Raw genomic sequence first — 114,508 nt, forward strand, 5'->3', positions numbered from 1 at the left:
CCCGCGATCACGAGCCTCGGCGCCCTCCTCGAAGAGGCGCGCGTCGGGCTCCACATGAGCGGCAGCGTCGCCGGACTGCTCACGTCCGTACCGCCGCTGTGCTTCGCGGTGTTCGGCGTCGCCGCCCCCCGGCTGGCCCGCCGCTTCGGACCCGCCGCCGTCGTCTGCGCCGGCATGGCGGCCATCGCCGCCGGGCTCCTGGTCCGTCCGTTCGCGGGCGGCACGCCGGGCTTCCTCGCGGCCAGCGCGCTCGCGCTCATGGGCATCGCCGTCAGCAACGTCCTCATGCCGGTGATCGTCAAGCGGTACTTCCCCGACCGGGTCGGCTCGATGACCGGTCTCTACTCCATGGCCCTGGCGCTCGGCACGTCGCTCGCCGCCGCCGCGACCGTGCCCGTCACCCAGGCCCTGGGCGGCAGCTGGCGCGTCGGGCTCGCGGTGTGGGCCGCGGTCGCCGCGGTGGCCGTACTGCCCTGGATCGGCCTGGTGCGCGACCGGGACCGCGCACGCCCGTACGCCGCCGGTGCCGCAGGCGCCGAGGACGTCCCCGAGCCCCGCGTGACCCGCAGCCCCACCGCATGGGCCCTCGGCTGCTTCTTCGGGCTCCAGGCCACCGGCGCGTACATCACGATGGGCTGGATGCCGCAGATCTTCCGCGACGCGGGCGTCTCGGCCTCCACCGCGGGAGTGCTGCTCGCCGTCACCATGGTGATGGGCGTGCCGCTCGCCTTCGTCATCCCGCGTCTGGCCAGCCGCATGAAGAGCCAGGGCCCGATCGTCATCGCCCTGGGCGTGTGCGGACTCGCCGGCTACCTCGGCCTGCTCCTCGCGCCGGTGGCGGGCGCCTGGCTCTGGGCGCTGCTGCTCGGCGTCTCCAACTGCGCCTTCCCGCTGGCCCTCACCATGATCGGCATGCGTTCGCGCACGGGCGCCGGGGTCGTACGGCTGTCGGCCTTCGCCCAGTCCACCGGCTACCTGATCTCCATCCCGGGCCCGCTGCTGGTGGGCGTGCTCTACCAGCACAGCGGCGGCTGGACGCTGCCGCTGGGGCTGATGGCGGGCCTGCTGGTGCCCCAGATGATCGTGGGCGTGATGGCGGGACGGGACCGGACGATAGAGGACGAGACGCGGGTGCGAGACTGATCCCATGCCTGTGCTCGACCCGAACCCCCAGAACGGCCAGAAGAAGCTCCTCGGAGTCTTCGGCGCGATGCTTCTCATCGGCGTGGTGATCGCGATCATCGCCACGGTCGCGGCCCCGTGACAGGGCTGGTCCCGGCCGCATAAGTGGCGAGCGAAAAGGGTGGTGCCCGCACCACCGACCCCTAGGGGGTCAGGCTCAGGGTGAAGTGGGTGGGTCACCGGATGGGCGCGGCGCCTCATGATCCGTACGTTCGAGGTACTCGACCTCGGACCTGACGGAGGCGGCCATGGCGGCCCACACGCACACCCGGCCCCACTCCCCGGCCACGGGCGTCGTCGCCAGGCTGCCGTGGTGGGCCCTCGTCCTGCCCGTGCTCGCCTTCGCCGCACTGCTGACGCTCATCGCCGTCCCCGGCGACGCGCACGCGGCCGGGGCCGATCCGGCGGCCGGTGACCTCCTGCGGCAGATCCTGCGGATCCTGGTCCGCTGACGCGTTCCCCTTCAGGGGAGAGCGCGTCAACACCCTGCGCCCATTGGCTCATTTCATGCGAAGCTGGGGTGCATGAGCGCCGCTGTGTCCTCCGGGGGGACTCCCCCCGGATCTTCCGAGTCCCGCAGGATCGTCCTCCTCCGGCACGCGAAGGCCGACTGGCCCCAGGTGTCCGACCACGATCGCCCGCTCGCCGAGCGCGGCCGCAAGGACGCCCCCGTGGCCGGCCGCAGGCTCGCCGACACCGGTATCGCCTTCGACCTGGCCCTGTGCTCCACCGCGACCAGAACCCGTGAGACATGGAAGCTCGCCGTTCACGAGCTGCCGCACCGCCCGAAGACGGTCTACGAGGAGCGGCTGTACGACGCCTCCCTCGGAGAGCTCATCGCCCTGCTCAACGAGACCCCGGACGAGGTCGACGACCTGCTCGTCATCGGCCACAACCCCGGTATGCACGCCCTCGCCGACGCCCTCGCGGGCAGTGCGGAGGGCGACGCGCTGACCCGGATGACCCGGGACGGCTTCCCGACCTCGGCGTTCGCCGTCGTCGCGTTCACCGGCTCCTGGAAGTCGGTGGAGCACGGTGTGGGCAAGCTGCTCGACTATTGGACCCCGCACGACTGAGCCCCGGAACGGCGAGGCCCCGGCGCACACCGTGCGCCGGGGCCTCCGTATCGCGCAGGGCGCGCTCAGTGCTCCTCGGTGCCGTCGTCGGCGGCCTCGACCTCTTCGCGGGTGACGCCCAGCAGATACAGCACCGTGTCCAGGAAGGGCACGTTGACCGCGGTGTGCGCGGCCTTGCGGACCACGGGCTTGGCGTTGAACGCGACCCCGAGCCCCGCGGCGTTCAGCATGTCCAGATCATTGGCACCGTCGCCGATCGCGACCGTCTGGGACAGCGGCACCCCGGCCTCGGCCGCGAAGGCGCGCAGCAGCCGCGCCTTGCCCGCCCGGTCCACGATGTCGCCGACGACCCGGCCGGTCAGCTTGCCGTCCTTGATCTCCAAGGTGTTCGCCGATGCGAAGTCGAGGCCCAGGCGCTCCTTGAGATCGTCGGTGACCTGGGTGAACCCGCCCGAGACGACGCCCACTTGGAAGCCGAGCCGCTTCAGCGTACGGATCAGGGTCCGCGCCCCCGGCGTGAGCCGTACCTCGGCACGCACCTTGTCCACGACCGACGCGTCCAGGCCCTCCAGCAGCGCCACCCGCGCGTGCAGGGACTGCTCGAAGTCCAGCTCGCCGCGCATCGCCGCGGCCGTCACCGCGGCCACCTCGTCCTCGCAGCCCGCATGGGCCGCGAACAGCTCGATGACCTCGTCCTGGATGAGCGTGGAGTCGACGTCCATCACGACCAGGCGCTGGGCCCGCCGGTGCAGGCCCGCCGACACGACGGCCACGTCGACGCCGATCTCGTGCGACTCGGTGGCCAGCGCCGTGCGCAGCGGCTCGGTCTCCACGCCGGACACCGCGAATTCCACGGCGGTCACGGGGTACTTCGCCAGCCGGAAGATGCGGTCGATGTTCGCTCCCATGCCGCTGATCCGGCCCGCTATGGCCGCCGTGGCCTCGGCCGTCAGCGGGTGACCGAGCACGGTCACGTGGGAACGGCCGCTGCCGCGCGGCCGGTTGTCGCCCGTACCCGAGATGATCTCGGCCTGCAGCTTCAGGGCCTCGGCCCAGCTGTGCACGGTCGCCCGCAGCTCGCCCTCCGTGGTGCCGCCGGCCGTCGGCGCGGTGACGAGCGCGCACAGGACGAGGCGTCCCCGCGAGACGACCTGCTCGATGTCGATCACGTCGACCGAGTAGGCCGCGAGGGTCTCGAAGAGCCCGGCCGTGATACCGGGACGGTCCTTCCCGAAGATCTTGACGAGAAGGGTCGGGATGTCGGTGCCGAGAGGGGGCTGCGATGCGCTCATGGTGCTACCACCGTATCGGGCGGCGGGCGCGATCCCACCTCCTGTCCCGCCAGCCGGACACTCGCGCCCCGGACGCCGCTCACACCCCGGTTCGTCATGGTTACGCACGGTTGAACACCGTCCGCGGGCAGTGCGGACGATGTGCCGCCCCGTGGGGTGTCCCCGACAGGCCACGAAGGTCCCAACTCCGTACCGAACACTGCCTTTACAAGGCCCGAGTTCCGGATACGGACCCCGGCCTGAAATAGTTCCCCACGATGTTCGCCATCCCTAGACTCCCGGCAACGGGGGTAGCTCGGGGGACAAGTAGTGGGGCATGGAGTGCCGGAACTCGTACTGGAATTGAACGGAAGGACCTGGACCCTCGATCCGTCCAGGTCGTACACCCTCGGCCGCGACCCGCAGGGTGACCTGGTGATCGACGACGCCAGGGTCTCGTGGCGGCACGCCACGATCAGCTGGGGCGGGCGCAGTTGGGTCATTGAGGACCACGGCAGCACCAACGGCACCTATGTGCAGGGCCAGCGGATCCACCAGATGGAGATCGGCGCCGGCTCGGCCGTGCATCTGGGCAACGCCACCGACGGTCCGCGGCTCAGCCTCACCGCTGCCGCCGCCTACAGCGCCCAGGCCGCCGCCCCCCAGCAGGCCGCCGCCCAGCAGGCCGCCGCGCAACAGGCCCCGGCCCCGCAGCAGGGCTGGCCGCAGGGCCAGGCGCCGCAGGCCGCCCACCAGGGCTGGCAGCAACCGCCGGCCCCGCAGGCGCAGCAGCCGGCCCAGGTCCCGCACCAGCAGGGTGTGCAGAAGGCCGAGGGCGCCCCGCCGGTCCACGGCGACCGCAGCCCCACGACGTTCCACCAGCTGGCCCTCGGCCGCGTGATGCGCATCGGTCGTGCGCTCGAGAACGAGCTCGTCGTCTCCGACCTGCAGGTCTCGCGCCACCACGCCGAATTCGTCGCGACGCCCGACGGCCGCTTCGAGATCCGCGACCTCGGCTCCCACAACGGCACGTACGTCAACGGTCAGCCGATCGCCAAGTCGTCCACGGTCCTCATCGGCCCGAACGACATCGTCGGTGTCGGTCACTCCGCGTTCCGGCTCGTCGGTGACCGCCTCGAGGAGTTCGTCGACACCGGTGAGGTCTCCTTCTCCGCCCGTCACCTGACCGTCACGGTCGACGGCGGCAAGCAGATCCTGCGCGACGTCTCCTTCGGCGTCCCCGAGAAGTCCCTCATCGGCGTCATCGGCCCGTCCGGCTCCGGAAAGTCCACCCTGCTCAAGGCGCTGACCGGCTACCGGCCCGCCAACCAGGGCGACGTCCTCTACGACAACCGCAGTCTGTACAAGCAGTTCGCCGAGCTGCGCCAGCGCATCGGTCTGGTCCCGCAGGACGACATCCTGCACAAGGAGCTGACCGTCCGGAAGGCGCTCACGTACGCGGCCAAGCTCCGCTTCCCCGCGGACACCACGCCGGCCGAGCGCGCGGCCCGCATCGACGAGGTGCTGCGCGAGCTCAAGCTCGACATCCACAAGGACAAGAAGGTCACCTCCCTGTCCGGCGGTCAGCGCAAGCGCGTCTCCGTCGCCCTGGAGCTGCTGACCAAGCCGTCGCTGATCTTCCTGGACGAGCCGACCTCCGGCCTCGACCCGGGCATGGACCGCGACGTCATGCAGCTGCTGCGCGGCCTCGCCGACGACGGCCGCACCGTCCTGGTGGTCACCCACTCCGTGGCCGAGCTCCAGCTGTGCGACAAGCTCCTCGTCATGGCGCCCGGCGGCTCCGTCGCCTACTTCGGCCCGCCGGAGGAGGCGCTCAACTTCTTCGGCTACACCACGTGGGCGGACGTGTTCTCCGCGTTCGAGAACTACCGCGACTACGACTGGGCCGGCCGCTGGCGCGGTTCGCAGCACTACCAGATGTACGCGGCCGACCTCGACGCCGTCGCCCCGCAGGCGGTCAACATGCCGCCGCCGCAGCAGATGAACCCGCCCAAGCCGCAGAGCTGGGGCTCCCAGCTGTGGACCCTGATCCGCCGCTACTCGTCGGTGATCGCGTCCGACAAGGGCTTCATGGGCCTGATGGTGATCCTGCCGGCCGTCCTCGGCCTGGTCTCCGTCGTCATCCCGGCCGACTTCGGACTGGCCGCCCCCGACGACGGCAGGTCCCGCTTCAACGGCGACGCGGGCACGATCATGCTGATCCTGGCGGTCGGCATGTGCTTCTCCGGCGCCGCGAACTCCGTACGAGAGCTGATCAAGGAACGGGTCATCTACGAACGGGAGCGGGCGACCGGCCTGTCCCGCTCGGCGTACCTGATGTCCAAGGTCATCGTCCTCGGCCTGATCACCGCCCTGCAGGGCGTCATCATCTGCGGCATCGGCTTCGCGACCCGCAGGCTGCCCGAAGAGGGCCTGATCATGCCGCCGGCCGTCGAGATCTGCCTCGTCGTCATCGCGCTCGGCTTCACCTCGATGATGTTCGGCCTGGTCATCTCCTCGCTGGTGAAGACCGCCGAGAAGACCATGCCGCTGCTGGTCATGTTCGCCATCGTCCAGGTCGTCTTCACCGGCATCCTCTTCCAGGTCTACGGCTCGCCCGGCCTGGAGCAGTTCGCCTGGCTGATGCCGTCCCGCTGGGCCATCGCCGGCGCCGGCACCACGCTCGACCTGGCGCACCTCATGCCGCCGTGGGACCCGAAGAACCCCACCGACCTGGACCCGCTGTGGGAGCACACGGCCGGCCAGTGGGGCATGAACATCACCATCCTGCTCGCCATCGGCGTCATCTGCGGCTTCGTGGTCCAGCGCCTGCTGCGCCGCCACGAGCCCGAGGTCATGCGCAAGTGACGGCACACGTCCACTGACGACGCCGAAGGGCGCACCCCGCGCGGGGTGCGCCCTTCGGCGTATGTCTGCTACCGCCTCGTTGCGGTGCCGTTCGTGGCAGTGCCTCAGTAGGCGCTGTTCACGTTGTCCATGGAGCCGTAGCGGTCGGCCGCGTAGTTGCAGGCGGCGACGATGTTGGCGACCGGGTCGTACTGGTCCCAGGAGGTGCCGGGGACGTGGTACGCGTCGAAGGTCGGCTTGATGACCTGCAGCAGGCCCTTCGACGGGACACCGTTGATCGCGTTGATGTCCCAGTTGTTGATGGCACGCGGGTTACCGCTGGACTCCCGCATGATGTTGCGGTGGATGCCCTCGTAGGTGCCGGGGATGTCGTGCTTCTTCATGATGGACAGCGCCTCGCGGATCCAGCCGTCCAGGTTGTTCGGGTAGGTGACCTTCGCGGGCTTGCGCGCGGCGGACCGGCTGGCGGCGGCCTGCTCGGCGGCACGCTTCTTCGCGGCGGCCTCCGCCTTCTTCTTGGCCTCGGCCTCGGCCTTCTTCTTCGCCTCGGCCTGCTTCTTGGCCTCGGCGGCCTCAGCCTTCTTCTTCGCCTGCGCGGCCTTGAACTGGGCCTCGAAGGCGGTCTGCTGGTTGGCGATGCTCTCCTGCACCGCGGCGGCCTGCTTCTCGTTGACCTTGAAGGCCACGGGGGCGGCCGCGGCCACCTCGGTCGTCGTGCCGGCCTCGGCGTCGGCGGGAGCCAGGGACAGCGCCAGAGCGGCGGAAGCGGCGACGGCGACACCGGTGACCGCGGCCTTGCGCGATCGGAGACGACGGAGAGCGGCGGTGTTGAACGCGGACATACAGACGTACCTCTTCGAATAGCGGAAAGTCGCTCCAGGCCGGTTCGGCTCTGCGCTGTTCGGAAGCGACGTCGGCAATTCTTAGCGGCAGCAAAATCCGGTGGCAAAGGTGTGACGTACGATCCGCGGTAGTGGATCACGTTGATCCCAAACGCCCGATTCATGCGCACTGTCCCCGCTCACACGCCCTTTATGTACGCACTAAAGAGGTTCGTAAGTGACCTACGTCCTATGCGCGGGCTCACATCGGGCAGGTGACCCTCTCACCGTGTGTTGCTTCAGCAATCCAGTGAGTGAGGGGTGTCGTCCGGAAGCACGAGATGGACGTCGCCGAACTCGTGCCAGAGATAGCGGTTCCTCAGCGCTTCGGAGTACGCGCAGGTCAGCGCCGCCTCGCCGGCGATCGCCTGGAGCATCAGCAGATGCGACGCCGCCGGCTCGTGCAGCCCGGTCAGCAGGCCGTCGACCACCCGCACCCCCCGCCGCGGCGTCACCACCAGATCCGTCCACCCCGCCGCGGGCGCCACCACCCCCGCCGGGTCCGCCGCCGACTCCAGGGCCCGCACCGCCGTCGTCCCCACCGCCACGACCCGGCCGCCCGCCGCCCGCGCCGCGTTCACCAGCCACGCCGTCGTCGCCGGCACGTCGAAACGCTCCGGATACGGCGGCTCGTGCGCCTCCGTCGACGCCACGCCCGTGTGCAGCGTGACCGGCGCGAACTGCACCCCCCGGCTCACCAGCTCCGCCACCAGCGGCGCGGTGAAGGGCCGCGCGGCGCTCGCCATCTCCGCCGACCCCGAACCGTCGGCGGAAGGCAGCGCGAAGACCGTCTGGTACGCGGCGAGCGGCTGGTCCCCGGCCGTGTACCCGTAGCGGATCGGCCGCCCGTGCCGCGCCAGCAGCCCCGTCACGCCGACCGACACCGACGCCCACCACAGCCGCCGCGCCCCCGGCGCCAGCGGCTCCTCCAGCACCAGGTGCGCGCCGCCCGGCAGCCGGACCACCGCACCGCGCGGCCCGCCCGGGCGCGGGGCCGTGCTCCCCGAGCCGTCCGGGCGCCGCAGCTCCACCGCCCACCGCAAGTCGTCCCCCTGCGTGGAGAAGTGCACCACCACCGGCTCGCCGCCCACCCGGCCGTCCACCGCCGCCGCCAGCGTCGACGACGTGTTGACGATCAGCACGTCACCCGCCCGCAGATGCCCCGGGAGATCGCGGAACGCGTGGTGCGACACCCGCGTCCCGCGTGAGACCAGCAGCCGTACGTCGTCGCGCCCCGCACCCCGCTCCTCCGCCGGCACCCGCGCGGACAGTTCCTCGGGGACCCTCAGCGCCTCCAGCACGGCCCTTCCCTCCGGCACCGTCCTCATCGGGACCCCAGCAGCGCGGCAGCGGTGTACCGGCCACTGGCCGGACGCTGCGAGAGCAGCCGCAGGAAGGCGGGCACCACGGACTGCGGAGACGGCCGCGGCTCGTCGTCGTCCGGGACAGCAGCCGTATAGAGGTCCGTCGCCATGTCGCCCGGATCGACGCTCCACACCTGCAGCCCCGGCTCCTCGACGGCCAGCACCGCGGCCAGCTGGTCGAGCGCCGCCTTCGACGCCCCGTAGCCGCCCCACGTCTCGTACGCCTCCGCCGCCGCGTCGGAGCTGACCGCCACCACCGCCCCCGTCGGCGACCTGCGCAGCATCGGCAGCGCCTCCTGCACCAGACCCAGCGCCGCGACCACATTGGTCTCCAGCGCCGCCCGCAGCCCGTCCAGGGCCAGGGCCTCCAGCCGCACCAGCGGCTCCGCTCCCAGCGCGCTCGCGTTGCTCACCACCAGATCGAGGCCGCCGAGCTCAGCGGCCGCCGCCACCAGCGCCGCACGGTGCGCGGCGTCCGTGACGTCCCCCGCCACCGGCACCACGCGTGCGCCGTGGACACCGGCCTGCCGGGCGCTCTCCTTCAGTACGTCCTCGGTGCGGGCCCCGAGCACCAGGTCCCAGCCCTCCCCGGCGAGACCGGCCGCGAGCGCGCGGCCCAGCCCCTTCGACGCCCCTGTGATCACCGCAACCGGCATGAGACCCATCCCCTTCGCCGTACCGCTCCTGTGTGGTGCCGCCAACGTAGGAACGCGGAGGGGCCCGCCGCCTCGTGCCGCGGCCCCTTCCCGCAGGGGCATTTCGGCCTACGCCCCCCGGCCTAGGCAGGGGCGGTCCCGGGGCCGATACGCGCTGTCACAGCCCGCCGGTACGGTGAGGTCATGAGTCACCGACCGAGCTCCGGCCTGGCCGCCGTGAGCACCGCGCTCCTTGCCATGAGCAGGCATCTCGAGGTGCGCGACGTGCTCAAGACGATCGTGGCCTCCGCCCGCGACCTCCTCGACGCGGAGTACGCGGCGCTCGGTGTGCCCGACGACCACGGCGGCTTCGCGCAGTTCGTCGTCGACGGCGTCAGCGACGCCCAGTGGAAGGCCATCGGCCCCCTGCCGCGCCAGCACGGCATCCTCGCCGCGATGCTGAAGGAGGCGAAGGTGGAGCGGCTCGCCGACGTGCGCAAGGACCCCCGCTTCGAGGGCTGGCCGTCCGCCCATCCCGAGATGTCCGACTTCCTGGGCCTGCCCATCAAGGACGGCGACGAGGTCATGGGCGCGCTGTTCCTCGCCAACAAGCGCTGCCCCAGGCAGGACGGCGGCTGCGGCTTCACCGAGGACGACGAGGAACTGCTCGGCATCCTCGCCCAGCACGCGGCCATCGCCCTCACCAACGCCCGGCTGTACGAGCGCAGCCGCGAGCTGACCATCGCCGAGGAGCGCTCCCGCCTCGCCCACGAGCTGCACGACGCGGTGAGCCAGAAGCTCTTCTCCCTGCGGCTCACCGCCCAGGCCGCCGCCGCCCTGGTGGACCGCGACCCGGGCAGGGCGAAGGGCGAGCTCCAGCAGGTCGCCGAGCTCGCCGCCGAGGCGGCCGACGAGCTGCGCGCCGCCGTCGTAGAGCTGCGGCCTGCGGCCCTCGACGAGGACGGCCTCGTCAATACGCTGCGCACCCAGATCCAGGTTCTCGACCGCGCGCACACGGCCAAGGTCACCTTCGACACCCGCGGGGTGCGGGCCCTGCCCGCCGCTCAGGAGGAGGCCTTGCTGCGCGTCGCCCAGGAGGCCCTGCACAACGCGCTGCGCCACTCCGGCGCGGACCGGGTCGACGTCGTGCTCGTCCGCCGCGGCCAAGGCGCCCTGCTCAGCGTGACCGACGACGGCAAGGGGTTCGAGCCCCGCACCGTGCGCAGGGCCGGGCGGCATCTCGGGCTCGTGTCGATGCGGGACCGGGCGGGCGGCGTCGGCGGCAGACTCAGCGTGGAATCGGCGCCCGGCAAGGGCACCACGGTAGAGATGGAGGTCCCCGGTGGCTGACAGGAAGATCCGCGTGCTGCTGGTCGACGACCATCAGGTGGTGCGGCGCGGGCTGCGCACGTTCCTCGAGGTCCAGGACGACATAGAGGTGGTGGGGGAGGCCGGCGACGGTGCGGAGGGCGTCGCGCGGGCCGAGGAGCTGAAGCCCCACGTGGTGCTGATGGACGTGAAGATGCCGGGCATGGACGGCATCGAAGCCCTGCGCAAGCTGCGCGAGCTCGCCAACCCGGCCAAGGTCCTGATCGTCACCAGCTTCACCGAGCAGCGCACGGTGGTCCCGGCGCTGCGAGCGGGCGCGTCGGGCTACGTGTACAAGGACGTCGACCCGGAGGCCCTGGCCGGCGCCATCCGCTCGGTCCACGCGGGCCATGTCCTGCTCCAGCCGGAGGTCGCGGGCGCGCTGCTGTCCGAGGACGACTCACCGGGCGGCACGGGCCGCGGGGGCAACCTCACGGAGCGGGAGCGCGAGGTCCTGGGGCTGATAGCCGACGGCCGGTCCAACCGGGAGATCGCCAGGGCGCTGGTGCTCTCCGAGAAGACGGTGAAGACGCACGTGTCCAACATCCTCATGAAGCTCGATCTGGCCGACCGCACCCAGGCGGCGCTCTGGGCGGTGCGGCACGGACTGACCGGCTGATCGGACGGTCAGGGTCCGGTCCACATCCGTGGAACGTCTCGGGCCACACGGTGAACGTGTCCGGCCTCCTCGACCCGGCCTCCGGCACCACGAGCCCGAGTGCCTGATGCCCCGGCCCGGGGCGGCCGGGGCTCTGCTCCTGCCCCCTCGGGAGGCGGCCGGCCGCCTGAGCCCGGCCTCCCGGCTTGCGGCCGGCCGCCCGACGGACCACGGCCGCGAGCCGATGTGCCCGTCGGCCGGACGCGGCGGCTCCCCGGCCGCGGGGCCGCGGGAGTCACCGCGCGCAGGGCGTCACGGGGTCCGGGCGGAGCCCCGGCCTCGGGAGGACACGTCACCCCCGCTGCCGCTCCTCCACATACGCGTTGTACGCCGCCACCTGCGCCCTCCGCGCCACCCGCTCCACCGGCCGCAGCGCCTCCCCCCGCGCCGCCATCTCCGCCGCGCTCACCGCACCGCCGTGCCCGTTCTCGTATGCCACCGAGATCAGCAGCCCGATCCGCTGCGCCAGCTCCAACACCCGCACCGCACGCGGCGGATAGCCCGGAGCCAGTGTCTCCGCCGCCCCGCGCTCCGACCGCGCCCGGTACGCGTCCACCGCCGCCTCCGCCACCGGCCCCGACGCGGCCACATCGAGACGGGTCAGCGCCGACGTCGCCTCGCGCAGCGCCTCCGCGAGCTCCCGCTCCGCCTCGCCGAGCGACGGCACGTCAGCGGGCGGCGCCTCCTGCACCGGAAGGCAGTGCCACAGAACGTCCACGTGCACGTCTCCGGCCGGACCTGCCTCGCGGATCTCCGGCACCAGCCCGTACGCCGCTCCCGTCGCGACGACGGCCTCCTCGGTCTCCAGCGCCCGCGCGTTGAACTCGGGCGGGCCGCTCAGCCCGAGCGGATGCCCGGGCGCGGGCAGAGCCACCCGGTAACCGGTCACGCCCAGCGCCCGCAGCCGCCCGAGCGCGAGCGTCAGCCCGACCGGACCGGCCTCGCCCGGCAGTCCCTCCACCCGGTGCACGGCATCGTCGCCGACGATCGCGTGCACGGCGTCGTCCGGTGAAACAAGTCCGGCCAAAAGGGCGTTTCCCCATGCCGCCAAGCGGCCTGAACGCGGTTCCGAAAGCATGCTCCCAGCCTAGGCGTGCCCGGCGGACACCCCCTAGCACGGGACCGGGCGACCGGAGCGCCCGGCAGGTGGCGTAGGTTTTCCCTGGGTGCTGTGCCCACAGGCGCACAAACCGCCCACACGCACCCGAAGACCTCGACGATTGCATGGGGAGACAACGCGCTCATGAGCGATGTACTGGAGCTGGTGGACGTATCCGTGGTCCGCGACGGACGCGCTCTGGTGGACGACGTCTCCTGGTCGGTCAAGGAAGGTGAGCGCTGGGTGATCCTGGGCCCCAACGGCGCCGGCAAGACCACTCTGCTCAACATCGCCTCCAGCTACCTCTTCCCCAGCAGCGGCAGCGCCCGGATCCTCGGTGAGCAGCTCGGCGGCGTCGACGTCTTCGAGCTCCGCCCGCGCATCGGCATGGCCGGCATCGCCATGGCCGACAAGCTCCCCAAGCGCCAGACGGTCCTGCAGACCGTCCTCACCGCCGCGTACGGCATGACCGCCACCTGGCACGAGGACTACGACGAGGTCGACGAGCAGCGCGCCCGTGCCTTCCTCGACCGGCTCGGCATGACCGAGTACCTCGACCGCAGGTTCGGCACCCTCTCCGAGGGAGAGCGCAAGCGCACCCTGATCGCCCGCGCCATGATGACCGACCCCGAGCTGCTCCTCCTCGACGAGCCCGCCGCCGGCCTGGACCTCGGCGGCCGCGAGGACCTGGTACGCCGTCTCGGGCGGCTCGCCCGCGACCCGTACGCGCCCTCCATGATCATGGTGACCCACCACGTCGAGGAGATCGCGCCCGGCTTCACCCACGTCCTGATGATCCGGCAGGGCAAGGTGCTCGCCGCCGGCCCGATGGAGACCGAGCTGACCTCCCGCAACCTCTCCCACTGCTTCGGCCTCCCGCTCGTCGTCGAGCGCAACGGCGAGCGCTGGACCGCGCAGGGCCTCCCGCTCGGCTGAACTCCCTGAGAAACAGGGGCAGAAGCACGGGCGACCCGCATCGCCCCCTGTCCGGACCGCGACCGGCGGACCTACCATGACCACGTGGACATCGACGCATGGGTGTGGTGGCTGATCGGCGCGGTCGGACTGGGCATTCCGCTCGTGCTGACCGCGATGCCCGAATTCGCAATGTTCTCCGCAGGAGCCGTGGCCGCGGCCGTCGTCGCGGCGCTCGGCGGCGGATCGGTGGCTCAAGTCCTCGTCTTCGCCGCGGTGTCCGTCGCGCTCATCGCGGTCGTACGCCCCATCGCGGCCCGACACAGAGCCCAGCAGGGCCCGCGATTCGCCAGCGGTGTCGACGCCCTGAAAGGCCGTCAGGCCGTCGTCGTCGAACGGGTCGACGGCAACGGCGGCCGCATCAAGCTGGCCGGCGAGATCTGGTCCGCCCGCTCCTTCGACGCGTCCATGTCCTACGAGCAGGGCCAGCAGGTCGACGTGGTCGAGATCGACGGAGCCACCGCCGTCGTGATGTGAGCGCGGCGACGGCACTCCACGCGACGACGACCGCAGCCACCGCAGCCACCGCCCCAGCGAACGGACCGAACGGGCCGAACCTTCCGAACTGCCCGCAGCACAGCCTCTGTTCTGGGAAACTGATCATCACGGCCGTCAGATCCGACCTCAGCTCGATCCGCAGAAATCGCAGAATCATCCGGCAGCGAAGGGCACAGGGAACGCGATGCAACCGATCATCATCGTCCTGATCATTCTGGTGGTGCTGGTCTTCATCGCCCTGATCAAGACGATCCAGGTCATCCCGCAGGCCAGCGCCGCCATCGTGGAGCGGTTCGGACGCTACACCCGCACCCTCAACGCGGGCCTCAACATCGTCGTCCCCTTCATCGACTCCATCCGCAACCGCATCGACCTGCGCGAGCAGGTCGTCCCCTTCCCGCCCCAGCCGGTGATCACCCAGGACAACCTGGTGGTCAACATCGACACCGTCATCTACTACCAGGTGACCGACGCCCGGGCCGCGACGTACGAAGTCGCCAGCTACATCCAGGCCATCGAGCAGCTCACCGTCACCACCCTGCGGAACATCATCGGCGGCATGGACCTGGAGCGGACCCTGACCTCCCGTGAGGAGATCAACGCCGCGCTCCGCGGGGTCCTCGACGAGGCCACCGGCAAGTGGGGCATCCGCGTCAACCGCGTCGAGCTCAAGGCCATCGAGCCGCCCACCTCCATCCAGGACTCGATGGAGAAGCAGATGCGCGCCGACCGGGACAAGCGCGCCGCCATCCTCACCGCCGAGGGCATCCGGCAGTCGCAGATCCTCACCGCCGAGGGCGAGAAGCAGTCCGCGATCCTTCGCGCCGAAGGCGAGGCCAAGGCGGCGGCACTGCGCGCCGAGGGCGAGGCCCAGGCCATCCGTACGGTCTTCGAGTCCATCCACGCGGGAGACGCCGACCAGAAGCTCCTCGCCTACCAGTACCTCCAGATGCTCCCGAAGATCGCCGAGGGCGACGCCAACAAGCTCTGGATCGTGCCCAGCGAGATCGGCGACGCCCTCAAGGGGCTCTCCGGAGCCATGGGAAACTTCAACCCGATGGCCGGCATGGGCGGCGGACCGAGCAAGGCGGGCAACGGGAACGGCACCGAGCGCCGCGAACAGCCCCCCATCGACTGACGCCGGCGTCCCTTCGTGCATGATCGTTGAGGCCCCTCGACCTTGATGGCGGGGAGGCGTCTCACCGATCGTGGAGGAGATGGCGTTGTCCATCTGGGAGTCACTGGCGATTTTCGCCGCCGGAATCGGCGCCGGCACCATCAACACCATCGTCGGCTCGGGGACCCTGATCACCTTCCCCGTACTGCTGGCCACCGGGCTGCCGCCCGTCACCGCCACGGTGTCGAACGCCCTCGGGCTCATCCCGGGCTCCATCAGCGGCGCCATAGGCTACCGGGAGGAACTCAAGGGCCAGCGGCCCCTCGTGATGCGCCTCGGCATCGCCGCCGCGATCGGCGGCCTCGGCGGAGCCGTCCTGCTGCTGATGCTCCCGCCGACCGCCTTCGAGACGATCGTGCCCGTCCTCGTCGCGCTCGCCCTGGTCCTCGTCGTGCTCCAGCCCCGCATCTCGACGGCCGTCCAGCGCCGCCGCGCACGCAACGGCACCCTCACCAAGACCGACGGCGGGCCCGTCCTCTTCGGCGGCCTGCTGCTCGCCAGCGTGTACGGCGGCTACTTCACCGCGGCCCAGGGGATCATCTACCTCTCCCTCATGGGCATGCTGCTCGACGACACCATCCAGCGCCTCAACGCCGTCAAGAACGTCCTCGCGGCCATCGTGAACAGCATCGCCGCACTGTTCTTCCTCTTCGTCGCCGACTTCGACTGGACCGCCGTCCTCCTCATCGCCGTCGGCTCGGCGATCGGCGGCCAGTTCGGCGCGAAGATCGGCCGCAAGCTGCACCCCACCGCACTGCGCGTGTTCATCGTGGTCGTCGGCACCTGCGCCATCGTGCAGCTGCTCCTGCGCTGAGCGCCGGCACGTGAGGGAGCCCGCCCCCGATCCGTACGGGGACGGGCTCCCTCACGAGACACCACGGCGCCTGCACGCCGGCCGCCGTCGCGGGCTAAGCGGCGGTGTCCGCCGCCAGCCAGTCCGGCAGGGCCGCCCGCTCACCCGACCTCATCCCGAGGAGCATCGCCTCCGCCGGCGACGGCACGAACGGCTGGTGCAGCAACGGCATGCCCGCCTGCTCCGGCGTACGGTCCGCCTTGCGGTGATTGTCCTCGGCACATGAGGCCACTGTGTTCAGCCAGGAGTCGGCACCACCGTGCGACTTCGGCACCACGTGGTCCACGGTCGTCGCGCGCCTGCCGCAGTACGCGCACCGGTGCTGGTCCCTGACCAGCACACCCCGCCGTGACCACGGCGCCTGTCTTCGGAACGGCACCCGTACGTATCTGCAGAGCCTGATCACCCGGGGCACCGGAAGATCGACGGCGGCCGCGCGGACACGGAGACCGGGGTGGGCCTGCTCGACGACGGCCTTGTCCTGGAGCACCAGCACCACCGCACGGTTGAGTGTCACCGTCGACAGCGGCTCGAAGCTCGCATTCAGCACCAACGTGTCCCGCATCTCGCCCACCTCCCGTTCGCCGGCCCAGCCCCGTCGGCGGGCATCGGGCTCGGATCAACTCTCGCCGGGCGCGCCGAGATGGACAACGCAATATCTGTGCCTTCCGGGAGAGCGAACCCCCGGCCCCCGGCAACAAAACTGCCCTGCCCTGATCTCTCCAAGACCAGGGCAGGGCAAACGGAAAACGAACAATCAGCTCTCGGCGGGCCCCTCGTACTCCGCGATCACGTGCGCACGGGCGAGCGTGTGGAAACGCAGGTTGAAGCCCACCACCGCAGGCGAGGCGTCCGCGTCCGGTCCGAGCTTCTCGCTGTCCACCGCGTACACCGTGAACACGTAACGGTGCTTCTCACCGGCCGGGGGAGCGGCACCCCCGAAGTCCTTCGACCCGTAGTCGTTGCGGGCCTGGACCGCGCCTTCGGGCAGCCCCTCGAACTTCCCGGTGCCCGCGCCCGCCGGAAGCTCGGTCACCGACGCCGGGATGTCGAACAGGACCCAGTGCCAGAAACCGCTGCCCGTCGGAGCGTCCGGATCGAAACACGTCACGGCGAAGCTCTTGGTCTCCGCCGGGAAGTCCTCCCACCGCAGATGCGGGGACGTGTTGCCCGCCGCGTAGACCTGGGCGTCCTTCAGAACCGACCCCGGCTCGATGTCGTCGCTCACCACCGTGAACGACGGCACCGGCGGGTGGAAGTCGTGCGGAAGCGGCGCACGCTTCAGCTCGGTCACGTCAAAACCTCCGATTCGGCTGTCCTGCGTCTTTTCCCCGAGCCTAGAGCCAGTTGCGACGGCCACCGACGTCGGCGAGCCACTGGTTCAGGTAAGCGGCCCAGTCGGTCGCCGCGAAGTCGTGGTGCCCGACCTTGAACGCCTTGTACGAGTCGCTGCTCTCGCTGAACAGACCCGGCTTCTTGTCCATCTCCAGGACGACGTCCATCTCGCGGTCGTCCGCGACGAACGTCAGCTCGACCTGGTTGAGCCCGCGGTACTGCTGCGGCGGGAAGAACTCGATCTCCTGGTAGAACGGCAGCTGCTGCCGCGTCCCGCGGATGTGACCGCGCTCCATGTCCGCGCTCTTGAAACGGAAGCCCAGCTGCACGAACGCGTCGAGGATCGCCTGCTGCGACGGCAGCGGATGCACGTTGATCGGGTCGAGGTCTCCCGAGTCCACGGCACGCGCGATCTCCAGCTCGGTCGTCACACCGATGTTCATCCCGTGCAGCTGCTGCCCGGCGATCGACGTGACCGGCGTCTCCCACGGGATCTCGAGACCGAACGGCACCACGTGCACCGCGCCGGCCTTGACCTCGAACGCGCCACCGAGCCGCTGCTTGGTGAACTCGACGTTCTGCTTGACCTCCTGGTCACCGCCCTCGACCTCGACACGCGCCTGAAGGCCGACGGACAGCCCCTCGATCTGCTGATCGACCGAACCGCCCTGGATACGCACCTCGCCCTGGACGACTCCCCCCGGAACGACGTTCTCCTCGGTGAGCACCGTCTCGACGGACGCACCACCGGCGCCGAGGCTCGCGAGCAGCTTCTTGAAGCCCATGTCCACTCCTTCTAGGTCCTGACCCCTACATACGCCCGACGACCGTAGTCGGTTCCCCGGTACGCTCGAAGCAATGATCGAGAGCTCCGACCGTACGCCGCTGGCCCGCTCCTTCTTCGACCGCCCGGTCCTGGAAGTGGCGCCCGAACTGCTGGGCCGCACGCTGATCCGCATGACGGAGGACGGCCCGATCGAGCTGCGCCTGACCGAGGTGGAGGCGTACGCGGGCGAGTCCGACCCCGGCTCCCACGCCTACCGCGGCCGGACCGCCCGCAACGAGGTGATGTTCGGCCCGCCCGGACACGCGTACGTCTACTTCACCTACGGCATGTGGCACTGCCTCAACGTGGTGTGCGGCCCCGAGGGCAAGGCGAGCGGAATCCTCCTGCGGGCGGGGGAGATCCAGGTGGGCGCGGAGCTCACTCGCCGTCGACGTATCTCGGCCCGCCATGACAAGGAACTGGCCAAAGGCCCGGCCCGTCTGGCCACGGCGCTCGACGTCGACCGCGCCCTCAACGGGGCGGACCTCTGCGACGGCCCCGCCGCGCCGCTGACCCTCCTCCAGGGCCGCCCTCCCTCCCCTGACCAGGTCCGCAACGGCCCACGGACGGGTGTCGGCGGAGAAGGGGCGTACCACCCGTGGCGCTTCTGGATCGAGGGCGACCGCACGGTGAGCCCGTATCGGGCCCACGCACCGCGCCGCAGGGCAACTTGACTCGGTACGGCGAGACGCCTAACGTAGCCCGAGCCGCTTGAACGGGGCACTGCTTTTCAGCAGCTCCGGAGCGGCCATCCACTACTGACGACGAACCCGAACGGGTGCGATTTCGGCATGCCGAAATTCGACCTGATCGACTCGATTATGAGGCGCCGGGGAAATCAGCTAAAGTAGTGACCACGCCGAAAGGGAAACGCGAAAGCGAAGAACCGAAAGCGATCCCGCCGACCGGGAAATCGGACGCGAAAGAGTCTGATAGAGTCGGAAACGCAAGACCGAAGGGAAGCGCCCGGAGGAAAGCCCCAGAAGATGTTCTGCGGGTGAGTACAAAGGAAGCGTCCGTTCCTTGAGAACTCAACAGCGTGCCAAAAATCAACGCCAGATATGTTGATACCCCGTCCATCTCCGGATGGTCGAGGTTCCTTTGAAAAAGTCCATCCCGCTTGCGGGATGGCAATCACAGCGAGGATGCTGTGAACGACCGGTCTTATTCCGACCGGTTGTTCCGCTCTCGGATGTGTCACCCGATCACGGGTAAACATTCATGGAGAGTTTGATCCTGGCTCAGGACGAACGCTGGCGGCGTGCTTAACACATGCAAGTCGAACGATGAACCTCCTTCGGGAGGGGATTAGTGGCGAACGGGTGAGTAACACGTGGGCAATCTGCCCTGCACTCTGGGACAAGCCCTGGAAACGGGGTCTAATACCGGATAACACTGCGGATCGCATGGTCTGCGGTTGAAAGCTCCGGCGGTGCAGGATGAGCCCGCGGCCTATCAGCTTGTTGGTGGGGTGATGGCCTACCAAGGCGACGACGGGTAGCCGGCCTGAGAGGGCGACCGGCCACACTGGGACTGAGACACGGCCCAGACTCCTACGGGAGGCAGCAGTGGGGAATATTGCACAATGGGCGAAAGCCTGATGCAGCGACGCCGCGTGAGGGATGACGGCCTTCGGGTTGTAAACCTCTTTCAGCAGGGAAGAAGCGAAAGTGACGGTACCTGCAGAAGAAGCGCCGGCTAACTACGTGCCAGCAGCCGCGGTAATACGTAGGGCGCAAGCGTTGTCCGGAATTATTGGGCGTAAAGAGCTCGTAGGCGGCTTGTCACGTCGGATGTGAAAGCCCGGGGCTTAACCCCGGGTCTGCATTCGATACGGGCAGGCTAGAGTGTGGTAGGGGAGATCGGAATTCCTGGTGTAGCGGTGAAATGCGCAGATATCAGGAGGAACACCGGTGGCGAAGGCGGATCTCTGGGCCATTACTGACGCTGAGGAGCGAAAGCGTGGGGAGCGAACAGGATTAGATACCCTGGTAGTCCACGCCGTAAACGTTGGGAACTAGGTGTTGGCGACATTCCACGTCGTCGGTGCCGCAGCTAACGCATTAAGTTCCCCGCCTGGGGAGTACGGCCGCAAGGCTAAAACTCAAAGGAATTGACGGGGGCCCGCACAAGCAGCGGAGCATGTGGCTTAATTCGACGCAACGCGAAGAACCTTACCAAGGCTTGACATATACCGGAAACGGCCAGAGATGGTCGCCCCCTTGTGGTCGGTATACAGGTGGTGCATGGCTGTCGTCAGCTCGTGTCGTGAGATGTTGGGTTAAGTCCCGCAACGAGCGCAACCCTTGTTCTGTGTTGCCAGCATGCCCTTCGGGGTGATGGGGACTCACAGGAGACTGCCGGGGTCAACTCGGAGGAAGGTGGGGACGACGTCAAGTCATCATGCCCCTTATGTCTTGGGCTGCACACGTGCTACAATGGCCGGTACAAAGAGCTGCGAAGCCGCGAGGCGGAGCGAATCTCAAAAAGCCGGTCTCAGTTCGGATTGGGGTCTGCAACTCGACCCCATGAAGTCGGAGTTGCTAGTAATCGCAGATCAGCATTGCTGCGGTGAATACGTTCCCGGGCCTTGTACACACCGCCCGTCACGTCACGAAAGTCGGTAACACCCGAAGCCGGTGGCCCAACCCCTCGGGGAGGGAGCTGTCGAAGGTGGGACTGGCGATTGGGACGAAGTCGTAACAAGGTAGCCGTACCGGAAGGTGCGGCTGGATCACCTCCTTTCTAAGGAGCACAGCACCGATTGCAGACAAATGTTCTGCACGGTCAGCTCATGGGTGGAACGTTGATTATTCGGCGCACTCGGTCACTGGTGACCGCTAGTACTGCTCCTCGGAGCGTGGAACGCGACCATCCAGGGATCGGCTGTGCCGGGCACGCTGTTGGGTGTCTGAGGGTGCGAGCGTTGCTCGCCCTTCGGGATGCCGGCCCCAGTGAACTCGCCCTGTATCGGGGTGGGGTGGTGGGTGGCTGGTCGTTGCTTGAGAACTGCACAGTGGACGCGAGCATCTGTGGCCAAGTTTTTAAGGGCGCACGGTGGATGCCTTGGCACCAGGAACCGATGAAGGACGTGGGAGGCCACGATAGTCCCCGGGGAGTCGTCAACCAGGCTTTGATCCGGGGGTTTCCGAATGGGGAAACCCGGCAGTCGTCATGGGCTGTCACCCACTGCTGAACACATAGGCAGTGTGGAGGGAACGAGGGGAAGTGAAACATCTCAGTACCCTCAGGAAGAGAAAACAACCGTGATTCCGGGAGTAGTGGCGAGCGAAACCGGATGAGGCCAAACCGTATGCGTGTGATACCCGGCAGGGGTTGCGCATGCGGGGTTGTGGGATTTTCCTTTCACGGTCTGCCGGCCGTGAGACGAGTCAGAAACCGTTGATGTAGGCGAAGGACATGCGAAAGGTCCGGCGTAGAGGGTAAGACCCCCGTAGCTGAAACATCAGCGGCTCGTTTGGAGAACACCCAAGTAGCACGGGGCCCGAGAAATCCCGTGTGAATCTGGCGGGACCACCCGCTAAGCCTAAATATTCCCTGGTGACCGATAGCGGATAGTACCGTGAGGGAATGGTGAAAAGTACCGCGGGAGCGGAGTGAAATAGTACCTGAAACCGTGTGCCTACAAGCCGTGGGAGCGTCGGATGCAAGCTTGCTTGTATCTCGTGACTGCGTGCCTTTTGAAGAATGAGCCTGCGAGTTTGCGGTGTGTTGCGAGGTTAACCCGTGTGGGGAAGCCGTAGCGAAAGCGAGTCCGAACAGGGCGACATAGTAGCGCGCTCAAGACCCGAAGCGGAGTGATCTAGCCATGGGCAGGTTGAAGCGGAGGTAAGACTTCGTGGAGGACCGAACCCACCAGGGTTGAAAACCTGGGGGATGACCTGTGGTTAGGGGTGAAAGGCCAATCAAACTCCGTGATAGCTGGTTCTCCCCGAAATGCATTTAGGTGCAGCGTCGTGTGTTTCTTGCCGGAGGTAGAGCACTGGATAGGCGATGGGCCCTACCGGGTTACTGACCTTAGCCAAACTCCGAATGCCGGTAAGTGAGAGCGCGGCAGTGAGACTGTGGGGGATAAGCTCCATGGTCGAGAGGGAAACAGCCCAGAGCATCGACTAAGGCCCCTAAGCGTACGCTAAGTGGGAAAGGATGTGGAGTCGCAGAGACAACCAGGAGGTTGGCTTAGAAGCAGCCACCCTTGAAAGAGTGCGTAATAGCTCACTGGTCAAGTGATTCCGCGCCGACAATGTAGCGGGGCTCAAGCGTACCGCCGAAGTCGTGTCATTGCAGCATGAGGGCCAACGCCCGCTGTGATGGGTAGGGGAGCGTCGTGTGCCGGGTGAAGCAGCCGCGGAAGCGAGTTGTGGACGGTTCACGAGTGAGAATGCAGGCATGAGTAGCGATACACACGTGAGAAACGTGTGCGCCGATTGACTAAGGGTTCCTGGGTCAAGCTGATCTGCCCAGGGTAAGTCGGGACCTAAGGCGAGGCCGACAGGCGTAGTCGATGGACAACCGGTTGATATTCCGGTACCCGCTTTGAAACGCCCAGTACTGAACCCGTTAATGCTAAGGCCGTGAAGCCGCCGGCTGAGTCTTCGGACGAGGTCGGAGTGGTGGAGCCGCTGACCCAAGGCGGTAGTAGGTAAGTGATGGGGTGACGCAGGAAGGTAGTCCAGCCCGGGCGGTGGTTGTCCCGGGGTAAGGGTGTAGGCCGTTGTGTAGGCAAATCCGCACAACATTAAGGCTGAGACCTGATGCCGAGCCGATTGTGGTGAAGTGGATGATCCTATGCTGTCGAGAAAAGCCTCTAGCGAGTTTCATGGCGGCCCGTACCCTAAACCGACTCAGGTGGTCAGGTAGAGAATACCGAGGCGTTCGGGTGAACTATGGTTAAGGAACTCGGCAAAATGCCCCCGTAACTTCGGGAGAAGGGGGGCCATCACCGGTGATCCGATTTACTCGGTGAGCTGGGGGTGGCCGCAGAGACCAGCGAGAAGCGACTGTTTACTAAAAACACAGGTCCGTGCGAAGCCGTAAGGCGATGTATACGGACTGACGCCTGCCCGGTGCTGGAACGTTAAGGGGACCGGTTAGCTGACTTTCGGGTCGGCGAAGCTGAGAACTTAAGCGCCAGTAAACGGCGGTGGTAACTATAACCATCCTAAGGTAGCGAAATTCCTTGTCGGGTAAGTTCCGACCTGCACGAATGGCGTAACGACTTCTCGACTGTCTCAACCATAGGCCCGGTGAAATTGCACTACGAGTAAAGATGCTCGTTTCGCGCAGCAGGACGGAAAGACCCCGGGACCTTTACTACAGTTTGATATTGGTGTTCGGTTCGGCTTGTGTAGGATAGGTGGGAGACTGTGAAGCTTGGACGCCAGTTCAGGTGGAGTCGTCGTTGAAATACCACTCTGGTCGTGCTGGATGTCTAACCTGGGTCCGTGATCCGGATCAGGGACAGTGTCTGATGGGTAGTTTAACTGGGGCGGTTGCCTCCCAAAGGGTAACGGAGGCGCCCAAAGGTTCCCTCAGCCTGGTTGGCAATCAGGTGTTGAGTGTAAGTGCACAAGGGAGCTTGACTGTGAGACCGACGGGTCGAGCAGGGACGAAAGTCGGGACTAGTGATCCGGCGGTGGCTTGTGGAAGCGCCGTCGCTCAACGGATAAAAGGTACCCCGGGGATAACAGGCTGATCTTCCCCAAGAGTCCATATCGACGGGATGGTTTGGCACCTCGATGTCGGCTCGTCGCATCCTGGGGCTGGAGTCGGTCCCAAGGGTTGGGCTGTTCGCCCATTAAAGCGGTACGCGAGCTGGGTTTAGAACGTCGTGAGACAGTTCGGTCCCTATCCGCTGTGCGCGTAGGAGTCTTGAGAAGGGCTGTCCCTAGTACGAGAGGACCGGGACGGACGAACCTCTGGTGTGCCAGTTGTCCTGCCAAGGGCATGGCTGGTTGGCTACGTTCGGAAAGGATAACCGCTGAAAGCATCTAAGCGGGAAGCCTGCTTCGAGATGAGGACTCCCACCTCCTTGAGAGGGTAAGGCTCCCAGTAGACGACTGGGTTGATAGGCCGGATATGGAAGCCAGGTAACTGGTGGAGTTGACCGGTACTAATAGGCCGAGGGCTTGTCCTCATTTGCTCGCGTCCACTGTGTGGTTCCCGGGTTGCGAACAGTCGCACCGGTTGAACCAGTTTCACTTATTAATTGAAGAGTGTGCTTGTTCGCTAAGTGCCGATACCCCGCTCTGCGGGGTGGCCCGATAGAGTTTCGGTGGTCATAGCGTTAGGGAAACGCCCGGTTACATTTCGAACCCGGAAGCTAAGCCTTTCAGCGCCGATGGTACTGCAGGGGGGACCCTGTGGGAGAGTAGGACGCCGCCGAACAATCATTGAAGGACCCTTGGTCCAGCGTTCACGCTGGACCAAGGGTCCTTTTTGTTTTGCTGATATGCCAAAGCGCGGTCGATGGCCGACTGCGCGAGAATGACTGTGGTACCCGAAGACAGGAGTCACGCCGATGTCCACCAACTCTCCCGACGATCGTCCGGATCGCGAGCCGCGTCGCAGGGACGGTGGTGACAGAGGAGGTTTCCGCGGCGGTCGTGACGACCGGGACCGTGGTCCTCGTCGGGACAACGACCGTGGTGAGCGCGGGGGTTACCGCGGATCGCGTGACGACCGTGGCGGCCGTCCCACCGCCGGCGGCTTCCGCCGCGACGACCGCGACCGCGACCGCGGGCCTCGTCGCGACGACGAGCGTGGTGGGTACCGTGGCCCTCGTGACGACCGTGGTGGTCGTCCCGGTGGTGGCGACGGTGGCCACGGCCGTCGTGACGACCGTCCCGGCGGTGGCTTCCGTCGCGATGACGAGCGCGGTGGCGGCTTCCGCCGTGATGACCGGCGGGATGACCGGCGTGATGACCGTGGTGGGTACCGCGGTTCCCGTGACGACCGGCCGCGTGACGACCGTCCCAGCGGTGGCTTCCGTCGTGACGACCGGGACCGGGATCGTGATCGCCAGGGCGGCGGGTTCCGTCGTGACGACCGGCGCGATGACCGGCGTGACGACCGTGGTGGTCGCCCCGGTGGTGGCGGCGGTGGCTACGGCCGTCGTGACGACCGTCCCGGCGGTGGCTTCCGCCGTGACGACGAGCGTGGTGGCGGCTTCCGTCGCGATGACGAGCGCGGTGGCAGCTTGCGCCGTGACGACCGGCGGGATGACCGGCGGGATGACCGTGGTGGGTACCGCGGTTCCCGTGACGACCGGCCGCGTGACGAGCGTGGCGGTGGCTACGGCCGTCGTGACGACCGTCCCAGCGGTGGCTTCCGTCGCGACGACCGGGACCGGGATCGTGATCGCCAGGGCGGCGGGTCCCGTCGTGACGACCGGGATCGTGACAGGGACCGCCAGGGCGGCGGGTTCCGTCGTGACGACCGTCGTGACGACCGTCGTGACGACCGGCGCGACGACCGGCGCGACGACCGTGGTGGTCGCCCCGGTGGTGGCGGCGGTGGCTACGGCCGCCGTGACGACCGTCCCGGCGGCGGCTTCCGCCGCGACGACGAGCGCGGTGGCGGCTTCCGCCGTGACGACCGCGACCGCGATCGCCAGGGCGGCGGCTTCCGCGGTCCCCGCCGTGACGACCGTCGCGATGACCGGCGCGACGACCGTGGTGGCTACCGTGGCCGCGACGACCGTGGTGGCTACGGCCGGCGTGACGACCGGGACCGTTCGGACCGCGAGCCCGTCAAGCGGCTGCCCATCCCCGAGGACGTCACGGGTGACGAGATCGACAAGGACGTGCGGCAGGAGCTGCAGAGCCTTCCGAAGGGTCTCGCCGAGGACGTCGCCAAGAACCTCGTCATGGTCGCGAACCTGATCGACGAGGACCCCGAGCGGGCTTATGCCTACTCCCGTGTGGCTCTGCGGCTCGCGTCCCGCGTCGCCGCAGTGCGCGAGGCCGCCGGCTTCGCCGCGTACGCGACGCAGAAGTACTCCGAGGCGCTGGCCGAGTTCCGGGCGGCGCGGCGGATGACCGGCACCGTGGAACTGTGGCCCGTCATGGCCGACTGCGAGCGCGGTCTGGGCCGTCCCGAGCGGGCGCTGGCGATGGCCGGTGAGCCCGAGGTGCAGAAGCTGGACAAGGCCGGACAGGTCGAGATGAGGCTCGTCGCCGCCGGAGCCCGCAGGGACATGGGGCAGCTGGACGCCGCCATCGTGACCCTGCAGAGCCCCGAGCTGGCCTCGAACTCCGTGCAGCCCTGGACCGCGCGGCTGCGGTACGCGTACGCCGACGCGCTCCTGGCCGCCGGACGCGAGGGCGAGGCGCGCGAGTGGTTCGCCAAGGCGCTCGAGGCGGACAAGGATGGCGCCACCGACGCCTCCGACCGGCTCGCCGAGATCGACGGCGTCGAGTTCGTGGACGTGATGGACGACCTCGACGAGACCCCCGAGGACCCGGACCTCGACGACGAGGGCGGTGCCCCGGTGTCGGAGCCGGACGGCACCGGTGACGCCGCGCAGGCCGACGCCGAGACTGAGGCTGAGGGTGAGGACAAGTCCGCCGAGTAGCGGGCAGACAGTAGCCGCGAAAAGGTGAGGGCGGTACCCGGCCGGGTACCGCCCTCACCCGCGTGTGGGACCTCAGTCGAGTGCGAGGCTCCGCAGCACCAGGCCCGTCGCCGGCTTCGGGCCGAAGGACGTCGACTTGCGCGGCATCGTCACACCTTCGCGCGCGAGCTCGCGGACGATCTCTTCGGGTACCGGGTGCATCAACACGGCGGTGCCACCGTCCCGTTCGGCCTGGCTGACCGCCGCCTGCGTGTCGTGGATGTAGTTGATGTGGTCCGGGGTGTCGGGGATGCGCCAGATACGGTCCAGCATCGTCGCGTGGAGCACGGTCGCGTCCAGCGTGCGCCAGGCCTCCGGGCGGCCGCCGGGGACCGTGCCGGCGAGCAGCTCCGGATCGGGACGGTCGACGAGGTGGAAGCGGCCGTCACCGGCGAGCAGGAAAGCATTGCCCTCGGCGGCCGCCTCGGCGAGCGTGCCGAGTGCCTGCTCCAGGGAGACGTCGAGGCCGCGGACGCGGAACGACCCGTCGAGTGCGGAAAGGGCGTCGGCGACCGGCAGCCGGCGCAGCAGCCGGTGGATCGCGCGGACCTGGAGCGGATAGCGGGCCGTGTCGATCAGCAGGACCAGGCCGTAGTTCCACGGGCCTGGCGAACCCGTGTGCTCGGCGCGCAGGCGCAGATACGTGGCCCAGCGGTGGTGGCCGTCGGCGATGAGGGCCTGATAGCGGCTCAGGTCGTCCTCGACCTGGGTGAGTTCCGCCGGGTCCGTGACCGACCACAGCCGGTGGCTGAAGCCGTCCTCGGTGGTGGTGGCGATGACCGGCGGGCCCAGGATGGTGCGCTCGATGACGGCACTGGTCCCGGAGAGTTCGCCGCCGCTGCGGTAGGTGAGGAGCAGGGGTTCCAGATTGGCCGCGGTGGTGCGCATCAGCGCGGCGCGGTCGGCGACGACCTCCGGCATCACGTCCTCGTGCGGCAGGACGACGCCGTCGGACGGTTCGGACAGGGCGAGCGCCCCGATGACGCCGCGCTGGAGGAGATCGCCCTTGCGCTGCTCGTACACGTACAGGGCGGGCTCCGGGTCGGCGGCCAGCACGCCTTCGGAGAGCCATCGGGAGAGTGTCTCGGCGGCCTGCCGGTGACGGTCCTCGGGAGAGGCGGCCTGCGGCAGGATGAGGCGCACGATGTTGTGCGGATCCGCCGATTCGAGGTGGTGCAGTCCGTCGGGCCTGACGACCACGTCGTACGGCGGCGAGGTCACGGCGGCGAGGCTGCCCACCCGCTCGGGGACGTAGCGCAGTCCGCGGAACGGGATCAGGTGCAGGCCGCCATTGGCCGCAGGACCTTCGTTGTTCATCAGGGCATCGTATGCGTGCACGGGGGATGAGCGATGATCGGGGGAGCGGACCCGAGCGAGGAGCGATACGGATGAGTCAGCAGGGCACGAACCGGCCGGACGGAAGCGCGGTCGCGCTGAGCGAGGCGTACGACACGGCCCTGCTCGACCTCGACGGGGTGGTGTACGCGGGCGGGGAGGCGATCGCGCACGCCGTCGAGTCGCTGGCGACGGCCCGCGCCGGCGGGATGCATCTCGCGTATGTGACGAACAATGCGCTGCGCACGCCGGACGCGGTGGCCGGGCATCTCACGGAGCTGGGCATCCCGACCGCGGCCGGGGACGTGATCACGTCCGCGCAGGCGGTGGCGCGGCTGATCTCCGAGCAGGTCCACTCGGGTTCCCGGGTGCTGGTCGTCGGCGGCGAGGGGCTGCGGGTGGCGCTGCGTGAGCGCGGGCTCGAGCCGGTGGAGTCGGCGGAGGACGGGCCGGTGGCCGTGGTGCAGGGGTACGGCGGGCCGGATCTGGCGTGGGGGCGTTTCGCGGAGGCCTGTTACGCGATCGCGCGGGGCGTGCCGTGGTTCGCGTCCAACACCGATCTGACGATTCCCAGTGCCCGAGGCATCGCGCCGGGCAACGGTGCGGCGGTCGAGGTCGTGCGGATCGCGACGGGCGCCGAGCCGCAGATCGCGGGCAAGCCGCTGCCGCCGATGCACCGGGAGACGATTCTGCGGACCGGCGCCGAGCGGCCGCTGGTGGTCGGGGACCGTCTGGACACGGACATCGAGGGCGCGTTCAACGGCGGCGTGGACTCGCTGCTCGTCCTGACGGGGGTGACGGACGCGGCGCAGTTGCTGGCGGCCGTTCCGCAGCACCGGCCGACGTACGTGGACGCCGATCTGCGCGGGATGCTGACGGGGCAGCCCGAAGTGACCGAGGCGGACGGGGAGTTCGGCTGCGGGGGCTGGAGCGCGGCGGTGCGTGGCGACGAGCTCGTGCTGGACGGTGAGGGGGCGCCGCTGGACGGGCTGCGGGCGCTGTGCGGGGCCGCGTGGACGTACGCGGGGGACGGCTCGTGCGCGCTGGACGCGGGGAAGGTGCTGGCCCGGCTGGAGTTGTAGCCCGGCGCCGGGCCGATCGAGGCGGGGCGGCCGGCCCGGGGCTCGGCGAGGACGCCGCACGAACCGGTCGGAGTCCGCTATACGAGGGTAGGCTAACCTAACCTGGTGTTGGTCGAGAGTCCCCCGAAACAGAGCGCGGAGCCGATACCCGCAGCCGAGAGCCCCAAGCGCCACGCCCTGCGTGCCGCCGGGCTGCTGGTGTCGGTCGTCGTCCTGCTGCTGGTCTGCGTCGCGAGCATCGCCGTGGGCGCCAAGGCGATCCCGGTCGCCGACGTGTGGGACGGCCTGTTCCACAACACGGGCACCGGGAACGACGTCATCGTCCGGGACGTACGCGTGCCCCGGACGCTGCTCGGTCTGGTCGTCGGGGCCGCCCTCGGCCTGTCCGGCGCGGTCATGCAGGCCCTGACCCGCAACCCCCTCGCGGAACCGGGCCTGTTGGGTGTCAACGCGGGGGCGGCCGCCGCGGTCGTGTCGGCCATCAGCTTCCTCGGCGTCACTTCCCTCACGGGCTACGTCTGGTTCGCCTTCGCCGGGGCCGCGGTCGTCTCCGTCGCCGTGTACGTCCTCGGCGGCAGCCGCAGCGCCACCCCCGTACGGCTCGCGCTCGCCGGCACCGCGGCGACGGCCGCCCTGTACGGGTACATCAACGCCGTGCAGCTGCTCGACTCGGCGGCGCTGGACCGGCTGCGGTTCTGGACCGTCGGCTCGCTGGCGTCGGCCGAGACGGGCACGGTCACGAAGGTCGTGCCGTTCGTCGCCGTGGGCGCGGTGCTGTCGCTGCTGATCGCCCGCCCGCTGAACGCCATGGAGATGGGCGACGACACCGCCCGGTCCCTGGGCGCCCATCTGAACCGCACCCGCGTCCTCGCGATGCTCGCGGTCACCCTGCTGTGCGGGGCCGCGACGGCCGCGTGCGGGCCGATCATCTTCGTCGGACTGATGATCCCGCACGTGGTACGGGCCGTCACCGGCCCCGACATGCGCTGGATCCTGCCGTACGCCGCGGTCCTCGCGCCCGTCCTGCTGCTGGGCGCGGACGTCGTCGGCCGGATCGCCACGCGCCCCTCCGAGCTCCAGGTCGGCATCGTCACCGCGCTGATCGGCGGGCCCGTCTTCATCCACCTCGTACGCCGCAAGAGGATGGCCCAGCTGTGAACAGCCCGGTGAAAGCGATACGCATGCCCGGAGGGTTCTCCGTCCGGGTCGATCCGCGGGCATCGGCCGTCGTCCTCGTGCTCGCGGCGGCCGCGGTGGCCTCGGCCGTCGTCCTCATCGGCAGCGGGGACTTCCCCGTGTCGTTCCGCGACGTCGTCGACACCCTGCTCGGGAACGGAACCGCCGCGCAGGAGTTCATCGTCCGGGAGCTGCGGCTGCCGCGGGTGCTTGTCGCCGTCCTCGTCGGGGCGTCCCTCGCCCTCAGCGGCGCGATCTTCCAGTCGCTGTCCCGCAACCCCCTCGGCAGCCCCGATGTCATCAGTTTCGGCCAGGGGGCGACCGTCGGCGCGCTCGCCGTCATCGTGCTCTTCGGCGGGGACTCGCTCGCCGTGTCCGGCGGAGCGGTCGCCGGCGGCCTCCTCACCGGTGTCCTCGTCTACCTCCTCGCGTGGAAGCGCGGCGTCCAGGCTTCCGGCTGGTGCTCGTCGGCATCGGCGTCGCGGCCATGCTCACCGCGGTCATCCACTACCTGATCACCAAGGCCGACCTGGTCGACGCGACCCGCGCCACGCTCTGGATGACGGGTTCCCTCGACGGACGCGACTGGGCGCAGGTCCGGCCGCTGCTGATCATGTGCGCCGTGCTGCTGCCCGTGGTCCTGGCGTACGGGAGGCCGCTGCGGATGCTGGAGATGGGCGACGACGCGGCGTACGGGCTGGGCGTGCCCGTCGAACGCACCCGGATCGTGCTGATGGGCTGCGGTGTGCTGCTCATCGCCGTGGCCACCGCTGCGGCGGGGCCGATCTCCTTCGTGGCGCTCAGCGCTCCCCAGCTGGCCCGCCGCCTGACCCGCTCGCCCGGTCCGAACCTCGCCGCGGCGGCCGTGACGGGCGCGGCGCTGCTGCTCGTGGCGGACTGGGCGGCCACGAACACCTTCACCGACCGCCAGTTGCCCGTGGGCGTGGTGACCGGTGTACTCGGCGGCTGCTACCTGCTCTGGCTGCTCGTCACCGAGCGCAGGGCCGGCCGGATATGACGCCTGCTGTCGCCGCGCCGACCCCCATGTCCTCTCAGAAGCCCCCTCACAACGCCGGGAGTACGACCACCATGCAGCGTCTCACCGCGGAATCGGTCACCCTCGCCTACGACCAGCGGGTCATCGCCGAGAACCTCTCGGTGGAGATTCCCGACCGGTCCTTCACGGTGATCGTCGGCCCGAACGCCTGCGGCAAGTCGACGCTGCTGCGTGCCCTGTCCCGGATGCTCAAGCCGTCCCAGGGCCGGGTGCTGCTGGACGGGCAGGCCATCCACTCCATGCCCGCCAAGAAGGTCGCCAAGACGCTCGGCCTGCTGCCGCAGTCGTCGATCGCGCCCGACGGGATCACGGTCGCCGACCTCGTGGGCCGCGGGCGCTATCCGCACCAGGGCCTGCTGCGGCAGTGGTCGGCGGAGGACGAGCGGATCGTCCAGGAGTCGATGGCGGCGACGGGGGTCGGGGGGCTGGGCGACCGGTACGTCGACGAGCTGTCCGGCGGCCAGCGCCAGCGGGTGTGGATCGCCATGGCGCTGGCGCAGCAGACGCCGCTGCTGCTTCTCGACGAGCCGACGACGTACCTGGACATCCAGCACCAGCTGGAGGTGCTGGACCTGTGCGCGGAACTGCACGAGTCGCAGGGCCGCACGCTGGTCGCCGTGCTCCACGACCTGAACCAGGCGGCGCGCTACGCCACGCACCTGATCGCGCTGCGGGACGGGAAGGTGGTTGCGGAGGGGGCGCCGACGGAGGTGGTCACGGCGGAGCTGGTGGAGGAGGTCTTCCAGGTCAGGAGCCAGGTCATCGAGGACCCGGAGTCGGGGACGCCGCTGGTGGTACCGGTGGCGCGCAGGCGCGCGGCGACCGTGGCGTGAGGCGTTCGGGGCGGACCGCCGTGCGGGACGTCCCTCACCCCGCCCCACCCCTTCCCGAACCGGGGCTTCGCCCCGGGCCCCGGGCGCGCTCGGGCGGTTGCCCGAACCCCTGCGGCCTGGCGGCCGTGGTTGCCGCCAGTTGCGGGTTTCGCCCCGGAACCTCGTACCGCCTTCGGGTGGTGGCCCGAACCCGCCGTGGCTCGGCGGCCATGGGGCTTCGCCCCGGGCCCGTGCCGCGCTTGGGCGGTGGCCTGAACCCCCGGCGGCCGTGGGAGACCCTGGTTCTGGAGCGGGGGCTTCGCCCCCCGGCTTCCCTCGCACTCCGGGCGGTGGTGCGCACGCGTCTACGGCCTGGCGGCCCTGCGCGGCGCCCCATACCGGATCTCCAGGCGGCGGCCCCTGCCCCGCGGCCCGGCGGCCGGGGCGGAGCCCCTGAGCATGTCGCCCGGTGGAGCCCCGGGCCGTGGAGGAGTCCGGCTACAGCAGGGCGCGCAGGCGGAGGATGTCGCGGAAGCCCGCCTCCAGACGGACCCGGCCCGACGCCCACGCCCTCGCGAAGTTCAGGTCGCCGTCGACCATCGCCACCAGGTCGTCGCCCGCCATCGCCAGGCGGATCTGTGCCTTCTCCCGGGGCGGGCCCGTCAGCGTGTCCGTCACCTCCATCCGGCCGTCCCGGAGGCGGCCGGTGAACGTCGTGTCCAGGTCCGTGACGTGGCAGCTGAGGGAGCGGTCCAGCGCCGCCGCGCTGCGTACGTCGCCGTCCGCCGTCGCCAGGTTGTCCGAAAGCTTCTTGAGCGCGCCGAGGCACTCCTGCGTCGTGGCCATCGTGATCGACGGTACCGCAGGGCTTCGCGGTAGCGTCTGGGCATGAGCGACTCCATGCCCGCCCGGGAGGGGCCCGTACCCGCGCCGGAGCCGGCGCCCGACCCCGCCGCGCCCGCGCCGCTCGGCGTGCCGCGCATGCCCACCGGCCACGCCGAGGTGGACGCCCTGCTGGAGAGGCTGGCCGACGCCGACCACCTCGCTGCCGACGGCCACCTGGAGGTGTACGAGGATGTACACCGGGGTCTGCGGGACGCGCTGACCGCGCTCGACACGCGCCCCCATGACCCGTCGCACAACCACAGGAGCTGAACCCACCGTGGCAGGAGTCGCCCGCCGCCGTCTCGACGCCGAGCTGGTACGCCGCAAGCTCGCGCGTTCGCGCGAGCACGCCGCTCAGCTGATCGCCGCCGGGCGGGTCAGCGTCGGCGGCAACACCGCGACCAAGTCCGCCACCCAGGTCGAGACGAGCGCGGCGATCGTCGTCGCCGCCGACGACGACGACCCGGACTACGTGTCCCGTGGCGGCCACAAGCTGGCGGGAGCGCTGGCCGCCTTCGTACCGCTCGGCCTGAAGGTCGAGAGGAGGCGGGCGTTGGACGCGGGCGCGTCGACCGGCGGCTTCACCGACGTGCTGCTGCGCGCCGGCGCCGCGCACGTGGTCGCCGTGGACGTCGGCTACGGACAGCTCGCCTGGTCCTTGCAGAGCGATGAACGCGTGACCGTCAAGGACCGTACCAACGTCCGTGAAATGACGTTGGAGACGATCGACGGAGTGCCGGTGGACCTGGTGGTGGGCGATCTGTCCTTCATCCCGCTCGGGCTCGTGCTGCCGGCCATGGTCCGCTGCAGCGCGCCCGACGCGGATCTGGTCCTCATGGTCAAGCCCCAGTTCGAGGTGGGCAAGGAACGCCTCGGCAGCGGCGGCGTCGTGCGCAGCCCGGAACTGCGCGCCGAGGCCGTACGTTCTGTGGCCGAGCGGGCGGGGGAACTCGGCCTCGGCGTACGGGGGGTCACCGCCAGCCCGCTGCCCGGCCCGTCCGGGAACGTCGAATACTTTCTGTGGCTCCGGGCCGGAGCGCCCGAGCTCGATCCGGCGGACGTCGACCGAGCAGTGGCGGAGGGACCTCGTTGACCACGACAGCAGCGACCACGACATCAGCCAGAACCCGCGTACGCACCGTTTTCCTGCTCGCCCACACCGGCCGGCCCGCGGCGATCCGCAGCGCCGAACTCGTCGTCCAGGGCCTGCTGCGCAACGGCATCGACGTCCGGGTGCTGGAGGCCGAGGCGGCGGACCTGCCGCTGCCCGCGTCCGTCGAGACCGTGCCCGACGCGACGCCCGAAGTGCTCGACGGCTGTGAGCTGCTCATCGTGCTCGGCGGCGACGGGACGCTGCTGCGCGGCGCCGAGTTCGCCCGCGCCTCCGGCGTGCCGATGCTCGGCGTCAACCTGGGCCGCGTGGGCTTCCTCGCCGAGGCCGAGCGGGACGACCTCGACAAGGTGGTCGACCGCGTCGTCACCCGCGCCTACGAGGTCGAGGAGCGCATGACCCTCGACGTCGTCGTGCACAGCAACGGCGACATCGTGCACCGGGACTGGGCGCTGAACGAGGCCGCCGTCCAGAAGGTCTCGCCCGAGCGCATGCTCGAGGTCGTCCTGGAGATCGACGGACGTCCGGTGACCGGCTTCGGCTGCGACGGCATCGTCTGCGCGACCCCGACGGGCTCGACCGCGTACGCCTTCTCGGCCGGCGGACCGGTGGTCTGGCCCGAGGTCGAGGCGCTGCTGATGGTGCCGATCAGTGCGCACGCCCTGTTCGCGAAGCCGCTGGTGACCTCGCCGGACTCGACGCTCGCCGTCGAGGTCCAGCCGCACACCCCGCACGGGGTGCTCTGGTGCGACGGCCGCCGGACCGTGGAGCTGCCCTCGGGCGCTCGTGTCGTGGTCAGGCGCGGGGCCGTTCCGGTGCGGCTTGCCCGGCTGCACCACGCGTCGTTCACGGACCGGCTGGTGGCCAAGTTCGCGCTGCCGGTGTCGGGTTGGCGAGGCGCACCGCACTGAGCGCGCTCCGGCGTTGCCCGGGAGAGTGAATGCGTGGCCGGGGTCCGTCGCGCGGCGGCCACCGGACCTCGTAAGGTCGTGTCCGTGTTGGAGGAGATGCGGATACGGTCGCTCGGGGTCATCGACGACGCGGTTGTCGAGCTGTCGCCCGGGTTCACCGCGGTGACCGGCGAGACGGGCGCGGGCAAGACGATGGTCGTCACGAGCCTCGGGCTGCTGCTCGGCGGACGGGCCGACCCCGCCCTGGTGCGGATCGGCGCCAAGTCGGCGGTGGTGGAGGGGCGGATCAGGGTGTCCGCCGACGCCCCCGCCGCGCTGCGCGCCGAGGAGGCCGGGGCAGAGCTCGACGAGGGCACGCTGCTGATCAGCCGGACCGTTTCGGCGGAGGGGCGCTCGCGCGCCCACCTGGGCGGGCGTTCCGTGCCCGTCGGCATGCTCTCCGAGCTCGCCGACGAACTCGTCGCCGTCCACGGTCAGACCGACCAGCAGGGCCTGCTGCGCCCCGCGCGCCAGCGCGAGGCGCTCGACCGGTACGCGGGCGACGCCGTCACCGGCCCGCACGCCAAGTACGCGGCCGCCTACCGCCGGCTGCGCGCCGTCGCCGGCGAGCTGGACGAGCTGACCACACGTGCCCGCGAACGCGCCCAGGAAGCGGATCTCCTGCGGTTCGGACTCGACGAGATCGCGGCCGTGGAGCCGCGGCCCGGCGAGGACGTCGAGCTGGCGGCCGAGGCCGAGCGGCTCGGGCACGCCGAGGCCCTCGCCTCCGCCGCCTCCGTCGCGCACGCCGCCCTCGCGGGCAATCCCGAGGACCCCGAGGCCGTGGACGCGACCACCCTGGTCGCGGGGGCGGGACGGGCGCTGGACGCCGTACGGGCCCACGACCCGGCCCTGGCCGCGCTCGCGGACCGGATGGGCGAGATCTCCATCCTGCTCGGCGACGTGGCCGGCGAGCTCGCCGGGTACGCGGACAACCTCGACGCCGACCCGCTGCGGCTGGCGGCGGTCGAGGAGCGGCGGGCGGCCCTGACCCAGCTGACACGCAAGTACGGCGAGGACATCGCGGCCGTGCTGGCCTGGGCCGAGCAGGGCGCGGCCCGGCTCACCGAGCTCGACGGCGACGACGACAGGATCGGCGAGCTGGTCGCGGAGCGGGACGCGCTGCGCCGTGAACTCTCCGAGCTGGCACAGACCTTGACGGACGCCCGTACGGAGGCCGCGGCCCGGTTCGCGGAGGCCGTCACCGAGGAGCTCGCCTCGCTCGCCATGCCGCACGCCCGGGTCTCGTTCGCCATCCGGCAGACGGACGATCCGGACGGCGTCGAGGTCGGCGGCCGGACAGTCGCGTACGGGCCGTACGGCGTGGACGAGGTCGAGCTGCTGCTCGCGCCGCACCCGGGGGCGCCGCCGCGGCCCATCGCCAAGGGCGCGTCCGGCGGTGAGCTCTCGCGGGTGATGCTCGCCGTCGAGGTCGTCTTCGCGGGCACCGACCCGGTGCCGACGTACCTCTTCGACGAGGTCGACGCGGGTGTGGGCGGCAAGGCGGCGGTCGAGATCGGGCGGCGCCTCGCGAAGCTGGCCAGGTCGGCCCAGGTGGTCGTGGTCACGCACCTGCCGCAGGTGGCCGCGTTCGCGGACCGGCAGCTGCTGGTCGAGAAGACCAACGACGGCTCGGTGACCCGCTCCGGAGTCACCGTCCTGGAGGGCGAGGACCGCGTGCGCGAGCTGTCCCGGATGCTCGCGGGCCAGGAGGACTCGCAGACGGCGAGGGCGCACGCGGAGGAGCTGCTGGCGGCGGCCCGCGCCGACGGCTGACCCGGGACGTGCCGGACCTCCGCGTGTCCCGGTGCCCTGCGCACCGGGGCGGCGCGGCGGCGAACGCGCGTGATCATAGGGTGGGGCCCATGCGAGCAGGCCAGGACACCAGGAGCCCCGCCCGGACCACCGCCCTCCTCACCGCCTTCGGCGCCACGCGGTCGGTCACCGCGGCGCTGCGGCGGCGCGTGGCCCCCGGCTCCGCACGCTGGGAGCGCACGAACTACGCCGGACGCACCGTCGACCTGTTCGCCGGACCGGCCGTCGCTGTCGGGTCCGTGATCGGCGCCCTGCCCGCCCGCACGCAGGGCGCCGCGACGATCGCCGTCGGTGTGGCCGGGCTGTGCGGGGCGTACGACGACATCGCCGGCGCCGGCGACCCGCGGCGCGGCTTCCGGGCCCACCTGGGCGCCCTGCGCCAGGGCGAGGTGACCAGCGGGGCGGTCAAACTGTTCGGGATCGGCGCCGCCGGGCTCGTCGCCGGGGCGATGCTCAAGGAACGCCCGCTCGACAAGCTCCTCGCCGGGGTGGTGATCGCCGGCTCCGCGCACTTCGTCAACCTCGTCGACGTGGCACCGGGGCGTGCCGCCCTCGCCGTCATGGGGCTCGGCGCCCCAGGCCTGCTGCGCCGGGGAGCCGCCGGCGCGCTCGCCGCCGCGCCGGTCGGCGCCGCGGCCGCCGTCGTCACGGACGACCTCGGCGAGCGCACCATGCTCGGCGACACCGGCGCCCATGCGCTGGGCGCGGCGCTCGGTACGGCCGTCGTCGCGGGCAACGGCCGCGCAGGACTCCTCCTGCACGCGGCGGCCCTCGTCACGGCGGCGGCAAGGGGAGCCGACGTCAGCAGGATCGCGGCCGACTCACCTATGTGAGTGATCCCGTCACCGAGGACCCCGTTCCGACACAGGCACGACATCAGGACGGTGCCGGAACGTCCGTACGGGCTGGCATCCTTGGCGCGTGACTGAGCTGCGTACGGTCCAGGTGCTGGGCGGCGGCAGTGCGGGCAGCAGCGCGCACGTCAGGTCGCTGGCCGCGGGGCTGGTGGCGCGGGGCGTGCGGGTGACGGTGTGCGCCCCCGCCGAACTCGACGACAAATATGACTACTTGGGCGCCGGCGCGCACTTCGTGCCCGTGCCGCGCCGGAGCGATCCGCTGTCCGTCGGCGCGCTGCGCACGGCGTGCGCCGACGCGGACGTGGTGCATGCGCACGGGCTGCACGCCGCCGTGCGCTCCGCGCTCGCGCTGAGCGGGCAGCGCGTGCCGCTCGTCGTCACATGGCACACCCGCGGGCACGGTGAGGGCGCGCGGCGCCAGGTCCTGCGGCTCGTCGAACGAAGGGCCGTACGGGCGGCGGCCGTTGTGTTCGCCACCTGCTCCGAGCTCGTCGACCGGGCGCGCGAGCGCGGCGCCCGCGACGCCCGGCTCGCGCCGCTCGCGACGCCCCGCGCCTGCGTGCCGCCGGGCCGCCCGGACAAGAAGCGCGCGGAACTGGGTGCCGTGGAGCGGCCGTTGCTGGTCGCCGTCGGAAGCCTCGACGAACACCGCGGCTACGGGGTGCTGCTGGACGCCGCCCGCCGGTGGCGCGCCCTGGACCCGGCGCCGCTGCTCCTGATCGCGGGGGAGGGGCCTCAGCGGTCCGCGCTCCAGCGGCGCATCGAGGACGAGGACCTGCCGGTGCGGCTGCTCGGCCGGTGCGACGACGCGGCCGAGATCCTCGCGGCCGCGGACGTCGTGGTCCTGCCCAGCCGCTGGGAGGCGCGCTCGGTGCTGGCGCAGGAGGCGCTGCGGCTGGGCGTCCCCCTGGTCGCGACGGCGGTCGGCGGCATGCCCGAACTGGTCGGCGAGGCGGCGGTGCTGGTCCCCTACGGGGACGCGGACGCGCTGGCGTCGGCGGTGTCGGGACTGCTGGCTGATCCGGCGCGCCGGGAGGAGCTGGCGCGGGCGGGGCGGGTGCAGGCGGGGGCGTGGCCGTCGGAGGACGACACGGTCGCGCAGATGCTGAGCGTGTACGACGAGGTGGCGGGCGGGGGGTGAGGCGCGTTTTCCCGGGGCTTCGCCCCAGGCCCGTGTCGCGCTCCGCGCGGTGTCCCCGATGCCGGCGCCGGGTGGGGGGTGCCGCTGCGCGGGGCGCTTTCCCCACCCCGCCCTCCCCCTACGGCCTGGCGGCCGTGGGAGGTGCCCCCATCCCGTAACTGGGGCTCTGCCCCGCACCCCGTACCGCGCTCCGCGCGGTGTCCTCAATCGCCGGACGGGCTGGCTACGCCGCTCCTGCGACAACGACTGGGGCTCCGCCCCAGACCCCGTACCGCGCTCCGCGCGGTGTCCTCAATCTCCCCCTACGGCCTGGCGGCCGTGGGTGGGGCCCCCAGACGGGCTGCATTCAGCCCCGCCGGCGTTTGAGGCACGGGGCTTGGGGCGGAGCTCCGACAAGTACGCCGGGCAGACCCAGCCCCGTCGGCGTTTGAGTCGCGGGGTTCGGGGCGGAGCCCCGACAGGCGCGTCGCACGCGGGGTGCGGGGCGGAGCCCTGCCAAGGGGGCACGGGGGCGGCGGCCCCCGGGTCAGGGGGCGTGGCGGCGGGCGCGGAGGGCCAGGCTCAGGGAGAGCACCGTCTCCGGGTCGTCCAGGTCCGTGCCCAGCAGCTCCCCGATCCGCGCCAGCCTGTTGTACAGCGTCTGCCGGTTGAGATGCAGTTCGCGCGCCGTCTCCGCCTTGCGGCCCGCGTGGGCCAGATACGTCTCCAGCGTCGGCAGCAGCGGCGGGCGCGACGTCACGTCGTGCGCCCGCAGCGGGCCGATCGCGCGGTCCACGAACGCCGCCAGGTCCGGATGCTCGCGCAGTCGCCACAGCAGCAGGTCGATGTCCAGACGACGGGCGTCGTACCAGGGGCGGTCGCTCAGACCTCGGGCCGCCGTCGCGGTCTCCGCCGCGTGCCGCAGCCCCGCGCCCGCCGTGGCCCAGCCCCCCGCCACGCCCACCACGACCACCGGCGGATGCGCCGCCCTCCCGAGGCCCGCTCGTTCGACGCCCGTGCGCAGGGCGTCGGCGACCCGGCCCGCGACCGCCGTCCGGTCGGATTCCGCCCGGAGGCCGACGAGGAGCGGGACGCGGCCCTCCACGGGGCGTACGCCGAGCAGGACCGGCACTCCGAGGGAGGCGAGCGCATCGGAGACGGCCCGGGCGAGCACGGCCCAGTTGCCCGTCGGCGTCAGCTCGGCGGCGAGCCGCATCACCACCGGCAGCAGCGGCCCCGAGCCCGGCTTGAAACCGAGCACGCGGGCCTGTGCCGGGGCGTCCTCGGGAGCGATGCGGCCCTCGGCGAGGTCGGTCAGGAAGTCGCCGCGGCCACGTGCCGCGAGCTCCTCCTCCTGGCGGGCCTGCATGAGGACGACCGCGAGCGATGCCGCCGCGCGCTCCGCGGCGATGCGGTGCACGGGCAGCAGCGGGGACGACACCGCCAGCAGCACCAGCCGGGCGCGCACCGCGGCCGTGCCCCGGCCGCCGCCCGGCACGTCCACCAGGACGGCGTTCGTCGGCGGCCCGTCCTGGCGCCCGCCGCGGAGCCCTTCCCACACCTGGAGCGGATCGGCGACGGCCGCCTCGTCGCCGGGGGTGTCCGCCGCGTACAGCAGCTGCCCGTCGGGTGTCTCCAGGAAGACCGGGTCGCCCGTGAACGAGGCGAGGATGCCGAGCACCTGGGGGACTCCGCCGCCGGCCAGCAGCGCCTCGGTGCACCGCCGGTTCACCTCTTCGGCCTGCCGCAGCAGCGCGTAGTGGCCGTTGACGATCTCGGTGTGGATCTCCTCCGTCACCGTCACGAACGGCACCTCGCGGTGCAGCTGCACCAGCGGCAGCCCCGCCGCGCGGGCCGTCTCGACGATCGTGGCGGGCAGGCGCGTGAAGCGCGACCCCAGCTCGACGACGAGCGCGGCGATCCCGCGTTCCGCGAGCCGGTTCACGAAGGCGCGCTGCTCGGCCGGCCTGGTGCCGAGCCCCAGGCCGGTCGTCAGCAGCAGCTCGCCGCCCTTGAGGAGCGAGGCGATGTTGGGCACCTCACCGGCGTGCACCCAGCGGACCGTGCGGTCGAGCCGGTCGGCTCCGGCCAGGACCTCCGGCAGCCCGCTGCGGAGGCCGTGCAGCTCCAGTGCCCGCTGCACGGTGATGCCGCCCTGCGTGTCCATGGCTGCGGACGCTACAGGGGCGGCACGACCAGGAACAACACGGATCAGCCTCCGTACGCGCCCGAGGCCGTCAGCCGCAGGGCGGTGTCGATCAGCGGAACGTGACTGAACGCCTGGGGGAAGTTGCCCACCTGCCGCTGGAGCCGCGGGTCCCACTCCTCGGCGAGCAGCCCGAGGTCGTTGCGCAGGGCCAGCAGCTTCTCGAACAGCTTGCGGGCCTCGTCGACCCGGCCGATCATCGCCAGGTCGTCGGCCATCCAGAACGAGCACGCGAGGAACGCGCCCTCGTCGCCCGGCAGGCCGTCCACGCCCTCCTCCGCGCCCTCGGTCGGGTAGCGCAGGATGAAGCCGTCGGACGTCGACAGCTCCCGCTGGATCGCCTCGATCGTGCCGATGACCCGCTTGTCGTCGGGCGGCAGGAAGCCCATCTGCGGGATCAACAGCAGGGAGGCGTCGAGCTCCTGCGAGCCGTACGACTGCGTGAAGGTGTTGCGCTCCTTGTCGTAGCCCTTCTCGCAGACGTCCCGGTGGATCTCGTCGCGCAACTCGCGCCAGCGGTCCAGCGGTCCGTCGGCGTCGCCGGACTCGATGAGCTTGATGGTGCGGTCGACGGCGACCCAGGCCATCACCTTGGAGTGCACGAAGTGCCGGCGCGGGCCGCGGACCTCCCAGATGCCCTCGTCGGGCTGGTCCCAGTGCTTCTCCAGGTACTGGATCAGCTTGAGCTGGAGCAGCGAGGCGTAGTCGTTGCGCGCCAGGCCGGTCATGTGCGCGAGGTGCAGGGCCTCGGTGACCTCGCCGTAGACGTCGAGCTGCAGCTGGTGCGCGGCGCCGTTGCCGACGCGGACCGGGCTGGAGTTCTCGTAGCCCGGCAGCCAGTCCAACTCGGCCTCGCCCAGCTCCCGTTCGCCCGCGATTCCGTACATGATCTGCAGGTTCTCGGGGTCGCCGGCGACCGCGCGCAGCAGCCACTCGCGCCAGGCGCGGGCCTCCTCGCGGTATCCGGTGCGCAGCAGCGACGACAGGGTGATCGCCGCGTCGCGCAGCCAGGTGTAGCGGTAGTCCCAGTTCCGTACGCCGCCGATGTCCTCGGGGAGCGACGTCGTCGGCGCGGCGACGATCCCGCCGGTCGGCGCGTACGTCAGGGCCTTCAGCGTGATCAGGGAGCGGACGACGGCCTCGCGGTAGGGGCCGTGGTAGGTGCAGTGATCGACCCATTCGCGCCAGAAGTCGACGGTGGCGTCCAAAGAGCCCTCGGGGTCCGGCAGGGCCGGCTGCTCCCTGTGCGAGGGCTGCCAGCTGATCGTGAACGTGATCCGCTCGCCGGGGGAGACCGTGAAGTCCGAGTAGGTGGTCAGGTCCTTGCCGTACGTCTCCGCGTCGGTGTCCAGCCAGACGGAGTCGGGCCCGGCGACGGCGACCGTACGGTTGTCGATCTTGTGCACCCACGGCACCACGCGCCCGTAGCTGAACCGCATGCGCAGCTCGGAGCGCATCGGCACCCGGCCGCTGACACCCTCCACTATCCGGATCAGCTGGGGCGCACCGTCACGAGGCGGCATGAAATCGGTCACGCGGACCGTGCCGCGGGGCGTGTCGTACTCCGACTCGAGGATCAGCGAGTCGCCGCGGTAGCGGCGGCGGTCGGCGGCCGGCGGTGCGTCGTTCACGCTGTACGCCGGCCCGAGCCGCCAGAATCCGTGTTCCTCGGTGCCGAGGATCCCCGCGAAGATGGCATGCGAGTCGAAGCGGGGCAGGCACAGCCAGTCGACCGTGCCGTCCCGGCAGACCAGAGCTGCGGTCTGCATGTCTCCGATGAGTGCGTAATCCTCGATGCGCCCGGCCACGTGCATCTCCAGTCGAACGGCCACGTCCGCCCCGCGGGGCGCTTACTGCAGTCAAGGGTCGTTGACGAGCCGCGGTGACCCCAAACACCACAGTGGCACCGTCGCCACCCGCATGGTGTGGGGGTGCCGGATTTTCCGGGTGACGGGGCTCCGTGGTGCCGGTCGACCGGCCCGGCTCGGCAGCGAGTGTCCGAGCAGGATACGACGCACGCAAGTGATGCGCGCAGGTGTCCGGACAACATGACTGCGCCGAACGGGCGAGCGGCAGGCGGGCTGCGGTGAACGGCCCGTACGCGTCCCGGGCGCGTCGGCGGGTGTGGCCGGAAGCGGCCGTGGCCCGTCGCTGATACCCTGGTACCCCGTGGACCGGTGGCCGTCCCGATACGAGAAGGCCCCGAAACCGCAGCGACGGCACCCCCGAATCCGGGTCGGACGCCGGCACGCACCCCACCTCGCGACCACGGGAGCCCCCTCTTGGCGATGCCGCCCAAATCCATGACGACCAAGCACATCTTCGTCACCGGGGGTGTCGCCTCCTCCCTCGGCAAGGGCCTCACGGCCTCCAGCCTGGGCGCGCTGCTCAAGGCACGGGGCCTGCGGGTCACCATGCAGAAGCTCGACCCGTACCTGAACGTCGACCCGGGCACCATGAACCCGTTCCAGCACGGTGAGGTGTTCGTCACCAACGACGGCGCCGAGACCGACCTGGACATCGGCCACTACGAGCGCTTCCTGGACGTCGACCTCGACGGCTCGGCCAACGTCACCACCGGCCAGGTCTACTCGCAGGTCATCGCCAAGGAGCGGCGCGGCGAGTACCTCGGCGACACCGTGCAGGTCATCCCGCACATCACCAACGAGATCAAGTCGCGCATCCGCCGCATGGCCACCGACGACGTCGACGTGGTGATCACCGAGGTCGGCGGCACCGTCGGCGACATCGAGTCGCTGCCGTTCCTGGAGACCGTCCGCCAGGTCCGCCACGAGGTCGGCCGGGACAACGTCTTCGTGGTGCACATCTCGCTGCTGCCCTACATCGGCCCGTCCGGCGAGCTGAAGACCAAGCCGACGCAGCACTCGGTCGCCGCGCTGCGCAACATCGGTATCCAGCCGGACGCGATCGTGCTGCGCGCGGACCGTGACGTGCCGACCGCGATCAAGCGCAAGATCTCGCTCATGTGCGACGTCGACGAGGCCGCGGTCGTCGCCGCCATCGACGCCAAGTCGATCTACGACATCCCGAAGGTGCTGCACACCGAGGGCCTGGACGCGTACGTCGTGCGCAAGCTGGACCTGCCGTTCCGCGACGTCGACTGGACCACGTGGGACGACCTGCTGGACCGTGTCCACAACCCCGACCACGAGGTCACCGTCGCGCTGGTGGGCAAGTACATCGACCTGCCCGACGCCTATCTGTCGGTCACCGAGGCGATGCGCGCCGGCGGCTTCGCGAACAAGGCCCGCGTCAAGGTCAAGTGGGTCACCTCCGACGACTGCAAGACGCAGGCGGGCGCGCAGAAGCAGCTCGGCGACGTCGACGCGATCGTCATCCCCGGCGGCTTCGGCGAGCGCGGTGTCGACGGCAAGGTCGGCGCCATCCGCTGGGCCCGCGAGAACAAGGTCCCGCTGCTCGGCCTGTGCCTGGGCCTGCAGTGCATCGTGATCGAGGCCGCGCGCAACCTGGCCGAGATCCCCGACGCGAACTCCACCGAGTTCGACGCGGCCACCGCGCACCCGGTGATCTCCACCATGGAGGAGCAGCTGGCGTACGTGGAGGGCGCGGGCGACCTGGGCGGCACCATGCGGCTCGGCCTGTACCCGGCCAAGCTCGCCGAGGGCTCGATCGTGCGCGAGGTCTACGCGGACCAGCCGTACGTCGAGGAGCGCCACCGCCACCGCTACGAGGTGAACAACGCCTACCGCGCGGAGCTGGAGAAGAAGGCGGGCATCCTCTTCTCGGGCACGTCCCCCGACAACAAGCTCGTCGAGTACGTCGAGTACCCGCGCGAGGTGCACCCCTACCTGGTCGCCACCCAGGCGCACCCCGAGCTGCGCTCGCGCCCCACCCGTCCGCACCCGCTGTTCGCCGGTCTGGTGAAGGCGGCCGTGGAGCGGCAGCAGGCCGCGCGCACGTCGGGCGCGTAACCGCAGGCGATACGGTTGACCGGGGTACGGACCTTGCGGGTCCGTGCCCCGGTTTCCGTTTGTGCGTGGTGGAAGGACGCTTTTGATGACCATCAAGGACACGCCCGAGGTGTGGCGGGTCACCGCGACCGAGACGCCGTTCCGGGGCAACAAGACGAGCGTCCGCACCGACGACGTGGTCATGCCCGACGGATCGGTCGTCAAGCGGGACTACCAGGTCCACCCGGGATCGGTCGCCGTCCTCGCCCTCGACGACGAGGGGCGGGTGCTGGTGCTGCGCCAGTACCGGCATCCCGTGCGCCACAAGCTGTGGGAGATCCCGGCCGGCCTGCTGGACGTGCCCGGGGAGAACTCGCTGCACGCGGCCCAGCGGGAGCTGTACGAGGAGGCGCATGTCAAGGCCGAGGACTGGCGGGTGCTGACCGACGTCTACACCACCCCGGGCGGTTGCGACGAGGCCGTGCGGATCTTCCTGGCGCGCGACCTGTCGGCGGCGGACGGCGAACGCTTCGAGGTCGCCGAGGAGGAGGCGGACATGGAGCTGGCACGGGTGCCTCTGGAGGAGCTGGTCCACGGGGTGCTCGCCGGGGACCTGCACAACACGTGCCTGGTCGTCGGTGTCCTGTCGGCGGTGGCGGCGCGCGCGGGCGAGGGCTTCGACGCGCTGCGCGAGGCACAGGCCCCGTGGCCGGCCCGCCCGTTCGAGGCGTGACGCGGCCTCCGTCCCGGCCAGGCCGGGGCTGGCGGGTACGTCAACCCCACCAATATGAAGATCCGTTGATCCGATCGAGCGATCGCGGCGTCGTCCCCGGCCGCTCCGCACGGTTCGTCGCAGAGCGTGAACTACGCTCGAACCGCCCGTGCGGAGCCCCGGCGGGCTCGGCTCGTGCGCGGACGGACTGGAGCGTGACCCGTGACGGATCAGGCGCTGGACTTGGGCGGCCCCGACCGGGCGGATGCCGTTCGCTCCGGCCGTGGTGACCGTTTCTTCGGCCGCCAGCGGGAACTGAAGTCACTGCACGCCGACATCGAACACGCCGGACTCGACACCCTCGCGGGCCGCAAGGCCGCCCGTGCCCGCGTCCTCCTCATCGCCGGGCGGCCCGGTTCCGGGCGCACCGCGCTCGCCGAGGAGCTCGCCCGGCAGCTCGCGGACCGATACCCGGACGGCGTTCTGCGGGTCCGGCTTGCCGAGCCCGGCGGCCGGCCCGTACCCCTCGAGGAAGCCGCCCGGCACCTGCTCGGTGACCTCGGCGTCGCCTCGCCGCCCGGCGCCGGTGACGACGAACTGACCGAGCTGGTCCGCGACGCCCTCGCCGTACGCCGTGCGCTGCTCCTCGTCGACGAGGCCCACGACGCCGAGCACGTCGACCTGCTGCTGCCCGACAACCCCGACTGCCTGGTCGTCGCCGTCTCCGACGGGCCGCTCACCGGCATCCCCGGCGTGCGCCCCTGCACCGTCGGCGGCATGGACGCCAAGGCCGCCATCGAACTGCTCACCGCCTTCACCGGCGAGGTCCGCATCACGGTGGACCCGCAGGCCGCCGAGGCGGTCGCCGAGGAGTGCGGCGGGCTGCCCGCCGCGCTGGTCCTGGTCGGCGGCTGGCTGGCCGCCCGGCCCGGGGCGTCGGTCGCCGACGCCGCCAAGCGGCTGCGGGCCCTGCCGGACGACGGCGAGCAGCCGCGCGGCGTACGGCCGCTGGCCCGCGCGTTCCGCCTGGTCTACGAGTCCCTGCCGCAGCCCGCCGCGCGGATACTGCGACTGCTCGCCCTGGCCCCGGCCGGTTTCGCCGACGCCCACACCGCCTCCGCCCTGGCCGGCTGCTCGGTGGTCGCCGCCCGGACCACCCTCGGCGGTCTCGCCGAACTCGGTCTGCTGCACACCGCCGGGGACGGCTTCGAGGTGCCCGGCTGTCTCGCCCCCCTGCTGCGCGCGCTGTACGAGGTCAGCGACCGGCCCGCCGAGGTGCAGCTCGCCAGGGCCCGCATGCTGGAGCGGACCGTACGCCGTCTCCAGGCGTGCCGCGCGGTCACCGAGCCCGAGGGGTCACCGGCCCGCAAGAAGCTGGCAGGCCTTCCCCGCGCGCTGCGTTTCACCTCCGTCGGCGAGGCCGACGCGTGGCTGCGGGCGCACCGGCCCGCGCTGCTGGCCTCCGCACGGCTCGCCGTCGACGACGGCGAGCTGGACACGCTGGCCCGCAGGCTGGTCGCGGCCCTGGTCAGAGCCCTTGCCGCGCACCAGGGCACGGAGGCCGCCGCGCCCGACCTGTACGGACTGCACCGGCTGGTGCTCGACGTCGCCGAGCGACGCGGTCTGCACCGGGAGCGGGCCGCGGCGTTGCTGAACCTCGCCGACCTGGACGCCAGGACCGGCCGCACCGAGGACGCACTCACCCGCTACCGGGCCGCGCTGGACGCGGGCCGGGCAGCGAATGACCCCTATGCGACCGGCCGCGCGATGGAATCCGTCGGCGGTGCCTACCAGGAGCTGGGGGACTGGCAGAGGGCGGCCGACTGGTACGGGCGCGCGCTCGCGCAACGCCAGGCGCGCGGAGAGCAGGCCGACGCGGCGCGGCTGTACGGACGCCTCGGCACGGCCCACACCTACGCGGGCCGCTACGGAGAGGCGCTGCGCAGCTGGCGGGCGGCGGCCGCCGGATATCGCAGGCTCGGCGACGTCCCGGCCCAGGCACGGGCGCTGAGCGAGGTGGCCCGGGTTCAGGAGTACGCGGGACGGCCGGAGGAGTCGCTGCACACCTGCCGCGAGGCCGTGGAATGGGCGCGGCGCGCCGGGGACGTACGTCTGCAGGCCGCGCTGCAGCTCAGACTGGCCGACACGCTCGACCGTCTCGGTGATCCGGCCGCGGCGCGGCTGCACAGGCTCACTGCGGAAAGACTGCTTGGAACCGAGGCTTCCACCTACGAAATCCGTAGTGGTCTCGAAGAGGATTGATGCTTTGTAAGGCTAGACAGCGGGAAATCCTTCATTAGACTGGCTGCGCCACGTCTTCTCGTGGTGTGTCCCGGTGCGCGCTGTGTGCCTGGGTATCTATGGCATTGACCGAAACATCCCCTGAGCCAAGGACCGTGATCGACGTGAAGGTCGGTATCCCCCGCGAGGTCAAGAACAACGAGTTCCGGGTGGCCATCACCCCCGCCGGCGTGCACGAGCTCGTGCGCAACGGCCACCAGGTGTTCGTCGAGCAGAACGCCGGTGTCGGCTCCTCGATCACGGACGACGAGTACATCGCCGCCGGTGCGCAGATCCTCCCCACCGCCGACGAGGTCTGGGCCACCGCCGACCTGCTGCTGAAGGTCAAGGAGCCCATCGCCGAGGAGTACCACCGCCTCCGCAAGGACCAGACCCTCTTCACCTACCTGCACCTCGCCGCGTCCCGCGAGTGCACGGACGCCCTCCTGGAGTCCGGCACCACCGCCATCGCGTACGAGACGGTGGAGACCGCGAACCGCGCACTGCCGCTGCTCGCCCCGATGTCCGAGGTCGCGGGCCGTCTGGCCCCGCAGGTCGGCGCCTACCACCTGATGCGCTCGGCCGGCGGCCGCGGCGTGCTCCCCGGCGGCGTCCCCGGGACCCACGCCGGCAGGGCCGTGGTCATCGGCGGCGGCGTCTCCGGCTGGAACGCCACGCAGATCGCCGTCGGCATGGGCTTCCACGTCACCCTGCTCGACAGGGACATCAACAAGCTGCGCGAGGCCGAAAGGATCTTCGGCACCAAGGTGCAGACGATCGTCTCCAACGCCTACGAGCTGGAGAAGGCGGTCATCGAGGCCGACCTCGTCATCGGCGCCGTCCTCATCCCCGGTGCGAAGGCCCCGAAGCTGGTCACCAACGAGCTCGTCGCCAAGATGAAGCCCGGAAGTGTCCTTGTCGACATTGCGATCGACCAGGGCGGCTGCTTCGAGGACTCCCGTCCGACCACCCACGCCGAGCCGACCTTCCAGGTCCACAACTCGGTCTTCTACTGCGTCGCCAACATGCCCGGCGCGGTGCCCAACACCTCCACCTACGCGCTGACCAACGCCACGCTCCCCTACATCGTGTCGCTGGCCAACAACGGCTGGGTCGAGGCGCTCCGCCGCGACGCCGCGCTCGCCAAGGGCCTCAACACCCATGACGGCAAGGTGGTTTACACGGAGGTCGCGGAGGCGCACGGCCTCGAGAGCATCGAGCTGAGCGCGCTGCTCGGCTGACGAGTCAACCGACGTCGTCAACGTCACGCATCCGGCCGGACCTTGCCGCAAGGTCCGGCCGGACGCGTGTTCCGGCCCGGTTCGCCGCGCTCGCTCAACTCGCCTCGAACGTAACCCTTTAGCCGTTTCGCCCGTCGACGAAACCTGTGCTCGGGAGCACGCGGAAAGGGCTCTGCGCTCTTGACAGCAGGGTGTTCGATTGCCGACACATCGGGCCGGGTCCGGCGGATTGTGTTGCTGCGGACCGGTGACACGCCATAGAGTCGCCAACCGTCGGCATGGTGCCACGCTGACCTATCGATAAGTTTCCTGGTCACGTCCAAGGAGGTAAGACGACTTGTGAATGAGTCGATATTTACTCCCGGGGGTGGTCAACCAGGAACGGCTTCTGCGGGCCAGGACCCGTCGAACGGTTTCGAGGCTGTCGGCTCCGTCGCTGTCCGCCCCTTCGCGACGCACCAGCACACGACGCACATGACGACACCCCACACGATGAAGATGATGGACGGCCAACACGTGAACGCCATGGCCGGCAACGAGAGTGGCCGAGAGTCCACCCACTTCGCCGCCTACGAGGAAGTCCCCGAAGGGCACTTCTACGACCCCGACGCCGAGTACGAGCCCGATCCCGAGTACGCGGCCACCCTCGCGCCCGACGCTGCCCGTCAGCGCCGCGAGCGGATCGGCCCCACCGGGCGCCCCCTGCCGTACTTCCCGATCCCCGGCCCGCTGACCGATCACGGTCCCGCGAAGATCATCGCGATGTGCAACCAGAAGGGCGGCGTCGGCAAGACGACGTCGACCATCAACCTGGGCGCGGCACTCGCGGAGTACGGACGCCGGGTGCTGCTCGTCGACTTCGACCCGCAGGGCGCGCTGTCCGTGGGCCTCGGAGTCAACCCCATGGAGCTGGACCTGACGGTCTACAACCTCCTCATGGAGCGCGGCATGTCCGCGGACGAGGTGCTGCTCAAGACCGCCGTGCCCAACATGGACCTGCTGCCGAGCAACATCGATCTCTCGGCCGCGGAAGTGCAGTTGGTGAGCGAGGTCGCGCGCGAGTCGACGCTGCAGCGTGCGCTGAAGCCGCTGATGTCCGACTACGACTACATCGTGATCGACTGTCAGCCCTCGCTCGGCCTGCTGACCGTCAACGCGCTCACGGCGGCTCACAAGGTGATCGTGCCGCTCGAGTGCGAGTTCTTCGCGCTGCGCGGTGTCGCGCTGCTGACCGAGACCATCGAGAAGGTCCAGGAGCGGCTCAATCCCGAGCTGGAGCTCGACGGCATCCTCGCCACGATGTACGACTCCCGGACCGTGCACAGCCGCGAGGTGCTGGCGCGTGTCGTCGAGGCCTTCGACGACCACGTCTACCACACGGTGATCGGCCGGACCGTGCGCTTCCCGGAGACCACGGTGGCCGGTGAGCCGATCACCACGTACGCGTCCAACTCCGTCGGCGCCGCCGCCTACCGCCAGCTCGCCAGGGAGGTGCTCGCCCGGTGTCACGCCGAGTGAGTCTGCCCGGGGCCGACGAGCTGTTCCGTACGACCGGGGGCACGGCGCTGCAGGCGTCGACCCCGCGCAGGCAGACGAACGGTGAGCCGCGGGTGCCGGCGCCGGCGGGGGAGAGCGACCCGGCGGCGGACGGCACGCCGTCGTCCCGTTCGCAGGAGCACTCCGCGGCTGCCGAGGCGGAGGCTCCCGTCGAGGAACGCAGCCGGGGCACGGAGGCCGCGGAGGCGGCGTCAGGCGCGGCCAAGGGCCGCCCGGCGCCGGCGGGCGAGGAGCCGACGGCCGGCGCGACGCGCCGACGTGGGCGCGGCGCCAACCGCCGGCCCAGTGGCCGTGAACGGCACGACGAGAAGATCACGGTCTACGTCTCGGCCGAGGAACTGATGGACCTGGAGCACGCGCGGCTCGTGCTGCGCGGCGAGCACGGCCTGGCCGTCGACCGCGGGCGCATCGTGCGCGAGGCGGTGGCGGTGGTGCTGGCCGACCTGGAGCAGCGCGGCGACGCGAGCATCCTCGTGCGGCGTCTGCGCGGACGCTGACGCGGTAGCCTGCGGGCCTGCCCGCCTGCGCCGCTCCCCGTCCTGGACCACGATGCCCCCGACCGACGACACGTCCCGCCCGTCGCGCCGCCGTGCGCTGGGCCGCGGCCCGGGCACGGGGCCCGCGCCGCGCGCCGCGGGCGAGCCCGCGGCGGAGGCTCCGGCCGGGGCGGATCCCGTGGGCGAGCCCCCGGCGCGTGCGCTGCGTGAGGTGGGGGAGCGTGCGGCAGGGGTTGTTTCCCCCGCCCCGCCCCTCCCCGAAACCGGGGGCGAGCCCCCGGCCCCCCAGACGCGTGCGCCGCGCCACGCGGGCGAGCCCGCGGTGGAGGGCTCGGACCCGGAGGGCATGGCTCCCGGTGGTGCGGAGGGTTCCGACGGGGCGGTCAGGGAGGCGTCGGCCGAGGGAGGCGGTGACGGGCGGTTCACCGTGCGGTTGGCGAACTTCGAAGGGCCCTTCGACCTCCTCCTTCAGCTCATCGCCAAGCACAAGCTCGACGTCACCGAGGTCGCCCTCTCCAAGGTCACCGACGAGTTCATGGCGCACATCCGGGCCATGGGCGCCGACTGGGACCTCGATCAGACCACCGAGTTCCTCGTCGTCGCCGCGACGCTCCTCGACCTCAAGGCAGCCCGGCTGCTCCCCGCCGCCGAGGTGGAGGACGAGGCCGACCTCGCGCTGCTCGAAGCGCGGGACCTCCTGTTCGCGCGGCTGCTCCAGTACCGCGCGTACAAGCAGATCGCCGAGATCTTCGACCGCAGGCTCGACGACGAGGCCCGGCGTTTCCCACGGACCGTGGGGCTGGAGCCGCACCACGCGGAGCTGCTGCCCGACGTCGTCATCAGCATCGGGGCCGAGGGCTTCGCGAGGCTCGCCGTCAAAGCGATGCAGCCGAAGCCCAAGCCGCAGGTGTACGTCGACCACATCCACGCGCCCCTCGTCAGCGTCCGTGAGCAGGCCGAGGTGGTCGTCGCCCTGCTCAGGGAGCGCGGCAGAGCCACCTTCCGCGAGCTGACCGAGGGCGTCGACGACACCCTGACCGTCGTGGCGCGCTTCCTGGCGCTGCTGGAGCTGTACCGCGAGAAGGCCCTCGTCCTGGACCAGCAGGAGGCGCTCGGGGAGCTCACGGTCACGTGGGCGGCCGGGAACGGGGCCGCGGCGGTGACCGTCACCGACGAGTTCGACCAGGTTGTGGAGGAGAAGGAGTGAGCGAGCTCAAGCCCGCGCTGGAGGCCGTCCTCATGGTCGTCGACGAGCCGGCCACCGAGGAGCACCTCGCGAAGGTGCTGGAGCAGCCCCGCAGGGCCGTCGCGGACGCCCTGCGGGAGCTCGCGGACGAGTACACGGTGCAGGGGCGCGGATTCGAGCTGCGGCTCGTCGCGGGGGGCTGGCGGTTCTACAGCCGCCCCGAGCACGCCGCGGCCGTCGAGCGCTTCGTCCTCGACGGCCAGCACGCCCGGCTCACGCAGGCCGCCCTGGAGACGCTCGCGGTCGTCGCGTACCGCCAGCCCGTCAGCCGTTCACGGGTCTCCGCGGTGCGCGGAGTGAACTGCGACGGCGTCATGCGCACCCTCCTCCAGCGGGGTCTGGTCGAGGAGGCGGGCACGGAACCCGAAACAGGTGCGATCCTGTACAGGACGACGAACTACTTTCTGGAGCGGATGGGCCTGCGCGGCCTGGACGAGCTCCCGGAGCTCGCGCCCTTCCTCCCCGAGGCGGACGCGATCGAGGCGGAGACGCAGGAAGGGCTCCCGTCGTTCGATCCGGATGCACCGGATCGTGAGGACGCAGACGACAAGACGGAACTTTGATGCGAAGCAGCAGCGGCAGGAACAGCAGCGGAAACAACGGCGGGAGCCGTGGTGGCAACAGCGGCAGCCGCGGCGGCAGCAGCGGCGGGCGCGGCAACCCCCGGGGTGCCGGCAACAACCGCGACGACAAGCAGGGCAGGCCCCGCAAGCCCCGCCCCGAGGAGCGCCGCTACGACGTGGGCACGCCTTCCGAGGGCCCGAAGAAGGGCCGCGGCGGCGCGGCCCGCGGCGGCGCCAAGGGCGGCCCGAAGCAGTCCCCCCAGCGCGGCGGCGGCCGCACCGCTCCCGCGCGCTCGCGCGAGTACGAGGCCCGCGCCGAGCAGCGCAACCGCGAGCGGTACGAGAACAAGCCGCAGATCAAGACCCCCAAGACCTTCGAGGACCAGGAGGGCGAGCGGCTGCAGAAGGTGCTCGCGCGCGCCGGCATGGGCTCCCGCCGTGCCTGCGAGGAGCTGATCGACGCGGGCCGTGTCGAGGTCAACGGCGAGATCGTGATCGAGCAGGGCGTCCGCGTCGACCCCGAGAAGGACGAGATCAAGGTCGACGGCCTGACCGTGGCGACCCAGTCGTACCTGTTCTTCGCGCTGAACAAGCCCGCCGGTGTCGTCTCCACGATGGAGGACCCGGACGGCCGGCAGTGCCTCGGCGACTACGTGACCAACCGTGAGACGCGGCTGTTCCACGTCGGCCGCCTCGACACGGAGACCGAGGGCATCATCCTGCTCACCAACCACGGCGAGCTGGCCCACCGCCTCACCCACCCCAAGTACGGCGTGAAGAAGACGTACCTCGCCGCCATCCAGGGCCCCCTGCCCCGCGAGGTCGGCAAGCGCCTCAAGGACGGCATCCAGCTGGAGGACGGCTACGCCCGGGCGGACCACTTCCGGGTCGTCGAGCAGACCGGCAAGAACTACCTGGTCGAGGTGGTCCTCCACGAGGGCCGCAAGCACATCGTGCGCCGCATGCTGGCCGAGGCGGGCTTCCCGGTGGAGAAGCTCGTGCGGACCGCCTTCGGCCCGATCACCCTCGGCGACCAGAAGTCGGGCTGGCTGCGCCGCCTGACCAACACCGAGGTCGGCATGCTGATGAAGGAAGTCGGTCTGTAACAGCGCAAACCGCCGCAAGAGCCCGCGACCGTTCTCGGTCGCGGGCTCCTGCCGTCTTGTGGCGCGCACCCGGAGCCGTTTATAGTCAGCCTGACTATTAAGGGGGCGGGCATGAGTCTCGCGGACATCGTCGAACCGTTGCAGCAACCGCTGTTCACCGTGCTCGGCACGCCGGTGAGCTGGACCGAGTTCCTCGGGTTCGGCAGCGGCGCGCTCTGCGTCTGGCTCGTCGCCCGGCAGCACATCGCGAACTGGCCGATCGGCATCGCCAACAACGTCCTGTTCATCCTGCTGTTCTCCCAGGCGGGCCTGTACGCCGACGCCGGCCTGCAGGTCGTCTTCATCACCCTCGCCGTGTACGGCTGGTGGACCTGGACCCACGGGGGTGGACCAGGTTCCGGCACGCTGCCCGTGCGACGCACCACCCGCACCGAGTGGACGTGGCTGCTCGCGGCGGGGGCGATGGGGACTCTCGCGCTGACACTCCTGCTCGACCGCGCCACCGACTCGACCGTCCCCTTCTGGGACGCGCTGACCACCGCCCTGTCCCTGATGGCGACCTACGGCCAGTGCCGCAAGCGCCTGGAGTCGTGGTGGCTGTGGATCGCGGCCGACATCGTCTACATCCCGCTCTACGCGTACAAGGAGCTGTACCTGACCTCCCTGCTGTACGTCGGCTTCATGACGCTCTGCGTCATCGGCCTGCGCAACTGGTCGCGTGACGCGGTCATCGGGCAGCAGCGGGCCGCGGAGGCCGCCGCATGAGCCGATTCCGGCACGGACTCGTGCTCGGCAAGTTCTATCCGCCGCACGCCGGTCACCACCATCTCGTCCGCACCGCGGCCGGCCGCTGCGACCGGCTCACCGTGCTCGTGTGCGCCGCCTCCGTGGAGAGCGTGCCGCTCGCGGACCGCGTCGCCTGGATGCGCGAGGCGCACCCGGACGTGCGCGTCGTCGGGGCCGTGGACGACGTCCCGGTGGACGTCACCGATCCCGCCGTCTGGGACGCCCACATGGCCGTCTTCCGCGCCGCCGTCCCCGAGCCCGTGGACGCCGTCTTCACCTCGGAGGCGTATGGCGACGAACTCGGCCGCCGCTTCGGCGCCACGTCCGTGTGCGTCGACCCCGACCGCGTCCGCCACCCCGTCTCCGGCACGGCCGTACGCAAGGACCCGGTCGGCTGCTGGGACTTCCTCGAGGCGCCCGTGCGCGCCGCGTTCGCCCGCCGCGTGGTCGTCGTCGGCGCCGAGTCGACCGGCACCACGACCATGGCGGAGGCGCTCGCCGAGCACTACCGGGCGCGCGGCGGCGTGTGGGCGCGGACCCGGTACGTACCCGAGTACGGGCGGGAGTTCAGCGAGCGCAAACTCGCCGCCCTGCGCGCCGTACGGCCCGGCGCCGACTGGCCGGACGTCGTGTTCGCCTCCGAGGAGTTCCCGCTGATCGCCCGCCGCCAGGCGGAGCTGGAGGAGGAGGCCGCGCGCTCCGGCTCCCCGGTCCTCTTCTGCGACACCGACGCCTTCGCGACGACGATCTGGCACGAGCGGTACATGGGCGCGCCCTACCCCGTGGCCCCGGAGCCCCGCACCCAGCACCTGTGGCTGCTCACCGACCACGAGGGCGTCGCCTTCGAGGACGACGGCCTGCGCGACGGGGAGCACCTGCGCCCGTGGATGACCGGCCGCTTCCGCGAGGAACTGGCCCGCACCGGCCGCCGTACGGTCGAGCTCACCGGGCCGCACGAGCAGCGGCTCGCACGGGCCGTCGCCGCCGTGGACACGCTGATCGGCGAGGGCTGGCAGCTCGCCGACCCTCTGCCGGAGCGGCGCTGATGCAGGGCTACGACCCGGGCGTCTTCCCGCCCTTCGCCGTCACCGTCGACCTCGCCGTCTTCACCGTCCGCGAGGGCGAGTTGCACGTCCTGCTCGTCGAACGGGGGCAGGAGCCCTACCGCGGCGCCTGGGCGCTGCCCGGGGGATTCCTCCTGCCCGACGAGTCCGCCGAGTCGGCCGCCCGCCGCGAACTGGCCGAGGAGACCGGCCTGTCCCGGCACACGGCGGCCGGACTGCACCTGGAACAGCTGCGCACCTACAGCGAACCGGACCGCGACCCGCGGATGCGCGTCGTCTCCGTCGCGTTCACCGCACTCGTCCCGGGCCTGCCCGAACCACGCGGCGGCGGCGACGCCGCCCGCGCCCGCTGGACACCTCTCGGCCGGGCCACACCGCTCGCCTTCGACCACGACCGCATCCTCGCCGACGCCCACGACCGGATCGGCGCCAAGCTCGAGTACACCTGCCTGGCCACGGCCTTCTGCCCCCCGCAGTTCACGCTCGGCGAACTGCAGCGGGTGTACGAGACGGTCTGGGGCGTCGAGCTCGACCGGCCCAACTTCCGGCGCAAGGTCCTCGCCACCCCCGGCTTCGTCGAGGCCGTCGAGGGCGGACCGCGCCGCACCGGCGGCCGGGGGAAGCCGGCCGCCCTCTACCGGGCGGGCACCGCCACCGCGCTGCACCCACCACTCCTGCGACCGGAAGGACGGCAGCCATGACCACCGCCAAGCGGGCCGCCACGGGATCACTCGTCGGCCTGGCTCTCGGGGACGCGCTGGGCTTCCCCACCGAGTTCGATGACGTGCCCTCGATCCTGGCCAAGTGCGGCCCATGGCGGGAGATGGCACTGCCGAAGCCCGCCGTCGTCACCGACGACACCCAGATGACGCTCGCGCTCGGCCGGGCCCTGTGCACCGCCACGGAGCGCGGGCGGCTGGTCGCCTCCCGTCTGCAGCGCCCGCTGCGCGAGGAGTTCGTCGACTGGTACCACTCGCCGCAGAACAACCGGGCCCCCGGCCGGACCTGCCTGGTGGCCTGCCGGGAGCTGGACGGCGACGGCCCCTGGCAGGCGGCGAGCCAGATCGGCTCCAAGGGATGCGGCGCCAACATGCGCGTCGCGCCGATCGGCCTCGTACCCGGCCTCGACGAGGACCAGCGCGCGGGCGCCGCGCAACTGCAGTCCGGGCTCACGCACGGGCACCCCACGGCACTCGCGGCGAGCGACCTCACGGCGCGCGCGGTGCACCTGTTGGCGCAGGGCGCGGAGCCGACCGGCCTGGTCGGACAGCTGCGCTCGTACGCGTACGAGAACCGTGGCCGCTACCACGAGCGCTGGCTCGGCAACCTGTGGACGTACTCCCACGACCCGACGCCCGAGGCCTTCATCGCCCGCGGCTGGGACGAGTGCCTGCAGATCCTGGAACGGCTGGCGGCCGCGCTGCGCTCCCCCGAGCCGGAGCTGGACCCGTGCCTGGCGACCGGCGACGGCTGGATCGCGGAGGAGGCGCTGGCGACATCGCTGCTGTGCTTCCTGATGTTCCCCGAGGATCCCCTGACGGCCCTGCGCCGCGCGGCCTGTACCAGGGGCGACTCGGACTCGCTCGCCTGCCTGGCGGGCGCCTTCGCGGGCGCGCACCTGGGAGCGGACGCGTGGCCGGACGAGTGGGCGGAGCGGATCGAGTACGGGGAGGAGCTGCTGGCTCTCGGGGCGCTCTGGGACGCTTGATCCATGACCGATCAGCTCGACCTGACCGACCTCGCCACGGCCGTGCCGCCGCAGCCCGGCCACCTCGTCTTCGCCACGGTCTCCGGGGCGCACCTGTACGGATTCCCGTCCCGGGACTCGGACGTGGATCTGCGAGGTGCGCATCTGCTGCCCATCGCCGATCTCGTCGGACTGCACGAGCCGGACGAGACGACCACGCGGATGTGGGAGCGCGACGGCGTCGAGATGGACCTGGTCACGCACGACCTGCGCAAGTTCGTCCGGCTGATGCTGCGGCGCAACGGCTATGTGCTGGAGCAACTGCTGTCGCCGCTCGTCGTCGCCACGACCGAGGCGCACGCGGAGCTCGTGTCGCTGGCACCGGGCGTACTGACACGTCACCACGCGCATCACTACCGCGGCTTCGCGCGGACGCAGTGGCGGCTGTTCGAGAAGACCGGCGAACTCAAGCCGCTGCTGTACACGTTCCGCGCGCTGCTGACCGGCATTCACGTGATGCGCAGCGGCGAGGTCGAGGCCCATCTGCCCACACTGCTCGGCCACGTGCGCGCGCCGGGGTACGTGCCGGAGCTGATCGCCGCGAAGTCCGAGGCCGAGCACGGGTCGGCCGTCGGCCTCGACGAGGCACGGGTCCGGACGGACGTCGAGGCGCTCCACGCGGCGCTGGACGCATCGCAGGACAGGACGGAGCTCCCGGACGAGCCGTCCGCGTTCACAGCCCTGAGCCGGCTCGTGACCAGGACGCGTATGGAGAACGACCCCGACATCACCATGGAGGTCCTTCGGCGGGTGCGCCGCGGCACCGAGGGCACCCCGCTCACGGGCGCCTTGACCGTCCAACGGGCCGAGGAGACGTACTGACGCGCCGCCTCACCCCGCCGATGCCTTCCGCACCCGCACCAGGAAGTCCTCCACCCGGGCGCGGTCCGGTTCCGGTGGGAGCGGGGTGGTGCGGGCCGCCGCGTCGGCATCCTCGGACAGGCGGGTCATCCACGACTCGACCCGCTCCCACGGCACCTCGCCCCGCCTGACCTCCAGGAGCCGGTCGCGGTCGGCGCCGACGTCGATCACCAGCTCGCCGGTGCGCAGCAGGTCGCGGCAGCTGGTGAGCAGGCGGAGGAGGTGCATGGCGTGCTTCCAGCGGGGCGTGCCGTACTGCCGTATGTCCGCCTCCAGCTTTCTGCGCTGCCCGTCCGCGTACCGCACGAACGTCTCGTGCGCCCGGCGGGACAGGAACGCTCCGCGCAGGGAGAGCAGTTCGCGGCCCGTGTCGTCGGCGTGCTCGACGAGCGGGGAGTGCAGGCACTCCAGGATGTTCGGGTTGGCGCGCAGGGCCAGTTCGAGGAACCTCTCCAGCTCCCACGAGAACTGCTCCTCCGCCGGGCCCTCCACGTGCGTCGGCGGCTTGACGAACCGCCAGTACAGCGCGGTCGGGGCCAGGAAGACCCCGCGGCGGTCCGTGTCGCTGGACTCCGTCGCCAGTCCGAACGCCCGCGACCCCATGACACAGGAGTAGATCGTGTGATCGCGGACGAGAGCCTCTGGAGTCATGCGCGCGAGGCTACGACACCGCGCCGGCGGTCACATGAGCAGGATGGAGTCCCCCTCGACGGTGATCTGCTTCGCCGGCAGCGGCCGCTTCGCCGGGCCCGCCGCGACCGAGGCGTCCTCGATGCGGAACTTGCTGTCGTGACAGGGGCAGTTGATGAGACCGTCGCTGACCGAGCCCACCGTGCACCGCTGATGCGTGCAGATCGCGGAGAACGCCTTGAACTGCCCGGCCGCCGGCTGCGTCACCACGACCTCCTGCTCCTTGAAGACGGTTCCGCCGCCGACCGGGATGTCCGCGGTCCTGGCCAGTTCCTCGCCGGACGGCGCCGAAGCCTGCGCGTTGTCCGTCGGTGTCGCGGCCCCCTCCGTGGGGGCGGGCGTGGAGGCGTCGCCGCCGTCCGCGCAGCCCGCCACCAGCGCGACGGCTCCCGCCGCTCCCGCCGCCAGGACCGACCTTCGGCGCGTGTCCATGCCACTCTCCTTCGGTTCGGGACGTTCCTCGCCCCGACCACCGGGGCAACCAGCATCCTTGCGCTCCCGGCACCTCTGGTGAAGCAACCGCGCAGGCATGTCCGTCCCCCGGCCCACCGAAGGGCGCGGCGCGGTCAGACCCAGGGCGTCAGCTCCCGGGCGTGGCCGTCCTCGTCCCGCCGTACGGCGAGCACCCCGGTCACGGCCGCCCGCGCGACCGGGCCGTACACATGCGGGAAGAGCATGTCCCGGGAGCCCTCCCAGCGGACCTCGGCGGTGAGCAGCGACTCGTCGATGACCAGCACCAGGAGGTCCGCCACGTCGCGGTACGGGCCGTCCGCGACGGCGAGCGCGGCGGACTCGTCCGCGGAGCAGTGCACGAAGCCCTCGGACGTGAGAGAGGCCGGGGCGTACGGGCCGGCGACGTCGGCGGTCCACTCGTCCACCGGCACGACATGAAAGAGCATGCGCCAGTTGTAGCGCAGGCGCCGGGGCACGGGCGTCTCGGGGAACGGTCGTCGCGGCCCCGCCCGGGCGCGCTGACTAGGCTGAACGCAGCAGCCGCCCGCAGACGCCGCACCACGCTCCGCGTCACCCAGGCAAGGACACCGCAAGGACATGGCCCAGTGAGAACCGCGCTCGTCATCGGAACAGGACTGATCGGCACCTCCGCCGCGCTCGCTCTCGCGGGGCGCGGCGTCGAGGTGCACCTCGTCGACCACGACGCGGCGCAGGCCCGCACCGCCGCCGCGCTGGGCGCGGGCACGGACGAGCCGCCCGAGGGGCGTGTGGACCTCGCCGTCGTCGCGGTGCCGCCCGCGCACGTCGCCACCGCGCTCGCCGAGGCGATGCGCGCGGGCGTCGCGCGCGGCTACCTCGACGTCGCCAGCGTCAAGGGCGGGCCCCGCCGCGAGCTGGAGGCGCTGGGCGCGGACCTGTCGGCGTACATCGGTACGCACCCGATGTCCGGCAAGGAGCGCTCCGGACCCCTGGCGGCCACCGCCGACCTCTTCGAGGGCCGCCCGTGGGTGCTCACGCCCACACGCGACACCCACACCGAGGTGCTGAACCTCGCACTGGAACTGGTCGCGCTGTGCCGGGCCGTCCCCGTCGTGATGGACGCGGACGCCCACGACCGCGCCGTCGCCCTCGTCTCGCACACCCCGCAGCTGATCTCCTCGATGGTCGCGGCCCGCCTGGAGGACGCCGACGACACCGCCGTACGGCTGTGCGGGCAGGGCATCCGGGACGTGACCCGGATCGCAGCGTCCGACCCCCGGATGTGGCTGGACATCCTCTCCGCGAACCCCGGACCGGTGGCCGACGTGCTGGCCGGCGTCGCCGCGGACCTGGACGAGACGGTCCAGGCGCTGCGGGCGCTGCAGGCCGCCGACGAGTCCAAGCGGCGCACCGGTGCGGAGGGCATCGAGGACGTGCTGCGCCGCGGCAACGCCGGCCGCGCCCGCGTCCCCGGCAAGCACGGCGCGGCACCGGCGGCGTACGAGACCGTCGCGGTCCTCATCAGCGACAAGCCCGGCGAGCTCGCCCGCATCTTCGCGGACGCGGGCCGGGTGGGCGTGAACATCGAGGACGTCCGCATCGAACACGCGACGGGCCAGCAGGCGGGCGTCGTGCAACTGATGGTGCAACCGGCGGCGGCCCAGGTCCTGAGCGCCTCCCTCCGCGAGCGCGGCTGGGCGCTCCGCCAGTAGCGCGGTGCCCGACCGCGCGGACCGCGCGGTCGGCCCGGGCCGCCCCCATCCCGGGCCGCCCCCATCCCGGGCCCGGGGCAGGTGGGCAAAGGCGCCGCCCGGTAAAGACGCCGCCCGGCACTCGGTAACCTTGTGGCGGGGCCTTCGGCACTCCCGCCGCCCTCTCCCGCGAACCCGAAAGGTGTCCGACACCGTGGAATCCGTGATCGTCGCCATCGATGGCCCCTCCGGCACGGGCAAGTCGAGCACCTCCAAGGCCGTCGCCTCCGCGCTGGGCCTGAGCTACCTGGACACCGGGGCCCAGTACCGGGCGATCACCTGGTGGATGATCAGCAACGGCATCGACGTCGCCGACCCGGCCGCCGTCGCCGCCGCCGCCGACAAGCCCGTCATCGAGTCCGGCACCGATCCGGCCGCGCCGACCATCACCGTCGACGGCTTCGACGCCGCCGGCCCCATCCGTACGCAGGACGTCACCTCCAAGGTCAGCGCCGTGAGCGCCGTGCCCGAGGTGCGCACCCGGATCACCGAGCTGCAGCGGTCCATCGCCGCCGCCGCCGAGAAGGGCATCGTCGTCGAGGGCCGCGACATCGGCACCACCGTCCTCCCCGACGCCGACCTGAAGATCTTCCTGACCGCCTCGCCCGAGGCGCGGGCCGCCCGCCGCAGCGGCGAGATCAAGGGCTCCGACGTCGCCGCCACCCGCGAGGCCCTCATCAAGCGCGACACGGCCGACTCCAGCCGCAAGACCTCCCCCCTCGCCAAGGCGGACGACGCGGTCGAGGTCGACACCACCGACCTCACCCTCCAGCAGGTCATCGAGTGCGTCGTGACCCTCGTTGAGGAGAAGCGGGCCGCCAAGTGACCGTCCCCTCGGAGAAGGGCGCGGCCGTCGGGCGGGGCATCGGCATCGGCCTGATGTACGGACTGTGGAGGCCGCGCGTCCTGGGCGCCTGGCGGGTCCCCGCGGCCGGCCCGGTCATCCTCGCGGTGAACCACGCGCACAACATCGACGGGCCGATGCTCATGGGCACCGCCCCCCGGCCCGTGCACTTCCTGATCAAGAAAGAGGCGTTCGTCGGCCCCCTGGACCCGTTCCTGACCGGGATCGGGCAGCTCAAGGTGGACCGTACGGCCGCCGACCGCACCGCCATCGCGGGCGCCTTGGGCGTCCTGGAGAACGGCGGCGTCCTCGGCATCTTCCCCGAGGGCACCCGGGGCGAGGGAAACTTCGCCTCGCTGCGCGCGGGCCTCGCGTACTTCGCCGTCCGCAGCGGCGCGCCCATCGTGCCCGTCGCCGTACTGGGAAGCACGGAGCGCCGCGGACGGTTGATACGGGCACTCCCGCCGCTGCGCAGCAAGGTCGACGTCGTCTTCGGCGACGCCTTCGAGGCCGGGGACAGCGGTGGACGGCGTACGCGCAAGGCGCTGGACGAGGCCACCGTACGCATCCAGGAGCGGCTGACCGCCCACCTGGAAAACGCAAAGCGCCTGACCGGGCGCTAGGCCAGACTTGAGTAATGGGCCGCAGAACACGCGGCCCAGTGACGAACGAGGAACGGACTTCATGAACGACCAGCACGACCACGGAGCGCTCGGCGACGCCGAGTACGCGGAGTTCATGGAGCTCGCCGCGGAAGAGGGCTTCGACGTCGAGGACGTCGAGGGCGCGATCGAGGAGGCGGGCCACGGCCCGCTGCCCGTCCTCGCCGTCGTCGGCCGCCCCAATGTCGGCAAGTCGACCCTGGTGAACCGCATCATCGGCCGCCGTGAGGCCGTCGTCGAGGACAAGCCCGGCGTCACCCGCGACCGCGTCACCTACGAGGCCGAGTGGGCGGGCCACCGTTTCAAGGTCGTCGACACCGGCGGCTGGGAGCAGGACGTCCTCGGCATCGACGCGTCCGTCGCCGCCCAGGCCGAGTACGCCATCGAGGCCGCCGACGCGGTCGTCTTCGTCGTCGACGCCACGGTCGGCGCGACGGACACCGACGAGGCCGTCGTCAAGCTTCTGCGCCGCGCGGGCAAGCCCGTCGTGCTGTGCGCCAACAAGGTCGACGGACCGAGCGGCGAGGCCGACGCCACCGCCCTGTGGTCGCTGGGTCTCGGCGAGCCGCACCCCGTCTCCGCGCTGCACGGCCGCGGCACGGGCGACATGCTCGACGCCGTCCTGGAGGCCCTGCCGGACGCCCCGGCGCAGACCTTCGGCAACGTGGTCGGCGGCCCGCGCCGCATCGCCCTCATCGGCCGCCCGAACGTGGGCAAGTCCTCCCTGCTGAACAAGGTCGCGCGCGAGGAGCGCGTCGTCGTCAACGAGCTGGCGGGCACCACCCGTGACCCGGTCGACGAGCTGATCGAACTCGGCGGTGTCACCTGGAAGTTCGTCGACACGGCCGGCATCCGCCGCCGCGTCCACCTCCAGGAGGGCGCGGACTACTACGCCTCCCTGCGCACCGCCGCCGCCGTGGAGAAGGCGGAGGTCGCGGTCGTCCTGATCGACGCGAGCGAGTCGATCAGCGTCCAGGACCAGCGCATCATCACCATGGCCGTCGAGGCGGGCCGGGCCATGGTCATCGCGTACAACAAGTGGGACACCCTCGACGAGGAGCGCCGCTACTACCTGGAGCGGGAGATCGAGACCGAGCTCGGCCAGGTCGCCTGGGCGCCGCGGGTCAACGTCTCGGCCCTCACCGGCCGCCACATGGAGAAGCTGGTCCCGGCGATCGAGACCGCGCTCGCCGGCTGGGAGACCCGTGTCCCCACGGGCCGGCTGAACGCCTTCCTCGGCGAGCTCGTCGCCGCCCACCCGCACCCGATCCGCGGCGGCAAGCAGCCCCGCATCCTGTTCGGTACGCAGGCGGGCACCAAGCCGCCCCGGTTCGTCCTCTTCGCCTCCGGCTTCCTGGAGCACGGCTACCGGCGCTTCGTCGAGCGCCGCCTGCGCGAGGAGTTCGGCTTCGAGGGCACGCCGATCCACATCTCGGTGCGGGTGCGCGAGAAGCGCGGCCGCAAGAAGTGACCTGACACGTCGAAGGGTGCCGTCGCCTCGGCGACGGCACCCTTCGACGTGTCGCGGGCCGGGTCACATCCCCCGGCGCGGTCCCGGCGGCAGAGCGGCGGGCTGGGTGCTGTGCCGGCCGACCTGGTAGTACGGCTGCCAATTGCCCTGCTGCGTGGACGTGTCGAGGTGCTCCGTGTGGTCGCCGTCTCCGCTGAAGCCGCCCCGGCTGCTGTGCAGTCCCATCGCCCCGAAGGCCCGGAATCGGAGGTCCTCCTCGCCGCTGCGGTCACCCGGCAGCGCCTTGAACGACCTCAGGTACTCGGAGTACAGCGCGTCGTAGATCGGGGTGGCCGAGTGGCCCGCCGATCCGTCACGCGCCGGGCGCATCGCGGGAATCTGGCTCTGGTACGGCTGGCGGGAGGGGTCGTATGAGTGCACGTACCCTGCAACGACGCGGGAGTCCTGCGGATGCGGGCTGGGAGCAGCTGCATTCTTCCGGGGGACGAAGGCCCTTGGGGCAATGCCCGGGCACACGGACGCGCGCCCGGGCGGAATCTTCTCCGGGCGGACGTCCGCGTGCCCGGACACGGCTCCGGGTTCGGCCGAGTCGCGGCATCTCGGCGGGCGGCGTGCCGACCGGGGGATCGGCGCCGAACGGTCAGGTGCCCGCGAGCGGCATCGCGGCGGCCACCAGGCGACCGTTGGCCGCGGCCTTCTCCAGGGCGTCGCGCAGCAGGTCCTCGCGCGGCTGCTGACCGATGGAGCCGACCGGCGCGGCGAACACCAGCACCGTGTGCGTCTTGTTGGCCGCCGTACGCCAGCCGTCCGTGACCTGGAGCGGCTGATGGGCCTGCCACCAGGCGACCTGGCCGCCGCCTCCCGTACCGGGCTGGAGCACGGCGTGCAGCTGCCCCATGGCGACCAGCACCGACCAGCCGGGCAGCTGCCCCGGCACCTGGTTCACGTCGGAGACCGGCTGGAATCCCTGCTCGAGGAGGAGCGGGAGGAACTCGTCTCCGGCCGAGCCCGAGGTGCCGGGACGGGCGATGGGCGCGGTCGGCTCGACCACGAGCGCGGGGTGCAGCTCCCCGTTGATCAGGATCAGACCGCTGGTGACACCGAGCACCGCCTGCTCGGGGGCTGCGCCCGGAATCCGGGGCTCCTCGCCGGTGATGGACCGGACGGCGCCCTGGAGCTGGTCCTCGGCGACCTGGACGACCTGAGAGGGGATGCAGGTGGCGTGGGCGAAGGCGAGAACGGCGGTCTCCTCCCCGACGAACAGCACCGTGCTGGTGCGTTCCTGCTCGGAGTCGCCCGGGGTGCGGCAGGAGGTGCAGTCGTAGCTGCCCGGGGCGTTGTGGCCGGCGAGCAGCCGGTCGGCTTCTTCGTCGCCGATCTCGGCGCGTACGTCCTCGCTGACGTCGAGCATGCGCGGCACGGGAGGCTCCTCGGACTTGATCACGTGTGCCGGGCGGGTCCCGGCTCATAACGGGTCAACGGGTGATATGCGGCAGGGGTCACGCGTGAAGCGGCACCGAATCGCCACCGGACGGGCCCGGCGCAGGCCACCGCTTCACGGCGCCCCGGATCCCGTACCGGCCCTGACCGGCCAGTACAGTTCAGCCGGGGCCCCCACCGACCGGGGGAGCGAAGAACATCAGGGGGACGTGGCGCCGTATGCGTTTGTCATTTCTGCTTCACAATGCCTACGGCATCGGGGGAACGATCCGCACGACGTTCAACCTCGCCGAGGCGCTGGCCGAACGGCACGACGTCGAGATCGTCTCCGTCTTCCGCCACCGCGACGAGCCGACGATGGGCGCCCCGGCGGGCGTGACCATGAAACACCTCGTCGACCTGCGCAGAAAGAGCCCCGCCTACGACGGCGACGATCCGCTCGCGAAGCGGCCCGCGAAGGTCTTCCCGCGCGGCGACGGCCGGCACAAGCAGTACAGCCGCCTCACCGACCTGCGGATCGGGGCGCACCTCGAGTCGCTGGACGCCGACGTCGTGATCGGCACCAGACCCGGCCTCAACGTGCACATCGCCCGGCAGGCGCCGCGCGGTGTCGTGCGGATCGCCCAGGAGCACCTGACACTGGACAGCCACAGTTACCGGCTGCGCCGGGAGATCGGCCACCGCTACGCGGTCCTGGACGCGATCACCACCGTCACCGAGGCCGACGCCCGCGCCTACCGCGAGCGGCTCGACCTGCCGGGCGTCCGTGTCGAGGCGGTGCCCAACAGCGTGCCCGCACCGAAGGTCGCGCCCGCGGACTCCCGCGCCAAGTGGGTCGTGGCGGCCGGCCGGCTCACCCGCGTCAAGCGCTACGACGTGCTCGTCGAGGCCTTCGCCAAGGTGGTCGCCGTCCGCCCGGACTGGCGGCTGCGGATCTACGGCAGCGGGGACGCGACCGGCAACGAGAAGAAGGCGCTGCGCGCCCTGATCGAGGACCGCGGGCTGCACAACCACGTCTTCCTCATGGGCACGGTGAACCCGCTGGAGCCCGAGTGGGTCAAGGGCTCCGTCGCGGCGGTCACCTCCACCTTGGAGTCCTTCGGCATGACCATCGTGGAGGCCATGCGCTGCGGGCTCCCGGTCGTGTCGACCGACTGCCCGCACGGGCCGGGCGAGATCATCGACAACCGTGCCGACGGCCTGCTCGTGCCGGTCGGCGACGTCGACGCCTTCGCCGCCGCGCTGCTCGAACTCATCCAGGACGACGTGCTCCGGCGGCGTACCGGACAGGCGGCGCTCGCCGCCTCCGCGCGGTTCGACCCGGTGCGGATCGCCGAGCGGCACGAGGCGCTGTTCGCCGAGCTCGTCGCCCGCGGCGCGCAGCGCAAGGGGAGCGGCGCGGTGCGTGAGGCGCTGCACCGCGGCAGAAGCGCGCTCTATGACGGGGCCTACTCCCTGCGTTATGTTGCCGCGGACGTGATCCGCCGAGGGAAGAAGAGCACATGAGCACGTCCAGTACGGCCGGCGGACGGCGGACCCCGCGGGCTGACTGCGTCGCCGCGGCATCGGGCGACATCGTCTTCGAGGCGGTGGCAGCGGGCGCCGCGCTCGTCCTGCGGCGCATCGGCGGGGGCGGCTCCGGTGACGAGGTGCGGCTGCCGCTGACCGACGCGGGCGACGGCAGGGCGCGGGCGGTGCTGGCGGCCGTGACCGAGCTGGCCGAGGGCCGGTGGGAGGTTCTCACCGCCTCCGGGGAGCCCGTCGAGTCCGGTGTCCGCGACCTGCGGGCCCTCGTCGACCTGGTCCCCGAGGCGGACCGGATCGACGTGCGGGTCCCGTATCCGACGGCGCAGGGCGGGCTCGCGGTCCGCTGCTGGGTCCGCGCCCCGCACGCGGAGGCCGGCGACATCGGCCTCACTCCCGGGCAGGGCGCGGTGTCCGTGGAGGGACTGCTGTACGGGGCCTCGCTCGGTGAGGGTGCGGTGGCCGAGGCCCGCCTGAGCTCGGGCGGCCGGGTGCACGAGGTGCCCGTGACCGGCGAGGGCCGCGCGTTCGGCTTCACGCTGCCGTATGCGCCGATCGCCGGCTCACCGGGCGGCAAGGAGCAGCTGTGGGAGCTGTGGCTGCGGCCCGCGGCGGACGCCGAGGGCATCAGGATCTCCCGCATACTCGACGACGTCTGGGACAAGAAGGGCATCTTCGTCTATCCGAAGCAGCGCACGGAGAGCGGTCTGGCCGCGCCCTGCTATACCGGCGACAACGACCTCTGCGTGCGCGTCACCGCAGCGGGCTGACGCCCTCGCGCGCCGGGCGCGCACGCGGAGCGTCCGCGGACAGAACCTGTCCGCAAGGGCTGGCAGACTCGGCCGCATGTTGGAGACCTCGGCACGACTCCTGCGCCTGCTCTCTCTGCTGCAGGCCCATCGCGAATGGTCGGGTGCCGACCTCGCCGAACGGCTCGGCGTCACGCCGCGCACGGTGCGCCGTGACGTGGACCGGCTGCGCGAGCTCGGCTATCCCGTCAACGCCAGCCCCGGCACGGGCGGTGGCTACCAGCTCGGCGCGGGCGCCGAACTGCCGCCGCTGCTGCTCGACGACGACGAGGCGGTGGCCGTCGCCGTGGGCCTGCGCACGGCGGCCGGCCAGGGCATCGAGGGCATCGGCGAGTCGTCCGTACGCGCCCTCGCCAAACTGGAGCAGGTGCTGCCGGGCCGGCTGCGCCGCCGAGTGAGCGCGCTCAACGCCTTCACGGTGCCGATGCTGCGGACGCCGCAGGCCCGGCTCGACCCGTCCGTCCTGACGGAGCTCGCGAACGCCTGCCGCGACAGCGAACGGCTGCGGTTCGAGTACCTCGACCACGCCGGCTCCGCGACCCGCCGCACGGTCGAGCCGCACCGGCTGGTGTGCACCGAACGGCGCTGGTACCTGGTGGCCTGGGACGTCGACCGGGAGGACTGGCGCACGTTCCGCGCGGACCGGATCACGCCGAAGCCGCCGCACGGCCCGCGTTTCGCCCCGCGCACGCCGCCTGCCGACGACCTGGCCGCCTATGTCTCCCAGGGCGTCTCCACCAAGGCGTACGCGGCCCGCGCGGTCATCAGACTCCACACCTCCGCCGAGCGGGCGGCGCAGACGATCGGGCCGTCCGACGGGGTGCTGGAGCCCGTCGACGCGTCGCACTGCCTGCTGCGCACCGGTGCCGCCGGCCTCGACGTGCTGGTGATCCACGTGATGCTGATGGGCGTGGACTTCGAGGTGGTGGAGCCGCCGGAGCTGTCCGACCGCGTCCTGGACATACGCGACCGCCTCTCGCGCGCTCTGGCGTACGAGGCGGATCGCGGCGCGGGAACAGATGATGGGGATTCTGTGAGGGAGTGGTGAATGCTCCTTGCCGTGTCAATTCGGCCCGCCGATGGCTCCGGTAATTCCGCGAGGGAATTCCGCTCGATCGTCAATGGCTCGGTGAATTATCAGGAGAACGCGCGAGGAGCGCCCGTTCGGGTGAACGGGCTCACACGGAAGCCCTTCCGGACAGGTGTCGAGATCCTGTGACAGAAGCGTGACCGGTGAGGTATCCGGGGCTGCTGGGGTGATCGACTTCCCGCCTTCCGTCACCGTCCGCTGCCGCCTACGGTGGAGTGCATGGCACCCATACCGACACCTCCCGAGCAGCCCGACGACGCGCCCGATTCCTATGTCGGCCTCGGCGCGCATGCGGCCGAGCAACAGGCCCGCGAGCGCGGCTGGACGACCGTCAGAGCGCTGCCCCCCGGCTCGATCATCACGATGGAGTACGTGGCGGGCCGGCTCAACTTCGAGGTGCGCGACGACGTGGTCATCCGCTGCTGGAAGGGCTGACCGACGCCCGAGGGCAGACGCGCGAAAGGCCCCGCACCGATGTGCCGGGGCCTTTCCCGTGGCCGTCCCGCCCGCTCAGCCGCCCGTGACGGACCGCGAGTGCGGCGGGCGTCTGCTGCCCGAGGGGGTGACCGGCGAGCGCTCGGAGCGCACCGTGTGCGGGCGCTGGGGATGCGTCGCCGTCGGATGCGCCGTGGCCGGGTGTGCCGTCGTCCTCGTGCCGACCGGTGAACCGGGCCGGCTCCCGCCGACGACGGCCACCGGCTCCCGTGACGGCTCGTCCGCCGCGGGCGTGGGCACCCGGAGCGGGAACACCGCCTGTCGCGGGCCGCCCGCCGCGACGGGCCGGGAGGGCGACAGCGTCCGGCGCGAGCGCCACTGGTCCCGCAGGCCCAGGATGAACCTCTCGGCGCGGACGATGACCGGCTCGCACCAGGGCAGTCCCAGCAGGATCAGCAGGCCCGCGGCCCAGCCGAGCAGGACGTCGCTCAGCCAGTGCGTACCGAGGTACACGGTGGTCAGCCCCACGCCGAGGGAGACCACGGCCGACAGGGCCGACAGATACCGGCGGGCCCTGGGCGTGGTGGCGAGGTAGGCCAGAATGCCCCAGGTCACCACGGCATTGGCGGTATGTCCGGAAGGGAATATATCGCCGCCGGCGAAGAGCTCGGCCGAGCCGATCTGCGTCGCGTAGTGGGGGCCCAGCCGGCCGAGTCCGATCTTGACCGCGCCCACGGTGACGTTCAGCAGCAGCAGGGCCGCGCCGAGCGCCAGCAGGGGCCGGAGGGTGTGCTGACGCCAGGAGCGCCAGCCCAGCCAGGCCGCGACCATGACGGCCGTCGGGCCGCGCTGGCCGAGTACGACGAAGTAGTCGAGAAACGCGTGCTGTTCGGGCCACTGCTCGTAGGGACGGAAGAGCATGAGCTTCCAGTCCAGGGCGACGAGCCACGTCGACGCCAGTACGGCGACCACGATGGCCGCGTAGAACGCGGACGTCCCGCCGAAGAGCGCGAGACGTGTGCGGCTCATCCGCGGGATCTCAATCTTCGGCGGTTCCGGCTCCCGGTCCAGCCGGGCAAAGATGTCGGTACGCACCCAATCGACGTTACAGGGAGTGAGTGGCCGGATAGGTCGATCCACTCCTTTCGTGATGCCTATGTGATGTGGAGTTTGTCTCAGATCCCGTTCATTTAACGGCCCGCCAGGAAAAGCCGGTGACCTTGTTCCCTATTTATCGGACGGTCTTCCCGGAGGCATTCACGGCGGGCGCCGGAAATGGTTCACCGGGGCAGTGCGTGGAATTTCCGTGCCGTTCAGAACGGCTCCGTGTCCGCCCCGGGCGCCGGAGGGAGTGGCGTACGCCACACCCGGCCCTGAGCGGAGGTGAGAGATCGACCACGCGCACCGCGCGCGAACTCGCGTACGCTGGCGCCACTCGCCCGTCGATGCCGGGCCGCCCTGCGGGACCAGCCACCAGCACCGTCCCCCCGGCCGGTCCACCGAGCGCGAGGCTTCACTGGGAGGTTCGTACATGTCCGTGACGACCACGGCCGGGGCACGCCTGCGCGCTGCCGGCGGCGGTGCCAACCGCTGGGTCGTCCTGATAGTCCTCTGCGTCAGCCTGCTGCTGGTCGCCCTGGACGCGACCGTCCTGCACGTCGCCGTCCCCGCGGTCACGGAGGACCTGCGTCCGAGCGGCGTCGAGCTGCTGTGGATCGTGGACGCCTATCCCCTCGTCTGCGCCTCGCTGCTGATCATGTTCGGCACGCTGGGCGACCGGGTCGGACGCAGACGGCTGCTGCTCATCGGCTACGGCCTCTTCGGCCTGGCCTCCGCCGTCGCCGCCTTCGCACCCAGCCCCGAGGTGCTGATCGGCGCCCGCGCGCTGCTGGGTGTCGGCGGCGCGATGATCATGCCCGCGACGCTCTCGATCCTGCGGGCCGTCTTCCCCGACCGGCGCGAGCGGGCCACGGCCATCGGCATCTGGACCGCGGTCGCCGCCGTGGGCGCCGCCACCGGACCGGTGCTCGGCGGCTTCCTCGTCGAGAACTTCTGGTGGGGCTCGGTCTTCCTCGTCAACATTCCGCTGATGGCCCTGATCCTGCCCGTCGGCCGCTGGCTCCTGCCCGAGTCCCGCGGCGGGCACGACGGTCCCTGGGACGTGCTCGGCGCGCTGATGGCCGCGGCCGGCGTGCTGGGAATGGTCCTCGGGGTCAAGCGGCTGGGCGCCGGCGAGGGGCTGCTCGACATCAGGACCGCGGGGCCGCTGCTCGTCGGCGCCGTCCTGCTCGTGGTCTTCGTGCGGCGCCAGAGGCGGCGCGAGCACCCGCTCATCGACATGTGCATGTTCGCCCGGCCCGCCTTCTCGACCTCCGTCGGCTGCATCGTCCTCGCGATGCTGGCGCTCGTCGGCCTGGAGCTGATAGCGGTCCAGTACCTCCAGCTGGTCCTCGGGCTCAGCCCCCTGGAGACCGGGCTGCGCCTGCTGCCGCTGACCTTCGCGGCGATGGCCGCGGGCGCCACGGGCTCGTACACCCTGCGCCGCGTCGGGCCGCGCCGGATGGTCGGCTGGGGCTTCGTCCTCACGGCCGCCGCCGTGCTGCTGCTCGTCCTGATGGGGCAGCACGACCGGCCGCTGCTGCTCACCGGGGGCTTCGTCCTGCTCGGCTTCGGCCTGCAGACCACGCTCTTCGCCGCGTACGAGTCGATGCTCAGCGAGGCGCCGCCCGAGCAGGCCGGGGGAGCGGCCGCCATCGGCGAGACCTCCTACCAGCTCGGCGCCGGCATGGGCATCGCGCTGCTCGGCAGCGTGATGAACGCGGCGTACGGACCGTCCGTGGCCTCCCTCGCCGGGGTGCCCGCGTCCGCGAGCTCCGCCGCCGCGCACTCGCTCGGCGAGGCCTACCAGGAGGCCGAGCGCATCGGCGGCCCCGTCGGCGACCTGCTGCGCACCACCGCGCGGCACTCCTTCGTGAACGGTCTGCACATCACGCTCCTGGTGAGCGCGGGTCTCCTGCTCATCGGCGCGTTCGCCGCACTGCGGCTGCCGCGGGTGATGGAGTGCGCGGCGGAGGGGCGCCGCGAAGCGGACGTCCCGGCGGCCCGCCGCCCGGAGGCGCCCGCCGGCCGCCGGGCGATCGCCCCCCCAGAGCCCGTCCCGGCCGGCCGCAGGCCCGAGAGCCCGGCCTGACCCGGCCCGTTCCCGGGTGCGTCGGTGCTGCGGATCTCGTCGGCTTCGGACAGAGGCCACGCCGTGGGGGCCGGTGGCTCTGGACGCGCGCGAGACTGGGCCGTAACGTCGCTCCCGTCGTAACTAGCGTTGCTAGTTTTCGAGAGTCCGTCACCAGTGTTCCGCAGCGCCGAGCTGCGGGAGAGCCGCCGGAGGCCACCTCATGTCCGCACCCTCGAAGCTTCCGCCCTTCGACCCGGCCGACCCGCTCGGCATCGACGATCTGCTCGACGCCGAGGACCTCGCCGTCCGCGACACCGTCCGCTCCTGGGCGGCCGACCGCGTCCTGCCGCACATCGCCGACTGGTACGAGCGCGGCGAGCTCCCCGGTATCCGCGAACTGGCCCGGGAGCTCGGTTCCATCGGCGCGCTCGGCATGTCCCTCGACGGATACGGGTGCGCGGGCGCGACGGCCGTCCAGTACGGACTGGCCTGCCTGGAACTGGAGGCCGCCGACTCCGGCATCCGCTCCCTCGTGTCCGTCCAGGGTTCCCTGGCCATGTACGCGATCCACCGCTACGGCTCCGAGGAGCAGAAGCAGCGCTGGCTGCCGGGCATGGCCGCGGGCGAGACCATCGGCTGCTTCGGCCTCACCGAGCCCGACCACGGCTCCGACCCGGCCGCCATGCGCACGTACGCCAAGCGCGACGGCTCCGACTGGGTGCTCACCGGCCGCAAGATGTGGATCACCAACGGCTCCGTCGCCGGCGTCGCGGTCGTGTGGGCACAGACGGACGAGGGCATCCGCGGCTTCGCCGTGCCCACCGACAGCCCCGGCTTCTCCGCGCCCGAGATCAAGCACAAGTGGTCGCTGCGCGCGAGCGTGACCAGCGAACTCGTCATGGACGACGTGCGCCTGCCCGCCGACGCGGTGCTGCCGGGGGTCACCGGCCTGCGCGGACCGCTCAGCTGCCTGAGCCACGCCCGCTACGGGATCGTGTGGGGTGCGATGGGCGCCGCGCGCTCCAGCTTCGAGGCCGCGGTGGAGTACGCGAAGACGCGCGAACAGTTCGGCCGGCCGATCGGCGGCTTCCAGCTCACCCAGGCCAAGCTCGCCGACATGGCCGTCGAGCTGCACAAGGGCATCCTGCTCGCCCACCACCTGGGCAGGCGGATGGACGCCGGAAAGCTCCGGCCGGAGCAGGTCAGTTTCGGAAAGCTCAACAACGTGCGCGAGGCGATCGAGATCTGCCGCACCTCACGCACCATCCTCGGCGCGAACGGGATCTCCCTGGAGTACCCCGTCATGCGGCACGCGACCAACCTCGAGTCGGTGCTCACCTACGAGGGCACCGTCGAGATGCATCAGCTCGTGCTGGGCAAGGCGCTCACCGGCCTCGACGCCTTCCGGTAGACCGGACACCGGAGACGGCCGACCTGCGAGTTCCCCCAGCCACCGCTGCGTGGGGGTGCCCCTGGACGAAGTCCGGGGGAGTGCCCCCACGCTCAGCTCTGGTTGAAGAAACCGTCCTGCGAACGACCTGAGGGATCCCCGCTGACGATCAGTGTGTCGGCGGGGGTCAGCAGGAAGACCCGCGTCGCCACGCGCTCGATCGAGCCGCGCAGGCCGAAGGCGAGGCCCGCGGCGAAGTCCACGACGCGCTTGGCGTCGGCGGACTCCATCGCCGTGAGGTTCACGATGACGGGAACGCCGTCACGGAAGAGCTCACCGATGCCCCGGGCGTCCCGGAAGCCGTCCGGGGAGACCGTGGCGATCCGACGGCCCTCCTGCTGGGCGGATTCGGAGGCCACGCGCACCCGCGGGTCGGTGACCCATGCGTCACCCGTCTCCGCGCCCTCGGTGTACTCGTCGTCGTAGTAACGCCCGTCGTTGTCCTCGACGAGTCCCAGCCAGGCGCTCGCCTTGCGTACCGAACCCATGGACGCCTCCTTCCGCTGCTGCAGTGGTCTCACTGCGGTCTCTGTCGTTTCCGCACCCCTATGGTCGTCCATCATGCGGATCGCGCGCCAAGTCGATAGCCGCCGCGCAGAGGATTCGTGACGGTACTGGTGCAGAAGATGTGGCGATTCGTCAAGGTTCCTGCTGCACAGGGGCCATGAGGGGATCAAAATATAAAAGTCGGACCAGACGGGTGACGTTGGGGACGTTCGGGTGAACGGCCCGTCGGTACGATGCCCCCGATCTGTCGAACGACTCCCGGGGGACCGTCTTGTTCGGAATAGTCAGGCCATGCTCGCACCGGCTCGGTGACGCGCTGAAGACCGAGTGGATGGCGCACCTGTGCGGGCTGTGCCTGGCGCTTCGCGCCGACCACGGCCAGTTCGCCCGCATCGTGACGAACTACGACGGCCTGATCGTCTCGGTCCTGACGGAGGCTCAGACCGAACGCACCCCCGCACAGCGCCGCACCGCCGGGCCCTGCCCGCTGCGCGCCATGCGCACCGCGCCCGTCGCCCGGGGCGAGGGCGCGAGGCTCGCCGCGGCCGTCTCCCTCGTGCTCGCCTCGGCGAAGGTCCGCGACCACGTCGCCGACAGGGACGGCGTGTTGGCCCGCAGGCCGGTGGCCGCTGCCGCCCGGCGCGTCGCCGCGGGCTGGGACAGGGCGGGCGCACGCTCGGGCGCCGCACTCGGCTTCGACACGGCCGTCCTCGTCGACGCCGTCGACCGGCAGACCGGGATCGAGGCGCTGGCCGGCCCGGGCACCTCGCTGCTCACGGTCACCGAGCCGACCGAGACGGCGACTGCGGCGGCGTTCGCCCACACCGCGGTGCTCGCGGGCCGACCGCAGAACAAGGAGCCGCTCGCCGAGGCCGGCCGGCTCTTCGGACGGCTCGCGCATCTGCTGGACGCCGTGGAGGACAAGGAGGCTGACGACGCGTCGGGCGCCTGGAACCCGCTGACGGCCACGGGCACCTCGCACGCAGAGGCCCGCCGCCTCGCCGACGACGCCGTGCACGGCATCCGGCTCGCCCTGCGCGACGCCGACTTCGTCGACGACAAGCTCGTGCATGTGCTGCTCGCGCACGAACTGCGCAACTCCGTCGACCGGTCCTTCGGCACCACGACCTGCTCGCACCAGCCCGGTCCGTACGCGCCGGGCACCGGCGGTCCGTATGGGCCCGGCAATCCGTACGCCCCCGGTCCCGGCGGTCCGGGCGGCCCCGGCGGACCGCTGCCGCCCGAGCCGCCGCGGCGCGACCGCCGGGGGCTCATAGCCGGCTGCCTGGTGTGGGCCGGCCTGGCCTGCACCTGCCAGATGTGCTGCGGCACCTTCGAGGACCCGTGGAGCCGGGAGCGGCGCGAGGGGCTGTGCAATCAGTGCGACTGCGGCAACTGCGGTGACTGCTGCAGCTGCTGTGACTGCTGCGGCAACTGCGGAGACAGCTGCTGCTGCGACGGGTGCGGCTGCGACTGCTGAACGCATCCGTCGGCCGGCCGGTAGTCGGAAGCCGGCCGACGCATGCCCGGCGGGAGGGGGCCGGAGGCCCGGCCCCCCTCCCGGAGCGGGTCACCTGATCTCGGGCGGCGAGATCCGCGACCGCTCGATCGCCGACTCGGCCGTGCCCCACTTCTGCAGGATCCGGTCGTACGTGCCGTCCTTCTTCAGCTTGTTCACCGCGGCCTCGAAGGCGGGCGCCAGCGGGGTGCCCTTCTTGAAGGCGAAGCCGACGTCGAGCCGCTTGAACTCGTTGAGGAACTTCGTCCCCGGCTGCTGGGCCACCGCGTACCGCAGGCCGTTGATGGTGCTCATCACCACATCGCTGCGGCCCTGCCGGAGGGAGATCCACAGCGCGCCGCTCTCGGCGTACGTCTGGACCTCGTACGCCTTCTTGGCGGCCTTCGGGCACACGCTCCTGTTCTTCTCCAGGGACGCCTCGAAGGTGGTGCCCGCGCCGGTGGCGACCTTCAGTCCGCACAGGTCCTCGAACGACGACACCTTCGTCAGCTCACTGTCCTCCAGCGCGGCGAAGCCCTGGCCGTCGTTGATGTACGTGACGAAGTCGATCGTTCTGCGGCGCTCGTCGGTCACCCCGAAGTTGCCGGTGCCGACGTCGTACTTGCCGCTGCCCAGCGCGGGCAGGATCGCCTCGAAGCTCGCCACCTCGCGGTCCAGCTCCAGTCCGAGCACCCGGGCCACGGCCTCGGCGAAGTCGACGTCCTGCCCGGCGAGCGTCCGGCCGTCCGGCAGATAGGCGGCGCCGGGCGGGTTGCCCACGGAGGAGGCGACCTTGAGGCTGCCCCGCTCGCGTACGTCCGCGGGCAGCAGCTTCGCCACCGCCTCGTCCTTCGCGACGGCCGAGACCACATCGGTGGTGGGGATCTCGCCCTGGCCGGCGCCGCCCGAGCCCTGCCCGGCGGGCGCGGCTCCGGCACCGGTCGCGGCCGGGTCTCCCGAACCGCAGGCGGTGAGCGCCAGAGTGAGCGCGGTGATCATGACGAATGCGGTGATATGGGATTTGCTGCTCACAGAAGTATCTCCAGGCGCTACTCGAACGGCAGCGGGCCGAACGACGCCGGATCCGCGGACGGATCGCGGACCAGGCAGAACGGAACAAGGGTACGGTGAGGGGACCGCGTTACGGCGAAGGCGGTGAAGGCACGGGGAGAAGGCGTGCGCGCGGCGCGCCGAAACGGCGCTGCGGAGCACGGACGGGAAGAAGCAGCGGGGGTCGGCTCAACAGGAAGAGGACCACACGCGACCGAAGTCGATGTGGGAGCGCGTGACCAGCCACTGCTGCGAATGCATGGCCCAAGTGGAACAGGCATCCGTTTCCCCGTCAACTGCCCCTGGAACAGCCGCTCACAGTGCGGACGGGCTTGACAGCGGTCCGTACCGAGCGCTTAGCCTCGCGTCAGGACCGCTGCTGAGGGGCGCGGCCCGCATGCCGTGTCCGGTGAAGGCACACCCCGTGTTCGATCTCTGCATCCACGGAGCCTTCGCATGGCCGTGTCCTCAGACACCCTTCCCCAGTCCTCGCCCGCCCCGTCCGGCAACCGCTCGCCGGCGCCCCGCATCGTGCCCGTGCGCCGCACCGGGCAGTGGGCGGCAGCGTTGGTCGTCCTCCTGCTGCTCGCCGGCGCCGCGAACTCCGTCGCACGCAACGACGCGTTCCAGTGGGACGTCGTCGGCGACTACTTCACCTCCGCGTCCGTGCTGCGCGGCCTCGGGCTCACGCTCTGGCTGACCGCCGTGGTGATGGTGCTCGGATTCGTCCTCGGCACCCTCCTCGCCGTCATGCGGCTGTCCGCCAACCCGGTGCTCTCCAAGGTCAGCTGGGGCTACATCTGGCTGCTGCGCTCGACGCCGATCCTCGTCCAGCTGCTGTTCTGGTTCAACATCGGCGCCCTGTACCCGCAGATCCTCGGGGTGCGGACCGGCGACCTGCTCGGCCCCGTCACCATCGCCGTCGTCGGCCTCACCCTCCACGAGGCCGCGTACGCCGCCGAGGTCGTGCGCGGCGGCATCCTCTCCGTGGAACGGGGCCAGATCGAGGCGGCCGAGTCGCTCGGCCTCGGACGATGGCGCCGGCTGCGCCGCATCGTCCTCCCGCAGGCCATGCGCTCCATCGTGCCCCCGGCCGGGAACATGCTGATCGGCACCCTCAAGGGCACCTCCATCGTCAGCGTCATCGCCGTGCAGGACCTGCTGTACTCGGTGCAGCTCGTCTACCACCGGACCTACCAGGTCATCCCGCTGCTGCTCGTCGCCACGATCTGGTACGTCGTCGTCACCTCGCTGCTGAGCGTCGGACAGCACTACCTCGAGCGGCACTACGCACGCGGCGCCCTGGACCGCGTCCGATGACGCCGTCCCTGGTCGTGGTGGGCGCCGGCCCGCGGGGGACCGGCATCCTCGAACGGCTCGCCGCCAACGTCCCGGCCCTGTACGGCGACCGGCCCCTGGCCCTCCACCTCGTCGACCCCTACCCGCCCGGCGCCGGCCGGATCTGGCGCGAGGACCAGTCCCCGCTGTTGTGGATGAACTCCATGGCCGAGGACGTCACCATGTTCACCGACGACACCGTGCCCCTCGAAGGCCCGGTCCGGCCCGGCCCCACCCTCGCCGCATGGGCCGCCATGGACGGCCGGACCTTCCCCGGCCGGCAGCGGCAGGGCGCGTATCTGCGCTGGGTGTACGAGCAGGCCGTGGCCGCACTGCCGCCGCAGGTCACCGTCCACGAACACCGCACCCGCGCGCTGCGCGTCGACGGCCCGCGCGACGGCCGCCAGCGCGTCGTGCTCGAAGGGCGCGACGAGCCGATCGAGGCCGACGCCGTCGTGCTCACCCTCGGCCACCTCGACGCCGGACCCGACGACGAGCAGCGGCACTTCGCCGACTTCGCACGCCGCCACCACCTCGTGCACCTGCCGCCGGACTTCACCGCCGACAGCGACCTGTCCGCGCTGCCGGCCCGGGAGCCCGTCCTGGTGCGCGGCTTCGGACTCGCCTTCGTCGACCTGATGGTGCTGCTCACCGAGGGCCGCGGCGGCCGGTACGAGAACAGCGCGTACATCCCCTCCGGCCGCGAGCCCGTCCTGCACGTCGGATCGCGGCGCGGGGTCCCGTACCGCGCCAAGATCGGCTACGGACTCGACGGCGAACGTCCTCCGCTGCCGCGCTTCTTCGGCCCCGGCCAGGTCGCCGAACTGCTGAACCGACCAGGCGACCGGCCCGACTTCCGGCGCGACGTGTGGCCATTGATCGACAAAGAGCTGCGGTACGCCCACTACCACCGGCTGTTCGCCACCCGCCCGGAAGTCACGACCCTGCAGTGGAGCGACTTCGAGGAGAAGTACGCCGTCGCCGAGCCCGGCAGCGCCGCACTCGACGCACTCGTCGCCGCCGCCGTGCCCGACCCCGCCGACCGGCTCGACCTCGACGCGCTCGACCGGCCGCTCGCCGGGCGGCGCTACGCCTCGTCCGCCGCGCTCCAGGACGCGCTGCGCGACCACATCACCGCCGACCTGGAACGCCGGCACGACCCCGGGCACAGCGAGGACCTCGCCGTCTTCCTCGGACTGCTGTCCGTCTACGGCCAGTTGACCGCACTCGGCGACTTGGGCGCGGACGGCGCCCGCTGGCACGGATTCTTCAGCTACCTCGCCTCCGGACCGCCCGGGCCCCGGCTGCGCCGGCTGCTCGCCCTGTCCCGGGCCGGCATCGTCCGCTTCCTCGGCGCGGACATCCGCGTCGAGACGGACGAGGAGCGCGGTCTGTTCCGCGCAGGCAGCGCGAGCGTGCCGGGGGAGTGGACCGAGGCCCGGGCGTTCGTCGAGGCCCGGCTCCCCGAGCCCACCCCCGAGCACACCCGCAGTCCCCTGCTGAGGGCCCTGTACGAGGACGGCGCCGACGCCACGCCTGCCGGGCTGCTCGCCGTCGACCCCGCCGACGGCCGGGTCCTCACCCACGGGGGCCTGCCGCACCCCAGGCGCTTCGCGCTCGGGCCGCACACCACCGCCCGCAGCGGCGGCGCCTTCACCAGACCGCGCACCGGCGGGCCGGCGTTCCGGCAGAACGACGCCACCGCGCGCAGCGCGCTCACCCTGCTGCGGGACCTTTCCTGTACCGCCGGCCCCGCCGCCTGACTCCTTCCCCAGCTCCGCACGTCCCCCCGAGGAACCGCCATGTCGCTTACCAGCGATTCCCCGAAGACAGCCGTCCGCCCCGATCCGCCCCTGGACGCGGCCGCCCTGACCGTCGTTCCCGTACGCCACCCCTGGCGCTGGGCCGCCGTGGCCGCGACCGCCGTCGTGCTCACGCAGTTCCTGCACGGGCTGATCACCAACCCCGCCTGGGAATGGGACGTCTTCGCCCGGTACCTGTACAAGACGCTGCAGATCGGCATCCCCTTCGGACCGGGATTCCTCTCGTTCGACACGATGGGGCTCGTCGGCGCACTGAGCGCCGCCGTCATCGGACTCGCCCTGCACCAGGCCGCGTACGCAGCCGAGATCGTGCGCGGCGGACTGCTCGCCGTCGAGACCGGACAGCTCGAGGCCGCAGCCGCACTCGGCATCCCGAGACTGCGGCAGCTGCGGCGGATCGTGCTGCCGCAGGCGATGCGCTCGATCCTCCCCAACGCCGCCAACGAGATCGTCTCCCTCTTCAAGGGCACCTCGATCGTCTCCGTCATGGCGATCGGCGAACTCTTCTACCAGGTACAGGTCGTCTACGGACGCAACGGCCGGGTCGTCCAGCTGCTCATGGTCGCCACGGTCTGGTACGTGCTGCTGACCGCCGCGCTCTCCGTCCCCCAGCACTACGTCGAACGCCACTACGCCAAGGGAGCCGCGCGATGAGCGCCATGGTCGAGGTCAGGTCCGTCCACAAGAGCTTCGGAGCCCACCAGGTGCTGCGCGGCATCGATCTCGAGGTCCGGGCGGGGGAGGTGACCGTCGTTCTCGGCCCCTCGGGCTCCGGCAAGTCGACCCTGCTGCGCACCATCAACCACCTGGAGAAGGTCGACAGCGGCTGGATCAGCGTCGACGGCACCCTCGTCGGCTACCGCCGCCAGGGCGACAAGCTCTACGAACTGCGCGAACGCGAGGTGCTGCGGCAGCGCACCAGCATCGGCTTCGTCTTCCAGAACTTCAACCTGTTCCCGCATCTGACCGTGCTGGAGAACATCGTCGAGGCGCCCGTGTCCGCCCTCGGCCGCGCCAGGAAGCAGGCCGCCGAGGCCGCGCGGAAGCTGCTCGCCCGGGTCGGACTCGCGGACAAGGCCGACAGCTATCCGCGCCGCCTGTCCGGCGGCCAGCAGCAGCGGGTCGCCATCGCCCGCGCGCTGGCCCTCGAACCCAAACTGCTCCTCTTCGACGAGCCCACCTCCGCGCTCGACCCCGAACTGGTCGGCGAAGTCCTCGACGTCATCAGGGACTTGGCCCGGCAGGGCACCACCATGATCGTCGTCACCCATGAGATCGGCTTCGCCCGCGAGGTCGCCGACACCGTCGTCTTCATGGACGACGGCCGGATCGTCGAGGCGGGTCCGCCCACCGAGGTGCTCGACAACCCCCGTCGGGAACGCACCCGCGCCTTCCTCTCCAAGGTGCTGTGAACCCCTTTTTTCCCAAGATCCGCTGAAGGAGCACCACCGTGATCATCCGGCACCTCGCCACCGCCGCAGCTCCCGCCCTCGGACTGCTCACCGCCTGCGGTACCGGCGACCCCGCCACCGACGTCGTCGAGCCCAGAGGGAACAAGGTCGCGGGCATCAACCTCGGACCCGACCAGAACCGGGTCCGCACCACGAAGAACGAGGCCGCCGCGGCCAAGCTCCCCGAGGCGGTGCGCAAGCGCGGCACTCTCACCCTCGGGGTGTCCAACGGCGCCGCGCAGAAGGACAGCGGGCTCGTCGAGGCGTACGGCGCCGCGATCGACAAGATCATCCGGGACGGCTCGTACGCGAAGGTCCTGAAGCGCTGGGGACTGACCGGCGAGGCGGTGGAGAAGTCCGAGATCAATCCCCCGGGCCTGCCGAGGCCGAAGAAGTGACGCGCACCGAAGACGTGACGCGCACCGGACCGGGCGCTGCCCCCGTGTACCCGTCGTATCCCGACCCGGCGTGCCCGCCCGCGGTGCGCCGGGACCACTGAAAGAGGCCCTCGACCATGCCAGTTGACCGTCCGCCCTCTCTGCACCTCGCCGCCGAGATCGGCGGCCCGGAGCCGGCCGCCGCCGCACCGGCCGGAACCGGCTCCCGGTCCGCCGTCGAGCACCGTCTGGCGATGGTGCGACTCGCCGAGGAGGGGCTGCTCGACTTCGTCACGCTCGCCGACTCCTTCGCCGGGTCCGGTCCCGACGCCCTCGCCGTCCTCGCGCGCATCGCGCCGCCCACCCGGCGGATCGGCCTCGTGCCGGCCGTCACCACCACCCACACCGAGCCGTTCCACGTACAGGCCGCCGTGGCCACCCTGGACTGGGTGAGCCGGGGGAGGGCCGGCTGGAAGGTCGACGTGTCGACCGCCGAGGCGGAGGCCCGCCTCCTCGGCCGACGGCCCGCGCTGCCGCGCGAGGACGCCTGGCGCGAGGCCGGCGAGGTCGTCGAGGCGGCGCGCCGGCTGTGGGACAGCTGGGAGGACGACGCCGAGATACGCGACACGTCGACAGGCCGGTTCATCGACCGCGACAAGCTGCACCATGTCGACTTCGAAGGCGCCACGTTCAGCGTCCGCGGCCCGTCGATCGTGCCCCGGCCGCCCCAGGGCCACCCGGTCACCGTGGTCGACGCCACCGAGGAAGCGGTCCGGGAGGCGGCCGCGCGCCACGCCGACGTCGTCCTCGTCCGGGCCGCGACCCCCGCACAGGCCGCCGCGTTCCGGGACGACCTCCGCCGCCGCTCCGCGGCCCACGGACGCCACCCGCAGGAGCTGCGCGTCCTCGTCTCCCTCACCGTCGACCTCAGCGGGGCGGAGCCGCGTCCGGGCGGGCCGGCCCCGACCGGCACCCACTTCAGCGGCGGTCCGGTGGAACTGGCCGACCTCATCGCCGCATGGCACCGGGGCGGCGCCGTGGACGGCTTCCATCTCGTACCGCTCGACCCCCGTCGCGACCTCGAACGCGTCGTCAACGGCACCGTCGCCCTGCTCCAGCACCGCGGCCTTTTCCGCACGTTCTACCCGGGCGGCACCCTCCGCGACCACCTCGGCCTCGCCCGCCCGGCCAACCGGTACGCATCCGTCCAAGGAGCCTCATGACCGTCCCGGGCAGGAAGCAGATCCACCTCGCCGCCCACTTTCCCGGCGTCAACAGCACCACGGTCTGGGCCGATCCCCGCTCCGGGAGCCAGATCGACTTCTCGTCGTTCGAGCATCTGGCGCGCACCGCCGAGCGCGGCCTGTTCGACTTCTTCTTCCTCGCCGAAGGGCTGCGCCTGCGCGAGCACAAGGGCCGCATCCACGACCTCGACGTCGTCGGGCGGCCCGAGTCGATCACGCTCCTCAACGCGCTCGCGTCCGTCACCGAGCACCTCGGCCTCGCCGCCACGGTGAACGCCACCTTCAACGAGCCGTACGAACTGGCCCGCCGGCTCGCCGCCCTGGACCATCTCAGCGGTGGCCGGGCCGCGTGGAACGTGGTGACCTCCTCCGACGCGTTCACCGGGGAGAACTTCCGGCGCGGCGGCTTCCTCGATCCGGCCGACCGGTACACCCGCGCCGCCGAGTTCGTCGAGGTGGCGCGGAAGCTGTGGGACTCATGGACTCCTGAGGGCCGGCAGCGCCCGTTCGCCCATACGGGCCGGCACTTCGCGATCGAGGGCGAGTTCCCCCTCCCGCGCACGCCGCAGGGCCGGCCCGTGGTCATCCAGGCCGGCGACTCCGACGAGGGCCGGGAGTTCGCGGCGTCGGCCGCCGACGTCGTCTTCACCCGGCACGGCACACTCGAGGCCGGCCGCGCTTTCTACGCCGATGTGAAACGCCGGCTCGCCCGCTACGGCCGCCGTCCCGACGACCTCAAGCTGATGCCCGGCGTCACCGTCGTCCTCGGCGACTCGGACGCCGAGGCGCAGGAGCGCGCGGCCGGGATCCGCCGTCAGCAGGTCTCGCCGCAGAACGCGATCCTCGCGCTGGAGCTCGTCTGGGGCCGGGACCTGTCCGCCTACGACCCCGACGGCCCGCTGCCCGACATCGACCCGGACCCCGATTCCTCGCTGGTCCAGGGCAGGGTGCGGCACGGCGACCCCTTCGAGACCGCGGCCAGGTGGCGGGCCCTGTCCGAGTCCAAGGGCCTGTCGATCCGGCAGACGGTCATCGAGACGACGAGCCGGCAGTCGTTCATCGGCACCCCGCGGAGCGTGGCGGCGGCGATGGAGCGGTTCGTGGCCGAGGACGCGGCCGACGGCTTCATCCTCGTGCCCCACCTCACGCCCGGCGGCCTCGACGAGTTCGTCGACCGGGTCGTGCCACTCCTCCAGGAGCGCGGGGTCTTCCGTACGCGGTACGCGGGCCCGACGCTGCGCTCGCACTTGGGTCTGGCCGAGCCGGTGTGGAAGGGGTGACCGCATGAGCACGGACGAGCGCAACCGGCACGACGATCAGCGGGAGCGGGACTGGCGCACCTGGCCCGAGCAGCGCGTCGCCCTGGTCTCCGGGCCGTACGGTCCGCTGTCCCTCCCGGGTACCCTCCTCCTGCCTTCGGCGGAGGCGCCCCCAGGCTCTCCGACCGCCCGGAGGGTCGAATTCCGGCCGTGCCGGGGACATGGCCGGAGGACGGGGACGAGGTGGTGCTCACCGCCACCGCCGAGGACGCCCTCACCGTCGACGGACAGCCGTTCACCGGCAGCGTCCGGCTCGCCGCCGACCACGCGCCCATCCCCGGGTCCCGTGTGGCGCACGTGACCGGCGTCTGGTCGTCATGCGCCGCGAAGGGCTTAGGGCCGTACGGGACTTCGACCCGGACGCGCCCGCCCCGCACGGCGTTCCGGGGCATCGAGGCCACCGCGTACGACCCGCGCTGGGTGCTGCCCGGGCGCTTCCGTCCGTACGAGGAGCACACCGGCGTCCGGGTCGAGGTCATCTGTCCCTTCTCGCCGCCGGGCACACCCTGCCCGTGGCGATCGAGGCCGGTGAGCGGAACCTCGCGGGCGGCTGACCCGTCCTAGGGGGCGACCCGAGCACAGCCGAGCAGGACCAGCCCCGGCGGCAGACCGCCGCCGGGGCGGGCCGCCGTGCATGTGCACGGCGGCCGAAAGCCGCCCTTGTGCCGTTGGTTGACGCCGCGAATACTCCCGAGCAGCGCTTGTCAGGAGCACGGCATGTTCGGCTTTCGAACGGGCCGCCGCGCTCCATGGCTGCGCCTCACCGGGCCCCGACCCCACGAAAGGGCCCCCTTTCCCCTCGGGAGGAACGACAAGTGAGGATCAAGCGCACCATCCCCCGCACCGCCACCGGCAGACGCACCCGCCTGCTCGCCGTGTCGACCGGCCTGATCGCGGCCGCGGCACTGGCCGTCCCCACCGCCACCGCCAGCGCCGACCAGGCGCAGACCTACAGCGCGAGCCAGCTCTCCGCCGCGAGCGACGCCGTACTCGAAGCGGACGTGGCCGGCACCGCATGGCACGTCGACAAGGCGACGAACACCCTTGTCGTCACCGCCGACAGCACCGTTTCCCAGGCCGAGATCGCCCGGATCAAGCGCGAGGCCGGAAACAACGCCGGCGCCCTGCGCATCGAACGCACCCCGGGCACCTTCTCCAAGCTCATCTCGGGCGGCGACGCCATCTACGCCTCCAGCTGGCGCTGCTCCCTCGGCTTCAACGTCCGCAGCGGCAGCGGCACCTACTACCTCCTGACCGCCGGTCACTGCACCGACGGCGCGGGCACCTGGTACACCAACTCCTCGCGGACGACCACCATCGGCCCGACGGCCGGATCCAGCTTCCCCGGCAACGACTACGGCATCGTCCGCTACTCCAACACGTCGTTGTCCCACCCGGGCACCGTCGGCAGCGTCGACATCACCAGCGCGGCCAACGCCACGGTCGGGATGTCCGTCACCCGTCGCGGCTCCACCACGGGCACCCACAGCGGCAGCGTGACCGGGCTCAACGCCACCGTCAACTACGGCGGCGGAGACATCGTCTACGGCATGATCCGCACCAATGTCTGCGCCGAACCGGGCGACAGCGGCGGACCGCTCTACTCCGGCAGCCGGGCCATCGGCCTGACCTCCGGCGGCAGCGGCAACTGCACCACCGGCGGCACGACGTTCTTCCAGCCGGTCACCGAGGCGCTCAGCGCCTATGGAGTCAGCGTCTACTGACTCGGGTGATCCTGCCAGGGGCAGACGCCTGAGCCCCCGCCCGCATTTCTTCCGTTCTAGTGGTCGTCGCAACACCCCAGTTCAGGGGATGCGATGGACTTCAAGATCCGGAAGAGCCGCAAGGAGCAAGGGCCCCGCAAGCTGCAACGGGAGCGGGAGGAATACTTCCGGCTCATGCAGCTCGGGTTCGGCAATCTTGAGGCGTCCAGACGAGTCGGGGTCAACCCTCGGACCGGTCGTGAGTGGCGCAACGGCCGGCCCGAGGGCCGGAAGAAGCGTCCGAGGCCACCCGCGAATGCCGTGCGGGTGGCCTCAGGGCCGTCCCGGTACCTGACGGAAGACGAGCGGATCCACATCGCCGACCGGTTCCGGGAGAAGGCGACAGTCCGTGCCATCGCCGCCGAGCTGGGCCGCAGCCCGTCCACCGTCAGCCGGGAGATACGCCGAAACGGCATGCCCCTGCGCGGCGACCGCTTCCGCTGGGCCTACCGGCCCCATGCCGCCCAGCGCCGGGCCCAACAGCGCCGCCCGCGCCCCAAGCCCGGCAAGATCGGTCAGAACCCCGAGCTGCGCGACTTCATCCAGGACCACCTCACCAGGCGGTGGAGCCCTGAGCAGATCTGTCACGCTCTGCGCAGGCGCTTCCCCGACCGGCCGGAGATGCACGTGGTCCACGAGACGATCTACCAGGCCCTCTACGTCCAAGGCCGCGGAGAGCTCCGCCGGGAACTGACCCTGGCCCTGCGGACAGGACGCGCCATGCGCCGCCCTCAACGCCAGGCCCACAGCCGCCAGCAGCGGTTCACACACCCCATGGTGCTGATCAGCGACCGCCCGGCCGAGGCCAACGACCGGGCCGTGCCCGGCCACTGGGAGGGCGACCTCATCGTCGGCAAGGACCACCGCTCGGCCATCGCCACGCTGGTGGAGCGCAGCACGCGCTACCTCATGCTGGTACACCTGCCCCAGGGCAGCGGCGCGGTCGCTGTCGGCGACGCCCTGGCGGATACTGTCCAGACCTTGCCGGAGCACCTGAAGAGGTCCCTGACCTGGGACCAGGGCTCCGAAATGGCCGGTCACCACACGTTCAGCGTCACCACCGGCATTCCGGTCTACTTCTGCAACCCCGGCAGCCCTTGGCAGCGTGGGTCGAACGAGAACACGAACGGCCTGTTGCGGCAGTACTTCCCCAAGGGCACCGACCTGTCCCGGCACACCCGTGAGCACCTCGACACCGTTGCTGCCGAACTCAACAGCCGCCCACGCAAGACGCTCGGCTGGGAAACCCCAGCCGAGCGTCTGTCTAAACTGCTCGCCGCCACACGTCAGTGATCACGTGTTGCGACGACCACTGGAAACCGCCTTTCGCGGTGGGGGCTCGTCCCGCTGCCCGGCCGCCTGCGGTCATGTCATGCCGCGGGCGGCGCCACGTCCAGGATGCGGTGGACGAGCCGGGCGCCGGCGCGGGCCGTGCGGTCGTCGATGTCCAGAGCGGGGTTGAGTTCGGCGACGTCGCACACGGCGAGCCTGCCGCTCGCCGCCACGGCTGCGCACACGCGCTCGACGACCTCCATCGGCACGCCGTACGCGGCGGGCGCGCTCACCCCGGGAGCCGCCGCGGCGGGCAGGACGTCCAGGTCGATGCTCAGGTGCACCAGGTCGCAGTCCGCCAGGAACTCGCCGACGAACGTGTCGACCCGGTCGCGGTCCAGCACGCCGCACTCGGTGTCCAGCAGATAGCGGACGCCGAGCCTGTCCGCCGTGTCGAAGAGCCTGCGGGTGTTGCTGGGCCGGCTCACGCCGAGCACCCGGTAGTCGAGCCGGCGGCCGTGAGCCTCCTCGTCCCGTGCCATCTGGAGGAACGGCGTGCCGGAGCTGGGGCGCGCGTCGTCGCGCAGGTCGAAGTGGGCGTCGAGGTTGAGGACGCCGACCCGGGCGCCTTCCCGTACGGCACGGCTGCCCGCCAGACCGAGGTAGCTGCCGTAGGCGACCTCGTGGCTGCCGCCGAGCACGACGACCGGGCGGCCGCCGCGGTCGAGCAGTGCGGTGACCACCTCGCCCAGGCGCCGGTGCCCGGACTCGAGGTCGTCGCCGCGGACCTCGACGTCCCCCGCGTCCACCGCGTGCAGCGGATGCCGCAGAGCCATCGGGGCGAGCGCCCGGCGCAGCGCGTCCGGTCCGTCGGCCGCGCCGGGCCGGCCCTGGTTCCTGCGGACGCCCGCGTCGCTGCGGAACCCGACGAACGCGGCGTGCCACGGCCCGGCGCAGGCCCCGCCGCCGTCCGCCGCCGGGGCGACGACGTGGTGCCAGCGCACGAGGTCGGCACCCGGACCGTCGTCACGGCCGGTCCAGGGCTGGGGGGTCACGTCCACGGTGAAGGTCATGTCAGTCGCTCTCCTTGCTCTCGGGCCCATCACACGCCGCCCGCCCCGTCGCCGGCCAGCGCGGACGCCCGGACTTCTCGGATGCGAGACCCGTGGGAATTCCGGCGCGGCGGGGGCCGGGCCGCCCCGTCTTCCACTCCCAAGTGAGAATCGGGGCGGGGCCGAGGCGTCTGCAGCGCCGGCCTCGACGGACGGAGGGAGGTGCTACGCGGGGTCGTTCTCCTGCATGGGGATGCGGACGCCCTTGTCGGCGGCGACGGTCTCGGCGATGTCGTAGCCGGCGTCGACGTGGCGGATGACGCCCATGCCCGGGTCGTTGGTCAGCACCCGGCGGACCTTCTCGCCCGCCAGCCTCGTGCCGTCCGCGACCGACACCTGACCCGCGTGGATCGAACGGCCCATGCCCACACCACCACCGTGGTGGATCGACACCCACGACGCACCCGAGGCCACATTCACCATCGCGTTCAGCAACGGCCAGTCCGCGATCGCGTCCGACCCGTCCAGCATCGCCTCCGTCTCCCGGTACGGAGAAGCGACCGAACCACAGTCCAGATGGTCACGACCGATGGCCAGCGGCGCGGCCAGCTCACCGCTCGCCACCATGTCGTTGAACCGCTCACCCGCCCTGTCCCGCTCGCCGTAACCCAGCCAGCAGATCCGCGCCGGCAGGCCCTGGAAGTGGACGCGCTCGCCCGCCATCGTGATCCACCGGCGCAGCGACTCGTTCTCCGGGAAGAGCTCGAGCATCGCCTTGTCGGTTTTGTGGATGTCGGAGGCCTCGCCCGAGAGCGCCGCCCACCGGAAGGGACCCTTGCCCTCGCAGAACAACGGCCGGATGTAGGCGGGCACGAAACCCGGGAACGCGAACGCCCGGTCGTAGCCCGCGAGCTGAGCCTCGCCGCGGATCGAGTTGCCGTAGTCGAAGACCTCGGCGCCCGCGTCCATGAAGCCGACCATCGCCTCCACATGCCGGGCCATGGACTCACGGGCTCGGGTGGTGAACCCGGCCGGGTCCTTCGCCGCGTACGACTGCATGTCGCCGAAGTCGACCCCCACCGGCAGATACGCCAGCGGATCGTGCGCCGACGTCTGGTCCGTCACGATGTCGACGGGCGCGCCCTCGGCCAGCATCCGCGGAAGGAGGTCCGCCGCGTTGCCCAGCAGACCGATGGACAGGGGCCTGCGCTGGTCCCGGGCCTCGACCGCGAGCTGGAGGGCATGCTCCAGGGAGTCCGCCTTCACGTCCAGGTAGCGGTGCTCGATACGGCGCTCGATCGCGCGGGGGTCGCAGTCGATGCAGATCGCCACGCCGTCGTTCATGGTGACGGCGAGCGGCTGGGCGCCGCCCATGCCGCCCAGACCCGCGGTCAGCGTGATCGTCCCCGCCAGCGTCCCGCCGAACTTCTTCGCCGCCACGGCCGCGAACGTCTCGTACGTGCCCTGCAGAATGCCCTGCGTCCCGATGTAGATCCACGAACCGGCCGTCATCTGCCCGTACATGGTCAGCCCCAGCTGCTCCAGACGCCGGAACTCCTCCCAGTTCGCCCAGTCCCCCACCAGGTTCGAGTTCGCGATCAGCACCCGCGGCGCCCACTCGTGCGTCTGCATCACCCCCACCGGACGACCCGACTGCACCAGCATCGTCTCGTCCTGCTTCAACGTCCGCAGCGTGCGCACCATCGCATCGAACGAACGCCAGTCCCGCGCCGCCTTGCCCGTACCGCCGTAGACCACCAGCTTGTCCGGATGCTCCGCCACCTCGGGGTCGAGGTTGTTCTGGAGCATCCGGAGCGCGGCTTCCTGCTGCCAGCCCAGGGTGGTGAGAGTGCCGCCGTGCGCTGCGCGGACGGGGCGTGCGCCTTCCGACATGTTCTTCCTTTCGGTGACGGCCTCGCAGGGCCGTCGTGGGACGGGGCGGGGAACGGACGAGGGGTCAGGCGAGGGGGCCGGTGACGGCCTCGGCGGCGCTCAGTGCGCGGCCGGAGGCGACGCACCGGACGGCCGCCTCGATCTCGGGTGCGAGGTAGCGGTCGGTGCCGGGCCCCGGCACGTCGCGGCGGAGTTCCGCGACGACGGCGGCCGTGGCCGGGGAGGGCGCCAGCGGTGCGCGCAGATCGAGGGCGCGGGCGGCCGTGAGGAGTTCCACCGCGATGACCCGCGTCAGACCGTCGATGGCGCGGCGCAGCTTGCGGGCCGCCGACCAGCCCATCGAGACATGGTCCTCCTGCATGGCGCTGGAGGGGATGGAGTCGACGGACGCGGGCGCGGCCAGCCGCTTGAGTTCCGAGACGATGGCGGCCTGCGTGTACTGGGCGATCATGTGGCCCGAGTCCACGCCGGGGTCGTCGGCGAGGAACGCGTTCAGACCGTGGTTGCGCGCCACATCGAGGAAGCGGTCCGTGCGCCGCTCGGCGACCGAGGCGACGTCGGCGACGGAGATGGCGAGGAAGTCCAGGACACAGGCGACCGGGGCGCCGTGGAAGTTCCCGTTGCTCTCCACCCGCCCGTCGTGGGTCACCACCGGGTTGTCGACGGCGCTCGCCAGCTCGCGGGACGCCACGAGCGCGGCGTAGGCCGTGGTGTCGCGCGCGGCGCCGTGGACCTGTGGGGAGCAGCGCAGCGAGTACGCGTCCTGCACCCGCGTGCACGCGGGACCGCGATGGCTCGCGACGATCGCCGACCCTGCGAGCAGGGCCCGCAGGTTGGCGGCGCTGTCCGCCTGGCCCGGGTGGGGGCGCAGAGCCTGCAGGTCGGCGGCGAAGACGGCGTCGGTGCCGAGCTGGCCCTCGACGCTCATGGCGGCGCCGATGTCCGCGGTGGCGAGCAGCCGGCGCAGGTCGTGGCAGGCCAGGATCAGCATGCCGAGCATGCCGTCCGTGCCGTTGATGAGCGCCAGGCCCTCCTTCTCGTGCAGCGTGACGGGCTCGATGCCGGCCGCGGCCAGCGCCTCGGCCGCGGGGCGCAGGACACCGTCGGCGTCCCGCACGTCGCCCTCGCCCATGACGGCGAGCGCACAGTGGGCGAGGGGAGCCAGGTCGCCGGAGCAGCCGAGGGAGCCGTACTCGTGCACGACGGGGGTGATACCGGCGTTGAGCAGCGCGGCGTACGCCTGCGCGGTTTCCAGCCGGACGCCGGTGCGGCCCGTGGCGAGGGTCGACAGACGGAGCAGCATCAGCGCGCGGACGACCTCGCGCTCGACCTCCGGGCCGGTGCCGGCGGCATGCGAGCGGACGAGGCTGCGCTGAAGCTGTGCGCGCAGCTCGGTGGGGATGTGCCGGGTGGCGAGGGCCCCGAAGCCGGTCGACACCCCGTAGTGCGGGGTCGTGTCACCGGCGAGGGCCTCGATCACCTTGCGGCTGTGGACGATCGCGTCCTGTGCCGCGGGGGACAGGGACACGGGGCCCCGTGGCGGGCGACGGACACCACATCGTCGGCGGACAGCGCGCCGACGTCTACGAGAACATTTGCCATGCCTCCATGAAGCACGAGGTCACAGCGGTGCCACCATGCCCGGCGGTGAGGTTTTGTCTGGTATCCAAGACATCGGGTCTGGTATCCCAGACGGGATCGAGCGCGCCGGGGACGCCCCGTCGGGCCGGGGCGCGGTAGCGTCGCGGCATGTCGATCGTTCCCGCCGCCGCGCAGGTGCTGGCCGTCCTGCGCCACCTCGCCCGGCAGGTCGGTCCGGTGCAGGCGGCGGCCATCAGCCGGGACGTGGGACTGCCCCGTTCGACGACGTATCACCTCCTCGACACGCTCGTACGTGAGGGGTTCGTGGTGCACCTCGCCGAGGAACGCCGTTACGGACTGGGCGTCAGCGCCTTCGAACTCGGCTCCGGCTACAGCCGTCAGGCCCCCTTCCAACGGATGGCCCGGGTGCCGCTGGCCGCGCTGGTCGACCGCACGGGACACAGCGCGCACCTCGCGGTCCTGCACGGCCGCGAGGTCATCTACGTCATCGAGGAACGGGCGCCGGGCCGGGCCCCGTTGGTGACGGAGGTGGGCGTCCGGCTGCCGGCGCACCTGACGGCCAGCGGCCGGGCGATGCTCGCCCGGCTCGCCCAGGCCCAGGTCCGGGCGCTGTTCCCGGACCCGTCCGCCTTCGTGATGCGCAACGAGGCCGGGCCCCGGTCCCTCTCGGCCCTGCGCGCACTCCTGGTCGAGGTGCGGCGCCGGGGCTACGCGACGGAGGAGGGCGAGGTCACGCGGGGCTTCTCCTCGGTCGCCGCGCCCGTGCTCGACCACAGTGCCCATCCCATCGCGGGCGTGGCGGTGACGTTCCCGGCCGACGAGGTGGATGCGGAGCAGCGCGGGCGCATCGCCGAGCAGGTCGCGCGCACGGCCGGTGAGCTGAGCCGGCGAGTGGGCGGGGTACCGCCCCTGTGAAGAGGCTGTGAAATCACGCGAGTTGTCGTGTGCCCGTCCAAGGGTCTGCCTTGTGTGCGAGTGCGACGCCTCGGAATAGTGGGCGCCCCATCCTCCGTGTCCGGGCACCCCACTTGTCCGGGCGCGGCCCCCACAGGAGGTCATGTCGTGAAGCACCGGCATATACCCAGGAGAAAAGCGGCAGTTGCGGGCGGCGCCGTCGTCGCCCTTGTCGCCGCGGCCGTCACGTTCCAGAGTGCGAACGCCAGTGACAGCACCGAGCAGCACGCCCTCAAGTCCCTGACGGCGCCGGCGGCGGGGACGCTCGCCCTCTCGCTGACGGAGGACCTGGGTGCCGACGGCGCCGGGGCCTACTACGACGCCGAGGCCAAGGCTCTCGTGGTGAACGTGGTCTCCGAGGACGCCGCGCAGACCGTGCGCGAGGCGGGCGGAAAGGCCCGGATCGTCGAGAACACGCTCGCCGAACTGACGGGCGCCCGGCAGACGTTGTCCGACAAGGCGCGTATCCCGGGCACCTCCTGGGCGACCGACCCGGTCACGAACAAGCTGGTGGTCACGGCGGACCGTACGGTCGAGGGCGCGGAGCTGACCAAGCTGCAGGAGGTCGTCGAGGGCCTCGGCGCGAGGGCCGAACTCAAGCGGACGGCGGGCGAGTTCAAGCCGTTCGTCGCCGGTGGCGACGCGATCCACTCGGGCGGCGGACGCTGCTCCCTCGGCTTCAACGTCGTCAAGGACGGCGAGCCGCACTTCATCACCGCCGGCCACTGCGGCCAGTCCGGCAGCGAGTGGTCGGACGCGGCGGGCGGCGCGGCCATCGGCACGATGGTCGACTCGCAGTTCCCGGGCAACGACTTCGCGCTGGTGAAGTACAACGGGGACACCGCGCACCCGAGCGAGGTCAACCTCTACAACGGCAGCGCGCAGGCCATCGCCAAGGCGGGTGACGCGACCGTCGGCATGCAGGTACAGCGCAGCGGCTCCACGACGCAGGTCCACGACGGTGAGGTCACCGCACTCGATGCGACCGTGAACTACGGCAACGGCGACATCGTCGAGGGCCTCATCCAGACAACGGTCTGCGCCGAGCCGGGCGACAGCGGCGGTTCGCTCTTCGCGGGCGACACGGCGATCGGTCTGACGTCGGGCGGCAGCGGTGACTGCTCGTCGGGCGGCGAGACGTTCTTCCAGCCGGTGACGGAGGCGCTGTCGACGTTCGGCGCGGAAATCGGCTGACCTCGGTGTGACCAGGGGCCCGGGGGCGCTGCCCCCGGGCCCCTTGCGCTTGAGCCCCACGCCGGCTTCTTGCGCGCGTCGCTCTTGTCGGGGCTCTGCCCCGGGCCCTGCGCCTCAATCGCCGGCGGGGCAGGAAGCGCCCGTCGTCGGGGGCCGCCTGTGTGGCGGCCCCCGGGCTGTTCTGCCCCGGCCCTCGCGGCGCTCTTGTCGGGGCTCTGCCCCGGGCCCTGCGCCTCAATCGCCGGCGGGCTGGGAGTGTCCGTCGTCCGCGTCCGCCTCTCGGGGCTGCCCGGCGTCTCGCACCCGTGTGGTGGCCCCAGGCCTCGCGTCCCCCTTGGCGCGGCTCTGGACCGAGCGCCGCGCCTCAATCGCGCGGCGGAGCTGGGAGTGCCCCTCGGCGGGGACGCACCGACCGGGGCGCCGGCAGTCAGCTGGCCCGCGCGAAGCGCGGTGCCGGGCAGCTGGGGTCCGGGGCGGAGCCCCGGTTCGGGAAGGGGCGGGGTGGGGGAGAGCTCCCGTACCCCTTCGGGCCCGCCGCGCCATCCCCCCGGAAGCGGCCCGACGCCCGACGGAACCCGGTGTTCCCGCAGGTGGGACCGGGTCGAACGGCTGAGGGGCGGCCTGGGGCGGACACGGTCGTCACGTGTCGTACGACTGTCGTACGGGTGTTCGAAATTTGGTCTATGGTGGAAAGGACAGGGGAGGTGAGACAGGCTGATCCAGGAGGTGCGGATGCCGGGCTTCACGCATCTGCACACCGTTTCCGGGTTCTCCGTGCGATACGGGGCCTCCCACCCGGAGCGGCTTGCCGAGTGCGCTGCCGAGCGGGGCATGAACGCCCTCGCGCTGACGGACCGCGACACCCTCGCGGGGACGGTCCGCTTCGCCGAGGCGTGCACCGGCGCGGGCGTACGTCCGCTGTTCGGTGCGGACCTCGCGGTGGGGGAGCGCGAACACCGGGAGGGGCCCGCCGAACGCCGCCGCACACCGGTCCGCGGAGGCGCGTTCATCGACGAATCCGCGCCCCGGACCGTCTTCCTCGCCCGCTCCCGCCAGGGCTGGGCCGACCTGTGCCGGATGATCACCGCCGCCCATGCGGCCGACCGGGAGAGCCCGCTGCTGCCGTGGCAGGACAACCACGGCGACGGACTGACCGTGCTCCTCGGCCCCTCCTCCGAGGCCGGACGCGCTCTCGCCGCCGGCCGGCCCGACCGCGCCGCCGGGCTGCTCGGCCCCTGGCGCGAGCGGTACGGCGACCGGCTGTGCCTGGAGGTCGTCCACCACGGCCGCACCGGCACCGGCCCCGGGTCGCTGCGGCACGCCGCCCGTACCCTCGGCCTCGCCGCCGACCAGGGCGTACGGGCCGTCCTGACCAACGCCGTCCGGTACGCGGACCCCGGCCAGGGCCCGGTCGCCGACGTCCTCGACTCGGCCCGCCGGCTCGTGCCCGTGGACCCGCGCACAGAACTCGACAGCGGCGAACGCTGGCTCAAGGACCCGGCCGCCATGGCCCGTGCCGCCGAGCGGGTCGCCGAGGCGGCCGGCTTCCGGCGTGACACCGCGCACCGGCTGCTCGCCATGACCGAGGAGACGGCCGCAGCCTGCCTGGTCGACCCCGAGGACGACCTGGGGATCGGCAGCGTGCACTTCCCGGAGCCCCGCCTCGTCGGCGCGGAGCACCGCACCGCGCAGCGGGTGCTGGCCTCCCGTGCCGCGGCCGGCATGGTGCTGCGCGGCTACGAGGGCCGGCGCGCCTACTGGGAGCGGATGCACCACGAGCTGGACATCATCGCCCACCACGGATTCGCCTCCTACTTCCTGACCGTCGCCCAGGTGGTCGACGACGTGAAGCGGATGGGTGTCCGGGTCGCCGCGCGCGGCTCCGGGGCCGGGTCCCTCGTCAACCACCTCATCGGCATCGCGCACGCCGACCCGGTCGAGCACGGGCTGCTGATGGAGCGCTTCCTGTCCAAGCGCCGGCGGGTGCTGCCGGACATCGACATCGACGTCGAGTCCGCCCGCCGCCTCGACGTCTACCGCGCGATCATCGGCCGCTTCGGCGAGGAGCGGGTCGCGACCGTCTCCATGCCCGAGACCTACCGGGTGCGCCATGCCGTACGGGACGTGGGCGCGGCCCTGTCGATGGACCCGGCCGAGATCGACCGGATCGCCAAATCCTTCCCGCACATCCGGGCCCGCGACGCGCGCGCCGCGCTCGACGAACTGCCCGAACTCCAGCCGGTCGCGAAGGAGCTGAAGCAGCGCGGACGGCTGTGGGAGCTGGTCGAGGCGCTGGACGCGCTGCCGCGCGGTGTCGCCATGCACCCGTGCGGTGTGCTGCTCTCCGACTCCTCGCTGCTCGCCCGTACCCCCGTGGTGCCCACGAGCGGCGAGGGCTTCCCCATGTCGCAGTTCGACAAGGACGACGTGGAGAGGCTCGGGCTGCTCAAGCTCGACGTCCTCGGCGTGCGGATGCAGTCGGCGATGGCGCACGCGGTCGCCGAGGTGCGCCGGGTCTCGGGGGAGGAGGTCGCTCTCGACTCCCTGCCGCCCGGGGACCCGGACACCTACCGGCTCATCAGGTCCACCGAGACGCTGGGCTGCTTCCAGATCGAGTCCCCGGGCCAGCGCGACCTGGTCGGACGGCTGCAGCCGGAGAACTTCCACGACCTGGTCGTGGACATCTCGCTGTTCCGTCCGGGGCCGGTCGCGGCCGACATGGTCCGGCCGTTCATCGAGGCCCGGCACGGCCGCGCGCCCGTCCGCTACCCGCATCCCGATCTGGAGGGGCCGCTGAAGGAGACGTACGGGGTGGTCGTCTTCCACGAGCAGATCATCGAGATCGTGGACATCATGACCGGCTGCGGCCGGGACGAGGCCGACCGGGTACGGCGCGGGCTCTCCGATCCCGAGTCGCAGGGCAGGATCAAGGTCTGGTTCGCACAGCGCGCCGGGGCCAAGGGGTACGGGCCCGAAGTGGTCGCCCGCACCTGGGAGATCGTCGAGGCGTTCGGCTCGTACGGCTTCTGCAAGGCGCACGCGGTCGCCTTCGCGGTGCCCACGTACCAGTCGGCCTGGCTCAAGGCGCACCACCCGGCGGCCTTCTTCGCCGGGCTGCTCACGCACGACCCCGGGATGTACCCGAAGCGGCTGCTGCTGGCGGACGCGCGGCGGCGCGGGGTGCCCGTGCTGCCGTTGGACGTCAACCGGTCGGGCGCCGCCCATCGAATCGAACTGGTGTCTGGTGGTGAGGGTGGCACGGCGTCCGGGAGGTGGGGCCTGCGGCTCGCCCTCGCGGACGTCCACGGCATCAGCGAGGCCGAGAAGTCCCGCATCGAGTCCGGGCAGCCCTACTCCTCGCTCCTGGACTTCTGGCAGCGCGCCCGCCCCGGCCGGCCCGTCGCCGAACGTCTCGCCCAGGTCGGCGCCCTCGACGCCTTCGGGGCCAACCGCCGTGACCTGCTGCTGCACCTCGCCGAACTCCACCGCGGCGGACGGGGAACGGCGTCGTACGGCAGTCAGCTCCCGCTCGCCCAGGGGCGGGAGACCGCTTCCGTCGGCCTGCCCGACCTCGGTGACGCGGAACGCCTCAGCGCAGAGCTGGGCGTGCTCGGCATGGACGCCTCCCGCCACCTGATGGAGGATCACCACGCCTTCCTGGCCGAGCTGGGCGTGCTCTCCGCGCAGCGGCTGCGCGGCGCACGGCACGGCCAGACGGTGCTCGTCGCGGGCGCCAAGGCGGCCACCCAGACGCCGCCGATCCGGTCCGGCAAGCGGGTCATCTTCACCACGCTCGACGACGGCACCGGCCTGGTCGACCTCGCCTTCTTCGACGACAGCCACGCCGCCTGCGCCCACACCGTCTTCCACTCCTGGCTGCTGCTGGTACGCGGAGTGGTGCAGCGGCGCGGACCGCGCAGCCTCAGCGTGGTGGGCGCGGCGGCCTGGAACCTGGCCGAACTGGCGGAGCTGCGCCGCACCGGCGGCCTCGACGCGGTCGCGGCCCGGCTGGCGGCCCCGGCCGCGCACCCGGACGGCGACGCCGCGGGCGGCCGCCGGATCCAGCTGCCGACGGGCTACGAGATGAACCCGTGGGCCGACCTGCGGCCGGCCGGTGACACGGCCGCCACCGGAAGGAAGCTGTGGCACCAGAGCCCGGGGAGCGCCGGATGATCCTCCACGTACGTTTCCTGCTGCCCCCGGCGTCCGAAGAGGCCGGGGGCGAGGCGATGCTGACCGCCCTGCTCGGGGTGGCAGGGAACATCAGCCCTGTCGTCCAGGCGCTGCCGCCCGACGCCGCGCTCGTCGACGTCCGGGGCGCGGAACGGTACTTCGGCCGGGACACGGCCGAGCTCGCCTCGCTGCTGCGGGTGCGGGCGCTGGCGCACTGCGGGGTGGACTGCGTCATCGGCGCCGGCCCCGGCCCGATGCTCGCCCGGATGGCGGCGCGGGAGGCCGTGCCCGGTACGACCCTGGTGGTGGCGGAGAACGAGACCGCCGCCTTCCTGGCGGACAAGCCGGTCGCCGCGCTCGACGGCGTGGGGCGCGCGACGGCCCGCACCCTGTGCGCCTACGGCCTCGACTCCGCCGGACGCGTCGCCGACGCGCCGCTCGCCGTGATCCAGCGGATCCTGGGCGCGCGGGCGGGCCGTGAGGTGTGGGAGCGGGCGCGCGGCATCGACCGTACGACGGTCGTCCCGGGCGCCCTCTCCTCTTCGGTCGCCGCCGAACGGAGCTTCCCCTTCGACGAGTTGGACCAGACGCAGCACCGCAGGGCGCTGCTCTCGCTCGCCGAGGAGCTCGGCACGCGGATGCGCGGCGAGCACGAGGTGTGCCGTTCCCTGAGCCTCACCGTGCGCTACGCCGACCGGTCCACAACCGTCCGCACCCGCACCCTGCGCGAGCCGACCGCTCACTCCGCGGCACTCACCGGCGCCGCGTACGCCCTGCACGCGTCGCTCGGACTGCAGCGGGCCAGGGTGCGCGGGCTGTCGCTGCGGGCCGAGGGTCTGATGCCGGCCGAACACGCCGCCCGGCAGCTGTCGTTCGACCCGGCCGACGAACGGGCGCGCCGGATCGAGGCCGTGGCGGACCGGGCCCGCGCCAGGTTCGGTCCGAGGGCGGTCCTGCCGGGGTCGCTGGCCGCGTAGGACACCGGGCCGCACAGGCGACGGGCGGCGGTGCTCGGCGGCTACGGACGTGTGGCCGACCGCTATTGACGAAGAGTCAGTCTTTACCGACGCGTCACTTCCCCGTGCGGTTACCCGTCCGTAAGTTGTTGTGTGCACGGCAAGCACATTCAGCCATCGCAACTCCCTTGAGCCGCAAGGAGACCGATCGATGCTGCCTTGGAAACGTGCGCTCCGACCACTGTCAGCCTTCCTGCTGGCCGTCGCCGTCGCTCTCGTCCCCACTGCCACCGCAACCGCCGACATCACCGCCACTGCCCCCACCAGTGGCTGGAACGACGACACCTGCAAGCCCTCCGCCGCCCATCCCCGCCCCGTCGTCCTCGTCCACGGAACCCTCGGCAACTCCGTCGACAACTGGCTCGCCCTCGCCCCGTACCTGGTGAAGCGCGGCTACTGCGTCTTCTCCCTCGACTACGGGCAGCTCCCCGGCGTGCCCTTCTTCCACGGCCTCGGTCCTGTCGACAAGTCGGCAGAGCAACTCGACGCCTACGTCGACCGGGTCCTCGCCGCCACCGGAGCGCCCGAGGCCGACATCGTCGGCCACTCCCAGGGCGGCATGATGCCGCGTTACTACCTCAAGTACCTGGGCGGCGCGGACAAGGTGAACGCCCTCGTCGGCATCGCGCCGAGCAACCACGGCACCACTCTGGGCGGGCTCACCAAGCTCCTGCCGTACTTCCCGGGCGCCGCCGACCTCCTGACCGAGTACACCCCCGCACTCGCCGACCAGGTCGCCGGATCCGCCTTCCTCGCCAAGCTCAACGCGGGCGGCGACACCGTCCCCGGCGTGCGCTACACGGTCATCGCCACCCGCTACGACCAGGTCGTCACGCCCTACGGGTCGCAGTTCCTCAGCGGGCCGAACGTCCGCAACGTCCTGCTCCAGGACCTGTGTCCCGTCGACCTGTCCGAGCACGTCGCGATCGGCGTGTTCGACCTGATCGCCTACCACGAGGTGGCGAACGCCCTCGACCCCGCGCACGCCAAGCCCACCACCTGCGCCTCCGTCTTCGGCTGACCCACGGACGAGGCGGCCGTCCGCTCGCGGGAGCGGACGGCCGCCTCGGGCCTCGGGAAGTGTCAGCGGCTGTGGCGTCCGCCCGACGCCGCGGGCCGGCGGCGGCCCAGCCCGAACAGTGCCGTGGCGCCGACGGCGAGAGCGGCGGCGCCGCCGATCGCGATGTACGTGGTGCTGCTGTCGCCGCCCGTCTCGGCGAGGTTCTCGCCCGCGGGCTGCGGGGCGGCGGACGGCGTACCGGCGCCCTTCGCCTCGGGGGCGTTGTCGGCGGGCTCGGGCGACGGCGCCGCGTCGGGCTTCTCGGCGGGAGCGGCCGCATCCACCGCCTGCGTGTGGTCGTCACCGCCGTGACCGCCGTGGTCCACCGTCGACTTGTCCGCGCCCTGTGCGATCTCCTGGTCCGAGGGCGCGGAGGCGGCCGGCGCGGGAACACCGCCGCTGTCCTTGCCGAACACCACGTCGGAGCACGTGTAGAACGCCTCCGGGGAGTCCGAGCGCTGCCAGATCGAGTAGACCAGGTGCCGTCCCGACCGGTTGGGCACGACGCCGTCGAAGACGTACGCGCCGTTCTCCAGCTTGGGGTTCGTGACCTTCGCGAACGGCTTCTCCTCCAGGTCGGACCACTTCAGCGGCTTCGTCGGGTCGTAGCCGTCCTTCGTCAGGTACAACTCGAAGGATCCCTTGTGCGGAGCGGTCGCCTTGTACCGGAAGGTGTGGTTCCCCGAGGCGAGCGGCGAGGAGGGCCAGTCGGCGCGGGGCAGGTCGAGTCCCTTGTACTTGTCACGGCCCGCGCTGCACAGCTCGCCGTCCGGGATCAGCTGCCGGTGGTTGCCCGCGGCGTTGGCGATGTTGACCTCGTTCCAGTCGTAGAACGCCTGCGTGCCGCTCGCCGCGACCGCCGCCTTGCACGCCTGCGACACCGGACTCTCCGGCCCCTCGGCGAAACAGGCGGACACCCGGCTGACCGGATCCGTCATCGACCCGTGGGCGGCCGCCGGAGCGGCGGCCAGGCCGGCCAGCGCGACCGGGGCGAGACCGAGTGCGGCGACCGTGGCGGCCCTGCGGCGAGCGGTCATGGTGACGTTCTCCTTCGAATGGCGGCGGAGGCGTGAGGGGCGGGGCCCGGCTCGAACCGGCGGTGCGGCCCCCCGTAGGACTACGGCGCCGACTGCTCGAACCGGCCCCGGCGATCAGCAAGCTAGCCCCTGATCACCGCGAAATCGCCTGCTGGGAGCGGGGAATGGCGATCCTTATGCTCTGCTTAAGGTGACGCTAAGAAGGGGCTCAGGAACCGGGCCCCTTCGGCTCGTCTGACCGCTGGGACCGAGGGCGTCGCGTCCGTGCTCGTCCAGTGCCTCCGGCACCGTCGTTCAGTCGGCGATGTCGACCCCGTATCCGCGTACCAGGACATCGAGGCCGTGGTCGTAGCCCTGGCCGACGGCGCGTAGGCGCCAGACCGGGCCCCTGCGGTAGATCTCCGCGAGCAGCATGGTGCGTTCGGTGGTGGCGGCATCCAGGGTGGCCCGGGCAAGGGGGGCCCCGCTGCTGCCGGGAGCCGCGCCGATCTGGATCGCCCCGACCGTCCCGAAGGTGGCGGCGCCGTCGATGGCCGCAGCGACGACGACCTTGTGCGTCGCGGGCGGCAGGGAAGCCAGATCGAGGGCGATGGTCTGTTCGGCCGGGCCGCCGGTCAGCAGCCGCACAGTCCCGGCCGGGCTCTCCGGAGCTCCGTAGAAGACGAAGTCTCCGTCGAAGTTGACCTGTTCGTCCTCGTCGAGGAGGAAGGCGACGACGTCGATCTCGTAGCCGGACTGCGGGGCCCAGCCGGCGGTGACATACCACTCTGGCGCGGGTCTGCCGTGCGGCATGGGCAGGTCGATGACCCCGCCTCTCGGCATCACGTGCGGCTGCTGAAGCCGGAGAGTCGCCTCGGCCGGGGAAGCGGCGGTCGGAGCGGTGAGCCAGGGGAGGTCGTGCACGGGGAGCCCGAGGGCGGTGATGCGGCTCATGCGCCGGTCACCCTCCCCTCCCGGCAGGAGCACGACGTCGGTGACGCTGGCGGACAGGTTGACCGCTGCGGACCCGCCCAGCCCGACGATGCGGGAACGAGTCGCCGCGGCATCGGCATGGGCACCACCGAGCACCAGCACGCGGCGCCCCGCCAGGGGCTTGTCCAAGGTGCCGGCGGAGGGCTCCGCTCGGCGCGGAGCGGGTACTGACACATCGAGGGCGGCAGTAGGGAGGGTTGCTGCTTCGGGAACGGGTGCGGCAGAGGTTGTGGTCGGCACCGGCTCCACGGGTCCGACGACTGGTTCTGCTTCCGGCTCAGCCACTGGGACGACAGCGACGGCCGTCGCCTCATGCGCCGTCCCCGGCCGTACGTCGGCCAACAGCCTTAGGAAGGTGTGCTCGTCGATGACCGGCACGCCTTCGGCGAGCGCGCGTCGGGACTTCGCCGAATCGGACTCCGGTTCATTGGTGACCAGCAGGCTGGTGTGCCGGCTCACGGAGGTCATCATGTTCAGCCCCGTGGCAACCGCCCGCCCGACCAGCTCCGCTCGGGCATGGGCGGTCTCACCGGTGATCGCGACCTTCATCCCCTGCTGGAGAGGTCCGCCGGGAGCCAGCCGTCCCGGATTGCGGTACGCGCAGGGAGTCTTCGGCGGCTTCGGCGTGAACGGGGACTCTGCCCGCGGCGGGCAGGTCACCAGCGGCAGGGGCAGATCGAGCCGCGCTGCCTCGCGCAGTGATGCCCACAGGATCCCGGCCAGCACACGGGTGTCGTCCAGCGCATCGTGAGCACGCTGCTGGGGGACGCCGTAATGGGCGGCGAGGGTGCCGAGCTTCATGTCGTCCGTCGGCGGATCCACCTGGCGATTCAGCGCCAGTGTGCACAGCCGCTGCGACACCGGCAGCCACATCCGCGCACGGGCGAACTCGTAGGCCAGGAAGTCGTAGTCGAACTGGGCGTTGTGGGCGACCAGGACCCGCTCCTGGAGCATCGCTCCGATTCGCCCGGCGACTTGGTCGAAGGTCGGCGCCCCATGCAGTCGCTCGACGGTCAGCCCGTGCACCTCCACCGGCCCCGGATCGCACCCCGGATTGAGCAGTGTCGAGAACTCGCCGGTCTGCTCGCCGTCCGGACCGATCGTGATCACTGCTACGGACAGTACGCGGTCTCGCCGAGCTATGAGCCCCGAGGTCTCCACATCGACCAGGGCCCAGTCGTGGGCGTAGTCGCCCATGAAGGGCACGTCCAAGGAGGTGGAGACAAGACTCATGGTGGCAAGGATGATCTGATATGCGGCCCTCCTTCAACCTGCATGACGATTTGTCATCGTCTGGACCCTCAGTCTTCGTCGTCGCATCGTTCCAAGACCAACCCGATGGATCCATCGCTCAGACCGTTGCTGTCCTCACGGTGCAGATGTCTCCCGTCGGGGACGCCGTCCTTGGCGAGGGTGAGCAGGTGACCGGCCGGCGGCCTGCGCGACACCATCAATCTCCACCGTGACCTGTGTGCTCTCGGCAGGGGCGCTGCCGGGTTCGATGCTCGGGAGAGCTGCCTCGTGCCGCCTGGTGTGGCTCCCTGCTCGCAGAAAGAGCGTGTCCCCGAGAGTCGCAGGCCGGAGTGGACGAGCACGTCGACGTGCGACTGGGCGCGCTCGCAGAGACGGTCACCGGCTGCTGCTGTTCCCACCGTCAACCATGCGGCTCAACCGGGGTCATTCGGACAGCTCATCAGAAGTGGAAGGGATCGGTTGCCCGCAAAGAATGGAACGGTACCCCGGAAGTCTCCGGGGCCAATCGACAAGGGAGCGTTATATGCATGCTCGAGGCAGAGCCGTATCGCCGCCGCTGCGCCGTTCGCGGTGGGCGACGCGGCTGGCAATGGGCGCGGGCACCTCGCTGGCCGCCGTCGCGCTGGTTGGGACGATGGGTGCGGTACCGGCGGCAGCTCAGGGCCTGAGCGCCGAACCTGTGCCGACCTTTGCGTCCACCGGGTTGGAAGCCCTCTACACGACGGCCCCCGAACCCGGCAGGGACAAGGACAGGGACAGGGACAAGGACAAGGACAAGGACAGGCCGGACGACGGTGACGGTGACGGGTGCTTCGAGATCGACACCGTCCGCCAGGAAGCAGCCGGCGGCGGAGCCTTCTACGCGGCGACCAGTGGCGGAATCGCCTACGTCGGAGACGAGCTCACTCCCCTCGGGACCATCGACTGGGACGACCTCTCCGATGAGGGAGGAGACGTACCCGAGGGCGCCTGCGGAGTGTCCATCGACGTCGGCCCCACCGATGGCAATGACATCGTCATCGACGTGATCACCACAGCCGGGACCGTGCACACCATTGTCTGCGAGCGCACTGGGTCGGTGATCGACGAGTGCGGCACGTGGGAGGAGCGCGACGCGCCGACGCCTGGCGCCACGTCGTTTCCGTAAACCTGAAGCTCCCCCCTCAGGAACGTGAGGTGCCGTGCCCGGCGAGAGCCGGGCACGGCACCTCACGCGCTCCAGCCACCGGCGGCGTCCTGCTGAACAACCGCGGATCAGCCCACGCGGCGGTAGCGGCGTTCCGGGCGGCCCGTGCCTCCGTAACGCAGCGTCACCTCTGCGCGGCCCGTCTCCGCGAAGTACTCCAGGTAGCGGCGGGCGCTCACGCGGGACAGTGAGCCCGCCTCGGCGCACTCCGAGGCCGACAGGTCGCCCGGGTGGTCGCGCAGGATGCGTTCGACCAGCTCCGCCGTGTGCGGGGCGAGCCCCTTCGGCAGCTCGCGCGACCCCGGCGGGCGGGTGCCGAAGATCTGGTCCACGTCCTCCTGGCGCGCCTCGTCCAGCCGGTCCAGCCGAGAACGCAGCGACGCCACGTGCCGCAGCTGTTCCTGGAGCGCCGCCTGGTTGAACGGCTTGATCAGGTAGTGCAGCGCCCCCGCCCGCAGCGCGGACCGCACCACCGCCGCATCCCGTGCGGCCGTGATGAACAGTGCGTCCGCGCTCACCCGGTCCGGGTCGCCCGCCTCGGCCGCCCGCAGTTCGCGCAGCACACGGATCCCGTCCATGTCGGGCAGATACACGTCGAGCAGCACGAGATCGGGCCGCAGCCGCTCCGCGGCGCGCAGCGCCTCCGCACCGCTGTGGGCCACGCCGACGACCGTGAACCCCTCCGTCGCGGACACATAGCGGCTGTGCAGCTTGGCGACCATGAAGTCGTCGTCCACCACCAGCACCTTGGTCACGCCGCCACGCTAAGCCGCTACCACAAGGACCACAACGTCCGTTGATTCCGGAAGAGAGACAGCTTCTTAACGCGCAGGCAACATGTGGGCCACCTCACAGCTCCTACTCACCGCTCATGAGAGGCCTCCCGTGCGATTGCGCACCTCCATCGCCCTGCTCGGGGCCGTGCTCCTGGTGTTCGCCGTGCCGCCGCTGCTCTCCACGGACGGCGGCACCGACACCGGCACGCAGATCCCCGGCCTGCGTTTCATGGTCCCCAACACCCCCGGCGGCGGCTACGACATCACGGCCCGCACCGCCGCCAAGAACGCCGAGGACGCCGGGCTCACCCACGGCATCGAGGTCTTCAACCTCCCCGGAGCCGGCGGCACCGTCGGGCTCACCCGCCTCGTCGGCGAGCACGGCAACGGCAAGCTCGCCATGTCCATGGGGCTCGGCGTCGTCGGCGCCGTGCACACCAACAAGGCGCCCAAGACCCTCGCCGACACCACACCGATCGCCCGGCTCACCGAGGAGCAGGACATCGTCGTGGTCTCCAAGGACTCCCCGTACAGGACGATCGGCCAGCTGGTCGACGCATGGAAGAAGAACCCGGGCAAGCTCGCCGTCGGCGGCGGCTCCTCGCCCGGCGGTCCCGACCACCTCGCGCCCATGCTCATGGCCCGGGCCGCCGGCATCGAGCCCAAGTCCGTCAACTACGTCCCCTTCGACGGCGGCGGCGAACTGCTCGCCTCGATCCTCGGCAACAAGGTCGCCTTCGGCGTCTCCGGCGTCGGCGAGTACCTCGACCAGATCAAGTCCGGAGAGCTGCGGCTGCTGGCCGTCACCGGCCCGATGCGCGTCCCCGGACTGGACGCCCCCACCCTGCGCGAGGCCGGTCTCGACACCGACTTCACCAACTGGCGCGGCATCGTCGCACCGCCCGGACTGAGCGACGCGGAGCGCGACAAGCTCATACGGCTCGTCACCGAGATGCACAAGTCGAAGCAGTGGCAGGAGTCCCTGAAGAAGAACGGCTGGGACGACGCCTTCCTCACCGGCGATCTCTTCGGCGACTTCCTCGAGGAGCAGGACGACGAGGTCGACTCGGTGCTGAAGGAGCTGGGACTGTGAGCGCCGAAGCCCCCGACACCACCCGTACCGCCGACGGCCGCAGCTCCTGGCTGCGCGAGCACTCCGAACTCGGCGTGAGCCTGCTGCTCCTCGTCATCGGCGTCCTCGTCCTCACCGACGCGCTGACCATGAACGTCGACATCGCCCAGCGCGGACCGGTGGGACCAAGGACCGTCCCCGTCGTCGTCGGCTGCGGCCTGCTGGTCGTCGCCGTCCTCCTCGCGGTCGACGTCCTGCGCGGCGGCCGCGGCGAGGCCGAGGGCGGCGAGGACATCGACCTGAGCGAGCCGAGCGACTGGCGCACGGTCCTGCTCCTCGGCGGCGTCTTCCTCGCCTTCGCCGCGCTCATCGGCCCGCTCGGCTTCCCCGTCGCCGGAGCGCTGCTCTTCTGGGGCTCCGCCTTCGCGCTCGGCAGCAGACACCACGACCGTGATCCGCTCATCGCCGCGGTCCTGTCCGTGGTCACCTACTTCGTGTTCAACAACCTGCTCGGCGTCTCGCTGCCAGGCGGCCCGCTGATGGGAGTGCTCTGATGGATTCCCTGAACTCCCTTCTCGACGGCTTCGGCACCGCGCTGACGCCCGTCAACCTGCTCTGGGCCGTGATCGGCGTGCTGCTCGGCACCGCGATCGGCGTCCTGCCCGGCATCGGCCCGGCGATGGCGGTGGCGCTGCTGCTGCCGGTGACGTACGGACTGGAGCCGACCGGCGCGTTCATCATGTTCGCCGGCATCTACTACGGCGCGATGTTCGGCGGTTCGACCACCTCCATCCTGCTCAACACCCCGGGCGAGAGCGCGGCCGTCGTCGCCGCGCTGGAGGGCAATCCGATGGCGAAGGCCGGACGGGGCGCCCAGGCGCTCGCCGCCGCCGCCGTCGGCCACTTCACGGGCGGCATGATCGGCACGATCCTGCTCGTCGCGCTCGCCCCCACGGTCGCCGGCCTCGCCGTCGACATCGGCGCGCCCGACTACTTCGCCATCATGGTGCTGGCCTTCATCGCCGTCACCTCGGTGCTCGGCTCCTCCCGCATCCGCGGACTGGCCTCCCTGCTGATCGGCCTCACCATCGGCCTCGTCGGCCTGGACCAGATGACCGGCCAGCAGCGCCTCACGTTGGGCTCGCTCCAGCTCGCGGACGGTATCGACGTCGTCATCGTCGCCGTCGGTCTCTTCGCGATCGGCGAGGCCCTGTGGGTCGCCGCCCACCTGCGCCGCACGGCGGGCGAGCCCATCCCCGTCGGACGCCCGTGGCTGGCCGGCTCCGACGTGAAGCGCACCTGGAAGGCATGGCTGCGCGGGCCGGTCATCGGCTTCCCGTTCGGCGCGATCCCGGCCGGCGGTGCGGAGATCCCCACCTTCCTTTCCTACGTGACCGAGAAGCGGCTGTCCCGGCACAAGGACGAGTTCGGCCGCGGCGCCATCGAGGGCGTCGCCGGACCCGAGTCGGCGGCCTCCGCGTCGGCCGCGGGCACGCTCGTGTCGATGCTGACGCTCGGTCTGCCGACCACCGCCGTCGCCGCCGTGATGCTGGCCGCCTTCCAGCAGTACGGCATCCAGCCCGGACCGCTGCTCTTCGAGCGCGAACCCGACCTGGTGTGGGGCCTGATCGCCTCCCTATTCGTCGGCATGGTGCTGCTGCTCGCGCTCAACCTGCCGCTCGCGCCGGTCTGGGCGAAGCTGCTGCGCATCCCGCGGCCGTATCTCTACGCGGGCATCCTGTTCTTCGCCGCGGTCGGCGCGTACGCCGTCGGCGGTGAGGCACTCGACCTGGTGATCCTGCTGGTCATCGGCCTCATCGGGTTCGGCATGCGGCGCTACGGACTGCCCGTGCTCCCCGCGGTGATCGGCGTCATCCTGGGCCCGGCCGCCGAACAGCAGCTGCGCCGCGCCCTGCAGATCAGCGACGGCAGCGTCACGGGCCTGGTCAACACCCCCTTCTCCGTGACCGTGTACGCGGTGATCGTGATCCTGCTGGCGTGGCCGCTGCTGAAGAAGGTGATCGTCCGCCGCCGTACTGTGTCGGCATGACACCGGACATCCTCCCCCTCCGCCCCTGCGGGCGTGGGGGGACCCCCACGCACTGACCGACGACGTTCCGCGGGTGAAGGCCGTGACCGACGCGGCCTATCACCACTACATCGAGCGGATCGGTCTCGTACCGGCCCCGATGGAGGCCGACCACGCGGCCGACGTGGCAGCGGGGCGGGTGTTCGTGACAGGGGAACCGGTGGTCGGCCTCGTGGTCCTGAGGGCCGAGGCCGACCACCTCTGTCTCGACAACATCGCCGTCCATCCGGATGCCCAGGGCACCGGCCTCGGCCGCCGCCTGCTGGCCTTCGTGGAATCGCGCGCACGGGAACTCGGCCTGCCCGAGGTGCGGCTGCTGACCAACGCGAAGATGTGGGAGAACCAGAAGCTGTACGAGCGCTACGGCTACGAACTGGTGGAGCGCCGGGTCGACGGGCAGTACGACCGCTTCCACTACCGCAAGCCGCTGACCTGAACAGGAGCCCGCCAGGGGCCCGTTGTCAGTGGCGGCTGCGACGATCGGACCATGACGACGATCGACTGGAACGCCATGGCGGGCACCTTCGACCAGGAGCCCGACCATGGCCTCGCGGACCCGGTGGTCCGGCGTGCCTGGGCGGAGCGGCTCCGGCAGTGGCTGCCGCCGCACCCGTCCGACGTGCTCGACCTCGGCTGCGGCACGGGCAGTCTGTCCCTCCTCGCCGCCGAGCAGGGCCACCGGGTGACCGGTGTCGACCTCTCGCCCGGCATGGTCGCCCGGGCACGGGCCAAGCTTGCCGGCACAGGCGCCGAGATCCTCGAGGGCACCGCGGACCGGCCCCCGGTCGGCGAGCGCCGGTTCGACGTCGTCCTCGCCCGGCATGTCGTCTGGCTGCTGCCCGATCCCGAGGCCGTCCTGCGCCACTGGGCCTCCCTCCTGCGCCCGGGCGGCCGGCTCGTCCTCGTCGAAGGCGTCTGGGGCGGCGACGGACTGCCGGCCGAGCGGCTGACCGAGGCCCTCGCACCGCTGGCCGAGCGGATCCACCACGAACCCCTGTCGCAGGACCCGGCCCTGTGGGGCAGGGCCGTCGACGACGAGCGCTACGCGCTGGTGGCGTGCACGGCAGCGCCCCGCCGGCACACCGAGGTGATCGACGTGCACCTGGTGCTGCGCCGCGGGGACGAGGTGCTGCTCGCCCGCCGCGCGAACACGGGCTACGGCGACGGCTTGTGGAACGGACCGTCGGGCCACGTCGAGGACGGCGAGGACGTGCGCGCCGCGATGGTGCGCGAGGCGGCCGAGGAGATCGGCGTCGAGCTGGCGCCCGGCGATCTGCGGGCCGCCCTGGTCATGCAGCACCGCGGCCCGGGCGGGCAGCCGCGCACCGGCTGGTTCTTCGAGGCGGACCACGAAGCGGCCGGTGAGCCGTACAACCGCGAGCCGGACAAGTGCTCCGAGATCGCCTGGCACCGGCTGGACGCCCTGCCCGGCGACATGGTCGCCTACTGCCGGGCAGGGCTGGAGGCCTACCGCGCCGGGGAGAGGTTCGTCGTCCACTGGCACGAGGACGGCGACCCCGTCGCGTACGACGCGGACAGTCCGGACCGGGCGGTGGTGCTGCCGGTCAGCCGAGGAGGTCGCTGAAGGAGCCGCCGCGGGCGAGGAGTTCGAGCTCGTCGAGAGCGCGCACGGCCTCCTCCGCCGCCTGCGGGTCCCGGTCGGCGAGGCCGCTCTCGGCGAACTCGTCCTCGTCGAGACGCAGGACCGTCCGCCCGTCCGCAGACACCCACAGGTCCAGGTCCAGGTCCTCGACGACCACCTCACCGCCGCCGGCCACGGCGGGCTGGGTGATGTCGCAGTACCAGCCCTTGAGCACGCCCGCGCCCGTGCGGACCTCCTTCACCGAGTACCACCGGTCGCGCCAGTAGTGCTCGGTGAACACATCCCCCGGCTCGAACCGCACGAAGCCGAAGTCACGGACCCCCGGGGCGGCCCACGGAGCCCGCACCACCAGATGCGTGCCGTCGTCGGAGAGCAGCTCCGCCGGGTAACGGATCTTCGTAGCCCCGGCCTTGACCAGGCGGACCTCAGCCGAGAGTGCGGACATGCCGGACCTCCGAGGCGCAGATCTCGTACCCGAACCACCGGTTGACCGCCAGCATGGGACCGTTGTCGGCGTCGTTGCTCGTGAACGCGTCCGTGAAACCGGCCTCTCTGGCCCGGCGCAGCGAATCCGTCTTGGCGAGCTTCGCGAAGCCCTTGCCCCGGTGGGCACGCATCGTGCCCGTCATGCCGCTCAGATAGCGGGTCTCGCGGTCGGTCATGGCCGCGGTGAACGCGGCGATCTCGCCGTCCACGACGACCACCGTGGACAGACCGCGGTCGAGCAGCGGGTTCTCCCAGGTGTGACGGATCCAGTCGTCGTAGTCGGTGAAGTCCGCACCGACGTCGCTCGGCTCGTCGGACGTCGCCTCGGCGTCCGCGCGGAACAGGGGGCGCGGGTCGTCCTCGTAGTCCGAAGCCGTCCGCAGCTCGACCCCGGCCGGAAGGGGCGGCAGGCCGGGCAGCGTCCCGGCCGCCAGGCCGAGGCGCAGGAAGTGCGCCGCGCGGCTCGGACGGAAGCCGCGCTTCTCGGCGAACGCCCGGCACGCGGGGGTGTCCTCGACCCAGGAGAACAGGGAGCGAGCGCCTTCGCCGGCGAGATGCTCCTCGGCCGTGCCCAGCAGCAGCCCTCCCGCGCCCTGCCCCCGGTGCTCGGGGTGGACCACCGGGTTCGCGTACGCGAGTCCGGGCTCGGCGGCGTCGTAGGCGATGCCGACATGCGACATGCCGATGACGGCGCCGTCCCGCTCGGCCACCAGCAGGCGGTACTTCTTGGCCGGGTTGGCGGTACGCACGCCGAAGAGGACCGACTCGGGGGTGGTCACGTCGAACGGAAGCACCACACGCCGGATCCGGGTCACGGCCTCGGCGTCCTCCGCGCTGTCGGCACGGAGATCTCGGACGATGACAGTCATGGGGCCGCACGCTACGTGCCGCCGTGCCGCCGCGCCTCCCAATATCGGTGCGGTGGGGGACAATCGCGCCGTGACCTTGAACATCACCATCGACCCGGAAGGCGCCGACGCGCCGTACGAGCAGGTGCGCGCCCAGATCTCCGAGCGGGCCCGCTCGGGCGAGCTGCCGGTGGGCTACCGGCTGCCGACCGTCCGCGGCCTGGCCGAGGAACTGGGCCTCGCGGCCAACACCGTGGCCAAGGCGTACCGGGCACTCGAGAGCGACGGCGTGATCGAGACCCGCGGCCGCAACGGCACGTTCGTGGCGGCGGCGGGCGACGCGGCGGCCCGCCAGGCCGCGGCGGCGGCGGCGACGTTCGCGGCGGAGGTGCGCCGCCTCGGCCTCTCGCACGAGGCGGCGCTGGCCGCCGCCCGCGAGGGCCTGCGCGCGGCGTACGACCGGGTGGAGTGAGGTTCCCCACCCCGCCCCTTCCCGAACTGGGGCTCCGCCCCAGGCCCCGGTACCGCGCTTCGCGCGGTGTCCTCAATCTCCCCCTACGGCCTGGCGGCCGTGGGAGGGACCCCCAGACGGGCTGATTTCGCGCAGCGAAATCCAGCCTCGCCCTGGGGGCACCCCCGGACGGAGTCTGAGGGAGATTGAGGCGCGGGGGTCCGGGGGCGGAGCCCCCGGTTACGGGAAGGGGCGGGGTGGGGAAAGGCTCCGCGCAGCGGCCCCCGCCCCGCCCTCAGAGGTACAGCCCCGCGTCCGCGCCCGCCGACTGCGACGGCACCGACGCCGGAGACGTCCCGCGGCGCAGCGCGAACAGCTCCGCCAGCGTCGCACCCTCGCGCCCCACGCCCTCCTCCGTGCCGAGCCAGGACACCGCCTCGCCGCGCGTCAGCGGGCCCACCTCGATCCGGGCCAGGCAGCGGCCGGGGCGGACGACGGCCGGATGGAGGCGCTCCAGGTCCTCGTTGGTCGTGACGCCGACCAGGACGTTGCGGCCCTGGCCCAGCAGACCGTCCGTCAGGTTGAGCAGGCGCGACAGCGCCTGGCCCGCCGTGTGCCGCGCCTCGCCGCGGATCAGCTCGTCGCAGTCCTCCAGCAGGAGCAGCCGCCAGCGGCCCTTGGCCGTACCCTCGTCCTCGCCGATGGCGATGTCCATCAGGTAGCCGACGTCGTTGAACAGCCGCTCCGGATCCAGCACGCAGTCCACCTGGCACCAGTCGCGCCACGAGCGAGCCAGCGTGCGCAGCGCCGACGTCTTGCCCGTGCCGGGCGGGCCGTGGAGCAGCAGCAGCCGGCCGGCGATGTCGTCCGGGGTGACCTTCATCAGCCGGTCCATCGCGTCGGCCACCGGCGCCGTGTAGTTGGGCCGGATCTCCTCCCACGTGCCGGCGGAGATCTGACGGGTCGTGCGGTGCGGACCGCGCCGCGGTGAGACGTACCAGAAGCCCATGGTCACGTTCTCCGGCTGCGGTTCGGGCTCGTCGGCCGCGCCGTCCGTCGCCTCGTCGAGCACCTTCTGGGCCAGCTCGGAACTCACGGCGGTGACCGTGACGTCCGCGCCCCGGTTCCACCGCGAGACGAGCAGCGTCCAGCCCTCGCCCTCGGCGAGCGTGGCGCTGCGGTCGTCGTCACGGGCCGACCGCAGCACGGAGGCCGAGGGCGGCAGCAGCGTCGCGCCGGGCTTGACGCGGTCGATCGTCGAACTGTGCGAGTACGGCTGCTCACCCGCCGCGAAGCGGCCGAGGAACAGCGCGTCGACGACGTCCGACGGCGAATCGCTGTCGTCGACGTTGAGCCGGATCGGCAGGGCGTCATACGGGTTGGCAGACATACGCCCATGATCCGGCACGGTCCGGGGCGCCGCACCGTGTTTTGCCCGGTGCGGCGTCACGTGGTGCCCCCGCGTATCCGGCCCACGGCCCGGCGGGCCAAAGCAGCCGGTCCCGGCCCTTCTTTTGCGACAGTTGCGGTGTTCCGAGGCGGAACCTTCCCTTCACTCGCTCGTTTCGCTTTTCGACCGATGACCCGTCAGTAACATCTTTGGCATGGACACTTCCGGTCAAGTCTCTTCGCTGCTACGAAAGTTGAGGCAGAGATCCTGCTCAAGGGAGGTTCCATGA

97 protein-coding genes, 3 rRNA genes and 4 pseudogenes (2 of these 104 cut by a window edge) are annotated in these 114,508 nt (G+C 71.4%); 75 read left to right on the plus strand and 29 right to left on the minus strand.

Going from position 1 to position 114,508, the window contains the following annotated elements; translation table 11 throughout:
• The 4 genes from QFZ82_RS30270 to QFZ82_RS30285 form a co-directional block, all read left to right on the plus strand.
• Positions 1–1,143, plus strand: partial view of an MFS transporter gene (locus QFZ82_RS30270; protein ID WP_307716161.1) — the 3' portion only. The gene continues 159 nt to the left of window position 1, outside the view; only the last 1,143 of its 1,302 coding nucleotides appear in the window; its start codon lies beyond the left edge, outside the window; its stop codon occupies positions 1,141–1,143.
• A 4-nt stretch (positions 1,144–1,147) separates the two neighbouring features.
• Positions 1,148–1,264, plus strand: coding sequence for an SGM_5486 family transporter-associated protein (locus QFZ82_RS30275; RefSeq protein ID WP_256355980.1), 117 nt, complete (start codon positions 1,148–1,150; stop codon positions 1,262–1,264).
• 166 nt (positions 1,265–1,430) lie between these two features.
• On the plus strand, positions 1,431–1,634 hold the full coding sequence (locus tag QFZ82_RS30280; RefSeq protein ID WP_307716162.1) for a hypothetical protein: 204 nt from the start codon (positions 1,431–1,433) through the stop codon (positions 1,632–1,634).
• A 72-nt stretch (positions 1,635–1,706) separates the two neighbouring features.
• The gene (locus QFZ82_RS30285) at positions 1,707–2,258 is read left to right on the plus strand and encodes a histidine phosphatase family protein (RefSeq protein ID WP_307716163.1); all 552 of its coding nucleotides are present in this window, start codon (positions 1,707–1,709) and stop codon (positions 2,256–2,258) included.
• 65 nt (positions 2,259–2,323) lie between these two features.
• On the opposite strand, the gene serB is transcribed toward QFZ82_RS30285, so the two are convergent.
• Complete coding sequence (gene serB, locus QFZ82_RS30290) at positions 2,324–3,550, minus strand: phosphoserine phosphatase SerB (RefSeq protein ID WP_307716164.1); 1,227 nt, start codon at positions 3,548–3,550, stop codon at positions 2,324–2,326.
• Between the two features lie 309 nt (positions 3,551–3,859).
• Between serB and QFZ82_RS30295 the strand changes: the two genes are divergently transcribed.
• Positions 3,860–6,397, plus strand: coding sequence for an FHA domain-containing protein (locus QFZ82_RS30295; protein WP_307716165.1), 2,538 nt, complete (start codon positions 3,860–3,862; stop codon positions 6,395–6,397).
• Positions 6,398–6,501: 104 nt separating this feature from the next.
• Here the strand turns inward: QFZ82_RS30295 and QFZ82_RS30300 are convergent, their stop codons facing one another.
• The 3 genes from QFZ82_RS30300 to QFZ82_RS30310 all read right to left on the minus strand — a co-directional run bounded on the left by QFZ82_RS30300 (position 6,502) and on the right by QFZ82_RS30310 (position 9,298).
• Positions 6,502–7,239 carry a transglycosylase SLT domain-containing protein gene (locus tag QFZ82_RS30300; protein ID WP_307716166.1) on the minus strand — a complete coding sequence of 246 codons (738 nt, stop codon included), beginning with the start codon at positions 7,237–7,239 and terminating at the stop codon, positions 6,502–6,504.
• A gap of 278 nt (positions 7,240–7,517) precedes the next feature.
• Positions 7,518–8,606, minus strand: coding sequence for an S-adenosylmethionine:tRNA ribosyltransferase-isomerase (locus QFZ82_RS30305; RefSeq protein WP_307716167.1), 1,089 nt, complete (start codon positions 8,604–8,606; stop codon positions 7,518–7,520).
• On the minus strand, positions 8,603–9,298 hold the full coding sequence (locus QFZ82_RS30310; protein WP_307716168.1) for an SDR family oxidoreductase: 696 nt from the start codon (positions 9,296–9,298) through the stop codon (positions 8,603–8,605). Before QFZ82_RS30310 ends, QFZ82_RS30305 begins: the two co-directional genes overlap by 4 nt.
• A 183-nt stretch (positions 9,299–9,481) precedes the next feature.
• Here QFZ82_RS30310 and QFZ82_RS30315 point away from each other — a divergent pair, with 183 nt between their 5' ends.
• Complete coding sequence (locus tag QFZ82_RS30315; protein ID WP_307716169.1) at positions 9,482–10,627, plus strand: GAF domain-containing sensor histidine kinase; 1,146 nt, start codon at positions 9,482–9,484, stop codon at positions 10,625–10,627.
• The gene (locus tag QFZ82_RS30320) at positions 10,620–11,264 is read left to right on the plus strand and encodes a response regulator transcription factor (protein WP_177148968.1); all 645 of its coding nucleotides are present in this window, start codon (positions 10,620–10,622) and stop codon (positions 11,262–11,264) included. The genes QFZ82_RS30315 and QFZ82_RS30320 overlap by 8 nt, the downstream gene beginning before the upstream one ends.
• Positions 11,265–11,595: 331 nt before the next feature.
• Here QFZ82_RS30320 and QFZ82_RS30325 read toward each other — a convergent pair whose 3' ends face one another.
• Complete coding sequence (locus QFZ82_RS30325; protein WP_307716170.1) at positions 11,596–12,381, minus strand: hypothetical protein; 786 nt, start codon at positions 12,379–12,381, stop codon at positions 11,596–11,598.
• 165 nt (positions 12,382–12,546) lie between these two features.
• Here QFZ82_RS30325 and QFZ82_RS30330 point away from each other — a divergent pair, with 165 nt between their 5' ends.
• From QFZ82_RS30330 to QFZ82_RS30345, 4 genes are all read left to right on the plus strand, one after another.
• Positions 12,547–13,338, plus strand: coding sequence for an ABC transporter ATP-binding protein (locus QFZ82_RS30330; protein WP_307716171.1), 792 nt, complete (start codon positions 12,547–12,549; stop codon positions 13,336–13,338).
• Between the two features lie 84 nt (positions 13,339–13,422).
• A complete protein-coding gene (locus tag QFZ82_RS30335) occupies positions 13,423–13,854 on the plus strand; it encodes an NfeD family protein (RefSeq protein ID WP_307716172.1) in 432 nt (143 codons plus the stop codon).
• A 205-nt stretch (positions 13,855–14,059) separates the two neighbouring features.
• Positions 14,060–15,013 carry an SPFH domain-containing protein gene (locus QFZ82_RS30340; protein ID WP_307716173.1) on the plus strand — a complete coding sequence of 318 codons (954 nt, stop codon included), beginning with the start codon at positions 14,060–14,062 and terminating at the stop codon, positions 15,011–15,013.
• Positions 15,014–15,098: 85 nt separating this feature from the next.
• A complete protein-coding gene (locus QFZ82_RS30345) occupies positions 15,099–15,866 on the plus strand; it encodes a sulfite exporter TauE/SafE family protein (RefSeq protein ID WP_307716174.1) in 768 nt (255 codons plus the stop codon).
• Between the two features lie 94 nt (positions 15,867–15,960).
• On the opposite strand, the gene QFZ82_RS30350 is transcribed toward QFZ82_RS30345, so the two are convergent.
• The 3 genes from QFZ82_RS30350 to QFZ82_RS30360 form a co-directional block, all read right to left on the minus strand.
• A complete protein-coding gene (locus tag QFZ82_RS30350; protein ID WP_177148973.1) occupies positions 15,961–16,470 on the minus strand; it encodes an HNH endonuclease in 510 nt (169 codons plus the stop codon).
• A gap of 192 nt (positions 16,471–16,662) precedes the next feature.
• A complete protein-coding gene (locus QFZ82_RS30355) occupies positions 16,663–17,199 on the minus strand; it encodes a YbhB/YbcL family Raf kinase inhibitor-like protein (RefSeq protein WP_307716175.1) in 537 nt (178 codons plus the stop codon).
• Between the two features lie 43 nt (positions 17,200–17,242).
• A complete protein-coding gene (locus QFZ82_RS30360) occupies positions 17,243–18,025 on the minus strand; it encodes a sporulation protein (RefSeq protein WP_307716176.1) in 783 nt (260 codons plus the stop codon).
• Between the two features lie 73 nt (positions 18,026–18,098).
• Between QFZ82_RS30360 and QFZ82_RS30365 the strand changes: the two genes are divergently transcribed.
• The 6 genes from QFZ82_RS30365 (at position 18,099) to QFZ82_RS30390 (ending at position 26,662) form a co-directional block, all read left to right on the plus strand.
• Positions 18,099–18,740: a DNA-3-methyladenine glycosylase gene (locus QFZ82_RS30365; protein WP_307716177.1), complete on the plus strand. Its 642-nt coding sequence runs from the start codon at positions 18,099–18,101 to the stop codon at positions 18,738–18,740.
• Between the two features lie 544 nt (positions 18,741–19,284).
• Positions 19,285–20,811: ribosomal RNA gene (locus tag QFZ82_RS30370) — 16S ribosomal RNA — on the plus strand.
• Between the two features lie 289 nt (positions 20,812–21,100).
• A 23S ribosomal RNA gene (locus QFZ82_RS30375) occupies positions 21,101–24,223 on the plus strand.
• Positions 24,224–24,357: 134 nt separating this feature from the next.
• Positions 24,358–24,474 (plus strand): 5S ribosomal RNA (gene rrf / locus QFZ82_RS30380).
• The 16S, 23S and 5S rRNA genes sit together here, the layout of an rRNA operon.
• Before the next feature lie 188 nt (positions 24,475–24,662).
• Positions 24,663–25,970, plus strand: coding sequence for a hypothetical protein (locus QFZ82_RS30385; protein WP_307716178.1), 1,308 nt, complete (start codon positions 24,663–24,665; stop codon positions 25,968–25,970).
• Positions 25,892–26,662: a tetratricopeptide repeat protein gene (locus QFZ82_RS30390; RefSeq protein ID WP_307716179.1), complete on the plus strand. Its 771-nt coding sequence runs from the start codon at positions 25,892–25,894 to the stop codon at positions 26,660–26,662. The genes QFZ82_RS30385 and QFZ82_RS30390 overlap by 79 nt, the downstream gene beginning before the upstream one ends.
• A 72-nt stretch (positions 26,663–26,734) precedes the next feature.
• Here QFZ82_RS30390 and QFZ82_RS30395 read toward each other — a convergent pair whose 3' ends face one another.
• Entirely contained in the window at positions 26,735–28,018 is a 1,284-nt protein-coding gene (locus tag QFZ82_RS30395; RefSeq protein ID WP_307716180.1) for a DUF1015 domain-containing protein, read from the minus strand.
• A gap of 71 nt (positions 28,019–28,089) precedes the next feature.
• On the opposite strand from QFZ82_RS30395, the gene QFZ82_RS30400 reads away from it, so the two are divergent.
• The 4 genes and pseudogenes from QFZ82_RS30400 to QFZ82_RS30415 all read left to right on the plus strand — a co-directional run bounded on the left by QFZ82_RS30400 (position 28,090) and on the right by QFZ82_RS30415 (position 32,184).
• On the plus strand, positions 28,090–29,118 hold the full coding sequence (locus tag QFZ82_RS30400) for an HAD-IIA family hydrolase (RefSeq protein WP_307716181.1): 1,029 nt from the start codon (positions 28,090–28,092) through the stop codon (positions 29,116–29,118).
• Between the two features lie 105 nt (positions 29,119–29,223).
• Positions 29,224–30,276, plus strand: coding sequence for an iron ABC transporter permease (locus QFZ82_RS30405; protein WP_307716182.1), 1,053 nt, complete (start codon positions 29,224–29,226; stop codon positions 30,274–30,276).
• A gap of 23 nt (positions 30,277–30,299) precedes the next feature.
• Positions 30,300–31,312: pseudogene (locus tag QFZ82_RS30410) on the plus strand (FecCD family ABC transporter permease).
• A gap of 71 nt (positions 31,313–31,383) precedes the next feature.
• On the plus strand, positions 31,384–32,184 hold the full coding sequence (locus QFZ82_RS30415; RefSeq protein WP_307716183.1) for an ABC transporter ATP-binding protein: 801 nt from the start codon (positions 31,384–31,386) through the stop codon (positions 32,182–32,184).
• Positions 32,185–32,661: 477 nt separating this feature from the next.
• On the opposite strand, the gene QFZ82_RS30420 is transcribed toward QFZ82_RS30415, so the two are convergent.
• Positions 32,662–33,009 carry an SCP2 sterol-binding domain-containing protein gene (locus QFZ82_RS30420; RefSeq protein ID WP_307716184.1) on the minus strand — a complete coding sequence of 116 codons (348 nt, stop codon included), beginning with the start codon at positions 33,007–33,009 and terminating at the stop codon, positions 32,662–32,664.
• Between the two features lie 42 nt (positions 33,010–33,051).
• On the opposite strand from QFZ82_RS30420, the gene QFZ82_RS30425 reads away from it, so the two are divergent.
• The 6 genes from QFZ82_RS30425 to QFZ82_RS30450 all read left to right on the plus strand — a co-directional run bounded on the left by QFZ82_RS30425 (position 33,052) and on the right by QFZ82_RS30450 (position 38,922).
• Positions 33,052–33,318, plus strand: coding sequence for a hypothetical protein (locus tag QFZ82_RS30425; protein ID WP_307716185.1), 267 nt, complete (start codon positions 33,052–33,054; stop codon positions 33,316–33,318).
• Positions 33,319–33,325: 7 nt separating this feature from the next.
• On the plus strand, positions 33,326–34,141 hold the full coding sequence (locus QFZ82_RS30430; protein WP_307716186.1) for a TlyA family RNA methyltransferase: 816 nt from the start codon (positions 33,326–33,328) through the stop codon (positions 34,139–34,141).
• A complete protein-coding gene (locus QFZ82_RS30435; RefSeq protein ID WP_307716187.1) occupies positions 34,138–35,070 on the plus strand; it encodes an NAD kinase in 933 nt (310 codons plus the stop codon). Before QFZ82_RS30430 ends, QFZ82_RS30435 begins: the two co-directional genes overlap by 4 nt.
• 96 nt (positions 35,071–35,166) lie before the next feature.
• Entirely contained in the window at positions 35,167–36,885 is a 1,719-nt protein-coding gene (recN, locus tag QFZ82_RS30440) for a DNA repair protein RecN (protein WP_307717892.1), read from the plus strand.
• A gap of 89 nt (positions 36,886–36,974) precedes the next feature.
• Complete coding sequence (locus QFZ82_RS30445; protein ID WP_307716188.1) at positions 36,975–37,757, plus strand: hypothetical protein; 783 nt, start codon at positions 36,975–36,977, stop codon at positions 37,755–37,757.
• An 88-nt stretch (positions 37,758–37,845) separates the two neighbouring features.
• Positions 37,846–38,922, plus strand: a complete 1,077-nt coding sequence (locus QFZ82_RS30450; protein WP_307716189.1) for a glycosyltransferase family 4 protein — start codon at positions 37,846–37,848, stop codon at positions 38,920–38,922.
• Between the two features lie 526 nt (positions 38,923–39,448).
• Here the strand turns inward: QFZ82_RS30450 and QFZ82_RS30455 are convergent.
• Both QFZ82_RS30455 and QFZ82_RS30460 read right to left on the minus strand, forming a co-directional pair.
• Positions 39,449–41,068 carry a PucR family transcriptional regulator ligand-binding domain-containing protein gene (locus QFZ82_RS30455; RefSeq protein ID WP_307716190.1) on the minus strand — a complete coding sequence of 540 codons (1,620 nt, stop codon included), beginning with the start codon at positions 41,066–41,068 and terminating at the stop codon, positions 39,449–39,451.
• Between the two features lie 44 nt (positions 41,069–41,112).
• On the minus strand, positions 41,113–42,915 hold the full coding sequence (locus QFZ82_RS30460) for a glycoside hydrolase family 15 protein (protein WP_307717893.1): 1,803 nt from the start codon (positions 42,913–42,915) through the stop codon (positions 41,113–41,115).
• Between the two features lie 480 nt (positions 42,916–43,395).
• Here QFZ82_RS30460 and QFZ82_RS30465 point away from each other — a divergent pair, with 480 nt between their 5' ends.
• The 14 genes from QFZ82_RS30465 to QFZ82_RS30530 all read left to right on the plus strand — a co-directional run bounded on the left by QFZ82_RS30465 (position 43,396) and on the right by QFZ82_RS30530 (position 58,660).
• Positions 43,396–45,060, plus strand: a complete 1,665-nt coding sequence (locus QFZ82_RS30465; protein ID WP_307716191.1) for a CTP synthase — start codon at positions 43,396–43,398, stop codon at positions 45,058–45,060.
• 85 nt (positions 45,061–45,145) lie between these two features.
• Positions 45,146–45,772: an NUDIX hydrolase gene (locus QFZ82_RS30470; protein ID WP_307716192.1), complete on the plus strand. Its 627-nt coding sequence runs from the start codon at positions 45,146–45,148 to the stop codon at positions 45,770–45,772.
• A gap of 201 nt (positions 45,773–45,973) precedes the next feature.
• Complete coding sequence (locus QFZ82_RS30475; protein ID WP_373429348.1) at positions 45,974–48,013, plus strand: tetratricopeptide repeat protein; 2,040 nt, start codon at positions 45,974–45,976, stop codon at positions 48,011–48,013.
• Between the two features lie 143 nt (positions 48,014–48,156).
• Positions 48,157–49,272: an alanine dehydrogenase gene (gene ald / locus QFZ82_RS30480; protein ID WP_307716193.1), complete on the plus strand. Its 1,116-nt coding sequence runs from the start codon at positions 48,157–48,159 to the stop codon at positions 49,270–49,272.
• A 351-nt stretch (positions 49,273–49,623) separates the two neighbouring features.
• Positions 49,624–50,790 carry a ParA family protein gene (locus QFZ82_RS30485; protein WP_177151154.1) on the plus strand — a complete coding sequence of 389 codons (1,167 nt, stop codon included), beginning with the start codon at positions 49,624–49,626 and terminating at the stop codon, positions 50,788–50,790.
• Complete coding sequence (locus tag QFZ82_RS30490) at positions 50,775–51,326, plus strand: hypothetical protein (protein WP_307716194.1); 552 nt, start codon at positions 50,775–50,777, stop codon at positions 51,324–51,326. The genes QFZ82_RS30485 and QFZ82_RS30490 overlap by 16 nt, the downstream gene beginning before the upstream one ends.
• A 52-nt stretch (positions 51,327–51,378) precedes the next feature.
• On the plus strand, positions 51,379–52,533 hold the full coding sequence (locus tag QFZ82_RS30495) for a ScpA family protein (RefSeq protein WP_307716195.1): 1,155 nt from the start codon (positions 51,379–51,381) through the stop codon (positions 52,531–52,533).
• Between the two features lie 32 nt (positions 52,534–52,565).
• Complete coding sequence (gene scpB, locus QFZ82_RS30500) at positions 52,566–53,135, plus strand: SMC-Scp complex subunit ScpB (RefSeq protein WP_256356215.1); 570 nt, start codon at positions 52,566–52,568, stop codon at positions 53,133–53,135.
• Positions 53,135–54,241 (plus strand): pseudouridine synthase, encoded by a 1,107-nt coding sequence (locus tag QFZ82_RS30505; RefSeq protein ID WP_177151127.1) that lies wholly within the window; start codon positions 53,135–53,137, stop codon positions 54,239–54,241. Before scpB ends, QFZ82_RS30505 begins: the two co-directional genes overlap by 1 nt.
• 111 nt (positions 54,242–54,352) lie before the next feature.
• The gene (gene pnuC, locus QFZ82_RS30510; RefSeq protein ID WP_307716196.1) at positions 54,353–55,006 is read left to right on the plus strand and encodes a nicotinamide riboside transporter PnuC; all 654 of its coding nucleotides are present in this window, start codon (positions 54,353–54,355) and stop codon (positions 55,004–55,006) included.
• Positions 55,003–56,073 (plus strand): AAA family ATPase, encoded by a 1,071-nt coding sequence (locus QFZ82_RS30515; protein ID WP_307716197.1) that lies wholly within the window; start codon positions 55,003–55,005, stop codon positions 56,071–56,073. The genes pnuC and QFZ82_RS30515 overlap by 4 nt, the downstream gene beginning before the upstream one ends.
• Positions 56,073–56,792, plus strand: coding sequence for an NUDIX domain-containing protein (locus QFZ82_RS30520; RefSeq protein WP_307716198.1), 720 nt, complete (start codon positions 56,073–56,075; stop codon positions 56,790–56,792). The genes QFZ82_RS30515 and QFZ82_RS30520 overlap by 1 nt, the downstream gene beginning before the upstream one ends.
• Entirely contained in the window at positions 56,789–57,799 is a 1,011-nt protein-coding gene (locus QFZ82_RS30525; RefSeq protein ID WP_307716199.1) for an ADP-ribosylglycohydrolase family protein, read from the plus strand. The genes QFZ82_RS30520 and QFZ82_RS30525 overlap by 4 nt, the downstream gene beginning before the upstream one ends.
• A gap of 3 nt (positions 57,800–57,802) precedes the next feature.
• Positions 57,803–58,660 carry a DNA polymerase beta superfamily protein gene (locus tag QFZ82_RS30530; protein WP_307716200.1) on the plus strand — a complete coding sequence of 286 codons (858 nt, stop codon included), beginning with the start codon at positions 57,803–57,805 and terminating at the stop codon, positions 58,658–58,660.
• 9 nt (positions 58,661–58,669) lie between these two features.
• Here QFZ82_RS30530 and QFZ82_RS30535 read toward each other — a convergent pair whose 3' ends face one another.
• The 3 genes from QFZ82_RS30535 to QFZ82_RS30545 form a co-directional block, all read right to left on the minus strand.
• Positions 58,670–59,350: a DNA polymerase beta superfamily protein gene (locus QFZ82_RS30535; protein ID WP_307716201.1), complete on the minus strand. Its 681-nt coding sequence runs from the start codon at positions 59,348–59,350 to the stop codon at positions 58,670–58,672.
• A 30-nt stretch (positions 59,351–59,380) separates the two neighbouring features.
• Positions 59,381–59,821, minus strand: a complete 441-nt coding sequence (locus QFZ82_RS30540) for a Rieske (2Fe-2S) protein (protein WP_307716202.1) — start codon at positions 59,819–59,821, stop codon at positions 59,381–59,383.
• Between the two features lie 134 nt (positions 59,822–59,955).
• Positions 59,956–60,288 (minus strand): DUF952 domain-containing protein, encoded by a 333-nt coding sequence (locus tag QFZ82_RS30545; protein WP_307716203.1) that lies wholly within the window; start codon positions 60,286–60,288, stop codon positions 59,956–59,958.
• Between the two features lie 159 nt (positions 60,289–60,447).
• Between QFZ82_RS30545 and QFZ82_RS30550 the strand changes: the two genes are divergently transcribed.
• From QFZ82_RS30550 to der, 4 genes are all read left to right on the plus strand, one after another.
• The gene (locus QFZ82_RS30550) at positions 60,448–61,533 is read left to right on the plus strand and encodes a prephenate dehydrogenase (RefSeq protein WP_307716204.1); all 1,086 of its coding nucleotides are present in this window, start codon (positions 60,448–60,450) and stop codon (positions 61,531–61,533) included.
• Positions 61,534–61,714: 181 nt separating this feature from the next.
• Positions 61,715–62,398: a (d)CMP kinase gene (cmk, locus tag QFZ82_RS30555; RefSeq protein WP_307716205.1), complete on the plus strand. Its 684-nt coding sequence runs from the start codon at positions 61,715–61,717 to the stop codon at positions 62,396–62,398.
• Positions 62,399–62,451: 53 nt separating this feature from the next.
• Positions 62,452–63,039 (plus strand): 1-acyl-sn-glycerol-3-phosphate acyltransferase, encoded by a 588-nt coding sequence (locus QFZ82_RS30560; RefSeq protein WP_307717895.1) that lies wholly within the window; start codon positions 62,452–62,454, stop codon positions 63,037–63,039.
• A 61-nt stretch (positions 63,040–63,100) separates the two neighbouring features.
• A complete protein-coding gene (gene der, locus QFZ82_RS30565; protein ID WP_177151117.1) occupies positions 63,101–64,549 on the plus strand; it encodes a ribosome biogenesis GTPase Der in 1,449 nt (482 codons plus the stop codon).
• Positions 64,550–64,612: 63 nt separating this feature from the next.
• Here der and QFZ82_RS30570 read toward each other — a convergent pair whose 3' ends face one another.
• Positions 64,613–64,918, minus strand: a complete 306-nt coding sequence (locus QFZ82_RS30570) for a hypothetical protein (protein ID WP_373429349.1) — start codon at positions 64,916–64,918, stop codon at positions 64,613–64,615.
• A 271-nt stretch (positions 64,919–65,189) separates the two neighbouring features.
• On the minus strand, positions 65,190–65,969 hold the full coding sequence (locus QFZ82_RS30575) for a hypothetical protein (RefSeq protein ID WP_307716207.1): 780 nt from the start codon (positions 65,967–65,969) through the stop codon (positions 65,190–65,192).
• A gap of 239 nt (positions 65,970–66,208) precedes the next feature.
• Here QFZ82_RS30575 and QFZ82_RS30580 point away from each other — a divergent pair, with 239 nt between their 5' ends.
• The 4 genes from QFZ82_RS30580 to QFZ82_RS30595 all read left to right on the plus strand — a co-directional run bounded on the left by QFZ82_RS30580 (position 66,209) and on the right by QFZ82_RS30595 (position 69,847).
• Complete coding sequence (locus QFZ82_RS30580; RefSeq protein ID WP_307716208.1) at positions 66,209–67,495, plus strand: glycosyltransferase family 4 protein; 1,287 nt, start codon at positions 66,209–66,211, stop codon at positions 67,493–67,495.
• Positions 67,492–68,283, plus strand: coding sequence for a hypothetical protein (locus tag QFZ82_RS30585; RefSeq protein ID WP_307716209.1), 792 nt, complete (start codon positions 67,492–67,494; stop codon positions 68,281–68,283). The genes QFZ82_RS30580 and QFZ82_RS30585 overlap by 4 nt, the downstream gene beginning before the upstream one ends.
• Before the next feature lie 76 nt (positions 68,284–68,359).
• Complete coding sequence (locus tag QFZ82_RS30590) at positions 68,360–69,370, plus strand: YafY family protein (protein ID WP_307716210.1); 1,011 nt, start codon at positions 68,360–68,362, stop codon at positions 69,368–69,370.
• Positions 69,371–69,631: 261 nt separating this feature from the next.
• Positions 69,632–69,847 carry an I78 family peptidase inhibitor gene (locus QFZ82_RS30595; RefSeq protein WP_307716211.1) on the plus strand — a complete coding sequence of 72 codons (216 nt, stop codon included), beginning with the start codon at positions 69,632–69,634 and terminating at the stop codon, positions 69,845–69,847.
• A 75-nt stretch (positions 69,848–69,922) separates the two neighbouring features.
• Here the strand turns inward: QFZ82_RS30595 and QFZ82_RS30600 are convergent, their stop codons facing one another.
• Positions 69,923–70,942, minus strand: coding sequence for a phosphatase PAP2 family protein (locus tag QFZ82_RS30600; RefSeq protein WP_307716212.1), 1,020 nt, complete (start codon positions 70,940–70,942; stop codon positions 69,923–69,925).
• Between the two features lie 436 nt (positions 70,943–71,378).
• On the opposite strand from QFZ82_RS30600, the gene QFZ82_RS30605 reads away from it, so the two are divergent.
• On the plus strand, positions 71,379–73,037 hold the full coding sequence (locus QFZ82_RS30605; RefSeq protein ID WP_307716213.1) for an MFS transporter: 1,659 nt from the start codon (positions 71,379–71,381) through the stop codon (positions 73,035–73,037).
• Between the two features lie 202 nt (positions 73,038–73,239).
• Positions 73,240–74,430, plus strand: coding sequence for an acyl-CoA dehydrogenase family protein (locus QFZ82_RS30610; RefSeq protein WP_307716214.1), 1,191 nt, complete (start codon positions 73,240–73,242; stop codon positions 74,428–74,430).
• A 92-nt stretch (positions 74,431–74,522) separates the two neighbouring features.
• On the opposite strand, the gene QFZ82_RS30615 is transcribed toward QFZ82_RS30610, so the two are convergent.
• The gene (locus tag QFZ82_RS30615; RefSeq protein WP_177151107.1) at positions 74,523–74,957 is read right to left on the minus strand and encodes a cell division protein SepF; all 435 of its coding nucleotides are present in this window, start codon (positions 74,955–74,957) and stop codon (positions 74,523–74,525) included.
• Positions 74,958–75,247: 290 nt separating this feature from the next.
• Here QFZ82_RS30615 and QFZ82_RS30620 point away from each other — a divergent pair, with 290 nt between their 5' ends.
• Entirely contained in the window at positions 75,248–76,456 is a 1,209-nt protein-coding gene (locus QFZ82_RS30620) for a DUF5685 family protein (RefSeq protein WP_307716215.1), read from the plus strand.
• A 90-nt stretch (positions 76,457–76,546) separates the two neighbouring features.
• Here the strand turns inward: QFZ82_RS30620 and QFZ82_RS30625 are convergent, their stop codons facing one another.
• The gene (locus QFZ82_RS30625) at positions 76,547–77,473 is read right to left on the minus strand and encodes an ABC transporter substrate-binding protein (RefSeq protein ID WP_307717896.1); all 927 of its coding nucleotides are present in this window, start codon (positions 77,471–77,473) and stop codon (positions 76,547–76,549) included.
• Between the two features lie 507 nt (positions 77,474–77,980).
• On the opposite strand from QFZ82_RS30625, the gene QFZ82_RS30630 reads away from it, so the two are divergent.
• The 10 genes and pseudogenes from QFZ82_RS30630 to QFZ82_RS30675 all read left to right on the plus strand — a co-directional run bounded on the left by QFZ82_RS30630 (position 77,981) and on the right by QFZ82_RS30675 (position 88,132).
• Positions 77,981–78,844: an amino acid ABC transporter permease gene (locus tag QFZ82_RS30630; RefSeq protein ID WP_307716216.1), complete on the plus strand. Its 864-nt coding sequence runs from the start codon at positions 77,981–77,983 to the stop codon at positions 78,842–78,844.
• A complete protein-coding gene (locus QFZ82_RS30635; RefSeq protein WP_307716217.1) occupies positions 78,841–80,625 on the plus strand; it encodes an FAD/NAD(P)-binding domain-containing protein in 1,785 nt (594 codons plus the stop codon). The genes QFZ82_RS30630 and QFZ82_RS30635 overlap by 4 nt, the downstream gene beginning before the upstream one ends.
• 39 nt (positions 80,626–80,664) lie before the next feature.
• Positions 80,665–81,339, plus strand: coding sequence for an amino acid ABC transporter permease (locus tag QFZ82_RS30640; RefSeq protein ID WP_307716218.1), 675 nt, complete (start codon positions 80,665–80,667; stop codon positions 81,337–81,339).
• Positions 81,340–81,344: 5 nt separating this feature from the next.
• Positions 81,345–82,097: an amino acid ABC transporter ATP-binding protein gene (locus QFZ82_RS30645; protein WP_307717897.1), complete on the plus strand. Its 753-nt coding sequence runs from the start codon at positions 81,345–81,347 to the stop codon at positions 82,095–82,097.
• A gap of 278 nt (positions 82,098–82,375) precedes the next feature.
• A pseudogene (locus QFZ82_RS39845) lies at positions 82,376–82,534 on the plus strand (ABC transporter substrate-binding protein); the annotation flags it as partial.
• 116 nt (positions 82,535–82,650) lie between these two features.
• The gene (locus QFZ82_RS30655; RefSeq protein WP_307716220.1) at positions 82,651–83,736 is read left to right on the plus strand and encodes an LLM class flavin-dependent oxidoreductase; all 1,086 of its coding nucleotides are present in this window, start codon (positions 82,651–82,653) and stop codon (positions 83,734–83,736) included.
• On the plus strand, positions 83,733–85,037 hold the full coding sequence (locus QFZ82_RS30660) for an NtaA/DmoA family FMN-dependent monooxygenase (RefSeq protein WP_307716221.1): 1,305 nt from the start codon (positions 83,733–83,735) through the stop codon (positions 85,035–85,037). The genes QFZ82_RS30655 and QFZ82_RS30660 overlap by 4 nt, the downstream gene beginning before the upstream one ends.
• A 4-nt stretch (positions 85,038–85,041) precedes the next feature.
• Positions 85,042–85,547, plus strand: a pseudogene (locus tag QFZ82_RS30665) (hypothetical protein); the annotation flags it as partial.
• Positions 85,548–85,891: 344 nt separating this feature from the next.
• Positions 85,892–86,800: a S1 family peptidase gene (locus tag QFZ82_RS30670; RefSeq protein WP_307716222.1), complete on the plus strand. Its 909-nt coding sequence runs from the start codon at positions 85,892–85,894 to the stop codon at positions 86,798–86,800.
• Between the two features lie 174 nt (positions 86,801–86,974).
• Positions 86,975–88,132 (plus strand): IS30 family transposase, encoded by a 1,158-nt coding sequence (locus QFZ82_RS30675; protein WP_307717827.1) that lies wholly within the window; start codon positions 86,975–86,977, stop codon positions 88,130–88,132.
• 77 nt (positions 88,133–88,209) lie between these two features.
• Here the strand turns inward: QFZ82_RS30675 and hutG are convergent, their stop codons facing one another.
• The 3 genes and pseudogenes from hutG to hutH form a co-directional block, all read right to left on the minus strand.
• Complete coding sequence (gene hutG / locus QFZ82_RS30680) at positions 88,210–89,184, minus strand: formimidoylglutamase (RefSeq protein ID WP_307716223.1); 975 nt, start codon at positions 89,182–89,184, stop codon at positions 88,210–88,212.
• Between the two features lie 204 nt (positions 89,185–89,388).
• Complete coding sequence (hutU, locus tag QFZ82_RS30685; protein WP_307716224.1) at positions 89,389–91,056, minus strand: urocanate hydratase; 1,668 nt, start codon at positions 91,054–91,056, stop codon at positions 89,389–89,391.
• Positions 91,057–91,120: 64 nt separating this feature from the next.
• A pseudogene (gene hutH, locus QFZ82_RS30690) lies at positions 91,121–92,658 on the minus strand (histidine ammonia-lyase).
• 147 nt (positions 92,659–92,805) lie between these two features.
• On the opposite strand from hutH, the gene QFZ82_RS30695 reads away from it, so the two are divergent.
• The 5 genes from QFZ82_RS30695 to QFZ82_RS30715 all read left to right on the plus strand — a co-directional run bounded on the left by QFZ82_RS30695 (position 92,806) and on the right by QFZ82_RS30715 (position 101,016).
• The gene (locus QFZ82_RS30695; protein WP_307716225.1) at positions 92,806–93,573 is read left to right on the plus strand and encodes an IclR family transcriptional regulator; all 768 of its coding nucleotides are present in this window, start codon (positions 92,806–92,808) and stop codon (positions 93,571–93,573) included.
• A gap of 147 nt (positions 93,574–93,720) precedes the next feature.
• The gene (locus QFZ82_RS30700) at positions 93,721–94,806 is read left to right on the plus strand and encodes a S1 family peptidase (protein ID WP_307716226.1); all 1,086 of its coding nucleotides are present in this window, start codon (positions 93,721–93,723) and stop codon (positions 94,804–94,806) included.
• A 732-nt stretch (positions 94,807–95,538) separates the two neighbouring features.
• A complete protein-coding gene (locus tag QFZ82_RS30705; RefSeq protein WP_307716227.1) occupies positions 95,539–98,979 on the plus strand; it encodes a DNA polymerase III subunit alpha in 3,441 nt (1,146 codons plus the stop codon).
• Positions 98,976–99,956, plus strand: coding sequence for a hypothetical protein (locus QFZ82_RS30710; protein ID WP_307716228.1), 981 nt, complete (start codon positions 98,976–98,978; stop codon positions 99,954–99,956). The genes QFZ82_RS30705 and QFZ82_RS30710 overlap by 4 nt, the downstream gene beginning before the upstream one ends.
• 190 nt (positions 99,957–100,146) lie before the next feature.
• On the plus strand, positions 100,147–101,016 hold the full coding sequence (locus tag QFZ82_RS30715; RefSeq protein ID WP_307716229.1) for a triacylglycerol lipase: 870 nt from the start codon (positions 100,147–100,149) through the stop codon (positions 101,014–101,016).
• A 62-nt stretch (positions 101,017–101,078) separates the two neighbouring features.
• Here the strand turns inward: QFZ82_RS30715 and QFZ82_RS30720 are convergent, their stop codons facing one another.
• Positions 101,079–102,092, minus strand: coding sequence for a lytic polysaccharide monooxygenase (locus tag QFZ82_RS30720; RefSeq protein WP_307716230.1), 1,014 nt, complete (start codon positions 102,090–102,092; stop codon positions 101,079–101,081).
• 294 nt (positions 102,093–102,386) lie between these two features.
• Entirely contained in the window at positions 102,387–104,297 is a 1,911-nt protein-coding gene (locus tag QFZ82_RS30725; RefSeq protein WP_307716231.1) for a TerD family protein, read from the minus strand.
• A gap of 544 nt (positions 104,298–104,841) precedes the next feature.
• Between QFZ82_RS30725 and QFZ82_RS30730 the strand changes: the two genes are divergently transcribed.
• On the plus strand, positions 104,842–105,465 hold the full coding sequence (locus QFZ82_RS30730) for a hypothetical protein (RefSeq protein WP_307716232.1): 624 nt from the start codon (positions 104,842–104,844) through the stop codon (positions 105,463–105,465).
• A 107-nt stretch (positions 105,466–105,572) separates the two neighbouring features.
• Here the strand turns inward: QFZ82_RS30730 and QFZ82_RS30735 are convergent, their stop codons facing one another.
• Entirely contained in the window at positions 105,573–106,259 is a 687-nt protein-coding gene (locus QFZ82_RS30735; protein WP_307716233.1) for a response regulator, read from the minus strand.
• A 130-nt stretch (positions 106,260–106,389) separates the two neighbouring features.
• Here QFZ82_RS30735 and QFZ82_RS30740 point away from each other — a divergent pair, with 130 nt between their 5' ends.
• From QFZ82_RS30740 to QFZ82_RS30760, 5 genes are all read left to right on the plus strand, one after another.
• Positions 106,390–107,373: a tripartite tricarboxylate transporter substrate binding protein gene (locus QFZ82_RS30740; protein ID WP_307716234.1), complete on the plus strand. Its 984-nt coding sequence runs from the start codon at positions 106,390–106,392 to the stop codon at positions 107,371–107,373.
• On the plus strand, positions 107,370–107,906 hold the full coding sequence (locus QFZ82_RS30745; RefSeq protein ID WP_307716235.1) for a tripartite tricarboxylate transporter TctB family protein: 537 nt from the start codon (positions 107,370–107,372) through the stop codon (positions 107,904–107,906). Before QFZ82_RS30740 ends, QFZ82_RS30745 begins: the two co-directional genes overlap by 4 nt.
• Complete coding sequence (locus QFZ82_RS30750) at positions 107,906–109,402, plus strand: tripartite tricarboxylate transporter permease (RefSeq protein ID WP_307716236.1); 1,497 nt, start codon at positions 107,906–107,908, stop codon at positions 109,400–109,402. The genes QFZ82_RS30745 and QFZ82_RS30750 overlap by 1 nt, the downstream gene beginning before the upstream one ends.
• 73 nt (positions 109,403–109,475) lie before the next feature.
• Positions 109,476–109,877, plus strand: coding sequence for an N-acetyltransferase (locus QFZ82_RS30755; protein WP_307716237.1), 402 nt, complete (start codon positions 109,476–109,478; stop codon positions 109,875–109,877).
• 51 nt (positions 109,878–109,928) lie between these two features.
• Positions 109,929–111,026, plus strand: a complete 1,098-nt coding sequence (locus tag QFZ82_RS30760; protein WP_307716238.1) for a methyltransferase domain-containing protein — start codon at positions 109,929–109,931, stop codon at positions 111,024–111,026.
• On the opposite strand, the gene QFZ82_RS30765 is transcribed toward QFZ82_RS30760, so the two are convergent.
• Positions 111,007–111,489 carry a DUF402 domain-containing protein gene (locus QFZ82_RS30765; RefSeq protein WP_307716239.1) on the minus strand — a complete coding sequence of 161 codons (483 nt, stop codon included), beginning with the start codon at positions 111,487–111,489 and terminating at the stop codon, positions 111,007–111,009. The genes QFZ82_RS30760 and QFZ82_RS30765 overlap by 20 nt on opposite strands.
• Positions 111,470–112,399, minus strand: a complete 930-nt coding sequence (locus QFZ82_RS30770) for a GNAT family N-acetyltransferase (RefSeq protein WP_307716240.1) — start codon at positions 112,397–112,399, stop codon at positions 111,470–111,472. Before QFZ82_RS30770 ends, QFZ82_RS30765 begins: the two co-directional genes overlap by 20 nt.
• Before the next feature lie 70 nt (positions 112,400–112,469).
• Here QFZ82_RS30770 and QFZ82_RS30775 point away from each other — a divergent pair, with 70 nt between their 5' ends.
• Positions 112,470–112,850, plus strand: a complete 381-nt coding sequence (locus QFZ82_RS30775) for a GntR family transcriptional regulator (RefSeq protein WP_307716241.1) — start codon at positions 112,470–112,472, stop codon at positions 112,848–112,850.
• A 274-nt stretch (positions 112,851–113,124) separates the two neighbouring features.
• Here the strand turns inward: QFZ82_RS30775 and QFZ82_RS30780 are convergent, their stop codons facing one another.
• Entirely contained in the window at positions 113,125–114,219 is a 1,095-nt protein-coding gene (locus tag QFZ82_RS30780; protein ID WP_307716242.1) for a DUF5925 domain-containing protein, read from the minus strand.
• A 285-nt stretch (positions 114,220–114,504) separates the two neighbouring features.
• Here QFZ82_RS30780 and QFZ82_RS30785 point away from each other — a divergent pair, with 285 nt between their 5' ends.
• On the plus strand, positions 114,505–114,508 hold the beginning of the coding sequence (locus tag QFZ82_RS30785) for an SGNH/GDSL hydrolase family protein (RefSeq protein WP_307716243.1). 806 nt of this gene lie beyond the right edge of the window; 4 of the gene's 810 nt are visible here — the first part of the coding sequence; the start codon lies at positions 114,505–114,507; the stop codon falls past the right edge of the window.

The sequence above is a fragment of the Streptomyces sp. V4I23 genome (assembly GCF_030817975.1).
Taxonomy (GTDB): domain Bacteria; phylum Actinomycetota; class Actinomycetes; order Streptomycetales; family Streptomycetaceae; genus Streptomyces.

What these genes read in the sequence shown, in the direction of transcription:
- QFZ82_RS30275 (WP_256355980.1), top strand. Translation starts at nt 1,148, where the DNA reads ATGCCTGTGCTCGACCCGAACCCCCAGAACGGCCAGAAGAAGCTCCTC.
- QFZ82_RS30280 (WP_307716162.1), top strand. Translation starts at nt 1,431, where the DNA reads ATGGCGGCCCACACGCACACCCGGCCCCACTCCCCGGCCACGGGCGTC.
- QFZ82_RS30285 (WP_307716163.1), top strand. Translation starts at nt 1,707, where the DNA reads ATGAGCGCCGCTGTGTCCTCCGGGGGGACTCCCCCCGGATCTTCCGAG.
- serB (WP_307716164.1), bottom strand. Translation starts at nt 3,550, where the DNA reads ATGAGCGCATCGCAGCCCCCTCTCGGCACCGACATCCCGACCCTTCTC.
- QFZ82_RS30300 (WP_307716166.1), bottom strand. Translation starts at nt 7,239, where the DNA reads ATGTCCGCGTTCAACACCGCCGCTCTCCGTCGTCTCCGATCGCGCAAG.
- QFZ82_RS30305 (WP_307716167.1), bottom strand. Translation starts at nt 8,606, where the DNA reads ATGAGGACGGTGCCGGAGGGAAGGGCCGTGCTGGAGGCGCTGAGGGTC.
- QFZ82_RS30310 (WP_307716168.1), bottom strand. Translation starts at nt 9,298, where the DNA reads ATGCCGGTTGCGGTGATCACAGGGGCGTCGAAGGGGCTGGGCCGCGCG.
- QFZ82_RS30315 (WP_307716169.1), top strand. Translation starts at nt 9,482, where the DNA reads ATGAGTCACCGACCGAGCTCCGGCCTGGCCGCCGTGAGCACCGCGCTC.
- QFZ82_RS30325 (WP_307716170.1), bottom strand. Translation starts at nt 12,381, where the DNA reads ATGCTTTCGGAACCGCGTTCAGGCCGCTTGGCGGCATGGGGAAACGCC.
- QFZ82_RS30330 (WP_307716171.1), top strand. Translation starts at nt 12,547, where the DNA reads ATGAGCGATGTACTGGAGCTGGTGGACGTATCCGTGGTCCGCGACGGA.
- QFZ82_RS30340 (WP_307716173.1), top strand. Translation starts at nt 14,060, where the DNA reads ATGCAACCGATCATCATCGTCCTGATCATTCTGGTGGTGCTGGTCTTC.
- QFZ82_RS30350 (WP_177148973.1), bottom strand. Translation starts at nt 16,470, where the DNA reads ATGCGGGACACGTTGGTGCTGAATGCGAGCTTCGAGCCGCTGTCGACG.
- QFZ82_RS30360 (WP_307716176.1), bottom strand. Translation starts at nt 18,025, where the DNA reads ATGGGCTTCAAGAAGCTGCTCGCGAGCCTCGGCGCCGGTGGTGCGTCC.
- QFZ82_RS30365 (WP_307716177.1), top strand. Translation starts at nt 18,099, where the DNA reads ATGATCGAGAGCTCCGACCGTACGCCGCTGGCCCGCTCCTTCTTCGAC.
- QFZ82_RS30395 (WP_307716180.1), bottom strand. Translation starts at nt 28,018, where the DNA reads ATGAACAACGAAGGTCCTGCGGCCAATGGCGGCCTGCACCTGATCCCG.
- QFZ82_RS30400 (WP_307716181.1), top strand. Translation starts at nt 28,090, where the DNA reads ATGAGTCAGCAGGGCACGAACCGGCCGGACGGAAGCGCGGTCGCGCTG.
- QFZ82_RS30415 (WP_307716183.1), top strand. Translation starts at nt 31,384, where the DNA reads ATGCAGCGTCTCACCGCGGAATCGGTCACCCTCGCCTACGACCAGCGG.
- QFZ82_RS30420 (WP_307716184.1), bottom strand. Translation starts at nt 33,009, where the DNA reads ATGGCCACGACGCAGGAGTGCCTCGGCGCGCTCAAGAAGCTTTCGGAC.
- QFZ82_RS30425 (WP_307716185.1), top strand. Translation starts at nt 33,052, where the DNA reads ATGAGCGACTCCATGCCCGCCCGGGAGGGGCCCGTACCCGCGCCGGAG.
- recN (WP_307717892.1), top strand. Translation starts at nt 35,167, where the DNA reads ATGCGGATACGGTCGCTCGGGGTCATCGACGACGCGGTTGTCGAGCTG.
- QFZ82_RS30445 (WP_307716188.1), top strand. Translation starts at nt 36,975, where the DNA reads ATGCGAGCAGGCCAGGACACCAGGAGCCCCGCCCGGACCACCGCCCTC.
- QFZ82_RS30455 (WP_307716190.1), bottom strand. Translation starts at nt 41,068, where the DNA reads ATGGACACGCAGGGCGGCATCACCGTGCAGCGGGCACTGGAGCTGCAC.
- QFZ82_RS30465 (WP_307716191.1), top strand. Translation starts at nt 43,396, where the DNA reads ATGCCGCCCAAATCCATGACGACCAAGCACATCTTCGTCACCGGGGGT.
- QFZ82_RS30470 (WP_307716192.1), top strand. Translation starts at nt 45,146, where the DNA reads ATGACCATCAAGGACACGCCCGAGGTGTGGCGGGTCACCGCGACCGAG.
- QFZ82_RS30495 (WP_307716195.1), top strand. Translation starts at nt 51,379, where the DNA reads ATGCCCCCGACCGACGACACGTCCCGCCCGTCGCGCCGCCGTGCGCTG.
- scpB (WP_256356215.1), top strand. Translation starts at nt 52,566, where the DNA reads ATGGTCGTCGACGAGCCGGCCACCGAGGAGCACCTCGCGAAGGTGCTG.
- QFZ82_RS30505 (WP_177151127.1), top strand. Translation starts at nt 53,135, where the DNA reads ATGCGAAGCAGCAGCGGCAGGAACAGCAGCGGAAACAACGGCGGGAGC.
- pnuC (WP_307716196.1), top strand. Translation starts at nt 54,353, where the DNA reads ATGAGTCTCGCGGACATCGTCGAACCGTTGCAGCAACCGCTGTTCACC.
- QFZ82_RS30515 (WP_307716197.1), top strand. Translation starts at nt 55,003, where the DNA reads ATGAGCCGATTCCGGCACGGACTCGTGCTCGGCAAGTTCTATCCGCCG.
- QFZ82_RS30520 (WP_307716198.1), top strand. Translation starts at nt 56,073, where the DNA reads ATGCAGGGCTACGACCCGGGCGTCTTCCCGCCCTTCGCCGTCACCGTC.
- QFZ82_RS30525 (WP_307716199.1), top strand. Translation starts at nt 56,789, where the DNA reads ATGACCACCGCCAAGCGGGCCGCCACGGGATCACTCGTCGGCCTGGCT.
- QFZ82_RS30530 (WP_307716200.1), top strand. Translation starts at nt 57,803, where the DNA reads ATGACCGATCAGCTCGACCTGACCGACCTCGCCACGGCCGTGCCGCCG.
- QFZ82_RS30535 (WP_307716201.1), bottom strand. Translation starts at nt 59,350, where the DNA reads ATGACTCCAGAGGCTCTCGTCCGCGATCACACGATCTACTCCTGTGTC.
- QFZ82_RS30540 (WP_307716202.1), bottom strand. Translation starts at nt 59,821, where the DNA reads ATGGACACGCGCCGAAGGTCGGTCCTGGCGGCGGGAGCGGCGGGAGCC.
- QFZ82_RS30545 (WP_307716203.1), bottom strand. Translation starts at nt 60,288, where the DNA reads ATGCTCTTTCATGTCGTGCCGGTGGACGAGTGGACCGCCGACGTCGCC.
- QFZ82_RS30560 (WP_307717895.1), top strand. Translation starts at nt 62,452, where the DNA reads ATGTACGGACTGTGGAGGCCGCGCGTCCTGGGCGCCTGGCGGGTCCCC.
- der (WP_177151117.1), top strand. Translation starts at nt 63,101, where the DNA reads ATGAACGACCAGCACGACCACGGAGCGCTCGGCGACGCCGAGTACGCG.
- QFZ82_RS30570 (WP_373429349.1), bottom strand. Translation starts at nt 64,918, where the DNA reads ATGCGCCCGGCGCGTGACGGATCGGCGGGCCACTCGGCCACCCCGATC.
- QFZ82_RS30580 (WP_307716208.1), top strand. Translation starts at nt 66,209, where the DNA reads ATGCGTTTGTCATTTCTGCTTCACAATGCCTACGGCATCGGGGGAACG.
- QFZ82_RS30585 (WP_307716209.1), top strand. Translation starts at nt 67,492, where the DNA reads ATGAGCACGTCCAGTACGGCCGGCGGACGGCGGACCCCGCGGGCTGAC.
- QFZ82_RS30590 (WP_307716210.1), top strand. Translation starts at nt 68,360, where the DNA reads ATGTTGGAGACCTCGGCACGACTCCTGCGCCTGCTCTCTCTGCTGCAG.
- QFZ82_RS30595 (WP_307716211.1), top strand. Translation starts at nt 69,632, where the DNA reads ATGGCACCCATACCGACACCTCCCGAGCAGCCCGACGACGCGCCCGAT.
- QFZ82_RS30605 (WP_307716213.1), top strand. Translation starts at nt 71,379, where the DNA reads ATGTCCGTGACGACCACGGCCGGGGCACGCCTGCGCGCTGCCGGCGGC.
- QFZ82_RS30610 (WP_307716214.1), top strand. Translation starts at nt 73,240, where the DNA reads ATGTCCGCACCCTCGAAGCTTCCGCCCTTCGACCCGGCCGACCCGCTC.
- QFZ82_RS30615 (WP_177151107.1), bottom strand. Translation starts at nt 74,957, where the DNA reads ATGGGTTCGGTACGCAAGGCGAGCGCCTGGCTGGGACTCGTCGAGGAC.
- QFZ82_RS30625 (WP_307717896.1), bottom strand. Translation starts at nt 77,473, where the DNA reads ATGATCACCGCGCTCACTCTGGCGCTCACCGCCTGCGGTTCGGGAGAC.
- QFZ82_RS30630 (WP_307716216.1), top strand. Translation starts at nt 77,981, where the DNA reads ATGGCCGTGTCCTCAGACACCCTTCCCCAGTCCTCGCCCGCCCCGTCC.
- QFZ82_RS30635 (WP_307716217.1), top strand. Translation starts at nt 78,841, where the DNA reads ATGACGCCGTCCCTGGTCGTGGTGGGCGCCGGCCCGCGGGGGACCGGC.
- QFZ82_RS30640 (WP_307716218.1), top strand. Translation starts at nt 80,665, where the DNA reads ATGTCGCTTACCAGCGATTCCCCGAAGACAGCCGTCCGCCCCGATCCG.
- QFZ82_RS30645 (WP_307717897.1), top strand. Translation starts at nt 81,345, where the DNA reads ATGGTCGAGGTCAGGTCCGTCCACAAGAGCTTCGGAGCCCACCAGGTG.
- QFZ82_RS30655 (WP_307716220.1), top strand. Translation starts at nt 82,651, where the DNA reads ATGCCAGTTGACCGTCCGCCCTCTCTGCACCTCGCCGCCGAGATCGGC.
- QFZ82_RS30660 (WP_307716221.1), top strand. Translation starts at nt 83,733, where the DNA reads ATGACCGTCCCGGGCAGGAAGCAGATCCACCTCGCCGCCCACTTTCCC.
- QFZ82_RS30675 (WP_307717827.1), top strand. Translation starts at nt 86,975, where the DNA reads ATGCAGCTCGGGTTCGGCAATCTTGAGGCGTCCAGACGAGTCGGGGTC.
- hutG (WP_307716223.1), bottom strand. Translation starts at nt 89,184, where the DNA reads ATGACCTTCACCGTGGACGTGACCCCCCAGCCCTGGACCGGCCGTGAC.
- hutU (WP_307716224.1), bottom strand. Translation starts at nt 91,056, where the DNA reads ATGTCGGAAGGCGCACGCCCCGTCCGCGCAGCGCACGGCGGCACTCTC.
- QFZ82_RS30695 (WP_307716225.1), top strand. Translation starts at nt 92,806, where the DNA reads ATGTCGATCGTTCCCGCCGCCGCGCAGGTGCTGGCCGTCCTGCGCCAC.
- QFZ82_RS30705 (WP_307716227.1), top strand. Translation starts at nt 95,539, where the DNA reads ATGCCGGGCTTCACGCATCTGCACACCGTTTCCGGGTTCTCCGTGCGA.
- QFZ82_RS30710 (WP_307716228.1), top strand. Translation starts at nt 98,976, where the DNA reads ATGATCCTCCACGTACGTTTCCTGCTGCCCCCGGCGTCCGAAGAGGCC.
- QFZ82_RS30715 (WP_307716229.1), top strand. Translation starts at nt 100,147, where the DNA reads ATGCTGCCTTGGAAACGTGCGCTCCGACCACTGTCAGCCTTCCTGCTG.
- QFZ82_RS30720 (WP_307716230.1), bottom strand. Translation starts at nt 102,092, where the DNA reads ATGACCGCTCGCCGCAGGGCCGCCACGGTCGCCGCACTCGGTCTCGCC.
- QFZ82_RS30725 (WP_307716231.1), bottom strand. Translation starts at nt 104,297, where the DNA reads ATGAGTCTTGTCTCCACCTCCTTGGACGTGCCCTTCATGGGCGACTAC.
- QFZ82_RS30730 (WP_307716232.1), top strand. Translation starts at nt 104,842, where the DNA reads ATGCATGCTCGAGGCAGAGCCGTATCGCCGCCGCTGCGCCGTTCGCGG.
- QFZ82_RS30750 (WP_307716236.1), top strand. Translation starts at nt 107,906, where the DNA reads ATGGATTCCCTGAACTCCCTTCTCGACGGCTTCGGCACCGCGCTGACG.
- QFZ82_RS30760 (WP_307716238.1), top strand. Translation starts at nt 109,929, where the DNA reads ATGACGACGATCGACTGGAACGCCATGGCGGGCACCTTCGACCAGGAG.
- QFZ82_RS30765 (WP_307716239.1), bottom strand. Translation starts at nt 111,489, where the DNA reads ATGTCCGCACTCTCGGCTGAGGTCCGCCTGGTCAAGGCCGGGGCTACG.
- QFZ82_RS30770 (WP_307716240.1), bottom strand. Translation starts at nt 112,399, where the DNA reads ATGACTGTCATCGTCCGAGATCTCCGTGCCGACAGCGCGGAGGACGCC.
- QFZ82_RS30780 (WP_307716242.1), bottom strand. Translation starts at nt 114,219, where the DNA reads ATGTCTGCCAACCCGTATGACGCCCTGCCGATCCGGCTCAACGTCGAC.